Genomic DNA, 111395 nt, shown 5'->3' with positions numbered 1-111395 from the left:
TTTGTAGTAACCCGCCCGTTTCGCGGCGCCCTGGAAGCCACGAACATCTTTGACATCATACCCCAACACCACGAGGCCAAGGCGCGTGTAATAGTCGAGCCGGTCGGCATAGCCGTTCAAGCCGCCATTGATCCGACGCGTGATCATCTCGGCGTCGTTGCGATCCGCATAGCGATTGAGGCTTTTCCTGTCCGGGTTACCCTCGTCCCAGTACCAGATCGCGGAAAGACCTTCCCACGGATCTGTATTGATCCGGTCCGGATTGGCAACGAAGTCAGGCGGATTGAGATCCTTGCGCTTACACCATTCATAGAAGGCTCGGATATTATAGCCGCCAGTTACCTGAATAGGGCCGCGCCCCCGGTTCTTATAGCCATCACCATCCTTTGCCGGCGTGTTTCCCAGATCCGTACGGGTGTCGTACCGCTCCTGCGACGGGGTAGGTCCCCAGATCTCGCGATCATACCGGAATGAACCGCTCTCGTGTAGCAGCTGCGCGAGGAAGGCGACGGCTCGATGAGGCAGATCGAGGCCGAACTCGGCGCCGTACTTGTTCAGAGCCATCATTACGGAGTTGAGATTGCTTTCATTCACGCGCGTTTTCGCAGCCGCGCGCACATGCGCGGCGGTTACAGCCGTCATTGGCCTTCTCCTGATTGTTGATTGACGGCGATCTCTTTGATCGCCATAGGTGAGCGACGCGCCGTATAATCAGGCAGCGGCATTGAGGCCCGGCGCTTACGAGGAGCGACGGGCCTCTTTTGTATTGCGAGTTATGGATGCCGGGTTACGCTACCGGCCAAGCGATGGGAGTGATTTCCGTAAGGAACTGCTCGACGGTTGGCTGCTGGCGTTGACCCGCCTGAACCTTGGCTAACTCGCCGTAAGCGTACGACCAAACATCGTCGCGCCACGCAACGAAGGCCTGAGCCTCTGCGGCCCATTCCGGTTTGGTTGACGCGGTATAGGAGGCGAGCGTCACGCCGTCGCGAAACTGACGCTCACGCGCTGTACTGTCGACAAGGTTCTGGATGGCGTTTTCGTAGTCCGTGATGGTGACCGGGTTGAGAAACGCAATCACTTCTTCGTCGTCATCAGGGAGAACTTCGCCTGTAAGCCACGGCTGCATTGCAAAGTAGAGGCCGATGAGTTTTCCGTTTTCGTCCCTTTCTACGTAATGCATCATGCCCCCCTTCTATCAGTCCAACCGTTGCAACCAAGATAATTTAAGTTTAGAGAGCCTGAATAAACCTGAACCATAAATTGAACTTGGCTTGAGGTGTTTGTATAAATGCCGTTGTATATGGTGAAGTTCTTAACGTCACCGGACAGCGTCGTTATGATTTGCGAAGGTGGCGTCTTGCCAGCGCTGGCAACGCCGGTTTGAACGTTACCTTGCGCTCCCTGCTCTTGGATCATGCTAAGAATAGGCTGTGTTACAATCCCGTCTGGTGTCGGCACCTGCAACAGCGTGGACGCCTGCGCTGCAGTGCTGTTTCTAACTTGTATCGATGTAACAAGCTCGAAAACATCATCTCGTTGCCGGATCTGAAGCAACACGCCCGACAATCTGGGCCAGCTGGCGACCCGCCTGTAATGGGTAAATCCTGCTGGATAGTTAGGCTGCGTTGTCGGGTTTAACGATTTCGACAGTCCGCGAGAGACAAGCGTTCCATTGCTGATGATAAAGCAGTGCCACCAACCATCACTAATAGCAGCATCAAACCTTGCCCCGTTTCCCACGCCCCAGGCTATATCAAGTTGCATTCCAGCGACTGCGGCATGGTTCATCAAAATGGGAGAAGCTTGCTCGCTGGCAACAATGCCGGCAGGAAAATCCAGATCGTTCGTTGCGTCAGCCGCATTATTCGACAGGTTGAAGCTGGGTGAGATGTAGCCTGCAACCGGAAGCCCACCGATGGCCGCTTTTAGTTCGGCTTGCGTTGCCTTTCTGCCGGTCTTGCCCGTTGTGTCACCGAATGCCACGATATCGCCAGAAGCGACACCACCAGCCGGGCCCGAGAAATCACCCGTCCCTGTTCCGTCCTCGCCTTTTGGAAGCCCGAAATCCAACCGGATTACACCCGGCGATACCGGCACCAGCGTTACCTCGGCATCCGACCCAGCCGGAAGCGTCTCGGTGGGGCCAATGGTAATATCTGTATACGGGCCAGCGCCTCCCACAGGACCGGTGATGTAGAATGGAACAGTCCAGTCACCAGCCGCCGCACTCTTCTTCGTATAGAATGCTGACCGGCCGTCACCGATGTTTGCCACCAGCACTCGGAAGCCTTCAGCCTCGCCGTCATAGGCGGCACGGTCGGCAAGGGTTGGCACCTCCTCGTCAAACTTCACGCCTTGAAGAAGGTCTTCCAGATCGATGACGGTTGCGCTGTTTGCGCCGGTAAACAGAAGCAGTTTATTCGATCCGGGCGTGACCCCGGCGGTTGCCGCCAGCGCCGGATTGTTGAGGCGCTGGATATAGGTCGCCAGAGCCTGCGCATTGGCGACCGTCTGTTGCCCGTAGGCCGTATCGCGCACGATGGCATAGGAATAGGTGCCGGTAGGCCCGGCCCATTTCAGGGCGGCCGTTATTACCGTGTCGCTGTCGACGGTGGCAATCGGCATGGGATTGCCACCGTCAAACTCGACATAGATCGTGCCGCCGATGATCAGGCTGACTTCCCAAGCCGTATCGGTTCCGACCACAGCTGAGCTGCCCGACACCAGATCAATGGTGCCAGCCGTATAAGGTGCTGTCATTCCTATGCTACCTCTTGAACGCTTGCGCAACGATCGTGGAATTGACAGGGGTCGCCCCCTGCGGCGTTGCGGTCAGCCTGAACGTGGTTTGGGTTCTGTTGCTTGGCGGATTGAACAGATACGTTGTAGATCCCAGCAATCGCGCGGCACCTGCCGGCGGTGTCGTTTTCGAGAACACAAGGAAGGTCTCGACATCGACGTTGTCAGTGACGTTTCGTAGAGTGAAGCTTACGTACTGCTGATCGGTGGACGTTCCAGAATACACCTTTCCGACCACATCCACCTGCACACGCGGCGAGCCGAGGCCGTGCGTAAGGGTGATGTCGACAGAGCCGTTCCCAGGCAGGGTTTCGGATGCCGCCGCGGTGATAGCGCCGGGATCAATGTTCGACGTACGGACAATGAGGTTGTTAATCTGAGCCATATCGATAAGGGCATTGATGATCTTCACCACGCCACCCTCGATGGCAAAGACCGAATAGGCGGTCGTACCATCCGATACTGAGAACTGATCGACCTTGATCGCCATGCGCGACCTCTGGAAGCCGGCAAAGGTGTAAAGCTCCAGGAAGAAACCGGTGTCCTTGTACGCCTGCCCGACGCCACCCCTCAGAAGCACAGAGAAGCGGGCGTCGACGCCGGACGGAGCCGCGACTGCCTGAAACTTTACAAGCCCCTGCGCGAAACGATCACCAAGCTCAGCTGAAACGCCTAGCAGGCTTTCCGACAATGCCTCGTCTGCACTGACGCGCGCTGTCTCCTCCGTAATGATCTTCGCATTAGCCTCATCCACGGACGCCGAAACCAGCCCGACGCGTTGCGCCATGGCCTCATTTTCCGTGACACGCACCCGTCGTTCGTCGATGATTTCCGCACGGGCTGTCCCCAGTTCGGCACGGATCTCCTCGCGATCGACCTGTCCCACGGCGCCAACGAGAGAGAACGCCGAAAGACCTTCCTCATAACGACGATTGAAATCGTCCATCTCTTTTTGCAGTTCGGCGAAACGCTGGCGCACTGCTGTGCCGATCGTCGTCAAATCGACAACGACATCGATATCTTTGGCACCGAGGCGGACATTTGGCGTCGTCACGAGCATGTAGCCAGACCAAGAGGTCGGACGGTCTCCACCAGGAATGTAGCGACCACGGACACCATAGGTCTCGTTTGGCAAAAGGGCGTGCGAGGCAATCAGCGAACCCGCCTGGGGCTGGTCGGTCCTTCCCTCACTTACCTTTTCAAGGCTCGATTGCAGCCGCACCTCGTACTCGACAGCGATAACGTCATCGAGACGTCCATCTGTGTTGTCCCATGTGATGCGGATGGCTGGGCGTCTGGATTCACCGAAGCTGTCGGTCAGAATCCATGGCTCGACAAACCAGTCGATGATCGGCTGTGGCGTCGGACGAATGACGCCGAGCTGACCGTCAACAGGCGGCTTGAACTCGGTATCGCTGCTCCAGTCATAGTCCGACGGGTCAACCTCAGTGATGTCGATCATCACATCGAGGTTGGCGCGGTCGGCAACGCCGTCAATCCGCATCAGCTTGGAAATGTAGCCGTTGCGCTCCGATGTCCACGAAAACACCGTTCCCGGTGTTGCGTAGGCCCAGAACTTCGGCGGCAGCACAATCGTATGCCTGCGGAAGCGTCGAGCCTCCTCAAGCGCCGATTTCATCAAGCGCTGCACCTGTTCCGGATAAGGAACGAAGTTCAGGTCGACGTCAGCCATCAGGCGGCGATTGCCGTCGATCGCTTCAAGGTCCGTTCGATAGAGCGGCGGTGCGGTCTTGGCGACCCAACCATCTGCCGGCGAAGGATAGTTTGCCGAAACACCGTTGATGGTGTCAGCCAGTCCGAGGAACGGCGTGAACTCCTGCTCTTCCGTCGAAAGGATATCGTCGTCGGTGAAGGCGATGACCGGAGCATCAGGTGCACCGGAGTGCAGATAATAGACGCCGCCGACTTCCGAAATCCTGCCTTGGCAAGCCGTCAGCAACGCTTCGACAGCGGAGGTCAGCGGTGCATCAATCTGGATCTCGCCGCCGCTTCGGTAGGTGTTTACCCAGCCGGTCGACTCCAGTGTGCCTGCGCGATGCTTCTCGATCTGGGCTATCCACGCTGCGGCAGGCAGGCGGGACGAGGACAGGTTTTGCAGGCCATAGAACCATTGGCCGTTATAGGTGATGCCGCGCAGTAGATTGTAGATCTGCACTGCAGGCAGGAAGTCACCATCGCCTCCCCACGTCGCCGGATCGGCAAAACGCTGCGGACCAACGCCGCCTTGCGTGCTGTCACGCGAGAGGTCGTAGAGGCGCAGCCCTTCGAGCACGAACTTGAAGGACGGCACACCCGAAAACATGTTCTTCGAGACGCGAGCCGTCACGATGGCATAAGCAACGCCGCGCCCTATACGATCCGGGTTCCACCACCTGTTGCCGTTCGAAACCGACGTAAGCAGGAAGCTATCCGCCGTCGTCTGCGTGCCGTCGTAAAACTTGACCCAGAGGCTGTCCGGATACTGGTTGACGGCATAGCCGCGATCCGTCAGCCCGCCGAGCGTCACGAGCTCGCCATTGACCCAGACCTCAGCAAGGCCGCGCACCGGCAGATCAGACAGCGCAATAACCTGCGTCAGATAGGCGTTCGGCGTATCGCCGTCCTGCCCCCAGGTATTGACGAACACGAGGGAGCCGGCGGTCGCGGTGCGACCCATAATGAAGGAGCGAGGAACATCCCCGCCGCCCTGCAGTGTGCCGTTGATCGAGAAGGTCGGGTCTTTTGGCTTGCCGGCAAGCGACTGAGCAAGAAGGCTGAGGCCGACACCAACGGCTGTTCTCAGCAGGAACGCACCGACTGCGCCGAGGCCGCCGATAAATCCAGAGACAGCCGAAATCGCGCCGCCGATCGCAGCCGCGATGCCAGAAAAGATAGCCATCGATTTTCCTTGGGATGCGCCTGCGCCGCGCCGCTAGAGCGGCTTCATGAAGTGTGTTTCGACAGCGCTGTAGCCGCGCCGCTCGTAGAGGCTGGAGACGTCATTGGTTGAGAGCGAAGCCATGCCAGCGGAGACGCAGCCGACCGACCGCGCCCACGCCTCATAAGCGTCTAGCATCCTGATCGCGCCTCGGCCTCGCCCTTTCGGGGTTACGAACCAGACTGTTTCCTTGGCAATTCGGCCAGCGCCGAACGGGTGCTCAAAAGCACAGGCCATCAGCACACCGTGCGCGGGATCTCCCACGACGAAAACGCAGGCCATGTCCGACGCCAGATGCTGCTGAAACAGCCGATCGGCGTAAGCTGCTTGAAACGGGAACGTGAACCCGGCGGCCTCGTGGCTTTCACGAAGAAGTGCCACAACGCGGTCGCGGTCCTCGTCGGTGGCGAAGCGGACGTCCATCAGAAGATTCCTAAAAACTTTTTCTTCTTCGGCTGCGTGGCAACCTTACCCTTTTCGGAGCCCCAGAAGAATTCCCACTCGGACGAGGTGTCAGCATCGGTGAAGAACGCATCACCAGCCTGTCGCAGAACCTGCGTGGCGTGACTGCGCGTCGACGGGTTAGACCGCGTCATTTCCTGCGTGTGGCTGGCGCAAACCATCGTCACGCTGCCTTCCTCATTTTCGGAAGGCGTGTTGATCGTGATTGTGTCGACGAAGCCAACGAAGCGGCATTCGGCCGGCGCCACCATCTGGCGGCTGTCCGGATCGAACAGGCCCCGGTAAATCTCGACGCGGGCCTGGCGGCAATCGTACTGCCGCACCAGCGTCTGCACGTGCTCGCTGACCTGCGACAGGCGGATATTGACGTTCTGGACCGAGAGGTTGGCGACGAGCGGAATGTCATCGATCTGCACCAGCGTGCCGGAGCCGTACCAATCACGCGTCACTGGCAAGCCTGTGTCCGGATGCACGATCGCCGCCGACACGTTTCCGACGTCAGACCACATGCCGTCAGTGACCGGCGCGCCAGTCGCTCGATCGCGCGCAACAAACCAGAGGAAGTCACGCGCCACCAGCTGCCGCGCCTCAAGCGCAGCAAGGTTTTCTGCTGATATGTATCTCATTGATACCCCTTACCGGGCTTCAATCGCCTGAAACGTGACCGTGCCGCGACCTGTGGCCATGTCGGCAGTCGTCGAGATCGAGCCGGGCACGATCGCCATGATGCAGGACGGTTTGACGAGAGTTGCGGCGACGGGCGCCGCTACCCCCGGCCACAGATGCGGTCGAACCTCGAACTGCGTTGTCTCGCCGCCAGCGCTGGCCGTCATAGACTCCATGACCATGTGCAGATCTTTGTCGCCGATCTGGATGTAATCGCCTACCGAGACCTTGTAGCCATCAGGCAGGCCAGACAGCGAGATTGCCTTGCGGTTACTCGCAATCGTGGCCACCTGCCCTACCCCGTCGAACACGCCGCCCGTTGGCCAACTGCCGTTCGGATACGCCACCGGGAAACAGCGAGACTTCGGGAATGCGCGGAACGTCTTGAGCCCGTTTTCCAAGCTCGTCAGCCGCGCACGCCAATAGTCCAGCTCGTTTGGCTTCATCGAGCGCGATTGTGCCGTAATCTGCCAGAGCGGCGAGCCCATGTCCTTCACGACCGTCCGTCCGCCTGCTGTGCGCGACTGTTCTTGTCGCCACAGCAGGCTGAATTCGGTCGACCAGCCTGGGAACTCGTCGAAAAACGAGGTTGGGAGCGGGTATGTGATTGTCATTGTGAATTACTCCGCTCGTCCTCTTAGCGATACCTAGCGCAACTTAATGTTTTTGTCCGGCGCGCTGCGAACAGTGCTTAGGATCGTTGCCTTCAAGTCGCGCTGTGTTCGCTGAAGACTGGCGTCTATTCTCGCTACTGCCGCAGCGTCGGCGCCGCGAGCATCGATCACTGGCGAGAACGTGACAGCAACACGCGACCCAGCACCGCCCCCAACCGATTTCAAGTCTGGAAGTGACGGAGCGCTTAGTGCGGAGGCTAGTCTGTGGTTTGGAATAACCTGCTCGCCACCACCAAAGCGAACCAGTTCCGGGCCTTTTTCACCGACAAGCGCTAAGCCCGATTTGGCCGACGACGTCCCAGACGCGTACATTGGCAACGGCGCGGATGGGAAGTAGTTTTTCCCCAGTCCGCCACCGCCACCAAACAGGCTGAACAGTCCTCCCAGAAGCCCGCCACTACCACCGGCCGCGCTATTTACCTGGAAGATGCTTTCGAGAACATCGTCGAGGAGCGCATCAGCTATGCGACTGAGTGCGTTTGCGAATGCATCCGCAGCACTTTCGCCATGGATGAGATCGTCGATAAAGCCGCGCGTGGCGTCCCTTGCGACGTTGTTCCACTCATTCAGCTTTTGCTGTTGCTCTTGCGCTTTCCTAAGGGCCTCAGACTGCCGAGCATATGCGGCTGCCTCCTGCTCGATCGCAGCAACCTTGTCGGGCGAAAGCTTGATACTCTCGATGTCCTTTTCACCCTTCTTACGAGCCTCCTCACGGAGATCCGCAAGCGCTCGCTGCTCCAGGTCCAAAGCCGTCCGGCGCTTGACTTGAGCCTCGTTCGACAGGCCGATCAGACTCATCTCTTGACGCAAAGCTTCAGTTCGATCGCGGATCGACTGCAAATCCTCCGCCAACCTGTCGGATGCGGTCTTCTTTGGCGCCCTTGCTCGCTTTGGCGCGCCAAAGCCACGGTTTTTGTCAGTATCCAGGTCTGACGGCCGGCGATCCGGAACTGGGCCGCCGTCAGGCAGAGGAAACTGCGTTCCTTGGATTGTGGCGTCAGCACCAAACTGTGAATCCTGTCGGCCAGCGCCACGCCACGTTCTCGGATCATTTATTCGAGACGTCGCTACCGACGTCACCTCATTCACCTTCTGAACGCTATCCGCTGCAGATAGGGCTGCAGCAGCGAGCTCTCTGAACTTGGCCGCGAAATCTGAGGTCGCCTGCAAGCCTGTGCTATTGATGGCTGCAGACAGTGCGTTCTGAACTCGCTCGACTTCGGCCGCCTGGGTTTTTCCTTCTTCAGCTGCCTTTGCAAACTCTGCGAATGCAGATTGGAGGTTCTTAATCACCGTGGCTTCTTCGCCAGCGGATTGCAGATCGCGTTCAAGGGCACCAAAGGACAGACGGGTGTCTTCTATTTCCTTCCGAACATCAGCAAGCGTGTTGGTGTTTATTATCTCGGCGCCCCTTTGGAGGTCGGCACCATCCTGCGCGCGCTTTAGTTGGTCAGCATATTCACGCAACGCGGGGACTGCATCCCCCCACCTTTCAGCAACCGCCGCAATGAGGGCGGCCTGTTCTTTCAGCAGTTCAGCCGATTTACCCCCTTCTGACATCACCGTGGAGAAGTATTGAAACGCAGCAGTTCCTGCGGCGATCACGCCAATCGTGACGAGTGAAAGAGGAGAGATGACCGACGCGAAGGCAGCAGCTAGTCCCTGACCAACACCCTGCCCGCTATCCTTGATTTGCTGCAGCACAGCCGAAAGCTGAGTGCCTTGCTGCAAGGCAATTTGAATGGGAGACATCCCCATTGCAGCTGTAACGCCGATATCTTGCAGCTGAGCCGCGATATTAGCCGTATTGAAGCTGTTGCCGCTACTGGTGGTAACCGTCGCCTTAATGGCCGCGTTTCTGCCCTTGATAGCTGCAGTAGACGCCAACGCCGCTTGCCGCTCTCTCTGAATCGCCGCAGCCATCTCATTCGCGGAGATCGCGCCGGCGGCATGCGCTTGACGAATTTCCGCAACAGCGCTCTTATAATTTGAAATCGTCGCGAACAACGGGCTGTATTTGGCGCGGAGGCGATCAAGTTCTTTCTGCTGGTCAGCAAGAACGCCATTCCACTCCTTTGCGGCAGACGTACCGATGCCAACCATGCTGTTGATACGGTCCTGCATCGAGGTAGTCAGGGAATTGTTGATCGCCTTGCCAGTAGCTGCAAATCTTTTTTCAATCCCGCTCGAAGCCTGCCCGACGTCGGATACAAGCCGATTAAGGGACCGCTTAACGGTTGCAAGGTCGGTACTGATTGAGATAATCAGGTCGTCGCTATCGTTGCCAGCCACGTACGGCTCCTAACGTGAAAAGCACACCCACAGGGGATTGCGATGCCAAAGTGTAAGCAGTGCGGCGCCGAGTTCTACCTTGGCGGAAAGGATGGCTTCTGCATTGACTGCGAGGACGCAGCAAAAAAGTCATCCAACAATGCTGCGAAGCAATCGATCATCATGACGACGTCGATTGACGTCCCGAACCGATCTGTCGACAGAGTGATATCCATCATCGCATCCGAAGCCGCGCTGGGAATGAATGTATTCAAAGACGTGGCTAACAATTGGCGCGACTTCGTAGGCGGTCGGTCGAACGCGTCTCAAGCCTCCCTAAGAGAGGCTCGAATTGCTTGTCTCGACGGCCTTCGTGACGAGGCTCACGCCGTGGGTGCAGATGCAGTCATATCGATTGACCTCGACTACAATCAGCTTTCGACTGGCGGGACGGGCGGAATACTCTTTGTTGCGGCGACCGGCACGGCGGTTAAGTTAAAGCCTTAAACACCATATTTCTTCACTAGCTCATCAACTTCATCCTGAGACGGCGGCGATACGGTTTTCTTTACGCCGTTCGCCTCTGCCTTGCCCTTTGCCGCCAACGTGAACTCAGTAAGAGTTGACGCCCAAAACACGGAAGGCGTCCATCCAAGACCACCAAAGGCAACCTTTTGCCAGTATCGCCACGGAAACGGGTCTTCTATCCCGCCACTGGGGCGGCTGCTCCGTTTCCCTCGTCTTCCTCATCGAAATGATGAGAAAGCGCCTCAGAGATAGCGCTCGCTACTGCGCCGAAATGCTTCAGCTTGAGCACGCCAATGGCTTTGGCCTTATCGCCGCGCACCGTTAGCAAATCGAGCGCAGCGACTGTCGCCGCCGGCTCGACGTTGGATAGCCGCAGGAAAAGGTCGGCCATGCTTTTGCAAGACAGACGCGACGAGACGGCCGCGAGGGCGCCCATCTCTGCGGCGATTACGAGCGGCGTCACACCCACCCAGAGCCCCACCTCACCACGAGCTCCGTTCACTTCCAACGGAAAGGGTTTTTCTGCGTCAGCCAATTAAGCCTCCGCTACAAAGCTCAATGGACCGGCCGCAACAAAGGTCGCGTTGAAGTCCATGTTGCCTTCCATCTCGCCGCTGAATTCAAATTCGGAAACGAACCACGGACCCGTGTACGTACCGAGACCTGGAACAATAACTTTCGCGTTGAACTTGCTCGCGTCGTTGACGTGAGCAAGAAATGCCGAGTTGGAGACACTTTTTACGAACTTTCCTGAGCCAGAAAATGTCCGGTTCTTGATGCCTGGTTCGGCGGTCCGCTGCGGCGTTGCTGCCGGATTTGCACAATCCGGGATCGTGGTGTCCACCTCGTTGGCCGACATGTTGAAGCTGCGAGTCGTCAAACCGCAGAGGTTCGAAAAGACCTCAGGAGTCTCGCCGTCGCCGATCTGAATGAGGAGTGTGCGACCAATCTGTTGACCGTCGGCCATGTTCATGTCCTTCCTTGAGTGACTGGATTAAGTTGATGGATGGATGCATGGAGCTGCGGCTATGTCTTCTCGACAAACGCCGCGAAATCGATAGCGGCGTGGGACGACAGCCCATCCTGATCGCGGAACACCCGTGTATTGCGATGGTTGATTGAGACGAGTCGCCAAGTTTCCAAAACGATCGGCGCCAAGTGCAGAGCATCTTTCACAGCGGCAGCGAGCTTCTTCACCTCAGGAAATCCCACCTCACGCGACCATCCGTGAAGAGTCAGATAAACCGTTTGCGCCGAGAGGCACGTCAGGTCTTCGGTGATTTCCTGTGCTTCACCCAACTGGATGTATGGAAAGCTGGCATCGACAGGCACACGGTCAAAAACCCGGCCCTCCACGATGGCACCTACACCGGCATCAGCGACCAGCCGGGCATAGATCGCTATTTGCAATTCAAGATCTGCGCTCGCCATACCAATCACTTCTTTCTGGATTCGCGGATTGCCCGGTTGACCGCACTTTTGATGCGGCTTCGAATTTTCGGCTTCATGGCGCGATAAGTTGGAAAAATGTGCGGCTTGGCTACAGAACCCGGATGCATGATCGCGCCCGACGCTTCTGTCTGTTTCTTGCCAATGGCCGTACCGCCGCCTTTCGCCACATTGTGCGGACGGGTTCCGAATTCGAGAAAACGCCAAATGAATTTAGCGAACAGACCGACTGCAGCAGGATCTTTGGACGCACGAATTCCCATTAATTCCTGAGCCGGTCGATCAGCTATGACGTCAGCCTGAATGCTCTCCATGTAATCTAGGGTCTCGCCCGTTGGCGCTCGCAAGCGCACAGCGTCCGCCAGCTCGTCGCCCGCCGCCTTCTTTTCGACGGCGGCGTATTTCTCGATATTGGGTGCGAGTGCATTGAGGCGGCGCGTTAGATCTTCCCGCCCGAGTACCTTGGCCTTGAATACCATCACACAGCGACCCCGGATTGAACCAAGAGATCGACCCACTTGTGATCAGTCGTCGCCGTGACTTCACGGACGTTAAAAATGACACCCGTCCGGATATCCCTCGCTCGCCATTCGGGCGTGATGAGTATCGACTGCGAACAGGCACGTACAAAGATAACCTGCGTCTTCTGCCCCTCAAGCCGCCCGGCCATCACGGCTTCTCCGCCTCGCACGTGAATGTACCCTGCCCGGCGCTGAAATTGCTCCTGCCATACACCCTTCGTGTTACCCGCCCCATCGTTCTGTTCGACGCGTTTATCGAAGGCGACGTGATAAAAAAGATCACCGGCTGTTCTGGACTTCGCCATCCTTTTGCGCCTCCGCGTCTTTGCCGATGTATTCGGCCTTGCCAGCAGCGACCGCCTGGTCTGCACATTCGCGCTTTACTGTCCCTTCCCATCCACCGTTGTAGGCGATGGTTACCTGTGGCGTTGGACGGTAGTCGAAATCTTCCCGAAACCTAACACGCGCCATCGTTACACCCTCAGCCATCTAAAAGGATCGATAAGCAAACGGCTGGCACTTGGGAGGCCATCCCTGCCGCCGCGATTTTCATACATGTCGGTTACAGCGATCAGCGCTGCCACCTTGAAAACGGGTCCCTTCTCGAATGGAACGAGAGGGATATTGCAATACTGTAGGACAAGCTTTTCAGCGGCATCCATGTAAGTCTGGATGAGGGCGTCGTCATCGCTGAAATCGACGTTCAGGTGCTGCTTGACTTCCTCAATGGTGAACAGCGGCTCTAACGTGGCGATGACGACGTTGCCCATGTCTTTATCCTCGGTCGCGTTACTTCAGGTTTTTCGAAACAGCTTCCTGACCCGAAATCGTCGGGTCGTTGAAGTCGATGCGGTTCTGCGTTTCCGATGTACCCTTGCGCGGGTCTGCGTCCACAGCGACATGCGCAGGATCCACATCGGGAACCGTCTGGTTTGGTGCGCCGGAGGGCGAAAACTCCGTTGCTGGACTGATGTTCGCCGGGGCGTTTTTATCCGTCTTGGCGGTGGGCGCCTTTGCCACGGTTTTGACCGTGGTAGCCTTGCCCGTCGATGTCTTTTTGGTAGTCATCTCGCTATCCTCTGTTGAAGCCAGAATGGAAGGCGGCAGATTTCGCTGCCGCCAGTGCCGCAATTACGGGTTCGCTGCGATCTTCAGTGCGCGCATGGGCTCGGGGTTGTACACACCACCACCAACGCGCTTCGTGGTGTAGAAGTGAACGAATGGCTTGTTGGTGAAAGGATCACGCAACACACGGATGCCGACACGGTCAACGACCAGGTACGTAGCCTCCATGTCGCCGTAGAGCGCTGCGATCGCGTCCGCCGCAACGTTCGGCATGTCAGGGATCTCAACGATCGATTCCCCGGCGAGCGTGGCAGGCTGGCCGGCTGCGAACGAAGGCTGCCACAGGTAGTTACCCTGGCCATCCTTCAGCTTTCTCATCGACGCCTGCGCAAGCCGACCCGTATAGAGCTTGGCGTTCTGCCGGTAGACGGCCGGAATTGAATAGAACAGGTCGATAAACCCATCAGAGGTGAGCGCCGCAGCTGAGCCGCTGTTGATCACCTGAATGGCGCCCCACGGGTGACGGGCCGCATTTGCCGCACCAGTGACGTAGGTCAGGATGCCATGCGGCTTGTTGACACCGTCGCCGGAGAGAAAGGCGATACCTTCCTGTCGGGCGAACTCGGTATCGACTTCCGCACCCAGCCATTCCTCCAGATTGATCGCGGAGTCGTCGAGCAGCTGCTGGGAGATCGCAGGATTGGCGTAGATTTCGCCAAGGGGGAAATCCAGCTGTCCGATCTGCGGCGTGGAGGTCGCAGGACGGGCCGCCGTTTCACCGACCCAACCAGAGCCGACCGCACGATCCGTGAAAAGCTTCTTGAACCCGGCGCCAGTGATCGAAATCACGCGGGCGTTTGCACGGATCGGTGACACGAGTTTGAGCTTGCCCGTGATTGTCCGGTCCCACTCGACGGGAGCAAGATAGCCGCCGTCCTCAGCAACACCCTTCGTCATTGCGGACTTGACGTCGCCCTTTCGCATATGGGCCTTGAAGGCATCGACATATTCCGGATCTGCGGGGATGTCGCCGATGACGCCCGACCCGATGTCAGCGGCCGCCAGTTTGGCGTTCAGATCGTCAATTGCCTTCTGGAAATTGGTCTGAAGGTCACCCACAGCAGAGTTGATCCGCTCAACCTTTTCGTTGACGACAACATCGTCAGTCTTAGCCTTGAGCTTCTCATCGTTTGCCGCCTTGAAGTCCTCAAAGGCTTTAGTGAGATCCGCCAGCATCTTTTTCGGGTCCGACGCATCGGCTCGTGGCGCTGCGGACACCGCACGAGGGCGAGCCATCAGGGGATCAGCAAGAGCAAACGCGCCGGCCACGAGAGCGGCAGGCAGAATTGCGGGAACGGAAGCGGCAGCCTGGACGAGTTCGCCCATGGCATAAACGTTGGCAGCAGTCAGGCAGGCCGTGGCGACGATCGCCACGAGCATGAAAAATCGCTTCATCTCGAAGCTCCTTATGATTTGAGTAAAGCAGCGAGCGCGGCTACGCCGGCCCATTCGTCGCCAGCGCCCGGCGTGGCTTCAGTGGCAGCGCCTGGCGTGCCCTTGATCTTGTTGATGCGAGCGCGCGCATCCGAGCGCGTCATTCCCGCAGAAACGAGCGAAATCTCCGTCGCCCGCAACTCATTGATAGACTGGTCGGTCGCTTTGGCGTCTTCATCGACAGTCATTGCGTCCGAGGCCAGAAGGTTGTCGGCGAATCCTCGTTCGATCGCCTGAGATCCGGACATGTAAGTTTCCGAATCCATCCACTTGGCGATTTCCTTAGGATCTCGGCCTGATCGCGCCGCGTAGAGATCGACCATGGCCTGATCAAATGGTTCAAGCCACTCACTCGTTTCGCGCATATCATGTCGATTACCGACAGCAACGACCCAGCAATTGTGGATCATGACAAAGGAGGCCGCCCCGATTTCAATAGTATCTCCGGCCATGGCGATGATGGACGCTGCAGAAGCGGCCATACCCATGATCTTGACGGTGATAGGCTGGGAGTGCTCCCGAAGAACATTGTAAATCGCAATGCCCTCGAACATGTCGCCGCCAGGGCTATTGATCTGGACCTCAACAGGGCGAGGACCAATCGCTCTGAGCTGCGCGGCGATCTTTTTCGCCGTCACGCCACCACCCGACCAATAGTCCTCACCAATCGCTTCGAACATGGTGATGACATTGTCGCCTTGATCAACCGCGCGAACGCCGGCTGACTCTGCGGCCCACTTATCAAAGACGCTCGGTTTCGTCAGAGCCGACACGTCACGATTTGCCGGGATCGGCAACGCGCCTGGTCTGGCCTTGGCAAAGACGCGAGGGGAAGAACTACGCTTCATTTTCGCTTTTCTCCTTTGGGACAGCGGCACTCGCCGTGCCTTTGCTGACCGTGTCTCCATCTGGCGTTTCCGGATAATCAGAAAGGTCGCGCACTTCATTCTGCGAGAGCCAGCCAGGCGCACCGCCAGAACCAAGCGCTTTGGCAAAGAAGTCGGCCTGATCTTTCATTGAGCCGCGAAGCAGCGCACCTGGATTGAATTTTGCGGAGTAACGGTCCCGCTCACTCTCTTCGAGGAGGCTGCGCTCCGCTGCCTGCTGCCAGCTCTCGAACCATGGCCCAAGCGCATATTGAACAAAGAAGCGGCCGAGCGCCTCGATACCAGAGCCCCAGCTCGTCTCATCGACCATCAAGAGAGGCCGAGGGACGCCGGTAACACGAGCGATTTCCTCGACCTGCATCTTACGGGCTTCGATAAGCTGCGAATCTTTGGCGTTGGTATCGCGCTTGCTGTACTTCAGACCCTCCTCAAGGATCATGTTTTTACCGGCGTTTTCCGCGCCCTCTTTTTCGGCAAGAGAGGCTTTCAGGCGCTCGAAAGCCTCATCCGAGAGCTTGCCGGGATGTTCGAGCGCTCCGCCCACCATGGAGCCGTTCTTGAATATCCGCGCAGCAGCAAGCTCAGCGGAAAGAGCAATACCGATTGCATCTCTGGCCTGTTTGACTAGCGAGATACCATTGATGCCGTCGATGGAAATTCCACGGAGGTGGAAAATCTCATCGCCCGCATACAGTTTCTGGCCGCCAGCCTTTGGCTGATAGCGGTAGCTGACTGACCAGTCCGTATTCTGGATGGGTGTAATTCTCTCCGGATCAAGTGGGATCAAGCGAGAAACGGCGCGCCGCCCTGTCTTAATGCTCTGGCTCCTGATGATCAGAGCATAGGCATTTCCATGAGCCAGCGCACGAAGCTGCATCAGCACCCGAAAATCAAAAGCTGTCTGCCAATTGTTGGGCTGGCGATGAAGCACGCGGTATAGAGGATGATCGGTTGCCTTCTCCTTCGTGGCTTCGTCGATCAGCTGAAAAGGCAACATCCCGATCGCGTTCGATATCAGGCTGAAAGCGCGAAACAGCGACGTATTGCGCATTGCAGTCTCGACCGTAACAGTCGCTCCAGACCCGGATTCGTGTCCCGTGCGGAGAAACTCCAGGAGGCGAGGATCATCGAGCGAGTACGTGACGTAACCCTGCCCGCCAGAGTCAGCACGAGGCTGAGAAACTTCGGCTTCAGAAGCACGCGCACCAAACAGTTTGCTGAATAAACCCACGTCAAACCATCCTTATGCCGCGAGTTTCATAGACTGACGGCCCGTTTGCTTCCGGGTTTCTGCTCATGAGTTCGCCAGCGTTGAAGGCCGCCACCAAGGGATCAATCTTGGAGCTGGCCGTTTTCTTCTCAATGTAGATGTTACTGCCGCGCTGCTCTGCGCGGGCATTTTGAACGCACCAGGTCAGCAAGCCGGAGCCGCAGTGCTTCAGGGTTCCGTCAGCGAGCTTTCGCTCGATGCCAAAGATGGAGGCAGAGAGCTTGTAGCCCTGAGAAACGGCCTTCACCATCGGATCAACGATCCCGTACCCGGCCAGCTCTTCGAGCAACGCCGTCACGCCGTTTGGATCGAGGCCGACAGCGCCGGTTTCGGGAAGCTTGCCAGCGTCCCTCAAGCTGGCGATGATCGCAGCCGCTTCCTCGACATCCTGCGTCACCCGTTTGCAGATGACCAGATCGCCATCCCGCTCGAAGTCGTTTAGCTTCTCGACGATCTCTGGGTGGCGCGTCAGAACAGAAGGCTGCGCCCACGCTTTCGCCCATAACAACCAGTGGCGTGTAACTTTATGGCGCCCGATCGCTGCCAGCCCCCACAGATCGAGCAGTCCGCCCACGTCGCCGCCTACAGCAATGACATCGCACACATCAATTAGATATTGAAGCGTGATGCGCCTGTCGGCAGCAGCCTCCCAGTAGTCAGCACCGATCCATCGATCCGAATGCAGGGCGAGGCCGATTTCAACATTAAGGTGCTGACTGGCCCAACGCCGTTCTTCCTCTTCGCCCTTTTTCTGGGCTGTCCGCCATTCCGTAATCAAACGGTCGAGGGTGATCGAAAGACCCAAATTCGGCAGAACCATGTGCCAGTTTTTCGGGTCCTTCCAAGGCTTCTTGTCACTGGTCTGCATTGCCTCCGGAAACTCGTAAAGAACCGGGAGGGTGTTGCTATCTGTGATCGTGCCATCGCGGACGCCGCGCGCATATTGCAATTCAGACTTAAATACACCCGATGGGGGCTCATCACTTTGCGTCGTGATGATGATCAGGAATGACTCTTTGTTCGGTATCAAGCCGCCGCTAATTTGCCCCAAGACACGCGAAGCGTATGAATACGACGACATGACGTGCAACTCATCGAGCAAAACGCCAGCAGGCTTTGAGCCTGTCAGCACCTTCATGTCGAAGGTCTTGATGCGAAGCTTCGCCTTGTTAAGGCGATCCACGATCATTTTCTTGTGCTCGATAGCGTGAAACCGCTTCGCCAGATAAGCGTCAGCTTCGATCATGCCGGCAGCTTGCTGGTATGCGGTGTCCGCCACGTCCTGCGTCGGACCGATCAACAAAAACTCAGCGCGCGGACGCTTATTCATCAGCAACGCCGTGACCATAATACCGGCGCCGCCCGTCGTCTTTGAGTTCTTCTTGGGCACCAGGCCGAAGACGTTGCGGACATGGCGCTCGCCGTGTTCGTCGATCGAGCCGAAGATCGCGCGGACGATGTCGCGGAACCAGTCGCCTGCCGCGTCCTTCATGTACGGCTGATCAGGCACGTCAGGAAGGCGAAGGTTATCGAAGATGCCGACAGCCCGATTGCCTTCATCGAGATCGAGCGGCAGATCCGGGACAATAGGGCGTCCGTCGCGCAGCCTTTCCGCCCAGTCTGGGCAAGAGAAATTCCAGTCCGCCTTTATTGCAGAAGCGAAGCCCATGGAGTGCCTTCATGCGCCGTGTGGGCGTCCCTGTCGGCGGCCTCCTTCTTGCCGAGTTTTTCATCCGGCGTTTTCTCCGGAGTTCTCGGTATCGGCACGGCGGGAGCGCCCTGTTTTTCGATGATGTCGAATATCCGCGATATCGCGACCGAGTTGCCGGACTTCATTTTCTTGAGCGTGACCTCAAGCGCCATGCCCTCGATCCGGTCTGCGCCGTCCTGAAGCTCTCGGGAAAAATTCTTCCGCAAAGTCTTCTCGTCGCACCCAAGATACCCGGCAATTCTTGCCTGTGTCCAACCTGCCGCCCGAAGAAGGCACACAAGCTCTTGATTTTCATTGTTTTTCGCAAACGATGGTCGCCCGCGCCGATCCTTAATGGGCATGATCGGTTTGCCGAACAGATCGTATTCGACATCCTTGCCGGAAAAATCGTCTGCCACGGTAAAAAAAATCTCCGAATGTGGGGGGCGCGGGTGGAGAAGTGGGTGGCCTTCCAGACTTTTAACGCCCCCCCATCGCCGTTTGAGACGTGACTTGACATCTCCAAGCGATGTCGCTCTCTGTCTTGGACAGGGATTTGAGGCGGGGACGATGGCTTCATTTAAAGATTTGCTCGATTTACTAAGTGCATCGTGGCCCGTCGCGTTAGCGTTACTGTTGGCAGGCTTAGCGATCTTGTGTGGATACGAGTTCGAACTCACAGCGAAGTATCTGCGGTCTTTGCCTGAATGGACACCCGGAGCGGCGTTTGTTGCCGTGGCTATAGGCGGCGCGATCTTGTTCGCCGCGCTTGCTCAAGCTGTTGTTGAAGTGGCCGCAAGACCAGTGAGGCAACGTAGATCAGCCCAGTGGCGAAAGGCGCATATTGATGGACTGGAAGACTTGTCGGACCCTGAGAAGGGCATCCTGGCATGGGCTTACGCAAACAGGACCAAAGTCTTTTCCGCACCCTACTTTCACCCAGTAACGAAAGCTTTGACAGCTAAGGGGTATCTACAAATCCCACCAGGTAGCCACCACAGCGATGAAACGCCATTCGAAATCCCTGATCATATTTGGGAGGCGGTAAAAGATGATTTGAGGGATGATGATCTAACCGAACTTGTCGGACTGATGCCATTCAGCAATCGTTGAGGTGGTGATAATCAACGCCACCTTCGCAAGACGGTCGAAATCTTGTGTGCTAGCGATCGACCATCGGTGTCAACCGAAACCGTCACGACCGTGTCGGTGAACGTTGAGAGCTTCTGTACCGCTGCAGAAGCGCGTTCGGCTGCCATCGCCAACCTATCAAGCGAAGCGACAACGTCATCGATTAGTTCGATTTCTACCTCAGCATTAGGTTGATCAGTCATCAAAGCCTGCGGCCCTGAGACCGCTCCTCTTTTTGCTTCTGGCTATCGTGATAAGCCTTGCTCACTGTTTCGAGATTGTTCTCATCCCAGAAAAGAACGGGATCGCCACGATGCGGTATCTTGTGGTCAGCCACGGGGCTATTGGGAGCAGGATAAGCGCCAATGCACAACACACCTGTCTTCTGGCATATGTATAGATCGCGTAGCCAAACCCTCTTACGAAGTCGCTTCCATCGCTCTAAGCCATACCATGCTCGCCACGAAACGTTGCTGTCTCGCTCTTTCAATCGAGCCTTCTCATCACCAGGAGCTGGCCCCAGACGAGGTGGCAGATTGCCGATCCGTGATTTGAGAGTGGTAAGTCTGCCCATACCCACAATGCAAAAAGGCGACCGTCTGGCCGCCCTGTCATTCATCGTCGCATAGCTGTAGCACTGGCCCTGAATCGGTGTCTCGCTTGTGAGACTGTCAGGACTGGGTGCGGGCGTGAAACGTAATCGCCACTAAGAACCGCATCGACCGTGGGCAGATTTGTACTCACACTTTCTCAAGCATTGCAAGCGGCATGTTAAACACGGATGGTTTTCCGAAGATCACGATGGTTACGACTGCGTCTCCGTGCCCACCCTCGCCAAACGCATCAACCGATACCTCGTAACCGACGAACGGACCACTTGTGATCCTGACCTTGTCGCCCTTCTTGATCGCGTCGGAGCGACGCCCGTAATCATATGCTCCATCTGCGGCCAATTCTTTGAACTCATTGATCGTTTCGACAGTGACCTTGACCGCCTTCTCTCCACCCATCACGATGCTTTTGACGCCGTCGAACGACAGGATGCCACGCAAAGCGTGGTTGTCTGGGAGGCAGTAGACGAACACAATTCCGTTGAAGACGGGCAGTCTGGATGCAGGCAGTCGCCTTCCGTGGCGCTTTCTTTCCGGCCCCATACGCATGATCACACATGCCTCAATGCCAGCCTCGATCATGGCATTTTCAACAGCCTTTTCGCGCCCATATTCGACGCGCGCAATCACCCAAGCCGAATCAGACACGGTAAGCGCCCTCTGTTTCGATGCCGATTCGCGCTCATGAGCGACCCTTGCCGCCTCCTGAGCTATCCTGTCCAGCTTCATAAGCCCTTTCAGGGACACGCCGGAAATGCCTTCAAACTTATGCTGCATCATCGTTCCGTCCCTCGTTCAGTCTCGATTTGAAGTTTTCGATTGCGATGAAAACCGCCTCATCAAGGTCGTCTACATCGGCAGGCAATGACGGGAACTGAGCGAACTCCAAGCGTTCAGGAGCAGCCGGCCACGGCCAGCACCGCTCCGCATAGGCGCGTTTCCATGCTTCCCAAACATCACCGCCAACAGCGACTTTCTCGAAATCCTTGCTGATCTCGATGATCCTGTTCATCACAGTGAAGCGCCTGCGCTCTATGAGCTGCACGGCCTCCGGCCAACCCTGCTTTTCCTTCTTGTCACGCCAGATTAGGTCGCTTTTTTCGGGCTTATGATCGACTATATTCTGCTCAAGCGGAGTGAGCGACAACGCCCGAATAGGCTGGAGCAGCTTTGACATCAGCATGGCGCGCCCAGCTCGCGAGAACACGGTGAAGGTTTCCGAGCTTTCGGCCTGAGGAGATACCGGCTTAGGCTGGGAGAGCTTCGTCCAGCGTTGTTCCTTCAGGTACTTTGCCGCCGAGCAAAGGTGTTTCCGGCCGATTGAGAGCGCTGCAGCCTGATACGCCTCGGAATGCTCCAGCGCCAACCCACGCTCATCAGGCGAAAGCGCCATCCATTCCTTCCGAGCTTCCGGCTCGCTGTCGCTGATCGCCGTTTTCCAGCCGATGAAGAACCGTTTGAACGCAGCTTCCACGGCTTTCGGATTTTCTTCCTCATCCCCCATACTGCCGCGCGCAGGCGCTCTCTCTCGATCGTTGAGATTGTTCGTTAGAGATGTATCGTTAATAGGTGCCGGTCCAGAGATGGCAGGGGGTGCCATCCCAGAGGTGGCACCCCCTGCCGATATAGTGGCAGGGGGTGCGTCTGCATTGGCGTCTGAGTTAGGATCATTTTCCTCGATCGCAGCGGCTTGCCATGCAGCAATCGCATCGCTCGAAACGTCCCTGTCATGGATGACGCGATAGTAGTGTGCGGAGTCGCGACCATCGCGGCTTTCCACGATCCGCTTTTCCACCACGCCGATTTCATAAAGCCGATTGAGCGAGCCCTGCACCGTGGAACGGCCACAGTTGAGCTCATCTGCCATCTTCACCTGACTGCGACGGCACCAGCCTTCCGCGTTGGTGAAGCTGCCCAAGAGGCACAGCACCTTCAGGTCAATGCCCTTAAGGCGAGGGTCCGTGACGATCCATGCGGGTATGATTGAGAACCGTGCGTTGCTCATTTCACACCGCCTTTCCGCGCCAGCGTCTCCATGAAGGTCCTGGCGCCGTTCAGCATGTCCTGAACGTCGGTCGGCAGTCGCCCGAAGCGGTCCCGCACCGTCACTAGTGCCGAGATCTCCAGATCAACGAGCTGCGTGCCGCGAACGAAACCAGCTTGGCGCAGGACGCGGTAAATGGCCGTCTGGTCGCGGTAGAAGATGAATGTCGGGATGTTAAGCAGCCACCGCGCCCGCTCCGCATCCGTCCTGCAATCCTGTAGCTGTTCGATAACCGGCGACATCCCCGTCATGACCGGCCCCCTTTCCATAGTTCGAAGTCCGTGCGCAGGTCGATAAACGCCGCCTGCGCCCGTTCCTCACGATTGAGTTGTGTCTTGCTGCTGATGCCGAGCAGGCTTTTCAGCACCTTGTCGGCATGTTCCTTGTTGTGGATGGCCCGCGCCTCTGCGGGGTGCTGCCGCCGCTCAAGAAAGCGGTGAAACCACTGGTCCGTGCAGAGGATGGCCGCGTTCGCGGCGAAGTCGCCATCACGAAGGCGCGTTGTCGGCTGTTGATCCGGCGGCGTGCTTTGGTCGCTCCTGAAGGCAAGGATTGCGCGTTGGCGCAGCTTCAGGAAAAGGGCGGTGTTCTCCAATGCCCCGGTCAGAAGCTCGACTTCATCTGGCAGGGCGTCCGCGTACAGCGTACCGAGGATGACGCTTTCGCCCGTAGACCGCCGCGCGATGATATGCGTCTGGTCTCCATCCACGTCGAAACGCCACTTGTCACCCTTGCAGCGTCCGACGATACCCTCCAGACGCGCCACACGGGCCTTTTCGCGGTCGCGCACTTCCTGCTCGCGCATCGTCATGCCGCCGCCTTTCTGGATTTTTCGTCCAGCAAGAATGCGTAGCGTTCATGGATCGAGCTAACGTCGAGGCAATCCGCTTCGAAGCCGTATAGGTCGCTCACCTGTCGCCTGACGGAGGCCATCAGATTGGCCTCAGCGTCTGTCAACATGCGGGTGGGCCAGCCCTTGACGTAGAGCATAGGTTTAGTGATCTGGGCCTCGATCTGCTTGCGTAGGGCAGCGCGGTTTTTGGCAAAGACGAGACCCTTGGCCATCTCCGAGGAAAGCAGATGGGGCGCGACGTCGCCGAGCCAGCGGGCGCCCTGAAAGGCGAAGCTGCTGTCAATTTCAAGCTGCACCATCTGCCGGTAAAGATCGTGGCTTTCCGGCTGGGCACTAGCGGCGATCAGGTCGGTAATGTTCGACATAATGCAGAAGCGGCACGACACCCGGCCCATGCCGAAGATCCGATAGGCGGGGTGCGGGTGCAGGCCGGAGGCGTGTATCATGGCGAACACCTGATCGATTGTGAGGTCGATGATCGGGCGCCAGGTCCACACCTGACCGGCCGCGTCGCTATCGGCTATCGACATGCGCGCACGAGTCGCGCTTTCCTCGCGTCGAACACCAGTCACATTGATGATCTTCTGACCTTTGAAACGCCGCTTGAGCTCCGCCATGATGACGTGCGTTTTTTGCTCCGAGGTGCAGAACCGCATCGCTGGAGTTGACCAGCACGGCACAAGCGTAACGGTGCTGAGTGTTTCGTAGCGCGTTTTGCTCGACAGCCAGCGACTTTCCCAACGCTCCATGAGACCGCCAGCCTTGCGGCGAACCACAACAAGATCGCATTCGAGGTGGTCCGCCAGCTTCTCGCAGACTGGAAGGCTGTCGTTCCACTCCACCGACCCGAGGTCGGCGTGAATGAGGATGCGCGGCCCCTTGTGAGCGACCGAATCGAGATAGGCGGACGTGGCCAGCGCAGCGGCTTGGCTATCTTTGCCGCCGGAAACACCAATCGCAACCGGAGCATCCTCGACGATAAGGGCATCTATTTCAGGTGTCCGAGTGATCATCATTCCGCACCTCCGTTTGGCGCACCGGCCTGATTTCCCCAGAACTCCCACTTTCCATTCAGGCGAACGTCGCCATCCGCGAGGCTTTCGCGGCGCTGGAACATTTCGAGTTTGGGCATGGTCGGATAAAGCCGGTCGATCTGTTCAGCGAACCAGACCGGCTTTTCGCTGTGGCGTCCGACAGGATGGTCGGTGCACTTGATTGGCTGTGTGCCGGGAATTGGCGCAGGGAAGTCGCCGCGCGTGCCGATCAGAAGAAGTTCGAGGTTGTCGAAGCTCCAATAGCCGGTCCCGGTCTGTTCGCCGGGATAGACTTTCCTCCACCCCCAGAAGCTCTTGTAGGCGTAACCCCAGCGTTCCAGCGCTTTCACACCGTTGGCGAGGTCCGTAACCCACATGAACAGCGCCGAGCAATGAGCGCCAGGGCACCCCATAGACAGGATGTCGTCGAGCGACATGGTGGGGTAATGGTTTTCGGCGCTCTTCTCGCCGCCGGTCACCTCGGAATAGGTTTTGAAACGCCACGGCGGATCCGCATAGATGATCGGAAACGCCCTGCCCTCGTCCTGCCCAACACCCTGCCACCACGGCGCAACGTTCTGACGCGCTGCGATCTGGACGGCGAGATCAGTGCGGACGGCGTGCCGGATCTTCTGATCCTCGGCGCGCTTAGCTTTGGCGACCTTCTTTAGCTCCGAGAAATTCGATGGCTCCGGCAGGAACATCGTGCGGATCGGTTTAACCGCCGGCTGAGCAACGCCATCGCGACCAACAATTGTTGTCTGGTGGGGAATTTCCCCACCATCAACCAGGCGGCGACGCGCAGCAGATACAGTTTTATGATCGACGCCGAGCTGAGCGGCGATGGCGCGGTTCGAAGCGGTCGGTGCATCCTTCAAATGCTCCTGAATGATCGCCTGCCGCTGCGCACCCGAAAGATGACGCCGCGCGAAATTGAGCGACCGTGCGAACGAACGCTTGCCTTCCTCGGACAGCTGCTTGCGCACGAACCGTGGCCAGTCGGTAATCCCGAGCATCTTGCAGATGGCAACGCGGTGGTGACCGTCGAGGATTTCGCCAGCCTCGTCATACTCGACCGGCACCTTGACGCCGTGCGCTGCGATATCGTCATAGAGCGCCTTGAAGTCGTCATCCGAGAGCGGCGGCAGGAGCTGGTATGGCCCCGTAACGACAACGCGGCTCAGGTTTTCCTCTGGTAGCCTGCCCTCTGTCCGCGCCCGCTCGATGACAGCGGCGGCGCGATCACCAGGGCGAAAGAGATTGCCGTCTTTGGGATCGCGCGTCAGATAACGATGGGCCATCGCTGCACATGCCGCGCGCACTTCCTGCGTCGTCTGGCACCGAAACTCGCCGTTGCGCAACGCGACAGATACGATTTTGAGGCCGACATCGCCCGGCATCTGGAGACGCTGCGCATTCATGCCGCACCGCCTTTGCGCATCAGGCGCACGTCGGTTTCGCGGATAATCTCGGCGGCGCGCTCAACCGAGACGCCACGCCCGAGGAGGCGAACGGCGAAGCGCGGCGCGAATTCGAAACCGGCGTCATTGATTGCGGTCCGGATCTGGGGCGGAAGCGCGTCGAACAATTCCATCAGTGCGCCCTCATCAGTCGATCGAGGTACGCCTGCCCCATTCCGGTTAGGCGAAGATCATAGCCACTCTGGTCGATCTGGACGTATCCGGCCTTCTTGAGTTCGGCCGCCAGTGCGCGAGCCTGAAACGAGGCGCGAATGGTGTACTTGTTTCCAGCCGCGCGAACGTCGCGCAGCATCGCGCGCGCGGCGTCAGATATCGGCTTCAGGGTCAGTGCGCTTTCACTGGTTTTCAATGTCCTGCCTCCTCGACAATGCGGCAGACCTCGTTCTCGTCGAGGCCAAGCTCCGTTGCGATTTCGTGGGTGGATCGGCCGGCGCGCCAAAACTCCAAAACCCGCGCGGCGCGGGCTTCCTTGACGAGTTTGGAACGGCTTGTTTCGGCCATGCAGAGGCTCATCGGTCAGGCCTCTGCGGTGCGTTCACCATCAACTCTTTCAGTTCACGGATAAGCTCGTGGACTTCCTTGGTGATGCGCTTGGTCACGGCGGCAGTGCCGAGCGTGCCGGTCTGCTTCGCCTCCTGAACAACCTTGATGACGTCAGCAAATTCCGACATCAGGTCCATCATGTCTTCTTCGTTGATGGGTCGCGCCTCTGGCTGCAGCTCGTCATCGACGACTAGCTTGAAACCGAGCTTGCGCGCCATGGCGCCAACGATGACAGGGCTTTTCGCGCGGCGGTCCGCCTCGACTGCAACATCAATCGGGATAAGAGCTTCGCTGTTTTCCTCGTTGAAGCTCGCATACTTCGAGAGCGTCGAGACGTTCACGCGGGTTAACAGTGGGAAATCGGTCACGCCACCGCCCAGCTTGTAGCTGGCCTCGGTTGCACCCTTCAGGCTGCGGATTTCTTCTTCGGAAATAGTGCGCACAAAAACACCCCTGAAAACGCGTCAAGGAAAGAAAATCGGAAAAGGATTCGGTGAAGCCCGCGCGGGCGCGGCCTATTCGTTGCTCATCAGATCAACCACAGCCGCGCCACATCAGCGGCGACGCAAGCTGGAGTGACAACAATGATGACAACGAACGAAAAGGGCCGCCGGAGCTCGGAGGAAAAGCGTCACGGCGGGTGCGCGGAGAAGAAAGGAAGAACTCTCGCGCAACAGGAAAGGCGATCCGGACGGAAGGGTCCGCAGGCGTGCAAAGCCTCTTCCGTCCGGTATCCCGTGCGCGCTCTGCCAGGAAAGCGCCGGGATTGGTTGCGGCGTCAGGATTCGAACCTGCGACACCGTAATTCTGAGCCGCGAGGGATAAACACTTACCTAGGCAGCGGAAAAGCAGGAGCACCGTCATTCTGCGGCCTCCACATCGGCAGGCCCGAACACATCCGGCCTCTGGATATGTCTGGAAACCCCGAACGCCTTCTCAAGTCGGAGCACGTATTCGGGTGGAATCGCCTTCCATTGCGCCACGGCCTGAGGTGTCACACCTACAATCCGGGACACCGCGCTAGCGCCACCAGCGTGCTGCTTCACGGCTTCCAATCCGAGTGAGTTAGGGTTCTGTTCCATGGACGAGATTAAAAGCACAGCTTTAAATTCTATGCAAGCGATACTTAAATGGACGCCGGATGAAAGTTTGCCTTTCATCCGAGACATGGAACAAGATGCACTTCCCAAAAAAATTGGCCGAGCCATACAGACTGCGCGAAAGCGGAGAGGCCTTGTCATGCGCCAACTCGCCGCCGCAGCAAAAGTCTCAACCGGTGCGGTTGGGAACTGGGAGCGCGGCGCAAACGTGCTCTCGATGGAAAACCTTCAGGCCATTGCCGAGTATCTGAAAATCGATCCGCTCGCGCTATCGCGAGGAGAGCTGCGATATCTCGATAGCGATGATTTGGGCGACGCTGAAATTGTCAGTGACGCCGGCCCCGCCCCTCAGGGTCCAATGGACGTTGAGGTTCTTGGCGTAGCCGTCGGTGGCGATGATGGCGATTTCACGCTTAATGGCGAGGTGGCGGGGTACGTCAGGCGCCCGCCTGGCATCGCAAATTTGCGCAAAGTCTTTGCGCTACACATCCTTAGCGACAGTATGGTACCTCGATATGATCCAGGAGAACTCATATACTGCGGCGGGCGAGACGCAGTACCTGGCGATCATGTGGTAATAGAGCTGTTCCCTACGGACGGCGAGCCAGCTGGAAAAGCGTACGTTAAAAAACTAAAGAGCCGGGCGAAAAGCACGATCGTTTGCGAGCAATACAACCCTCCGAAAGACCTTGAATTTGACCGTTATGCGATCAAAAACATGTGGCGCATCATCCCGCTGCGCGAACTTCTTGGCTTTTGAGCCTCCAAGCAGCAGCCCTTTCGCGATCTAGTTCAAACGAGAACGCTGCCTGCACAACGATGTTTTTACCTTGAGCTCCAGCATCAACGCAACTTGAGCAAGACAGCCTCTCTCCGATTTTGGAGAGCGGCGTAGAAGCGTTAACACCGCGAAAGCGATACAGCTCCTGGGGCTTTCTCCAGCGCAAACGACCACAATCGGCGCATTCAATCGACAGCGAAACCACCTGCATTAACGTCGGCTCGGCTACCCCACTCATCCCTGCTTTCTCCTGTTTGTTCTTCTTACGTTCTTATATTTGATTCTTTTAATTCGCTTGTCGAATCATTTTTAGGGCGCTTTCTTTTTAAAGTATCGCTTGCATTAGCTTTAAAGCCGTGCTTAACATCTGGCCATCCGAGCAAACCACATGGCCCGGACAAAGACCGGACGGCACCCTTTCCCCCCTCGCCTCGATGCCGTCCGGTCTCCCCTTCAACGGATGGAGACCGACATGAACGTCAGTGCGATGAATGACAATGAAAAGATCGAAGCCATGGCCGCCTCGATGCGCCGCTTCGGTGAAGGCTGCACCCGCGAGCAGCTGAACCTCTATTTCCCAAACGTCGATATCGACCGCTTGCACGAACAGGCGCGCATGAAGGCGAACGACGACGCGCTTCTTGAAGCCGCCTGACACGTCCGTTCCGGTTTCCGCCTCATACGAGGCGGTTTCCCGAACGGATGGAGACAGATATGGCAAAGCCATCACCAGCACAGCGCCGAAAGGCAACATGCGGACCCGCATTCAGACAATCGTATATCGATGACGGCTGGAGGGCTGGCGCGCCCTACATCATTTCCGCCTTCAGTCGACTGAGAGCGGCCTCGGAGATCCGAAAGGGTTATGTCGCCGGCCGAATGAGAGCGAACGATGCGTTGCGTCTCTCCTACATCACCCTCCTCCATGCGCGGAAGGATCTGCACAACGGGCGGCGGCTGACGCCATTGCCTGCCTGACACGTCCGCTCCGGTTTCCGCCTCACGCGAGGCGGTTTCCCGAACGGATGGAGGCCAACGTGACTCAGATATCCCCCTCATACCCCTTAGCCTGCAAGAACCTCGGCACCTTTCACAAGGTCAAGCCAGCGCCCTATTGCCGCATCGCCATCGTGAGCATGACAGGCGCCGCCTTCCTGGCGCTGCTCATGGCTGCATCTCTTTGCGGAGCCCGCGTCGTCGAGGTTGAGCGTCAGCTTGAACGGGCGGCGCGCATATGATCCGCCTCGTTCTTCTCAGGATCCGATTGGACGAAGCCGCCGACACCATGCGCGATGACATGGTCGAGCTTTGCAAGATCGATGTGATCGTCATCACGCTCGGAGCATTCCGTGCAAAGCAGATCGACCTCCGCAAGCAGGAGGGCATCTGGCAATGAGCGCCGAGATTTTTACCCTGCCCGTTCGCAAGCCGCCTGTGCGCCTCGTCTTTTCCGCCGGCGGCCAGCGCAAGACGGAAAGCGACGTATTCGTCGAGCGTCAGCTCGCGGAGGCAAACTCACACCTGATCGGCGCGCAGTCCGACATCGCGCACGCCTTTAAGGTCGTGACCAACGGCAGAACGCTGCCAGAGCATGACGCGACAATGACTGGCGACACGCTGGAATCGGTTCTGCGCGCCGTCATTCCCCTTCTCAATCTTTCCGGAGCCAGCAACCGCGACCGCGATCTTTCGCGCACCGTTCGCCAATGGCTCCAGGTCAACGGGAGCCTAGACCATGACTAAATCCGCTATCGAGCGCGAAGCGCGCACCCTTCAAACCCTCGTCGGCCTCGCCTTCGCCGTCGCGATGGCGATTGGCCTCGCAGTCGGAGGCTTTTGACATGCGGCACACCGACAAGCGCGGTCCCAGCAAGTTGCCATCGCCCATCATGCTTGCGCGCTGTGCCCAGCGCGGTATGGGGCGCACCCAGATTGCCGACCATTACGGCGCCAGCGTTGGCCGCGTCACGACGCGATGCAGGGAGCTTGGCATCACGGCGCCGCTCTACGGCAAGACCTGGAATGAAGCCAAGTTCGATTTCAAGACCGTCGTCGTCCGCCGCTTCGGCAGCAGCATTACGCTGCCTTGCCCCAGCATCTACGCGAAAATAGTGGAGAGTCGCCAATGTATGTAAATCAGGAAGTCACACTCGATTTCGCCAACGACAACAACGATGATCGTGTGCTTGCGTGGCTGAAAGAGCATCGTCTGGACGCCAACAGCCTGTCGGATCTGACTTTCAATACAAAAGTCCAGGTCGAAATCGGCGACTTGGACGAAGACGACATCGTTGACGCCTACGACAAGCTGAACAAACTCGACAACAGCGATCTGTATCACGTCGGGCAGGCCTATCGGCGCATGGCAGAAGGCAACGTTGATGAGGCGATGGAGATCCTGTCGCGCCATTTCGATCTCGCCCCCCCCCACCACGAGCGCGCCATTGCCGACCTCATCACCGGAAAACGGAACTGAGGGCGACATGAGCAAAGACCCCATCCATTTCCGTGCCCATCGATCCGAGCTTCTGGCGGCCTTGTCGGCTGTCACCGAAGCCGTTCCAGCCAAGGATAACATTCCGATCCTCGAAAACGTGCTGCTGCAGCCAGACGGCGAACGTCTCCTGTTGCGCGGCACCAACCTTGATCTTGAAATCGAGACGCGATGCGAGTTGCTGGAAGCATCTGCCGGCGAAGGCCTCACCATTGCAGCCGACGAGTTTTACCGGATCGTGAAGAACATGCCGGAGTCGGCAGAGATTACGGTCAAGCCGGGGCAGTTTCCCGGCCAGGTCACAGTGAGCGGCGGCCGGTCGCGTTTCAACATGCATACCCTGCCCGCTTCCGACTTTCCGTCCATCGGCTCGGATCGGCCGCCTTTGGCGTTTGCGGTGCAGGCCAGCGTTCTGACAGACGCGTTCGGTCGAGTTGCCTATGCGATGAACACGACGATGAAAGATAGACCGTATCTATCAGGAACCTTCGTCGAGGGACTGGAAAGCGGGAAGCTTGCGATCTGCGCCACGGATGGCTTGAAGATGGCGGTTTCGCGTATCTCACCGAACGAGTTGAACGCCTTCGATCCGCCTATCGTCCCGATCAAGACGGTTCAGGCAATCCGCAAGCTGTTCGGCCACAGCAAGGCCGCTTGCTCGTTCTTCATCAACGACCGCAAGATCGTCGTCGAGTGCGAGGACATCATTCTCGTTTCAAAACTGGTCGACGGCCAGTTTCCCGACTATCGCCGCATCATTCCCGCGCGCAGCGACGTCTTTCTGCGCGCTGACCGTGCTGCCGTCAGCAAGGCGATCACTCGCGTGAGCGTCATTGCCGGAGACATCAGCAAGTCTTCCGTCCGTCTCGATATCCAGAGCGGCCTCATGCAGATCGAGCTGGTGGCGCGTGACGGGCAAAACGCATCGGAGCCGGTTGACATCGAATACGATGGCGACAGCCATCTTCGGGGTTTCAATCCGACGTTTGTCAACGAAACCCTGTCCAGTATCTCCACCACATCCTTTTGCCTCCACGGCACGGACCCCGCCGCGCCGGGACATTTCACGCCGGATGGCGACGCCGACGAAGATTACATCGTCATGCCTATGAGGGTTTCCTGATGACTGAGCTTGCAGCACCTGTCCACCGCATCATCGGTCCGACTATCCTTCTCGGATCTGGCACGTATTTTGACTTCGACAATCCGGAAGCCGCAGAGCTGACGATTGAGGATGTGGCTTACAGCCTATCCTTCCAGTCCCGCTTCACCGGTCATTGCGTAAGCCGTCGCACAGGCAAGCGCGTCTATTACCCGATCTCGCAGCATTGCGTCATCATGGCTGGCCATGCCGACCCAGGTCACAAGCTTGCCGCCTTGCTGCACGAGGTCGGTGAAGCGACATGCGGCGATATGAATGCGCCGCTCAAATCGCAATGCCACGATTACAAGCGGATCGAGAAGCGGTGTGAAAGTGCTGGCCTCTCGCACTTCGGTATTTTTGTTCGCGATCCGGCTTACATCAAGCATCTTGACCTACGGATGCTGGCCACAGAACAGCGCGACCTGATGCCAACCCGTGGCGAAAAGTGGGGCATGCTAAGCGGAATCCAGCCGTTCGAACCGGAGATCTTCCCGTGGCAGGATCCGCACGGCGCCGCCGAAGCCTTCCTTGAGACTTACTATGCACTGCGGAGGGCGGGCGAATGACGAAATCTCATTTGCATCGCAGGAGAGCTGCGCGCCAAACAGGTTACGATGAAGGGCTGGCCGCAGGAGAGGCCGAGCGGAACAACCTGAAAGGTAAGTACCAGTCGATTGTCGCGCTTCTCGACGCCGCCCGCAGTCGCATCCAAGAGATCTTTGATCACCTTGATGACGAGGGTGACCGCGTCTATCTCGGTAACACGAACCATCGTGACTGGCTGCGCGACATGCTCGATCATATGGATCGCTGGTCTTTCGACGCGATGCTGCCAAAGGGCGACATCAACAAGATGGAGACCGACCCTTACGCAGAAATTCGCACACAGCGTGCACGCGCAGAGGCGGCAGAGGCCGAGCTGAAGCAATTCATCTCCAAGCGAGAGAGCCTAAACGTTGATCACCTGGCTGCGCGGATTGTGACCGCCGCCTGCGAGATCGACGGTCCAGCCGATCCGGGCGCCGAAGATACGATCTCAATCACAATGAAAGATTTGGAAGCAGTCGTGCACCGCCATGTCACGGTAGCCCTGGAGGCGCACCTCTAATGGAAACAATCAAACTCGACGAATTTCGCCGCCGGCTCAAGGCCCAAGGCGCATCGGACCGCAAACACGCGGCCTTTAAATGCCCCATGTGCAAAACAGTGCAATCCATCACCAGCTTCACGCGGGCAGGTATCGACGCGGAAATGGCAGAAAGGTATGTCGGTTTTTCATGCGTTGGCCGCGTAATGGGCGGAGAGAGCCCGCGCGAGCAGCCGGACGGGAGGCCGTGCAACTGGACGCTAGGTGGCTTTCTCCAGTTACATGAGCTGGAAGTGATCGACAACGAAGGCAAGTCACACCCCTACTTCGAGGTCGCCACCCCAGAAGAAGCACAGGCGCTTGAAGCTACCATCGCAGGCGCGCTTTCCCCTGCAGTTACTGGCCAGACGGAAATAGAACCCGACGTAACAGCTGCCGATTTGGGAGTGAACGCCGAACCAGACGACAGCGATACCTGCCCTGGCTGTGGCGGTACCGGCCGCATAGGTCCGTTCTTCCCCGGCGGACTATCAACGATCTGCGGCAACTGCACCAACCCATCGCCGCAGACGAATGCGAGGGGATGCTCCGAATGAAATCATGTCTCCTCACCGACATCGCCAATCTGGTCAGGATCATATGGTCGCGCCGGAACATCTCTACCGTCGTAGTGATGAAGGAGAAGATTTATCTGCCCCTCATCTCCGTAGAGCATCACGCCTGCTTGACTCACGTTCGGATTCGTCTCGACGCCATGAAGCATCGCAAGCGCGATCAACCTCGACCTCTCATCGACCAAATTCGGCCTTCCCCGCAAGTCAACGTATCTTGTAGCCATAGCCCCTACCTCGCAACGGTACTCCAATGAGCAATCGTAGCAACCGCCGTGAGGTGCGCAACCCAGTACTTTCGCTGCCAGCTGTGAAACGATTGGACGAGCTTCCGCCAGAGACCCGGCAATTAGTAGCCGACATTCTCGGCGACCTGGTCAAAGACGCCCGTGCGCGCGCTCAGCAATCATGGATCAAGAACAAAGGCCCGATGGCGGCTTACTGGAAGGCGGTCGGCGCATACGCTCACCACTTCCGCCGGGTATTCGCAGTCAGGAAAACCCGATGCGATTAGTAAACATTGAAACGCATAGGGATCGAAAACTTCACTCGGGACACTGTCTGGTCTTCAGCTGTGCCGCCGCCTGTCAATTTGAAGGCCATCACGTTGACGCCCCCGGATCCATCAACTTTTGTCGATGCTGTAACGGCGACATCGAACTCAACGACCGAGTAGAGTGCGCCGTTGTTGTCTTGCATGAGGCCAGGCCCGAGCTTGTCGATCCGATTCCGCATGTTGCTCGCGATACCACTCGCATCGTCGCCAGTGTCGCGCGCTTCTTTCACTCCATCGATAATTTCAATGAACGTCGCTTTGATGAAGTCTTTCAGTTCCATTTGCACCCCCGGCTTCAGCACAAAGTTGCAGATGGGCGTCGGGATTGCAAGCAGTCTCCGTTGGCGCAAGGGTCTACCGCTGTGCCCATCTATAAAACCCCATCCCCGCAAAAGAGGGCGGAGGGAAACCGATGAATCTCAGTGAAGCCAAGGGAACCTACCGAGAAGCAAATAAGCTTCTGTCTCCGCCCTGTGGAAACAATGTGGACAACACTCCATGAGCAGAGCCCGCACTTACACAAAATCCGAAATTGCGGATGCTGCATCAGCTGCAGCAGCACACAACGTCCGGGTCATCATGCACCCGTCAGGCGAGATTGAATTCGCCCCCAAGAGTTTCGCTGTTGTCGATCGTGAAGATGATGCCGGCGAGAAGGCTTGGAGGGACTGGGAAAATGGAAGGAAAGCTGGTGGGCGTGCACGAGGTTAAAGCCAAACTCGCTGATGGCTCGACGGTCACGTACTACTATGCATGGCGCGGTAAAGGGGCGCCGCGCATGACTTCGAAGCCCGGCACTAAAGCTTTCACTGCCGAGTTTATCCGGCTGACAAAGGACCGAGAAAAGTTCACCTATCAGGGAACGGTCGGATCTTTGATCGCCGACTTCCGAGCCACTGCGAAATACAAGAAGCTCGCGGTCACTACCCGGAAAGACTACGAGCGCATGTTTGGCGTGATCGAAAACAAGTTCCGGGATCTGCGGCTTGAGGCCGTAGAGGCCCGTGGAAGCCGGAAACGCTTTATCGAGTGGCGAGACACCATGAAGGACGCTCCTCGCTCCGCTGACATGCATCTGGGGCTGCTGGCGCGCGTGTTCGCGTGGGCAAAGGATAACGAAATCATCCTCCGCAACCCTCTAGAGCGCGTCGAGCATCTTCACGAGGGCACCAGGCGCGATTGCGTCTGGACTATGGACCAGATCAATACCGTGCTGACTAAAGCTGCGCCGCACATCAGAAACGTGGCCTGCATTGCCCTCTGGACCATGCAGCGGCAGACTGACATCCTTACGATGCCCATGATCGCGTTCGATGGACAGCGCGTCTCGATTAAGCAGGGAAAGACTGGTGCGCGCGTGCGCATTACAGCCGCCCCTGCAATCCTGCCGATATTGCAGGACGCCAAAGACAGCGGCCGCCAGCGCGTCCTGGTGAACTCCTTCGGCCAGAACTGGACGGCCAGTGGCTTCAAGTCATCCTGGCGCAAAGAGATGGCGCGACTGAAGATCAAGGGCGTTACGTTCCACGACTTGCGAGGTACGGCTATTACCTACGCATACGCGCACCTGAATCGCTCGCATGAGGACAAGGTCCAGCTAATTGCGGAGATCTCTGGCCATTCTCGGGAGGAAGCTGAAGGAATTATTCGGCGTCATTATCTTGCTGGACAGGAGGTCATTGACGCCATCAGCAAGGGAACGCGTTAGCAACAAATTGTAAAACGCGTGACAGGCTGTAAAATGGATGCTGTTGAAATTTCGCGTAAATAGTTGATTTCAAAGCGAAAAACTGGTGCCCCCGGCAGGGTTCGAACCCGCGACCCCCTGATTACAAATCAGGTGCTCTACCAACTGAGCTACAAGGGCAATCCAGTGCCTTGCCAACTATCAGATTCTGACCGGGTGTAAAGCGAAAACTGATCACGCAGCACGGGCGGCGCGCTTTTCCACACCATGCCCGCAGGCCGGGCGGCAGGATCGTCAAGACGGCAAAAGCGCAGCAATATAAGCGAAGTATTTACGCGGCGCGGCTAAAATGGTGATGAATTATACCCGATTGAGTGAGAACAACGCATCAAATGCGCGCAAGCATACAGAAAATTCAGCTAACGGGCACGATCGTCATCGCCGCGAGCTCCATCCTGCTGGCCACACTTGCCGCGCTGCCAAGCGTTTCCAACTATCTGCGTTACCGTACCAACGCGGCGCAGCTCACCCGCTTCGAAACCGCTCTCCAGTCTGCATGGCTGGTTTCGGCGGAGCGCGGTCCCGCGAACAATGTGATGGGCGCATCCACCGCTGAACAGGATTTGGTCGCAGCTCTCGCTGCCGCGCGCAAGGCAACGGACGACAAGCTGTCGGAACTGGAAGCTTCCTTCGCCGACGACATCAGGACCCAGCCGGAGCTGGCGAAATCGCTGGCCGAGACCCGCGAGAAACTCGCGCAGTCCCGCAACGCGGTGGATCAGGTAGCCGCCCTGCCGTTGTCGGCACGCAGCCACACGGCCATGTCGGGCGCCATATCATCGATGTTCAAGGCCGCCGACAGTGTCAATCTGCTGCGTGGCAAGGCAGCGCGTGCCATCATCAAGGTGACGCCCGATGTGGCGATAGACATCGCGATGACGGGCACCGCCGGTGTCATGCGGGACAGGATCGGCCGCCTCGGCTCCTATGTGATCATGGGTTTGCGGGCAAACAGACAGGAAAAGCTGGGTTATCGCGCCAAGTTCGATGCGGAGATGCAGAGCCTGCTATCACTGAAGGCATCGTTGACCAACTACACCGCCGCCTATCTTTCCACGCCGCGACTGGACAGGGCATTCCGCGATCTCGAAACCTATTATTTCGGACAGGCGCTGCGCTACGCGCAGAATACGATCGTGATCGCCATGCCGTCCGCCCAGCCGAGCGTGCTTGAATTTTCCAGGAACTATATTTCGGGGATGCGTTCATCCGATACGTTGCGCGATCTCATTCTGGCCGAGACACGCGCGCGACTCGAAAAGAAGCAGCAGGAAGCCCTGATCTACGGCGCCACATCGCTTTTTCTCGCAGGTATTGCGGTTCTGGTCCTGCTGCGGCTCACATCTGTCTACAAAACAGCGCTGTTCCGGCCCATGCAATCCGTTCAGGCACAGATTGCGGCCATCGCCGCGGGCGATCTTTCAGAGGCGCAGCATGAGGACAGGGTTGCCCCGGAGGTGAAGAAGATGTTCCAGGAACTCGACTTCCTGCGGGAGCAGCTTCGCCAGAAGGGCGAAATGGAGAACCAGCAGCGCGCGCTGGCCGAACAGTTACGCGCACTTTCCGAGACGGATGCGCTGACGGGCGTGTTCAACCGACGGGCGCTCGAAAAGGCCGTTCGTTCCCTGTTGACGGGCGAGGACCAGTGTCAGTCGCTCGGCGTGATGATCGTCGACATCGACCATTTCAAATCGATCAATGACCGTTATGGCCATGCCATGGGTGACATTGCACTTCAAAAGACCGCGGCTTTGTTGCGGGGCGCATTGCGCAAGAACGACATTCTTGCCCGCTATGGCGGCGAAGAATTCGTCGTGGTGCTGCAGGATGTCAGCCATGCCACGGCAACGGCAACGGCCGACCGCCTCCGCCGCCTGATCGAAGCTCAGATCGTGGATGAACAAAGTGGATTGTCGCTGACGGCGAGCTTTGGCGTCGTCTGGCAGGAAGCGCGCGCGGTCAACAGCTGGGACGAGTTGATCGCGATTGCCGATGACCGGCTTTATGAAGCCAAGCGCGCAGGTCGCAACCGGGTCTGGGCCACCTATTTCCCGAAAGCCGCCAACGGTTAGAAGCCACCGGTTTCCGACCGCCGGCGACGTCAGATCAGGTCCAGCGTCATCACGACAGGGCAATGATCGGAAGCCTTGGGGCGGTCCCAGCCAGTGCGCGGATAACGCTCCACCTCCTGCCCCGGCGGAAAGATGGTGCGATAAGGCTGGCCGGCGCGGACGATTTCGGGAACCCGCGTCGCGTTGCTTTCGGCCAGGCGCGGAGAAAGCCAGATGTAATCAAGCTGGCACAAATGCTGCTCCTGTGGGCCCCGCGAATGATAGAGCGTCCAGCGGTCCATGACATCGCGACGCAGCATCGGATTGATGACGAAATCGTCGGCAGTGAAGACATCGAGCGCACTTCTTGCCTCTTCGACGGGCGTGAAGCTGTAGCCATTGCGCCTGTCACCGGCAATCGCGACGCGTTCCTGATAGTCGTTCATGTCGCCGCAGATCGCGAAATTCTTGTTGCGCGTATTGCCCGCACCCCAGCGATTTTCGATGATGCGGCGCACAGCCATGGCTTCCGCCTCGCGGATCGGCATGGTGCCGAGCCGGGCGTCCAATGCTTCGCGGGCATTGGTCATGGACTTGAAATGCGTGACGTAAAGCGTCAGCGGCTTGCCGCCGATCCTCAGATCGATTTCAAGGCAATCCCGTTTGAATATCTTGTCATCGATCTGGTTGGTCGCGGCAAGTGCCGGATTGAAGAGATCGAGATTACGATAGGTCAGCGCCGCATGGCTCTTGATGTCGACCACCTCGATTTTCTCGCCATCCCGCGTCTCCTCGCGCATGACGACCGCGACATCGATACCGCGGCTGTCATTGCCCTCGACCAGATATTTCTGCAGATAGCCATTGCCGACCATGCGATAGAGATAGCCGTATTCGAAGGCCTGCAGGGCCGCCATGTTGTCGACTTCCTGCAGGCAGAGAATATCGGCATCCGCGTCGGCGATGGCGAGCGCCGAAAGCTGGCGCGTATCGTCGGTGGATGAGACCATCCGCGCACTTTCAAGGGCCTGATAGGTCGCCTCGTCCCTGATATCAAAAAGCTGGATCGCCCTGTCGCGTCGCGTCTGGTTGCGAAAGCCGGTGAAATCGAAACGGGTGAGAAGATTTTCGATATTGAAGGTGGCAAGCCGAAGCGACATGAATCATTCCTATTGCTGCGATCCCAGCTTAGCCGGTGTCGCTTCGCCTTTCCAGCGTTCGGCAGTGCGTGCGCTCTAAAGCCGCCACCCGCTGCGAATGGCAACCGGAAGCCTGTCACCTACAGCTGCGGCTTCACGCGAATAGGCCCTGACCGCCTGCCCATCCGGCAGGTCAAGACGAAGGGCATAACGCTCGCCCTCGTACAGAACCGAGGTGACGGTGCAGGCAATGCCTTCCGCATCCCGCACCACATCTTGCGGCCTCACAAGCACGTCGGCCCGCGATGCTCCCGCGCCTCTCTCCATCGCCGCCCGAAGTGCGGACCAGTCGAGATCGCGCGATGCCCCTTCCGGCAGTGGGAGGCTGAGGATCGTCCCCTGCCCGACCAGCGACCCGACCAGCCTGCCCTCCGGCCGCGCGTAAAGCTCCGCAGGCGCCGCGACCTGAAGCAGCTTGCCGTGCGACATGACGGCGACATCGGTTGCCAGCGCCATGGCTTCCGCCTGATCGTGAGTGACATAAATCATCGTCGCGCCGGAACGGGCATGGAAATCCCGAAATGTCTCTTCCATTTCCTGCCGCAGATGCCGGTCGAGGTTGGCGAGCGGTTCATCGAGCAATACGACGTCAGGCTCGGTGACGAGGCAGCGGGCGAGCGCAACACGCTGCCGCTGGCCACCGGAAAGTTCGGCGGGACGGCGATCCGCGAAGCTCTCAAGTCGGACGGCGGCAAGCGCCTGACGCACCCTCTCGCGGTATTTTTCGCCCGTAATACCGCGCACCTTCAAAGGGTAGCCGGCATTGTCGGCAACCGACATGTGCGGCCACAGCGCATAGGACTGGAACACCATTGCCATGTTGCGCCGCTCCGGCGCCACCATGCTGCCGGCATCGGCCAGCACCCGCTCGCCGAGCAGGATGGAACCATCCGTCGGCTGTTCGAACCCGGCAACCATGCGCAGCACTGTGGTCTTGCCGCAGCCGGAGGGTCCGAGCAGCGCCAGAAAGCCGCCTTCCCGCACAGTGAGAGAAACATCGTCCACGGCCGGTTTCGAACCGGCACCGAAGCTCTTCGACAGGCGGTTAAGGATCAGTTTCGCCAAGGCACAACTCCTTTTGGCAGATAGCGCCCCAGAATTTCGAGCAGCAGCATGAGGAAAATCACCATGATGACGACAAGCACCGATAGCGCCGAGGCGAGATCGAAGCTGCCGCTGTCATCGAGGTTGTAGATGAGCACGCCGAGCGTCTGTGTGCCGGCAGACCAAAGGAGCGCCGAAACCGTCAGCTCGTTGCAGGCGATCAGAAACACGAGGATGACGGAAGCCCCTGCCGCGGGCCCGACCAGCGGCAGGATAATATCCTTGAGCCGTCGCCAGAAACCCGCGCCCGACAGCCTTGCTGCCTCTTCCAGCGATGGATCGAATTGCAGGAAAGCGCTGACCATTGGTTTCAGGCTGACCGCGAAGAAAGAGGAGAAATAGGCAAGCAGAATGATCCAGATCGTGCCGTAAAGCGTAATGCCGAGCAATGGAATGGGAGCGGCGAAAAGCAGCACGAAAGAGACGGAAATCACCACCCCCGGCAGCGCATAGGGAATATCCACCAGCGCCGAAAGCAGGAACATGAACCGGCTTTTGCCACGCACGAGGAAATAAGCCGTCAGCACTGTCACCGCCAGGAGACACAAGGATGTCGCCGTCGCCAGAAACAGCGAATTGCGGAACGCCGTGCGGGTTACGCTCTGCCGATAGAGCAACTCTTCATAGGCATGCAGCGTCGCGGTCTTGAGGCTGAGCGGCACCCCATAGGCAGGCGCGAGCGAGCTTGCCACCAGCGCCGTCAGCGGCGCCACCAGCATGAAGAACAGCACGAGCCATAGGGCAAGCTCCGCCGCCACCCGCCACAGCCCAAGCCGGAAGGTCGCCGCCTTGCCTGAAAGGCCGATGATGCGATAGTCCCTCCCCTTCATCGCCCGTTCCTGCAGCGCAAGCCCGGCGACGGAAATGATGGCGATCATGGTCGAGAGAATGGCGATATCGCCGAATGTGCTTGTGCCGAAACTGGCAAAACGGCTGTAGATGAGCGTCGGCAGGGTAAAGATCGAAGCGGGTATGCCGAGGATCGCCGGAATGCCGAAATTGCCGACGTTGGAGACGAAGGAGATCGCCGCACCGGCGATCAGTCCAGGCGTGGAAAGCGGCAGGATGATATCGCACAAAACGCGCCGTGGTGAAGCCCCCGAAAGCTTGGCGGCCTCAATGCCGTCCTGCGGTAAGGCGAGTAGCCCGGCGCGCAGCGACAGATAGACGAGCGGCGCGTGCTGCACACCGAGCAAGAGTGCGATGCCAGCGATGGAATAAAGCGGCTGCGGCGAACCCATCGCCGGCGCAAGGCCGGTGGCCTTCAGCAGCGTACTCGACGGGCCGGTCATGCCGATCCACGACAGCGCCGTCACCTGCGGCGGGATCATCATCGGCAGCATGAACAGGAAGCTTAAGATCGACTTGCCGCGGATGTCGCAGAGCGTCAGGGCAAGCGCGAAAGCGCCGCCGATTCCGAGTGAAATCAGCATGCCTGAAAACGAGGTGGAGAGCGTGTTCAGCGCCGCATCCCAGAGCGCCGGATCGGCCAGAAGTCGCCATATATCACCATTCAGTGACGAAACGACGCCGGTATAGGCGAGGCGTCCGAGCGGCAGCGCGCTCAGCGCAAAAACAACACTCACCACAAAAGGAAACAGCCAGCGCGGCTGGCTGTTTCCATAAGCCTTGGAACGGGTCATTCCGACTTATCAGCCCTTGGAACCGAAAATATCGGAGAAGGTCTTGAGATCCTGTTCGGAATTCTTCAGTGCATCGGCAGCGCTGAGCGGCAGAACCTTGATCTTGTCGCGGGCCGGGAAACCTTCCGGCATGCCGGCATCGGCACGGACAGGGATGTAACCGAGCTTGACGAAGCCCTGCTGGCCCTTTTCCGAAAGCACGTAATCGACAAACTTCTTGGCCGCTTCCTCGTGCTTGGTGCCCTTGATGATCGCGACCGGCTCGGTGACAGCAGAAACGCCCTCTTCCGGAAAGACGAATTCGACCGGTGCGCCCTTGGCCTTTTCACGGATCGGCATGTAATCGACCACCACGCCGTAAGCCTTTTCGCCCGAAGCGACGGACTTCAGCACCGCGCCGTTGCCACCGCCGGCAATGGCTTCATTGGCCTTCAGCTGCTTGTAGTAATCCCAGCCGAGGCCATTTGCGGCGGCAAGCGTCTGCGCGTGGATCAGTGCGGCACCCGACGTCAGCGGGCTCGGCATGGTCACGAGACCCTTGGCTTCCGCCTTCGCCAGATCTTTCCAGCTCGTCGGCTTCATCGCGGCGGCCGTATTGTACATTATGCCTGTCGTGATGAGCTTCGTGGAGTAATAGAAGCCGTCTGCATCATAGAGCGTGGCATCGATATTCTTGGCTTCGGGAGACTTGTGGGCGAGCAGCTGACCGGCCTGCTTCATGCGCTCCAGCGTCACGGTATCGGCGATCAGAAGCACGTCGGCAACCGGATTGCCGGCGCTGATTTCCGCCATCAGCTTGGCCATGATTTTCGGCGTTCCGTCACGCACCCATTCGACGTCGAGACCGGGATTGGCAGCCTTGAACCCGTCAACGGTCGCCTGCGCGTCCTCATTCGGCTGGCTGGTATAAAGCACCAGATCGGCGGCATTGGCAGCAGTGGCGATGAAGCCAAGCGATACGACGGCGGTGAAAGCGGAGAGCAGCGTTTTCATGGATCCAGTCCCTGTTGTTCGGTGGGACCGCTAAAACATGATTGCATAACATGTATGTGACAGGCAGGATTTTAGTGGTGTGATCTGTTGGGGCCAGCGGGATTGAGGGGAACAGTGCCTCTTGGTGTTTGCGGCTCACCCCCCTCTGCCCTGCCGGGCATCTCCCCCTCAAGGGGGAGATCGGCAAGAGGCGTTGACAGCACTTCATTTTCAACTGTTGCGATAGGCGATATCTTAACCGCGAGTCGATCTCCCCCCTTGAGGGGGAGATGTCCGGCAGGACAGAGGGGGGTGAAGCCACAACCCCCGTCGCCGCCGAAAAACCTCGCAACCCTCAAATCGCCGGAACTACCTCAGCCGTTTCCGCCTGAGCCGTCGCAATCAACCGCCCGAGGCGCTTCATGCCTTCCTCGATCATCGCCTCGTTGGCGCAGGAGAAGCTGATGCGCAGCGTGTTCGTGCCCGAACCATCCGCAAAGAAAGCACGGCCGGGAACGAAAGCGACCTTTTCCGTGGCGATGGATTTGGCAAGCAGCGCCGCCCCATCCATGCCCTCAGGCAGCGTCACCCAGATGAACATGCCGCCTTCCGGCTTCGTCCAGCTGGTCGTCTTCGGCATGTACTTCTCAAGCGCCGCCAGCATCGCATCGCGGCGTGCGCTATAGGCTGCCTTGATCTTGGCCACCTGCTTGTCGAAGCCGCGCGAGGCGACGCGTTCGATGGCGATCTGGTTGATCGTCGAGGAATGCAGGTCGGCGGCCTGCTTCATCAGCACCAGCTTGCGGATGACAGGGGCGGAAGCGACGATGTAACCGACGCGCAGACCCGGAGCGAGCGTCTTCGAGAAGCTGCCGCAATAGATGGTGCGGGTGTTTTCAATGCCGCCCGAACGGGCAATGTCGAGCGCCATGATCGGCGGAACGGCTTCGCCATCATAACGCAGCGACTGATAGGCCGCGTCTTCTATGACGGCGATATCAAGCTCGTCAGCAAGCTCCAGGAGCTTTTGCCGTCCGGCCAGATCGACGGTTTCGCCGGTCGGATTGGAAAAATCGGCCGATAGATAAGCGAACTTCACCGAACCACCGAGCTTGGCCGCGGTTTCGCGGTAAGCCTCGGGCGTGCGGTTACCGCCGGGGTTCAGCTGGTCATAGTTGGGCTCATAGGCATTGAATGCCGAGAGCGCGCCGAGATAGGTCGGCCAGGTGACCAGCGCCGTATCCTTTGGCGACAGGAACAGCTTGCCGAGATAATCGAGACCCTGCTGCGAACCGGAAACGATGAAGACGTTGTCGGCGGTGCATTCGATGCCGATCTTGTCCATTTCTCCCGCCAGCCATTCGCGCAGCGGCTTGTAACCTTCGCTGACGGAATATTGCAGCGCGGCGTTGACCTGCGCGCCGGAAAAAATCTCCGCGTAAGCCTGCTGAAACTCCTCTGCTGGAAAAAGAGCGGGGTCCGGAATACCGCCGGCAAAGGAAATGATGTCGGGCTGCTCGAGCAGCTTCAGCAGCTCGCGGATTTCAGACGCTTTCATGCGCGAAGAGCGCGTGGCGAAAATTTGTTCCCAATTGAGCATGGGTACGTTTCCTCTTGTGTCGTTTTTATGCGTGCATCTTTACAGAAATGTCGATACGTCAGCAATACTGACTTATCAGTTTTTCGAATTATTTCTGCCTCCCTGCACATTGCCCTTAACTGGTCTCAATCCAGGCCGATTTCGCGGACAAAGCCAAATACACCCTTGCGCAAAGCTTCACAATCACACCTTTGCGATTGACGCCACGGGGTTTTCCGGCTGGATTGCACGCGAGCCACGACACGGCGAAAGCATCATGGGAGTTTGAGGACATGCTGAAGAATATCGACCCGGCGCTGAATGCCGACGTTCTGCACGCGCTGCGCGCCATGGGTCACGGCGACACGCTGGTGATCTCGGACACCAATTTCCCCTCCGACTCTGTTGCCCGCCACACCACAGTCGGCAAGGTTCTTCACATCGACAACGTCTCCGCTGCCCGCGCAATGAAAGCGATCCTGTCCGTCCTGCCGCTCGATACCCCGCTGCAGCCCTCGGTCGGCCGCATGGAAGTGATGGGCGCGCCCGATCAACTGGAACCGGTGCAGGCCGAAGTGCAGAGGGAAATCGACGCGGCTGAAGGAAAGTCCGCCCCCATGTACGGCATTGAACGCTTTGCCTTCTACGAAAAAGCCAAGCAGGCCTATTGCGTCATCACGACGGGCGAGACGCGGTTTTACGGCTGCTTTCTGCTGACGAAGGGCGTCATCCCGCCGGGCAAGTAAGATCGCACGACAAGATGGGTCGGGTATCTCACCCGTCATGACAATTTCAAGTTGTTGTGGCAAAAACTTCCCCTGGGTTCGCAAAACCAACCGGATGGGTGAGGTATCATGACACGATATGTCCTGGCATTCTGGAATGTCGAAAACCTGTTTGCGCCGGAGGGTTATCCGGCGCGTGAGCCGTGGATTGCCGAGCGGCTGAAGAACGATCTGAAAGGCTGGACCGAAGACCTGTTCAAAACCAAGATCAAACAGCTCGGCCTGATCATAAGTCAGATCGGCGGCGCGGGACCGGATCTGCTGGGTGTCTGCGAAGTCGAGAACCGTTTTGTGCTGGAGACGCTGGCGGAACATCTGAACGATCTCATGCCCACGCGAGCCTATCGCGTCGTGCACGCCGATTCCAGCAAGGACCAGCGCGGCATCGACACCGCCTTCATCTACGACAGCAAAAAACTACTGATCAACGAGAACGAGATTTTCAGCCATTTCGTCATGCGCCGCACCGGCACGCGCGACATTACCCAGTGCACCTTCATCACCAAGGGAGGCCGCCAGCTTATCGCGCTTTCCAATCACTGGCCGTCGCGATCCGGCGGCGCAGTGGAAAGCGCCGGTTTTCGCATGACCGCCGGTGAGACGCTGGGTTATTGGCACCAGCGCATCAGGGAAGAAAAAGGAAACAACATCGCCGTCATCGCTTTCGGCGACTTCAATGACGATCCTTCCGATGCTTCGCTACGCTACCACGCCAATTCCACCCGCGAGCGCGACGATGTCGAAAACTCGCAATCGGCCATGTTCTACAATCTTGCCTGGAACTACCTGCGCCAGCCGGTGATGGATTCCGTCGGTTCAGCGCGAACGATTTATGGCACGCTCTACTTTAACGGCGATGCCAATATCTTCGACCAGATTCTCGTCTCCAGATCACTTCTTGTCGGCAGCAACGGTTTCAAGGTGCGGGAAGAAACCGCAAAAGTCGAAGCCATCGCCGCCATGGTCAGTCACAGCAAGAACGAGGGGCCTATCCGCTTCGGCCTGTCGAAGGGCGACGCGGTCAAAAATGTCAATCTCGGCGGTTTTTCCGATCACTTTCCCGTTTCCGTTATCGTCGAGGAAGACGACGCCATCATGTGAGGGCACATCGAAAACGAAAGGCCGGAGCTTTCGCCCCGGCCTCCAAAATTTTCATCAAGCAATGAAGCTTAGTTGACGGCCTTGTCGACCAGCTTGTTCTTGCCGATCCAGGGCATCATGCCGCGGAGCTTGGCGCCGACTTCTTCAATCTGGTGGCTGTCGTTGTTGCGACGGATACCCTTGAAGCGAGCGCCGCCGGCTTTCCATTCCTGCATCCACTCGGAGGTGAACTTGCCGGTCTGGATGTCGTGCAGGACGCGCTTCATTTCAGCCTTGGTGTCGGCAGTGATGATGCGCGGACCGGTGACGTATTCGCCCCATTCTGCGGTGTTGGAGATCGAGTAGTTCATGTTGGCGATGCCGCCTTCATAGATCAGGTCAACGATCAGCTTCACTTCGTGCAGGCACTCGAAATAGGCCATTTCCGGAGCGTAACCGGCTTCGACCAGAGTTTCGAAACCAGCGCGGATCAGTTCGACGAGACCGCCGCAGAGAACGACCTGTTCGCCGAAGAGGTCGGTTTCGCACTCTTCCTTGAAATTGGTCTCGATGATGCCCGAACGGCCGCCGCCAACGCCGCAGGCGTAGGAGAGAGCGAGTTCAAGGGCGTTGCCCGAAGCGTTCTGGTGAACGGCAACGAGGCAGGGAACGCCGCCGCCCTTCTGGTATTCGCCGCGAACCGTATGGCCAGGGCCCTTCGGTGCGATCATGACGACGTCGAGCGATGCCTTCGGCTCGATGAGGCCGAAGTGAACATTGAGGCCGTGTGCGAAAGCAATCGCTGCGCCATCACGGATGTTGCCGGCAATGTCGGCCTTGTAGATGTCGGCCTGCAGTTCGTCAGGCGTTGCCATCATCAGCAGGTCGCCCCACTTGGCGGCTTCGGCAACGGTCATGACCTTGAAGCCATCGGCTTCGGCCTTCTTGACGGTCGGAGAACCGGCCTTGAGAGCGATGACGACGTTCTTGGCACCGGAATCCTTGAGGTTCAGCGCATGGGCGCGGCCCTGGGAGCCGTAACCGACGACGACGACATTCTTGGACTTGATGAGATTGAGATCGGCATCACGATCATAATAAACGCGCATTTTATGGTCCTTCCCTAATGCTTGTCTCTCAGTTGTCTGAACCGGAAGCTTAAGCGACCTTGCCGCCCAGTTCCGAATGTACCTTTTCCGTGCCGTAGAGGGTCAGGAAGGCAATGACCGCCTTCTTCGCCCGGGCAGAAAAATCCTTGTCCGGCGCCTCGCCCAGCAGCATGCGCACATGCAGATCCGAGACGATAAGGCCGTAAAAACTGCGATATGCCTCTTCGGCATCATCGAAACGCAGGTAACCGGAACGGCGACCTGCCTCGATCAGCCCACGGGCGCGGCGGTCGATCTGGCGACGACCACGTTCCAGCAGCAGATCACCGAGCTTCGATCCATCCCGGCTCGCCTGCCCTATCGCCAAACGGTTAAGCGCCAATGACACGTCGCCTGCCAGCACATCCAGCAGATCATGGGCGAAAACCTCGAGGTGATCGGCAAGCTGCGGTGCGGAAACGCGGTCACCCGCCTTTTCGAAGGTGCGGACCTTGCTCTGCTGAAAGGTGATCATCGCCGCCAGCAGGCCATCGCGATCACCGAACCACTTGTAAAGGCTTTCCTTGGAACAGTTGGCGGCGCGCGCCAGTCCCGATGTGGTCAGCGCTTTCTCGCCGCCTTCGACCAATAGACGCAATGCCTGGTCCAGAACGGCGTTCTGGCGCGGCGAAAATTCCTGCGCTGTGATCGGGTCGGAAGCCAAGTCTTTCCACTCCAAGGGGCTCGATTGATGTACCGTACGGTACGGTTCGAGCGCCATTTAAGCGGAGGCGGCGTTGCGGTCAAGCGGATTCTTTAGAGGGGGATGAGAATTGACGCGGTGCGGCGTGGGATGAATAGCACGCGGGGTACGTCTTCAGGCGGTTGTGTGTGGTAGCGGGTCGTCGGTGGGTGTGGCTTACCCCCCTCTGCCTTGCCGGGCATCTCCCCTCAAGGGGGAGATCGACAAGATGCACTATCGCCACTTCATTCTCTAACGTCGAGATGGGCAAAACCTTGCCGCATATCTATCTCCCCACCTGTGGGGGAGATGCCCGGCAGGGCAGAGGGGGTAAGCCACACCCACCGACGACCCGCTACGAATGCACAGCCCCAATCTACCCCGCCGCAATCTCGCGCGATGCATCGACGTCCCGTGACGGCGACAGCCCGTAAAAGCGGCTATATTCGCGGCTAAACTGCGAAGGGCTCTGATAACCGACGCGATGGCCCGCGGTGCCGGCATCCAGTCGCTCCAGCAGCATGAGCCGCCGCGCCTCATGCAGGCGAAGCTGCTTCTGGTACTGGACCGGCGTCATGGCCGTGATCGTCTTGAAATGATGATGGAAGGACGACACGCTCATGCCGATGTGATCTGCAAGGTCTTCGACGCGCAGCTGGCGTGCGAAATTCTCGCGCAGCCATGCGATGGCGCGGGCGATGCGGTTGCCGTGACTTCCAGCGGCAATGATGTTCATCAGCTGCCCGCCGGCCGGTCCGGTCAAAATGCGATAGAGGATTTCCTGTTCGATCAGCGGCGCCACGGCGGCAATGTCTGCGGGACGATCGAGCAGGCGCAGCAGGCGGATGGCTGCATCGAGAAGTTCCGGCGTGGCTGTGTTGACCACGATGCCGCGCTGCGCATTCGTCGGCTCCACCGGTGGATCGATAGGAACACGCCGCATGAGATCGAGCAGCTTTTCACTGTCGATGGCAAGCGAGATGCAGAAATGCGGCACTTCCCTGCTCGCCTCCACCACCCGCCACGCAACCGGCAGATCAAGCGATGTCAGGAGATAATCGCCGGCACCGTAGTTGATGGTGTCCGTCCCCAATTGGACGCTTTTCGATCCCTGGATAACCATGGCGAGACAAGGGCGATAACTGCCGTGGCAGGGAGCGCTCGGAGTCGTACGCCGGCTGATGCCAAGGGAGCCGATTGCCGTCTGCACCTCGCCGTCGCTGGTGGCATGCCGCGCGGCGATGGAAGCAATTTCCTGATAGACATTGAACGACAAGGACATAGGGGAAATCCCTTGACTGACGGAAGAGGTGTGTTTGATGTCATCTATCTAGAAAGCCTCTCGGCCCGCGCAAAGAGCGCACCATCATATTTTTGCAGGATCGTGCAAAAAGCTAGGAGGATCGCTCTAACGCCCGTTCGTTCTTCCATTGCATATTCCGCCGTCCCCAACTCCCGAAAGGATATTCAGATGGCTATTGCAAGAGGTTACGCTGCGACAGATGCGTCGAAGCCGCTTACCCCGTTCACCTTCGAACGCCGCGAGCCGAATGATGACGACGTCGTCATCGATATCAAATATGCCGGTATCTGCCATTCCGACATTCATACCGTCCGCAACGAATGGAAGAACGCCGTCTACCCGATCGTTCCGGGCCACGAAATCGCCGGTGTCGTCCGTGCCGTTGGCTCCAAGGTCACCAGATTCAAGGTCGGTGATCATGTCGGCGTGGGCTGTTTTGTCGATTCCTGCGTCGGTTGCGCCACCCGCGATCTCGACAATGAACAGTACATGCCGGGTCTCGTGCAGACCTATAACTCCGTCGAACGCGACGGCAAGACCGCCACGCAGGGCGGTTACTCCGACCATATCGTCGTGCGGGAAGATTACGTCCTCTCCATTCCGGAAAACCTGCCGCTAGATGCCTCCGCTCCCCTGCTCTGCGCTGGTATCACGCTTTATTCGCCGCTTCAGCACTGGAATGCCGGCCCGGGCAAGAAGGTGGCTATCGTCGGCATGGGCGGTCTTGGCCACATGGGCGTGAAGATCGGTTCAGCCATGGGCGCGGATATCACCGTGCTTTCGCAGACACTCTCCAAGAAGGAAGACGGCCTTAAGCTTGGCGCGAAGGAATATTATGCCACCAGCGATGCCTCGACCTTCGAAAAGCTCGCCGGTACCTTCGACCTGATCCTGTGCACCGTTTCGGCGGAAATCGACTGGAATGCCTATCTCGGCCTGCTGAAGGTCAATGGCACCATGGTGCTTCTCGGTGTGCCTGAACATGCGATCCCCGTGCACGCTTTCTCGGTCATCCCCGGCCGCCGTTCTCTGGCTGGCTCTATGATCGGCTCCATCAAGGAAACCCAGGAGATGCTGGATTTCTGCGGCAAGCACGACATCGTGTCCGAAATCGAAAAGATCGACATCAAGGACGTCAACGAGGCTTATGAGCGCGTGCTGAAGAGCGACGTACGTTACCGCTTCGTCATCGACATGGCGTCGCTCGACGCCTGATGCGTCAGGAAACGGCGAAACAGGAAACGGCGGGAAGCCATGCTTCCCGCCGTTTCTTTGTCACTTGCCTCACGCCTCGTCCTTCAGCGTTTCTTTCTGGGTGATCAGCCGCGCGCTGTGCTGGCCACTCAAGTAAATCCAAAGCCAGCTCCACGCCACGGCCAGCCGCGAACGCGTTCCGATCAGGAAATAGATATGGGCAAGTCCCCATATCCACCATGCCAGCACGCCCTTGAGCTTGAACCGGCCAAAATCGATCACCGCCGCGCGTTTGCCGATCGTGGCAAGATTGCCCTGATGGCTGTAGCGGAAGGGTGAAGGAAACGGCTTGCCGTCAAGCCGCGCCTTGATGACCTTCGCGACGTAAGCGCCCTGCTGCTTTGCCGCAGGCGCAATACCCGGCACCGGCTTGCCGTTTTCCTGATTGACGGCGGCGGTATCGCCGATGACGAAGATATCGGGATCGTCTTCCAGATTAAGCTGTGGCCCCACAATGGCCCGCCCTGCCCTGTCGGCGGCGGCATTGAGCCATTTGGCCGCGGGAGAAGCCTGCACGCCGGCGGCCCAGACGACCGTACGGCATGGATAATGGGTCTCGCCCACCGTCACGCCATCGTCGCTGCAGGCCGTCACCGGCGTTCCGAGCAGAACCTCGACGCCAAGTTTCTCAAGCGCCTCCTTGGCATAGGCCGAAAGATCCTCCGTAAAGACCGGCAGCACGCGGGGACCAGCCTCGACGAGCAGCACGCGGGTCTTTCGGGTGTCAACGTTGCGGAATTCCGCCGGCAGCGCCTTATGGGCAAGCTCTGCAATCATGCCTGCCATTTCCACGCCGGTCGGGCCTGCCCCTATGATGACAAAGGTTAGCAGTGCCTGTCGTTCCTCTTCGCTGGTCGCGAGTTCGGCCCGTTCGAAAGCCAGAAGCAGGCGGCGGCGGATCGTTGTCGCATCCTCCAGCGTCTTGAGACCCGGCGCGGAACGCTCCCACTCATCGTGACCGAAATAGGCGTGGCGTGCGCCTGTAGCCAGCACCAAAGTGTCGAAGCGGATCGTTTCACCGGTGTTGAGATGCACGGTCCGGGCCGCCCGATCCACGCCGGTCACCTCGGCAAGCAGCGTCGTGACCTCCTTGCGATCGCGGTAGAGATGACGGATCGGCCACGCGATCTCGGATGTCGCCAGCGCAGTCGTCGCAACCTGATAAAGCAATGGCTGGAAAAGGTGATGATTGCGACGATCGATCAATGTGATGCGGACAGGGGCCCCCTCCAGCCCGTGTACCAGCTGCAAACCGCCGAAGCCTCCACCCACGACGACAACATGATGTTCTTGCATATGTCTCTGCCTTCAAAAGCCCGAGCATCGGTCCGGAAAGTGAATTCCGACTATCGGAAACGCCGATACTCAACCCAGAACCTAGTTCGGCGGGACCGGTTCCGACATATCTCCCGCCGCCCTCGCGCACGGAGCATGCGCAAGGCAGAACATAGGCGAAAAAATTGGCTTTGGTTATGAAATAGCCTGACCGCAGGCCTGCCGAAAACGCCGGACTGTTTCCGCCATGCCATATTCCAGGGCATCCGCCGTCAACCCGTGGCCGATTGAAACCTCGGCCAGATAAGGGATACGTTTCATCAGCTTTGGCAGGTTCGCGACGGTGAGATCATGGCCCGCATTGACGGCAAGTCCGAGCGCCGCAGCATGGTCCGCCGTCCGCCCAAGCGTCTCGACGAGCACATCGGCCTTGTGCGGATCGTCATAACAGCCGCCATAGGGCCCGGTATAAAGTTCGATACGCGCAGCGCCCGTCTCAGCCGCCAGTTCCACCGGCTCGCGTTCGCCGTCGCCATCTGCGAAAAGCGACACCCGCATGCCGCCCGATTTCAGCCGTCCGACGACCTGCTTCAGAAATTTCGCATGCTCGCGGAAATCCCAGCCATGATCGGAGGTTGCCTGCGACGGATCGTCAGGTACGAGTGTGACCTGTTCGGGCTGGGTCTTTTCGCACAAAAGGAGAAAATCCTCGCTCGGATATCCTTCAATGTTGAACTCCGCGGAGGGAAACCTGTCATCGATCAGCGCGCGCAGGGCCGGTAGATCCGAGAAGCGGATATGGCGCTGGTCAGGCCGCGGGTGTACAGTCAGCCCGCTTGCCCCCGCCTCCAGCGCAATATGCCCTAAATGCGCGACATCCGGCCATGGAAGATCGCGGCGGTTGCGTAACATGGCAATTGCGTTCAGATTGACAGAGAGTTTTGCGGGCATGGCATCGGGCTCCGGTTCGGAATTGACATCCTGTTTCACGCAGGTTGACGCCGACCGCAAGGAGGCTGATAAATTTTTTATCACACCGGGAACGAAAGTGCGCATGACACGTTCCGGTTTTGATGTAGCGTTTGGCATTATGTTTTTATCGAAAAACGGTCTGTTGCGGGGGAATAAGCAACAGACGCCTTTAAAAAGGCAGACACGCTGCCGGAGAGCGCGAAGGGGGAGACAATGCAGGATGGCCGGATGCCGTTCGAAAGTCACGGCGACGAGGACAAACCCAATCTAAGGGTCAACAGCTTTCTACCGGATATAAGCCTGCCCTCATCGCTGCCCGCGGAACCGGTTCCGATCGCCGACATGGCCAATATCTTCGGAGTGACCCACCGTACCCTGCATTTTTACGAAGAAAAGGCACTGCTGACATCTAAACGCATCGGACAGATGCGGGTCTATTCTCACCGCAACGTCCAGCGCATGGCCGTTATCAACGTTTGCCGCGAAGTCGGTATTTCCGTGGCTTCGATTACGGAGATCATGGAAAAACTTGTCCGTTCTCTCTCACAGGAAGAGGCAGACGATATATTTCGCGACGCACTAAGGCAGCGAAAGCGAGAGTTGACGGCGGAGCTTTCCACGCTCCAGCGCCAGGCCCAGCAGATCGAGGAACTGCTCGTCACCGATAGCGACGAAGATGGCGCGGACGCGGCCGAGCGGGGACAGGCAAACGACATCGCGCTAACCGATCCTGAACGAAAATGTCTCGAACTCATGGCGGAAGGATACGCCCCTGTCAGGCTCGCCCGCGCCCTTGGCCTTTCGGCAAACGAGCTTAACATCCTCGAAGCGAAGATTATCGGCAAGTTCAGCGCCAGCAACCGTTTTCAGGCGGTGGCCAAGGCGGTTCTGCTCGGCGTCATCCGCGCCTGATCAGGATCAGCGAACGATGGTCAGGGTCTCAGCCGCGCGGGTAATGGCGGTGTAAAGCCACCTCTCGCGCGAGTCCCGGAACGCATAACTCTCATCGAAGAGAACCACGTTATTCCATTGCGAACCCTGGGCCTTGTGCACCGTCAACGCATAGCCGAAATCGAATTCGTCATAACGCTTGCGCGTGGACCACGGAATTTCGGCCTCCACGTCCTCGAAGGCCGCCTTCAGCAGTTTGATCTTGGCCGCACCGCGATCCATATCGTCGTCTTCAGGCCGGATCATCAGGTTGATACCAGGCTTCACCGTCTCGCGCGACGAACTCATCACCTGCCACAGCGAGCCGTTGAGTAGGCCCTTGGCCGGATCGTTGCGAAGGCAGACCAGCTTGTCGCCCGATTGCGGATAATCGGCGGTAAAACCCTTCAGCTCGCGAAGACGTTGATTGTAGCGGCGGCGGGTGCGGTTGGTGCCAACCAGCACCTGATCGGCATCGAGCACTAGCGACTGCGTCACCTCGGATTTGGAGATCACCTGCGCGGAACCATAATCGCCGCGCATGATCTCCCGGCCTTCCCGCACATCCATGGCAAGATGGATGATGGGATTGTCCTTCGCCTGGCGATGGATTTCCGACAGCAGATAATCCGGCTCCTGCTCGGTAAAGAAGCCTCCGCCCGAAACCGGCGGCAGCTGGCCTGGATCGCCGAGCACGAGGATCGGCGTGCCGAAACTCATCAGATCCTTGCCAAGCTGCTCGTCTACCATCGAACATTCATCTATGATGATGAGCGCCGCCTTGGCGAGCGGACTCTGGCGGTTGATGGAGAACATCGGCGCAATCGAGGTCTTGCCGGTTTCTTCGTCTTCCACCGTCTCCTCTCCGCGCGGGCGGTAGATCAGGGAGTGGATGGTGCGGGCATTGGTCGCGCCGCGCGAACGCAGCACCTGCGCCGCCTTGCCGGTGAAGGCCGCAAACAGCACCTCTCCATCGACGTTTTCCGCAAAATGCTTGGCAAGCGTGGTCTTGCCGGTTCCGGCATAACCGAACAGCCGGAAAACCGGCGACCGGCCTTCCTTGAGCCAGCGGGAAACAGCCTTGAGCGCTTCGTCCTGTTGCGGTGAAAATAACATGCGCCCTCATCGCAGGATTCGAGCCCGGTACGCAACAGAAAAAGAACGAAAGATGAATATCGTGAGCGCTGAAGCGCAGGTTTACGCCCGGTTTTCCCGTTCGTCATCAGGCTGCTGAAAAAAATATTTTGCGAAGGGAATAAATCACGGACCAACGGTGTCTCTTGTTGTGCCGGCGGCTCGAGCCCGCCCGAACCAAGGAGGATATGTCCATGAAAATCCGCTTCATCGTCCCCGCCCTCGTTCTGGCCTTTGCCGGAACAGCCTATGCCGCCCCGGCGGTCGAAACGGTCAAGACCGCAAAAGGCAATGTGCTCGCAGGTGAAAAAGGCATGACGCTCTACACTTTCAAGAACGACAAGAAGGGCGTATCCAATTGTTATGACAAATGCGCCACGAACTGGCCGCCCTTCTTCGCTGCGGAGAATGCGAAAGCCGAAGGGGCTTACTCCATCGTGACGCGCAAGGACGGCAAGAAGCAATGGGCGAAGGACGGCATGCCGCTCTATTACTGGATCAAGGACACCAAGAAGGGCGATGCCACCGGCGACGGCGTGAACGGTGTGTGGGATGCAGCAAAACCCTGACGAGATGGAAGCTGCGACGCGGGGGAGACAATCCCCCGCGGCCGGCAGCTTCGAAGCGGAGATGCTGGCCCTGATACCGATGCTGCGCCGTTATTCCCGCAGCCTTTCGCGCTCAGATACCGATGGAGAGGACCTGTTGCAGGACTGCGTCGAAAAGGCGCTGGCCAATAAAGCAACATGGCGCGGAACCGGTTTGAAATCATGGGCCTACACGATAATGACGAATCTTTATCGCAACCGCCACCGGACAGAGAAACGGCATCCTTCGGACAGTCTCGATGAAACGATCGCCGCTGCCGAAACGCTGGGCGATACGCTGGAGAACGACCGCCTGCACGGCGCGCTTGCGCTGCTTTCGCCTGAGATGCGCGCCGTACTGATGCTGGTGACGGTGGAGGGCTACAGTTATCAGGAGGCGGCGGAGACATTGTCGATCCCGGTCGGCACCGTCATGTCCAGACTGTCCCGCGCCCGCGAAACCCTTCGCCAGCATCTGGCGGCGGATAATATCATTCCCCTGCGGAGACCACGATGAAACGGGCTGATGCCATAACCGAAGACGACCTGCACGCCTATGTCGACGGGCTTCTCTCCGACGATGACCGCGCGGCTGTCGAGGCATGGCTCGCGGAAAGACCGGAAGAGCAGAGTCGGGTGGAAGACTGGAAGAGACAGGCCAACAGCCTGAGAAATGCCTTCGCCTCCTATGCCGCCGCACATCCGCGTGACGCATCGATGCTGACTCGCGAAAAGGTCGCACGCGCCTGGCGGCTTAAACCTCTTCTCCTGCGAACCGCGGCAGCCTTCCTGATCTTCACGGCGGGCGCGGCAGCCGGCAGGCTTCTGCCGTGGTCCGTTTCCACACCGCAGGATGTGGTGCTGGCATCGCTGACGACGGACATTCCTGCACAGGCGAAATCCGCTTATCTCATCTACGCGAGCGAAGTGCGTCACCCCGTAGAGGTGGGGGCCGGGGAACAGCAGCATCTGGCAACCTGGCTTGGCAAGCGGCTCGGCTACCCCTTCGCGATTCCCGATCTTTCGAAGATTGGATATGACCTCGTCGGTGGGCGTCTTATCCCCGTCAGCGGCAAGCCGGGTGCGATGTTGATGTACCAGGACAGGACCGGCAGGCGGGTGACGGTGCTGATAGGCCACAACGAGGAAAACCGCACCACCAGTTTCCGCATGGCCAGCGCCGATGGAATCGAGACCTTCTACTGGATCGACAACGAGCTGGGTTACGCCGTCTCCGCGGAACTGACGCGAGCCGAGGTACAGGCGATCGCCGAGGAATGTTACCGGCAGTTCCCGACATAGGGTCGCCGAGTGGAGCCGTTATTTCAGCATCGGCCAGAGACTGATGACGAGAAGCACGGCCATGCTGATGTTGAACCATTTGAGCCGGACTGGAACGGAGAGCCAGTCGCGAAGCGCCGAGCCGAAACCGGCCCAGGTGGAAACACTGGGAAGATTGACGGCAGCGAAGACCACCCCCACAAGCATTACGGTAAGGAAATACTGCGTTTCGTCCGTATATGTCGCCATTGCCGTGACCGCCATCACCCACGCCTTGGGATTGACCCACTGGAACGCCGCTGCCGCAAGAAAACTCATCGGCTGCGAAGTCGCCGTGCCTTCATGGAGGCTGCGGGACGTTCCGATTTTCCACGCGATCCAGACGAGATAAAGCCCACCCGCAAATTTCAGCCCGGTGTAAAGTGCCGGTACCGAATGCAACAGTGCCCCGAGGCCAAATCCGACCCCGATCAGCAGCGAAAGAAAGCCCGCACCGATGCCGAGCATATGCGGGACGGTGCGACGGAAACCAAAATTCACGCCGGAAGCAAACAGCATCATATTGTTCGGACCGGGCGTGATGGAGGTGGTGAAGGCAAACAGCACCAGCGCGATAAATGTCTCGGCAGTCATGATCTCTCCTGTGAAGGCAACCCTACCCACGGGACCGCCATCAGACCAGCCCGGCAAACCGATCGACGAGGTCAATTTTTTTGATGGATCGATCCCGCCCGTGCCGGGTTGAGAAGTCGGAACAAAGGCTTATTCTTTCCGCGAAAACCCTGGAGCGAAACGATGTATGATGACATTCCCTACGTTGCCCTCCCATCCGGAAAAGAGGTCCCAGCCCTCGGCCTCGGGACGTGGAACATGGGGGAGACGAGATCATCCGCCGAGCAGGAGGTTGAAAGTATCCGACGGGCCATCGACCTTGGCATGACGTTGATTGACACTGCGGAAATGTACGCGGACGGCCGATCGGAAGAGATAGTCGGCAGGGCTATCGTCAATCATCGCGAAGACGTGTTTCTGGTAAGCAAGGTCTATCCTTGGAATGCCAGTGCCACCGGCACTGCTGACGCCTGCGAGCGCAGCCTCGCCCGGCTCGGCACCGACCACATCGATCTCTATCTGCTGCACTGGCGCGGAGAGCACCCACTCGAAGAAACCGTGGCGGCTTTCGAAAGACTGAAGAGGGACGGCAAGATCGGCGACTGGGGCGTCTCCAATTTCGACACGGACGACATGGAAGAGCTTTTCGCCGTTCCTGGCGGCAGGAACTGCGCCGCCAATCAGGTACTTTACAATCTGTCCCGACGCGGGCCGGAGTTTTCGCTGTTGCCCTGGTGCCAGCAACACGGCGTGCCACTGATGGCCTATTCTCCCATAGAACAGGGCCGTATTCTCAAGAACCATGAACTCATACGCATCGCCAAGGCCTATCAGGCGACCCCGGCGCAACTGGCTCTGGCCTTTCTGCTGGAAAGGGAAGGCGTCATCGCGATCCCGAAATCCTCGAATCCCGCGCGCGTCGCAGAAAATCGCGGCGCGACCGATCTTGATATAACCGAGGAGGACTGGGCCGCCCTGGATGCCGTCTTCCCCCCGCCAACACGCAAGACGGCGCTGGAAATGCTTTGACGTAACAAACGGTTAGGAGACACTTCGGAATCAATCGCTCAAGCGGTTGAATCGGAATGTGAACGCCAAGTCCATAGTCAGCCCTGTCGCCTAGGGAAGATCAGGCGGACCAATCGAAACGGCGCGGCAAGCCGCGCCGTTGCATCACGAGAACGCACCGTGCCTATTGCGGTATCCGGTGCTCATATTCCTCTTTCAGACCCAGCCATGTTTCCCAGAAGGGTCCCGGCTCCTCCTCCTGAAGGCGGGCAGCGAGAACATCAAGGTGCACGTGCCAACCGGCGCTGACATTGAGCCTCGTGGTGCGATCCGCCAGCCGGCGATGGATCAGCGTCAGGAGCACGTCCTTACCAAGAGCCTGGAGTTCGATGGAAACCTCGGCACCCTCGCCCCATGTGAAAACAAGGCGGTGCGGCGGAACAACCGTAATGATGCGGGAAGCCATCCTGTGCTCTTCGGAAAAGCCCTCAGGGCGGCGTCCGGGTGGATTGGAAAGTTCATCATTCCGCCACACCAGCTCGAATGGTGCGCCGGCGGCAAGCCGCATCTCGCCGGAAGCCAGCCAGCGGCGGCGAAGGTCGCTTTCCGTCAGATAGGCCCATACCCGTTCGACCGGCCCCGGCAGCAGCCGCTCGATTTTCAGGGTCGTCGGTTCAACGAGGCGACCATAGGTGTCAGGCATTGCAATATCAGCCATTGTCATTTCCTCCATCTGCAGGGGTTTTTCCCTGATCTTCCTCCCTGAGCATCTGCTCAAGAATATCGAGGCGGCTGCCCCAGAACTGCCGGTAGAAATCCAGCCATTCATGCGCTTCTTCCAGCCGTTCCGGCGCAAGGCGGCAGACATGGATACGCCCCCTCACCTCGCGGCGGATGAGCCCCGCATTTTCCAGCGCCTTGATGTGCTTTGAAGCCGCAGCGAGCGAGATGTCGAACGGCTGAGCCAACTGTGTCACCGTTCGCTCACCGCGGGAAAGATCCCGCAGCATCGTGCGTCGCGTGGCGTCGCCCAAGGCATGAAAGACAGTGTCTAGATGTGAAGCGGATAATTCAACCATGTTGTTGAATATAGACTCCCGCCCAAGAAAGTCAACCATATGGTTGAATATATATCAGCCAAGAGCAGGCCATAAAAAAACCCGCGGCGAACCGCGGGCTTGTATTCCAACATCTGCTCTGAAGACGGAGATTACATCCCCTGCGAACCGCGGTTCATCGCCGCGATCCCGGTGCGGCAGATTTCGATCAGGCCGAGCGGCTTGATGATGGCCACGAACTGGTCGATCTTCGACGACTTGCCGGTGATTTCGAAGACGAAATGCTCCACCGTCGCATCCACGACCTTGGCCTGAAACGCATCGGCAAGCCGCAACGCCTCGGCACGGACTTCACCGGTGCCGGCAACCTTGATCAGCGCCACTTCCCGCTCGATCGGCCGCTCCTGCCCCAGTTCGCGGGCGCGAACGGTCAGGTCGAGAACCCGGTGCACCGGCACGATCCGTTCCAGCTGCGCCTTGATCTGCTCCAGCACGATGGGCGTGCCGCGCGTGACGATGGTGATGCGCGAGAGATGCGCCTCATGTTCGGTTTCCGAAACCGTCAGGCTTTCAATGTTGTAGCCACGGCCGGAAAAGAGCCCGATGACCCGAGCCAGCACGCCGGGCTCGTTGTTGACGAGAACCGACAGCGTGTGGTTTTCGACGGCGGCCGTTTCCTTCTGGATGAAGTAGGCGGAGCCGGTGGGTTGTAGGTGTGCGTTCATGTCCTTTTCCTCTCCCGGCTCAGACTAGCTGACGGCCCTTGGCGTCAATGGCGTTGGCAACTGCTTCATCCGTCGCCTCATCCGGCAACAACATCTCGTTATGAGCCTTACCAGACGGAATCATCGGGAAGCAATTGGCGAGATTGGCAACACGGCAATCGAAAATGACCGGCTTCTTGACCGCGATCATCTCGGCAATCTTGTCATCCAGTTCCTTCGGGTCGTCGCAATACATGCCAACCGCGCCATAGGCTTCCGCGAGCTTGACGAAATCGGGCATGGCTTCCGTATAGGAGTTGGACAGGCGGTTGCCGTGCAGCAGCTGCTGCCACTGGCGCACCATGCCCATATACTGGTTGTTGAGGATGAAGATCTTCACCGGCAGGCCGTACTGGATGGCGCAGGACATCTCCTGAATGCACATCTGGATCGAGGCGTCACCGGCAATGTCGATAACCAGCGCTTCGGGATGCGCGACCTGAACGCCGATGGCGGCCGGCAGGCCGTAGCCCATGGTGCCGAGACCGCCCGAGGTCATCCAGTGGTTCGGCTCCTCGAAGCCAAAAAACTGCGCCGCCCACATCTGGTGCTGGCCGACTTCCGTCGTGATGTAGGTGTCACGCCCCTTCGATGCCTCATAAAGCCGCTGCAGCGCATATTGCGGCATGATGACATCGTTGGAATTCTTGTAGGCGAAGGAGTTGCGGGCACGCCAGCGCTCGATCTGGGACCACCACTCTGCGGTCTGCGCCTTCTCCGGCTTCTTCGGCAAAGCGCGCCACAGGCGAACCATGTCTTCCAGGACATGGCTGACATCACCAATGATCGGAACGTCGACGCGAACCGTCTTGTTGATCGAGGAGGGATCGATATCGATATGGATCTTCTTCGAATTCGGCGAGAAAGCGTTGATGCGGCCGGTAATACGGTCGTCGAAACGCGCGCCGACGCAGACGAGAACGTCGCAATCATGCATCGTCATGTTGGCTTCGTAGGAACCGTGCATGCCCAGCATGCCGAGCCAGTTCTTGCCGGACGCCGGATAGGCACCGAGACCCATCAATGTCGACGTGATCGGGAAGCCGGTCAGCTCGACCAGTTCACGCAGCAACCGGGTTGCTTCCGGGCCGGAATTGATGACGCCGCCGCCGGTGTAGAAAACCGGCTTTTTCGCCTTCGACATCAGTTCGATGGCGGCATGGATGGCGTTGAGGTCGCCCTGAACCTTCGGCTTGTAGCTCTTCTGCTGGACGGCAGCCGAAGGCGGCGTGTAGGTGCCGGTGGCGAACTGGATGTCCTTCGGGATATCGACAACGACAGGACCCGGACGTCCGGTCTGCGCAATGCGGAAAGCCTCATGGATGATACCAGCCAGTTCGTTGACGTCCTTCACCAGCCAGTTGTGCTTGGTGCAGGGGCGCGTGATGCCAACAGTATCGCATTCCTGGAACGCGTCCGAGCCGATCAGCGTGGTGGGAACTTGGCCGGACAGGCAGACGAGCGGAATGGAATCCATCAGCGCATCCTGCAGCGGGGTGACCGCATTGGTCGCGCCGGGACCTGAGGTGACGAGCATGACACCGACCTTGCCGGTGGAGCGGGCATAACCTTCAGCCGCATGGCCAGCGCCCTGCTCATGGCGCACGAGAATATGCTGGATGTCTTCCTGCTGGAAAATCTCGTCATAGATCGGAAGTACGGCGCCGCCGGGATAACCGAAGATGTGCTCGACGCCGTTGTCCTTCAGCGCCTGCAGAACGATCTCCGCACCTGTCATGCGATTGCTGTTTTCCGTATTGTCCTTATCCGTCATTGCCTGTTTCCATCCCGCTTTGGCTTTGGATATCGAGGAGCCCTAGGGCCTGTTTGAAGACATAAAAAAAGGCCCCTAGAGGAGCCTCGTTCAGCGCATGGGTGCTTTCGCCGGATGGTTACACCATCCTGCCCATGCGCCGTCCCACCACGATAAGTACGTTAAGATTTTTCATGGGCCGGAGTGTTAGCCACAAAAGCCCCAGCCGTCAACGCATATTGCATGAAAAAATCACCTTCGCCTTCTTTTATTACCGGAAAGCGCGTCTGCACGAAATTTTCGAACGCAAGTGATACACCTGTTGTTAAGCATAATCTTTTATACCGGGAAGGCAGATGCTGCCGGAACCACCGCGATCATCCGCATGTACCGGGAAAAAATGTGAGTAACGACACGTTTCATAACGCGTCCCGCATGGGCGAAAACGAACGGCGATCCGGCGAGCAGCCGGCCAACCGCATGCTCGGCCGTGTCATCGCCTGCGACGGCGCCCGCGCCACCATTGTTGCGGAAACCGAACCGGGCACCACAGACGTATCGCAGCTCTGGTCCGTCGGACGCCTGATCTCCATTGAAATGGGCACGAGCCGCGTCGCCGCGCTTGTCTTTGCCATGCGGACCGGCGAAGAATACTGGGCGCCAGACAAGCCGAACAGGCTGCTGATCGACGTTGAACTCGTGGGCGAGGTTTATCGCACCGAAGATGGCAGCGAACGCTTTTCCACCGGCATCTCCCGTTATCCCTATCTCGGCGCGGTCGCGCATCGTATCCGTGCGAGCGACCTCTCCAGGATTTACGACGGCGGCAAGCGCGACGCCTGCGTCATCGGCAAGCTGACGCAGGACGATACGATCAATGCCGCCATCAATATTCCGCAGATGCTGGCCAAACATTTCGCCGTTGTCGGTTCGACCGGTGTGGGCAAGACCACTGCGGTCTCCCTGCTTTTGAACAAGGCAATCGAGACCGACCCGAAACTGCGTGTCCTCATTCTTGATCCGCACAACGAATTCGCCGCCGCCTTCCCAGATCATTCCGTCGTCATCGACACCGATACGCTGGACCTTCCCTTCTGGTTGATGCGCCTTGAGGAGTTCGCGGAGGTTGTGTTCCGCGGCCGCAAACCCGTGCCGGAGGAAATGGATGTTCTGCGGGATCTGATTCCCGAGGCGAAAAAAGCGTTTCGCGGAACCGAAGGTTCGGCCGTTCGCCGCACCTCCGACAAGAGCGCGATCACACCGGACACGCCGGTTCCCTACCGCATCGCCGATCTTCTCGCCCTCATCGACGAGCGCATCGGGCGGCTGGAGGGGCGTGGCGAAAAACCGGCGCTGCGCACGCTGAAAGGCCGCATTCTTTCGGCCATCAACGACACGCGTTATAATTTCATGTTCTCCAGCAATACGATCAGCGACACGATTCTGGAAACGGTGGCGCATATTTTCCGCATTCCCGGGGAAGGCAAACCGATTTCGGTATTCCAACTGTCGGGCATCCCGTCCGAAGTGGTAAACTCGGTGGTTTCCGTTCTTTGCCGTATGTCCTTCGAACTGGCGGTGCTGGCGCGCGGTTCGCTGCATATGCTCGTGGTGTGCGAGGAAGCGCACCGTTATGTTCCCGCCGACCCCGAGCGCGGCTTTTTCCCCACCCGGCAATCCATCGCCCAGATTGCCAAGGAAGGCCGGAAATACGGCATTTCGCTGGGGATCATCACCCAGAGACCCAGTGAGCTGGATCAGACAATCCTGTCGCAATGTTCGACTGTTTTCGCCATGCGGCTGTCGAACGAGATCGACCAGAAGATCATTCTCTCGGCTGTGCCGAACGCATCGGCCTCAACCACAAGCTTTCTTTCCTCCATCGGCAATGGCGAAGCCATCGCCTTCGGCGAGGCAGTCGGGGTGCCAATGCGCATGCGTTTCGACCGGGTGCCCACCATCAAATTGCCCAAGGCGAGCGGCACGATCAGCCACGCCAGCCAGGAAACGCCCGATACCGTTGACCTGAACGCCATCGTCACCCGCATGCGCGCCGCAAGCAGGCCGGTTATCACAGGCTTTCAGCAGAGCGTGGAAGCGGCCTTTTCCGATCCGGCGGAACCGACCGCGCGGCCTCTCGACGCGGCCGATATCGATCCCTGGAAGCGGGAGCTGGGGGCGGCCGTAAGCGAGGAATACGAACCCTACCGCCCGGACATGCTACCTGGGCGCGCCCTGCCTGCATCACAAAATCCGGTAGGCACCGACACCGCCTCCAGCGCCGTCAACGAGTTGCGCAAAGCCGGTTTCCAGATGCAGGCGCAGAATGGTCCCCAGGGTGATACACGCCCGTCGCTGCGTGAAAGCCTGCTCAAGAAACCGCTCGGCAGTCTCTACAGGAAAGATTGAGTTCCTTCACGGCTGAATACGCATCCAGTCTTCATCCATCTGGTTGCGGAACCATGTCATCTGCCGTTTGGCATATTGTCGGGTTGCAGCGGCCGATCTTTCAACTACATCCGCCGTGCTCATGCGCCCGGCCAGCATTTCAGCAATCTGGGCAACGCCAATCGCCTTCATGACGGTGGCATCGGCCGGAAGATCGAGGGCGAGAAGCGCCTGCACCTCCTCCACCGCACCGCTATGCATCATGGCTTCGAAACGCCGGTTGATACGCGCATGCAATACCGGCCTCTCCGGCAGGACCACGAGTTTTTGCGCCCGGTCCGGATCAACGATCATCTGGCCACGGGCAAGCTGAAAATCCCTGATGGACTTCCCGGTCGCTTCAAGCACCTCCAGCGCGCGGACAATACGCTGGCCGTCTCCCGGCTGGAGCATGTCGGCCATGACGGGATCGCGCCGGGCAAGCTCGGCGTAAAGGATGGCTGCGCCTTCTTCGATCAACCGGGCCCGCATCGGCTCACGGATCGTGTCCGGAATGGCAGGCATGTCGGAAAGCCCGCCTGTCAGCGCCTTGAAATAAAGCCCCGTGCCGCCGACGATGACGGGGAAACGCCCCTGCCCGCGCAGATCGGCAAGCACAGTGGAGATGTCCCGCAGCCATTCGCCCGTGGAGTAGAGGCTGCTCGCCGGCACGTGACCGTAGAGGAGATGCGGCACCCCCTCCATCTCGTCTTCGGACGGTCGGGCGGTCAACACGCGCAGCGTGTCGTAAACCTGCATGCTGTCGGCATTGATGACGACACCGTCCCGCTCCGCAGCCAGACGAAGCGCAAGCGCGGACTTGCCGCTAGCCGTCGGGCCGGTTATCAGGATCGCATCAAAATTCTCATCAAGGTTTTTCATCATGGCTCTGGTTGCCACGCTTATCGCCAATCCGTCAAATCCTGTTCTGACACCGGCCCTCGGCGAAGCGGCCGCGAAGGCCGTGAACGCATCGGGCCTCTACTGGCTGGCGGACGGGATTGCCTGCGATATCGCACTGCCCTCCGGCACCGCAATAGAGCAGGCACACAGGGCTATCGCTGACACCCTCGCCGGCCAGCCGATCGATATCGTAATCCAGGAGCAGGACCAGCGTCGCAAGAAACTCCTGATCGCAGACATGGATTCGACCATGATCGGTCAGGAATGCATCGATGAGCTGGCAGCTGAAGTCGGGCTGAAGGACAAGGTCTCCGCCATCACCGCACGCGCCATGAACGGCGAAATCGCCTTTGAACCGGCACTGCGGGAGCGCGTCGCGTTGCTGAAAGGACTGCCGGTTGCTGTCATCGATGACGTCATCGAAAAGCGCATCACGCTGACCCCGGGTGGCAAGGAACTCATCGCCACCATGAAGGCGAAAGGCTATTACACGGCCCTCGTGTCAGGCGGTTTCACCGTCTTCACCAGCCGTGTCGCCGCGGTGCTCGGTTTTGACGAGAACCGCGCCAATCTGCTTGGTGAGGCAAATGGCGAGCTTGATGGCACCGTTGCCGAACCCATCCTCGGAAAACAGGCCAAGGTGGATGCGTTGAATGATATTGCTGCCAAACTCGGCATTTCTCCAGATGAGGCGATGGCGGTTGGCGATGGAGCCAATGATCTGGGCATGCTGCATGTGGCGGGCGCGGGCGTGGCCCTGCACGCCAAGCCGGCCGTGGCGGCCGAAGCGCAGATGCGCATCGACCATGGCGACCTGACGGCGCTTCTTTATATTCAGGGTTATCGAAAGACGGACTTTGTCACCCCATGATCATTCGCGAGACTCCAAGACTTATTCTGCGGGAGTGGAAGGAGAGCGACCGAGACCTTTTCCGTGAAATCAATGCCGACGAGAAGGTCATGGAATTTTTCCCCTTCCGCCGCAGCCATCAGGAAGCGGACGCGGTTCTCGAAACCATCAATGGCATGATCCGCGGCAGTGGTTATGGCTTCTATGCGATGGAGCAGCGGGAAACAGGCGAATCCATGGGATTTTGCGGTATTTCGCCCGTCCTTAATCTCGACCCGCCCTTCCCGGTCGGCACCATGGAGATCGGCTGGCGGCTCGCCACCCGTTTCTGGGGACATGGCTATGTCACCGAAGCGGCGCAGTCGCTGCTCGTGATGGCCTTTGACGAAAAGGAGACGCCGGAAATCGTCTCCTTCGCTGTCTGGAACAACCACCGTTCGACCGCCGTGATGGAGCGAATCGGGCTGAAACGTGATCCCTTGCGGGATTTCGACCATCCCCGCGTGCCCGCGGAGACGCATCCCCATCTGCGTCCGCACGTCACCTATGCGCTGACGCTGGAGCAATGGCGGGCGCGTTGACGTCGTGACCCGCCGGTCCGGAATTATTTCACCGCGGCGTTGCCACCATCGGCAAAAAGCGCCGCGCCAGCGACAAAACTCGCCATCGGGCTGGCGAGGAAAAGCGCTGCCTGCGCTATTTCCTCGGGCTGGGCGATGCGTTTCATCGCATGCAGGCCGGCGGCCCAGTCCTTTTGTGCCTGATCCCCTGCCATCGGCGTGTCCACACCCCCGGGCAACAACGCATTGGCGCGAACGCCGCGGGCGGCATAATCGGCGGTAATACCCTTCACCAGCCCCATCAGCGCGGCCTTCGCAGCGCCATAAGCCGACATGCCCGGTATGCCGACACTGGTGCCGACGAAACTTGAGGTAAAGACGATGGAACCGCCGCCGCGCCTCAGCATCAGCGGAATCTGATGGCGCGCGCCAAGAAAGGCGGAAGTCAGGTTGACGTCAAGCACGTAATCCCATTCGTCAGGCGAAATTTCCGCCAGCGGCTTGGCGGCACCCACGCCGCCCGCATTGTTGACGGCGATATCGAGACCACCAAAAACGTCGGTGGCCGCCTCGGCCAAACGGGAATGGGTTTCCGCAACGCCAGCGTCGCCGGCAACCGTGTGCACAGGTCCGCCCGCCTCACGAATCTCGGCGGCAACCTCGTCCAGCGCCTTTTCGCCGCGCGCATTAATGACGACGGCGGCGCCATGAGCGGCAAACAGGCGCGCCGTCGCGCGGCCGATGCCGGATGACGCGCCGATGATGATGGCGACTTTGTTTTCAAGTAATTTCATAGCCTTGGCCTCCGTTCGGTGGAGGCCAAGGCTTAAAGAGCCGGCAGCATCGGAACCACCCGATTCCTGCCCGATCGTGCGGAAAGCGTTATTCCAGCGGCAGCGCCACCACGCGCAGATTGCCCTGCGCATCGGCCACCATCATGTGGGCGTTCTTGCGGCCTTCCGATTTCAGACCATTCACCCGCACAAGCACGTCGCCGGGAACCTCCATGAAGTCCTGTCCGACTTCCACAATCACATCGCCTGCCTTCATACCCTTCTGTTCTGCGGGCGAACCCGGATCGACACTTGCGACCAGCACGCCTTCAACGCTCTCGGCAATGCCCTTTTCCGTCCGCAACTCATTGCTGAGCACAACGAGATTCATGCCAAGCACGCTCTGCGGCGCTTCACGCACCTCCGGAGTCTGATCCTGGGCCTGATCGTCGCCGCCATCATTGTCTTCCGGCGCGATCACACCGCTGTCGCCGTCGTCAGTCTGCTGGTCGTCAGTCGAAGCTTTCTCATCCTTGGTATCCTGCAGCTGGCCCAGCTTGACCTTGACGGTCTCTTCCTTTCCGTCTCGCAGGATGACGACATCGACTTCCTTGCCGACCGGGCTTTCCGCCACGATCCGCAGAAGGTCGCGCATCTCGTGAATATCCTTGCCATCGAATTTCAGCACGACGTCGCCAGCCTGGATCGGACCGTTTTCCACCGGGCCGCCCTTGGCGACCCCGGAAATCAGCGCGCCCTTGGCGCTGTCCATGCCGAGGCTCGCGGCCACATCGTCCGTGACCGGCTGGACGCGAACACCCAGCCAGCCGCGGCGGGTCTCTCCGAATTCGATCAGTTGCTGAACGATGTTCTGTGCAAGCTCCGTCGGAACGGCGAAACCGATACCGATCGAACCGCCGCTCGGCGAAATGATCGCCGTATTGATGCCAATCACCTCGCCCTTCATGTTGAAGAGCGGTCCACCGGAGTTACCCTTGTTGATGGCCGCATCCGTCTGGATGAAATTGTCATAAGGGCCGGCATTGATATTGCGGCCGCGCGCTGAAATGACGCCAACGGTCAGCGATCCGCCAAGCCCGAAGGGGTTACCGACCGCCATTACCCAGTCGCCAATGCGCATGCTGCGCGAATCGCCAAATTTGACCGCCTTCAGCGGCGTTTTTGGCTCCACCTTCAGAACGGAAAGATCGGTCTTGGTATCGGTGCCGACAAGCGTCGCCTTGAGCTTCGAGCCATTCGGGAAAATCACCTCGATGGCATCGGCACCCTCGATGACGTGGTTGTTGGTGACGACATAACCGGCGGGATCGATCACAAAACCGGACCCGAGGGAATTGACCTTTTCACCGCCTTCCGGCTTCTGGCTGTCGAAATAATCCTTGAAGAACTCCTGGAAGGGCGAACCTTCCGGCAGACGTGGCGGAACCGGCCCCTTGCCATCTGTCTTGACGTTCTGCGACGTGGAAATATTCACCACCGCATCCAGCAGCGGCTCGGCAAGATCGGCAACAGATTCCGGCCCGTGGCTTTGCGCGCCCGCCGGAAGCGGCGCCGCAAAGCTGCCCGCAACAAGCGCTATTACCGCGACTGCGGAAATGCTGCTGCGAAAAGGCGAAAGAAGGGTCACGGCCATATGCGTCCTCGCGTTTCAAATCGTCTTGCCCTGCATATATCGTCAAAGCATAAGGCGGAATGATGAAGTGTAAAAATACCTTTTCGTGAACAGGCAATCGATTCCGCCACCTCATCGCGTCTCAAAGCCGTACAGAAAAGCGAGGACGAGGCAAACACCTATTGTCAATAGTAATGGTTTCCAGAAAAAAAACGCAGAGGGCACACGGCGGTCATCGAGCGGGCCGCGTCGTCCGGCTGAACATTAGCCCAATAACTCCGCTGACGAAAACAAGGCAGTAGCCCGACCACAAAAGCAAAACGGGCTGTTCCGAGAAAAATAGGTAGCCGAACAACAAACTCCACAGAAGTTGGGTATATTGAAGTGGCGCGACGATGGACGATTGAGCCATGCGGATCGAAAGCGTGAGGCACAATCTCCCGATTGCCAGCAATGCACCTGCCCCAATGTAAAAGAGCCACTCAATCGGCGTTGGCGGAGTATAGCTTTCCGGGAGAAGGACACCGGTGATGAGAACCAGAATAATGACGGGCAGCATGGTATCCGCCAATGGAGTCGATTGGGCCCTCCATCGTCTCACCATGATGGTCGATGCCGACTGCGCAAAAGCGGCAGCAAAGGCGAGGGCAACGGCTAGGCTGTCTATTATGCCGCTCGGCTGCAGAACGACCAATACGCCGGCAAGGCCTAGAAGGGCGGACAGCCACTGAAGCCCGACAGGACGTTCGTTCAAAAACACCAGAGCCAAAAATATCGTGATGATCGGGCTCGTGAAGCGAATCGAATAAACATTGGCGATTGGCATACGAGAGATCGCATACAACGTCAGCCATATCATGGCGACGGACATGAGTCCCCGAGCAGAGACCACCGCCCATCCCTTAACCGAATTAATTTTGAATCCACCCAACGGCTTGGCAAGCAACAAACCGAAAAAGATCGCGAAAATTCCGGAGAAAAAGAGGACTTGAGGAAGAGAGTGCAAGCCGCTGAGAATTTTTGAAACAGCGTCCATCAATGAAAATGATGCAAATCCTACTATGGCGAAAGTAAAAGCAGCTTTGTAATTGTCTCTGTCGTGGCCAGGCGTAGGCGACATCTTCCGGTTTCCATATGATGAAAGACAGAAGATTATTGCCGCTGACCCACAATTTTATGAATTTCAGAGCGCAACACCTCAAAAAGAAAGGGCCGGTAAAAACCGGCCCCTCCAAATTCATTTTATCCGCCATCAGTTCGCCGGCGCCGGTGCGGGCGCGGCCGGAGAGGCAGGTGCCGCACCGTCGATATTGTTGAAATAACGGAAGAAGGTCGAGTCCGGCGACAGAACCAGCGTCGTGCCATTGCCGTTCAGTGCGTTGGCATAGGCCGACATGGAACGATAGAACTCGAAGAAGTTCGGATCGCGCTGGAAAGCCTCGCCGAACACCTTGTTACGCTCCGCATCGCCTTCACCGCGCAGAACTTCGGACTGGCGGCGAGCGTCGGATTCCAGTTCCACAACCTGACGGTCGGCGATAGCGCGGCGGCGCTGCGCTTCTTCGTTACCACGGGCGCGGATCAGTTCGGCTTCCGCCAGACGCTCCGACTTCATGCGTTCGAAGGTCTGCTGGGAGACTTCCTGCGTCAGGTCGGTACGGCGGATGCGGACATCGACGATGCTGATGCCGAGCGATTCCGCATCGGGACGCAGATCGTCACGCACTTCCTGCATCATCGACGCACGTGCGTCGGACAGCGCCGATTCGAAGCCGCGCAGACCGTAAACCCGGCGCAGCGATGCGTCGAGACGGGTGCGCAGGCGCGATTCAGCCGACATCTGGTCACCGGAGACCGTCTGCCGGAAGCGGCGCGCATCCGTAATACGGTAGACCACGAAGGCATCGACCTCGTAGAACTTGCCGCCGGAAACCTGAACACGGATATTATCGTGGTCAAAACGCAAGGCGCGGTTCTCGATATATTGCACGCGGTCAGCATCCATGAAGGCGAAGGGCAGCTTGAAATAGAGGCCCGGCGCTGTTTTCACGTCCTGGATTTCACCGAAGCGGACGACGATGGCCTGCTGGCGCTCGTTGACCACGAAGATCGACGAATAACCGAGAAAAAGCAGGACGGCGAGACCGACGAGAACGGCTGTAAGACGGTTACCCATATCAGTTGCCTCCCTGCGGTGCTGCGCCCGGATTGTTGCGCATGATCTCGTTCAGAGGCAGATAAGGCACCACGCCCTGTTTTTCATCGATGATGATCTTGTTGGATCCCTTCAGGACCTGTTCCATCGTTTCCAGGAACATGCGCTGACGGGTCACGTCAGGCGCCGTGCGATACTGGTCATAGATGGAGACAAAGCGCTGCGCCTCACCCTGCGCCTCGTTGACGACGCGCGACTTGTAGGCGTTCGCCTCTTCGAGGATCTGCGCGGCCTGACCGCGAGCGGCGCCGAGCTTCTGGTTGGCGTATTGATTGGCTTCCTGAACGAAGCGGTCTTCGTCCTGCTCGGCACGCTGCACTTCGTCAAACGCGTCGGCCACTTCACGCGGCGGCGCCGCATCTTCGATGGCCACGGCATTGATGGAAATGCCGGCGCCATAACCGTCCATGGTGGACTGGATGATGGTGCGCACATCCGCCGCAATTGCCTGACGGTTATCGCGGAAGATATCCTGCGCCGGACGACGGCCGACGACTTCGCGCATGGCGCTTTCGGAAACCTGCTGCAGCGTCTCGGCCGGGCTGTCGACGTTGAAGAGATAGGATTTCGGATCGGAAACCGTATAGAGCACCGAGAACTGAACGTTGACGATGTTCTGGTCGCCGGTGAGCATCACGCCGCTCGACGAAGACGACGAGGCCCGCGAACCGATATTCTGCTGCTGCTCGGTGACCTTGACGATTTCAACCGTCTCGATCGGCCACAGATGGAAATGCAGACCGGGCATCGAGATTTCGTCCTTCGGACGGCCGAAACGCAGCTCAACGCCGCGCTCGTCCGGCTGGACGGTGTAGATGGACTGGATGCCGAGGAAAACCAGCACGACGAGAACCACGATGGCAACTGCGCCGCCATTGAAACCGCCAGGCAGCACATTTTTGAAACGGTCCTGGCTGCGCCGGATGATCTCTTCCAGATCGGGCGGACCGCCATTGCCGCCGCCACCGCCGCGAGGCCGGTTAGGCCCCTGCCCCCACGGGCCGCCACCGCCGCCCTGGTTGTTTCCTCCACCGCCGCCGCCCCATGGGCCGCCGCCGCCATTCTGATTGCTCCAGGGCATCAATACCTCTTTATAAAAGCCTCTCCCGGTTCCGTTCGAAAGCGATTGCTCGCGTGCGGCGGGAATATCGACCCGTTATAGGAAGGAGAAGCGTTCGTTTCAACGCAGAGGTGGTAACTAAATACCCAATCTGGGTAAATAGTTCACTTTGCCGCGGCTCTCCGCATATACGTGGTAAACAGAACGGGATAATTGTCCTTTTCCCCAGCGGGAGCAGGGATTTCCTCGGTTTTCTCAAAAACGACGGGATCGATCTCCGGGAAAAAAGTGTCGCCATCGAGCTTTACCGCGACGTGGGTGACGGAAAGTTGATCGGCGAAGGGCATGGCCTGACGGTAGATCTCTCCACCACCGGCCACGAAGACCTCATCCACGCGGAGTTCCGCAGCCTTGCTTTTGGCGAGCTTCAAGGCCTCCTCCAGTGAGGAGACGACATCGACACCCTGCGGCCGGTAATCGGCATTACGACTGACGATGATATGCGGGCGGCCGGGCAACGGACGCTCGCCGACGGATAAAAACGTCTTGCGGCCCATGATGAGCGGCTTGCCCATCGTCATCGCCTTGAAGCGCTTGAGGTCGGTGGAAAGCTTCCACGGCATGTCGAGGTCGCGGCCGATGACGCCGTTCTCGGACACTGCGACGATGATGATGATACGCGGCTCGGTCATACCGCGATCGGTGCCTTGATGCTTGAATCGGCCTCGTAGTTTTCCAGCGTAAAGTCTTCGAACTTAAAGCCGAAAAGGTCCTTAACATCAGGATTGAGGCGCATCGTCGGCAAGGCCTTCGGCGTGCGCGTCATCTGCAGCCGTGCCTGTTCGAAATGATTGGCATAGATATGCGCATCGCCGAGCGTATGGACGAAATCGCCCGGTTTCAGACCAACCACCTGCGCGACCATCAGAGTTAAAAGAGCATAGGACGCGATGTTGAACGGCACGCCGAGGAAAATATCGGCGGAACGCTGGTAAAGCTGGCAGGAGAGCTTTCCGTCAGCAACATAGAACTGGAACAGGCAGTGGCAGGGCGGCAGCGCCATCTCGTCCACCAGCGCCGGGTTCCAGGCGGAGACAATATGACGGCGCGAGTTCGGGTTGGTTTTCAGGCCCTCGATCAGAAGCGCGATCTGGTCGATGTGGCGTCCGTCCGGCGCGGGCCAGGACCGCCACTGTGCGCCATAGACCGGGCCTAGATCGCCGTTCTCATCGGCCCATTCATCCCAGATGGAAACGCCGTTTTCCTTGAGATAGGCGATATTGGTATCGCCGTTCAGGAACCACAGGAGTTCATGGATAATGGACCGCAGATGCAGCTTCTTGGTGGTGAGGACCGGAAACCCCTCTGCAAGGTCGAAACGCATCTGGTAACCGAACACCGAGCGCGTGCCGGTGCCGGTGCGGTCTCCGCGGTCGGAGCCAGTTTCCATCACATGCCGGAGAAGATCGAGATATTGTTTCATGCGTTCTGCCGCCGATTCCCTGATATCAGGCAAATATAATAGCACAGGGCGGCAGAACCAATCACCGGGGAAACGCTTATCCCCGTTTTTCCGGGAAAATCAGAGCGACTGAAGCTTTCCGAGTTCCTTGGCGACCAGGTAATAAAAGGTCACGCGCGATTTTGAGCGGTCGGCGGCCATGGCTTTCGCAACGGCATCGATTGCCTTGTCGGCGCTGTCATCGGTGACACCAAGCTTCTTGCCGCACCAGCTAGCCTTCACACGTGCAAGCTCTTCCGGATCGGACGCGGACACCAGCGAGGAATCCCGGTTGCGCAGGGCAATGCCGAGATGTTTGACGATCTTGCCGACAACGGCTTCGTCGGCTGCTGCATCGTATTTCTTCACATCTGCGAGATAGTCAGTCATGTCCACTCCTTCGTGTGTCCCCGGCCCGGTGTTGCTTCTAATGACCGGTTGCAGGGAGAATGAGACAGCAATCCCTCGTCGTCAAGAATTGTCTAAATTGCCGGCGTCACGAAACCTTTTCATCGAATTGTCATCTCCCCCCTTTTCTCAGCCGGTCGAAACGCCTATATGAGCCTTGCCGGGGCAACCCGGCTATGGCGATAAACGGTCGGTGTAATAAACCTATTGGACCCGGGGGCGGTACCCGGCGCCTCCACCAAAAACCGGCGGCTTTAAGATGAAAGGCCGGCTTTTGATGGGGGCGAAATAGGATCGACAAGGGTGTAAAGATCGAACTTTTGCTCGGCATGATACCGCCGTTATCGGGTCACAAGTGTAGTTGCAAACGACAACAACGCTAAGGAATACGCTCTCGCTGCCTAATGGCGGTGCGGGAATTCCGCTCTAAAGCCCTCACGGTTAGCCCCGTGAGGCGGGGTTCGGAGGTACCTGGCAACAGAAACCTCCACCTTCTCCATTTTGCCTGAATTGGTTATATGATAGCTGATTTGCGGACAGCATCGGCTTTTCCATTGCTGCCGTTCGGGACATTGCGTATACTTGAGCAAAGCGTAACCATCCGGATCGGAATTGATCCCGGCTCAAGGATTACGCAGAGATTCAAAGTGTTACAGCGTCCTTGGTACCCAAGGCGCGCCGTGCATGAAAAAGACGTTCGAATAAGGGAAAGACAGGACCGCATGGGGCAGGATCATATCCGTTACGACATTCTCGCACAGGATGCCCTTCGCGGCGTTATTCGTAAGGTATTGGGCGAAGTGGCCGCCACCGGCCGTCTGCCCGGCGACCACCATTTCTTCATTACCTTCTTGACCGGTGCACCCGGTGTGCGGATTTCGCAGCACCTCAAGGCGAAATATGCCGAGCAGATGACCATTGTCATCCAGCATCAATTCTGGGACCTGAAGGTCACCGAAACCGGCTTCGAAATCGGTCTCTCCTTCTCCGATACACCGGAAAAGCTCGTCATTCCCTATAATGCCATCCGCGGTTTCTACGATCCTTCCGTGAATTTCGAACTTGAGTTCGATGTCCCCCTGGCGGACGAGGAAGAAGCGGAAGACGCGGAAATCACCGCATATCCGGTGTCGCACGAGGCGAAGCCGGCTTCCGCTTCCGAAACGCCCAAGGCCGGCGAGGAAAAGAAGGAAGGCTCCGTCGTCTCGCTGGATGCTTTCCGCAAGAAGCAATAACGCCTGCCTGAGCGCGAAACCCGAGGAGACGTATCCGCATGGCCGCCGATATCGTCAATCTGCGCCAGTTCCGGAAGCAGAAAGCCCGCAGCGAAAAAGAAAAACAGGCGGAGCAGAACCGCCTGTCCTTCGGACGCACCAAAGCGGAAAAGAACCTCACATCAGCCCTGAATGAAAAGGCCGAAAAGGCACTTGACCAGGGCCGGCTCGAAAACGACGCTCACGGCCCCCGGAAGGACTGAGACCGAGCTGCCGAGGGACAGACAGGGCCAGCAAATCGAAAAAGAATCGTAAAACAGGGGCTTGCCGGCAAAACATGATTCAGATTTCCAGCCAAAGACAGATCTGATGATCCGCAAGCATTCCACGACATTGCACGGTCACCGGACCAGTATTTCGCTTGAGGACGCCTTTTGGGACGAGCTGAAAATCATCGCGGAGAGACGCAAGATCAGTTTCGCGGCCCTGCTGGCCGAAATCGATGACAACCGCCCCTCCGACAGCAATCTGTCTTCGTCGCTACGCGTTTATGTGCTGAACTGGCTCAAGACCCGGTAAATTCGCGACGGCGTCACCCGGCGACGCCAGCCCCGCAATTTATGTTCGCCGACTACAAAACATTCCCGCCGAAAACTGGTAACGCTGCGAAAGTATTCATTAAACATTGGCGGACTAATCTGCGCTGCAAGGCATTCCCGTATTGCGTAGCCTTGTTTCCAGCCCTTGTCCGAAACCTCGCTGTCCAGACATCCCCCGATGGGGATACCCATGGTTTCTCCGGGAACAGCCAAGCTTTCTCACCTTCATTCACTGCCTCTTCAACCGTTTCGGACCTGAAAGTCCGGATTGCGGGGTAGCGACCGGAGCCGGTCCAGACCGCGGACATGGAACCGAAGAAGAAATGAAAAGCGACGCCGAGCCCTTTTCGGAAAATTACGGATTGGCGGGAGCATTTTCCGGGGCGAGTTCCCGGATTGCATTTTCCGTCGGTGGCACCACCAGAACCGGCGCTGACTGCGGCTGCGGCACGGGCTGCTGCTGTTGCTGCTGCAAACGTTCCTGCTGTTCTTTTTCCTGCCGCAGACGTTCTTCGGCAGCAGCCTTCAGCCGCGCTTCTTCCTCTGCCTTCGCCTTGGCTTCCGCCTCCGCCCGTTCCTTTTCCGCCTGCCGCTCAGCCGCCTGGAAACGATAAAGCGCCACTTCGCGACGCAGGCGTTGCTTTTCAAGAACGCTTGCCTGCATTGCCTCCACCCTGCGCCGCTCCTTTTCGAAGGCCCGCAGGGACAGGTAGTTGGTGAGCGCCGAAACGTCGGTCGTCAGGGCTGGCGCAGCAAGCGGACCGTTGTAATTCAGGCGCAAAGACGGTTCGGCGCCGGCAACCGTTTCGGTGCCGGGATTGAACAGGAGATCGAAGTCGCCATTCACCGTGAAAGCAGCAAGATCAACCGTCGCATCGGCTGTCAGCGTCAATGGATCGATCGCCGCCCGCAAATTCTGGAAATGCAGCGCACCACCATTTACCGAGAACGGCAGGGATACATCGCCGAGCCCGATCTCGCCCTGCCACAGGCTCTGGTCCACCAGCGGCCGAACTTTCGGAGCATCGATCGGCTGCTGCAAGCCATCCGCCGCCTGCAGGATTGGCGACAGGGCACCGGGATTGAGCCCCTTAAGCACCAGCCCGCTGGCCCGGATTTCACCCGAGCCACCCGCTGATTTCAGCATTTCACCAACGCTTTTGCCGGTCGATTCTGCCGTGAGATCAATGGCCACGCGGCCGGTCGCAACCGGACCGTTCGCATTCGCCCAAAGGATCGGCTCCGGATTGGCGTCGGTTACCGCGATCTTGGTGCGGAAAATGCCCGCCCCCTCGCCCGTGGACATCGCAAACCGTCCTGCAATCTTGCCGCCCATGAAGCCGCCGGTGATGTCGTCGAGTGCGAGACTGCCCGAATCATGCGTTACCTTGCCCGTCAAACCCGTGACAGTGCCGAAAGGTCCAGCCTCGAAGCTTTCCGCCTTGAGCGACAGAGACGCCTTGAGCTGCGGGAAGGCCGGCATGGCCAGCGGCTTGGCATTGAGGCCCCCGGTTTCCGGATCGATCACCGGACCATAGATTGCGTCGCCAAGCCAGGCGAGATCGGCGGTCCGGACTGAGAGATCGCCGCTGACGGAATGGGGCGCGGCGCGTTCGAACGTCAGATTGCCGGAGAAGGGATTACCGCCTGCCTGTCCGCCGACAGAAGAAAGCGCAATTTTTTGTCCATCCACCGCAACTTTCGCATTGGCCTTCACCGCCATGCCCCCGCCGAGCTGCGGCAGCCCAACGGCATTCATGATGAGATAGGGCTCGATATCAGCGCTTTCGAGAACGACATCGGCACTGCCCTCGCCGAAATTGGCGGCTGAAACGGCAAAGGAGCCGTTCGCCGAAAAATGTGTGCGTTCCGTCGAGAAGCGGATATCGGTCTGTGCCGGCGCGCCGAGCGTGCCATTGAGCTTGACGGACAGGAGGCCCTCGCCGTCAGCGTCGAAGGGCAACGGGTCAAGCCCGGCCTGGCCGAACAGGATGGCCGTCGACTGGTTTTTCAAGACAGCTTCCAGCGACATGGCCGTGTCATCGGTGATCGACAGGAAATCCGGCATCTTGGCGACGGCGGACAGCCGGCTGCCGTTAACGGTACCGGAGACGGCAACATTGGCGCCGCCGTTTTCGCTGTTGACCGAGACATCCATTGCAAGGTCGGAATTGGCGTACCATGGCGCGCTGGCCGCCAGGCGGCTGAGGAAGGGATGAGCAGGCAGTTTCTGCTGCAGCATCGTAAAGAAGGGCTGCATATCCGCTGCGTGCAGGTTCACCGTGCCTTTGCCCGCATATTTCAGCAACGACCCCTGCAATTCGCCTCTTGCCCTGACCTCTGCACCGGCGATATCGCCAGCCGTCATATTTTCCAGCGAAAGAACCCCGCCCGCCATCGTGAAGGCGGTCTCGACGTGATTGGCGGTCACCCCGGCTATGTTGAACCGGTCGGCCTTGAACTTCGCAGTAATGCGGTGGTCGAGAACCGAGCTTCCGACCTGATCGCCGAGCGCTAGACTGCCGAGTGCCTTCAGCGCGTCCAGGTCGATTTCGTTGCCCGCAAGATCGATCGAAAGGTTGGAGGTCTTGCCGTCGGAGCGCCGTTCCAGCTCGCCTTTCAGCGACGCGTCGCCGATGGCGAGCTCCAGATTGTCGAAGCGCTGGTTCAGCGTCGTCAACGAGACATCGGCAGAAAAGCCGGCGGCATTGAGTTGCCGGATGGCCGGATCGACGGAACCGGAAAGCCAGTTCGCCAGCCCCGAGGGCTGGTTGGACGCAACGAGCATATTGCCGTTGAAGGCCGGACCACCAAGCAGGGTCAACGATCCCTTGGCCTCCAGCTGGGTTCTTCCTGGCAACGTCGCCACCGCATTCACCACCTGCCAGCCGCTGCCCTGCGGCCGAACATCCAGCCGGATGTCACGAATGGTCGTGTCGTCGGAAACCAGAGCGGGAAGGCTGATGCTCGCCTTACCCGGCACCGGCGGTACGGGAATGCGCGCCACCATGGCGGCAAAGGCCTCGATGCGCTGGCGCACGGAAACGGTGGGCTGGCGCGAGGTCTTGCCCGTCTGCACGACAGGCGGCGCAAAACGTGCGACATCGATCTGCTGGCCATCGGCCGTCAGCAGGAATTCGGGCTTGGCGCCGGTATCGAGCGTCGCCTCTCCGGTCACGACATAGGGATTTTCGTTACCGCCGAGTTCCATGCGGTAGCTCGGTATACGCACGCTCTCATTGGTCAGTTCAAAACTGCCGCGGGTGCGCGGCGAGGAAAAGAGCGATTGCCCGGCCTGTTTCGGCTTTTCGTCTTCCCTGAAACTGAAAGAAAAGGAACCGCTATAGGCGGGCTTTCCCGCCGCTGCGGCGATGACGCCATCCAGATCGACCTCGACGGGATGCTCATCCGGCACGACGCGGACGCGAAGGCCCATGCGGCCATTGGCATAATCAGGTTCGCTGCTTGAGAGGGAGAAAGAGCCGGGATGCCCGTCGACGGCAGCCCGCCCGTCCGCCTTCCATGGTCCGGCCAGCGAATTGGCGGACATATCGGCGGTAAGACCGGTGATCAGGCGGTTGCGACCCGATTGCTCGTCGATGAACTCGATCTGGCCGCCCTCAATCTGCACGCTTTCCAGAACCACGGTTCGGGCGGGAATTTCCGCGCGGCTGCCGCGCATCCAGTCCAGCGTGCCGTCTTTCAGCAGCCTGATCTTCGCCTTGGGTTCCTCGATGCGCATATCAAAGATGCGCGCCTCGCCGGAAAGGAAGGGCGCGAGCTCGGCGTCCATGGAAAAACGCGCGACCTGGATGAGCGGCGATCCATCGGCATCCGTCCCGGCCCGGACATCATGCAACGTTACCGAAGGGAACGGCAGGATGCGGGCCTCGACGCGGCCATGCACGACAACCTTCTTGCCGAGAATACGGCTCGCCTGGTCCTCAAAATCACGGCGGAAATCCGTCCAGTCGACGAAATAGGGAATAAGCAGCGCCGAAAACAGCACCACCGCCAGCAGTCCGCCCAGAAAAACCAGAATACGCCCGAGCACTGACCTGCATCTCCCTTCACGAACGCTGCAAACCTATTCTTTTTTGCCTTAACGGCAAGCAGCCTTTTGTACCAATCAAATGTGAGAACGATCAGACAAGACGGAACAACTTGCCCGGATTGAAAATGTTGTCCGGGTCGAGCGACATTTTGATGGCGCGCATCACATCCAATGCATTGCCGGCCTCTTCGGCGAGGAAACTCATCTTGCCCTGTCCTATGCCGTGTTCGCCGGTGCAGGTGCCGTCCATGGCGATGGCGCGGCGGTTGAGACGGGCAACGAAGGCTTCGGTTTTCGCTACGCTTTCCGCATCTTTTCCATCGAACAGAATAAGCACATGAAAGTTCCCGTCGCCGGCATGGCCGACGATCGGTGCGAGAAAGCCGTTTTCCTGGATATCCAGCTGCGTTTCAACCACGCAATCCGCCAGCCTCGAAATCGGCACGCAGACATCGGTGGAAAGCCCGTCGAGATGGGGCGCAAGCGCCCGCGAGGCCCAATAGGCGTCGTGCCGCGCCTTCCAGAGCTTGTTGCGTTCGGCGGCATCGCTTGTCCAGCGGAAGTCGATGCTTCCGCATTCAGCCGCGATTTCTGCGAACTGCTGCGACTGTAGCGCCGCCGTTTCCTCGGTGCCGTGGAACTCCACGAAAAGCGTCGGCTTCTCCGCATAGTTCAGGCCGGAATAGGCATTGCAGGCCCGGACCTGGACCTCATCGAGCAATTCGATACGGGCAACCGGAACCCCCATCTGGATCGTCATGATGACGGCATCGCAGGCCGCCTTGATGCTGTCGAATGTGCAGACGCCGCCGGCGATCTTTTCCGGTATGCCCTGCAGCCGCAGCGTCACCGAAGTGATGACGCCGAGCGTCCCCTCGGCCCCCACGAAAAGCCGCGTCAGGTCATAGCCGGCAGACGACTTCCGAGCGCGGCGCGCGGTGCGGATTTCCTCGCCGTTGGCGACGACGGCGGTAACGGCGAGCACATTGTCCTTCATCGTGCCGTAACGCACGGCATTGGTGCCGGAAGCGCGTGTCGAGGCCATGCCGCCGATCGAGGCATTGGCGCCGGGATCGATCGGGAAGAACAGGCCGGTATCGCGCAGATAGACATTGAGGTCCTCGCGCGTCACGCCCGGCTCCACCGTCACATCAAGATCTTCGGCATTCACCTCAATGATGCGATTCATCCGGCTGAAATCGATGCAGATTCCGCCGCTGGGCGCATTCACCTGCCCTTCCAGCGAAGACCCCGTCCCAAACGGAATCACCGGCACCTTATATTGCGAGCAGACCTTCACGACGGCCTTCACATCATCAGCACTCTCGGCAAAAACGACGCCGTCAGGCGCCTGGAGCGTCAGATAGGTGGTGGTGTGGCCGTGCTGCTCCCGAAACGCCTGTCCGGTCTGGAGCCTGTCGCCGAGTTGCTGCTTCAGAACGGCGAGCGCAGACGCAATGCCCTCTTCGTTACGCTTTCCCGCCACCACATCTTTCAACGCCATCGTCCGTCTCCACCGCAACATCAGCCCGTAAAGGATTCGATCCGTTACGAAATTCCGTCAGGTGGTATGGGATAAGGTTAACGCTTTGTCCAGCCGCGCAATGGCGCCAGACGGTAAGGCGGCAACCGTTTTTATTCCGCAGCAAGCAGCGGCTTGTCTTCCTCCAGCGCCTTGCGGCGGGCGGCAAGTTCCAGTTCGCGGTGAAGGCGGATTTCCTCATCCGCTTGCGGTTTGGCGAAGCGGGCGATCAGCAGGTAGGAGACCGGTGTGATGTAAAGCGTCACCAGCGTCGCGAAGCCCAGTCCGCCGACGATGACCCAGCCGAGCGCGATGCGCGCCTCGGCGCCGGCTCCCTGCGCCAGAACCAGCGGCACGCCGCCAAGGATGGTCGCGATCATCGTCATCATGACCGGACGCAGACGGATGCTGGTGGCTTTTTCGATAGCTTCCCGCACGGTTGCACCCTGATCGCGCAGATGGTTGGCGAATTCAACAATCAGGATACCGTTCTTCGCCATGACGCCAACGAGCAGCACGAGGCCGATCTGGCTGTAGACATTGAGGCTGGAGCCGGTGACGAGCAGCGCGATGACGGCACAGGCAAGGCCGAGCGGCACCGTTGACATGATGATGATCGAACTCAGCACGCTTTCGAACTGCGCGGCAAGCACGAGGAAGATGATGGCAATCGCGAAACCGAAGGTCAGCAGCATGCCGCTCGAATTCTCCTCCAGTGTCGCAGCCTCGCCCAGCGGCAGCAAGCGTGCACCGGGCGGCAGGACGGATTGCGAGAGCTCGTTCACCTTTTGCAGCGCCTCGCCCAGCGAAACGCCGTCCTTGAGGTTGGCGGTAAAGCCGACGGAGGGAAGCTGCTGTTCGCGGTTGAGCTGCGGCGCAACCGCATTTTCCTTGAGCGACGCGATGACCGACATCGGCACGATCTTGCCGTCGCCCGTCTTCAGGAAGACATTCTCAAGATCGGTCGGATCATTGATCGGCCGGGTGGAGGACAGGAGCCGCACCGGGATCGCATCGCCATCCACGAAGACGTCGACAATCGAGCGCCCTTCCAGCAGCGACTGCATGGCGCGAGAGAGACCGGTGATGTCGATGCCGAGATCAGACGCGCGCTCACGGTCGATGGAGACCGAAATCTGCGCCTGATTGGGTTCGTTGTCGAAACGTGGCGTATCAAACAGGCCGCTTTCTTCCATGGAAAGCAGCAATTTCTGCGTCGCCTCTGTCAGCGCCGCATAATTGCTGCCGACCATCGCCATCTGCAATCCGTTGCCGGCGCCGCGAATGCGGAGGCTGTTCGGCTGCATGGCGTTGCCCCGCAACGCCGGAACCTTGTTGGCGGCAGAGGTGACATCGGCAGCGATCTGGTTCTGCGTGCGATCTCGGTCGGCCCAGGGCGCCAGCGTCAGCACCATGAAGCCGGTATTGGACGAGCCGTTCATGCCAGTGATGGAGTAGATGTTACGGATTTCCCCGCTGTCGCGAAGCGGCTGCAGGTTTTCCTCGATCCGCTGCAACTGGTCGCGGGTATATTCGAGGCTGACGCCCTGCGGCGCGGTGACCCGCATCATGATAGAGGCGCGGTCCTCGCGCGGCGTCAATTCACTCTGGATCATGCCGAAGGCGATCCATGACAGGCCGGAAAAGATGAGCGCAACGACGATGACGATGAGGGGGTTGTTGAGGCAGGCGGACAGCGTCGACTTGTATGTGGAGGCAAAGACATTACCGAACCAGGCGAGCGGGCCGGTCGGCTCCTTCAGCCCCTCCTTCAGCATGCGCGAAGCAAGCATCGGGCACAGCGTCAGTGCCACGATGGAGGACAAACCCACCGCGAAGGCCAGCACAAAACCGAATTCACGGAACAGGCCGCCAAGCTGACCCGGCAGGAAAGAAAGCGGAATGAACACGGCAGCCAGCGTCGCCGTCGTCGCGATGACGGCGAAAAACACCTCCTGCGTGCCGAGAACGGCAGCGGCCCGGGGCCCCATGCCTTCCGCCCGGCGGCGCACGATATTTTCCAGCACCACGATGGCGTCATCGACCACCAGACCAGTCGCCAGAACGATGGCGAGCAGTGTCAGGATATTGACGGAGAAGCCGACCATATAAATGGCGACGATGGTGCCGATTAGCGCCACCGGCATGGTGATCGCGGGAATGAGGGTGGCGCGCCAGTCGCGCAGGAAGAGATAAAGCACCACAACGACGATGATCGCCGAGAGCCCGAGCGCCAGTTCGACCTCGTGCAGCGCGCCTTCGATGAAGACGGCATCGTCACTGGTCACGACGACACGCGTGCCCTCCGGCAGATTGGCCGACATGGCGTCGACGGCGGCTTTCACACCGGTCGAGATACTGAGCGTGTTTGACTGTGCCTGGCGGATGATGCCAAGACCGACGCCCTGAACGCCGTTCGAGCGCAGCGACGTGGATTCGTCGTCCGCCCCCAGCATGACGGTCGCCACGTCCCTGAGGCGGATATTGTTCTTGATGAGAAGATTGGAAAAATCCTCGGGCTTTGTCAGGCTCGCGGTGGCGCGCACGACGATATCCTGCGTCGTGCTTTTCAGCGAACCCGCCGGGACATCGAGGGCAGCGCTTGCAAGCGCGTTGGAAACATCGGTCACCGTCAAACCGCGGCTCGCCAATGCTGCCTGATTGAGATCGACGCGAAAGACCTTTTCCTGGTCGCCGTAAAGCTCCACATCGGCCACACCATCGACGGCAGCCAGACGGTCGATGATTTCGTCATCCACCAGCTTTGTCAGGTCTTCCATACTGAGCGTGGACGAGGTAACGGCAAGCCGCATGATCGGCTGGCTGTCGGAATCCGCCTTGATGATCTGCGGTTCGTCAGCATCGTCAGGCAACTGGTTGGTGACGCGGCCAATGGCATCGCGCACATCATTGGCCGCAACGGCCATGTCGACATTGTCGCCGAATTCCATCGTCACGCGGCTGGTGCCGAATTGTGAGTTGGACGCGATGGATTTGATGCCGCTGACACGCGCCACCGCACCTTCGATGGTCTGTGTTACCTCCTGATCGATCGTTTCAGGCGCGGCACCTTCATACGTGGTCCTGACGCTGATCGTCGGCCGGTCGACGTCGGGCAATTCGCGCACTTCGACGCCGACCAGAGCGGCGAGGCCGGCAACGACCAGCAGCGTGTTAAGGACCGCTGCCAGAATTGGCCGACGCACGAACAATGCGGTAAAGGCGAGCTTGGAATCCTGACCGGAAGGCGGCTGGGTCGTCATTGGCTGGCAACCTCCTCGGGCTTGGGCTGGTTGCCGACCCGCACCGCCCCGCCTTCGCGCACGCGCTGCAGGCCCTCAATCACGACAGGTTCGCCTTCCGCCAGTTCAGCCTTGACGAGAACGGCATCCGGGTTGCGCTGCACGATCTGCACCCGCACCTTGTTGGATTTATTGTCAGCCACACGCCAGACATAGGAGCCTTCCGCATCCCACTGCACGGCCAGCGGATCAACCGAGGCATAAGTTTCCCCGGCGAAGCGCATCGTGACGCCGAATGACATGCCCGCCCTCAACTCATCCTTCTCATTTCCGAACTTTGCCCGGATGCGGATGGTGCGGCTCGCCTCGTCGACACGGTTGTCGACGGCCTCGATCTCCCCCTTGAAAGTCTCACCCGGGCGCGAAATCGACGTGGCCTCCACCGGCATGCCGACCTTGATCGCAGTCGCGAAACGCTCGGGAGCCCAGAAATTGACGAGAATTTCAGACCGGTCGTCAATGCTGACAATGGTGGACTGCGTCGTGACATTGTCACCGATATTGGCGGCGACGATACCGGCCACGCCTTCGATGGGCGCGACGATATCACGCCGCTTGAGATTGAGTTCGGCGGTACTCAGCGCAAGCTTGGCGGCTTCTTCGGCAATCTGGGCATCCAGCACGTCGAGGCGGGAAACGGATTTCAGGTTCTTGTAGGAATTGGATTTTTCGACGGCGCTGCGCAGCGCCACCTGCGCCTTGTCGCGTTCGATCACCTGCTCCTCGTCATCGAGCCGCGCCAGCACCTGCCCCTTCACGACGCGTGCACCGGACGATGTACGAATTTCAGAAAGCGTGCCGGAAACCTGCGGCATGACGACGACGGACTGGATCGCCTCGCCATTGCCGATGGCGTTCAACCGGTCGTTGACCGTGCCTTTCTTCACAGGGGCGGTCACAACCAGTGTGGCGTTATTGTTGCGGCGTGCACCACCCGCATTCTGTCCCGTCGGCGCGCCCGCCGCCGATCCGCCGGCTGCGGCGACTTCGACCGAAGCAGCGGGTGCTTTGACCAGCCCGATGCTGGCGAGCATATTGCGGGCGTCGGGCGAATAGACGCCCCAGAGACAGAGACCTGCCCCCACCACGGCCAGACTGACACCCACCTGTTTCCAGACCCGCATATAGTTCTCCGGTTGATCATCGCAGCGTAAGAAAGCCCCTGAAGCTCAGGCTTCGGGACATCAGCAGTATTCCCCGTCGTTTAAAACGAGGCAACGCACAAATACGTTTCTTACGTAATTGTAATTTGTGATGGATTCTCGTCGAGCACACCATAAACGCTATATTATCGCAAATATTGTTCAGCGCGGTAGTCTGTCAGCACGAAATGAGCCGGAGGAAGCCATGAGCACCGTCACGAAAACACAAAATCCCGAAGCCGATCCGCGCGTGAAAGCGGTGTTCGATGATATCCGCACCACCCGCAAATCGGACTTCATCAACAATATGTGGCTTTACCTCGCCTTTGATCCTGATCTTCTGGAAAAGACATGGGCCGAGGTCAAGGCGGTGATGGCGACACCCTCGGCGCTCGACCCTCTGGTGAAGGAAATGCTTTACATCGCAGTGTCCGTCACCAATGGCTGCTCCTATTGTACTCATTCCCATACGGCGGCCGCGAAAGCCAAGGACATGACGAATGAACAGCATGCCGATCTGATGCGGATTATCGCGCTCGCCGCCAAGACCAACCAGCTTGCGGTGGCCCTTCAAGTGCCTGTCGATGCCGCTTTTGATGCCGACCAGAGGGCATGAACCCGAAATAATGCCTTGGAATAGGCGTTTTGAGCGGCGATACCGGAATAAAAGCAGAACGCGGTTCTGGCCTTTATATCCCGAATCACTACATTGGGCCGCATGAGCAACAGTTTTGACGATATGCCGTTCTTCGATGAGGAACCCGTGGCGCCGCGCAGGGCGACGAACAATGCCCCTTCGGAAAACGGCGGCGGGCTTGGCATTGCCGCCCGCGCCATGGCTGCGCGCGATCAAACGCGTGCCGCACCCGATTATCTTTCCGGCCTCAACCCGGAACAGCGCGATGCCGTGGAAACGCTGGACGGGCCGGTTCTCGTCCTCGCCGGCGCCGGCACCGGCAAGACCCGTGTTCTGACAACCCGCATTGCCCATATTCTCGCAACGGGCCGGGCCTATCCCAGCCAGATCCTCGCCGTGACCTTCACCAACAAGGCAGCACGTGAGATGAAGGAACGTATCGGCGTTCTCGTCGGCGGCGCTGTCGAGGGCATGCCCTGGCTTGGCACCTTCCACTCCATCGGCGTCAAGCTGTTGCGCCGTCACGCCGAACTCGTCGGCCTGAAATCGGATTTTACCATTCTCGATACGGACGATGTGGTGCGGCTGATCAAGCAGCTCATCCAGGCCGAAGGTCTCGATGACAAGCGCTGGCCGGCCAAACAGTTCGCCGGCATGATCGACGGCTGGAAGAACAAGGGCCTGACGCCGCCGGATATTCCGGAGGGGGACAGCCGCGCCTTCGCCAACGGCAAGGGCCGCGAGCTCTACACCGCCTATCAGAACCGCCTGAAGACGCTGAACGCCTGCGACTTCGGCGATCTTCTGATGCACCCGATCAGCATCTTTCGCCGCCACACGGATATTCTGAAGGAGTACCACCAGAAGTTCCGCTACATTCTGGTGGACGAATATCAGGACACCAACACGGCGCAATATATGTGGCTGCGGCTGCTTGCGCAGCGCGCCAAGGGCGAGCCGCAAAACGTCTGCTGTGTCGGTGACGACGACCAGTCGATTTATGGCTGGCGCGGCGCGGAAGTGGACAACATCCTGCGCTTCGACAAGGATTTTCCCGGCGCCAAGGTCATCAAGCTCGAACGCAATTACCGCTCCACCGAGCATATTCTCGGCGCGGCCGGCCACCTTATCGCGCATAATGAGGGACGCCTCGGCAAGACGCTGTTTACCGAACGCAGCAGCCCTGACGACGAAAAGGTCGTAGTGCATGCTGCCTGGGATTCCGAAGAGGAAGCCCGCGCCGTCGGCGAAGAGATCGAGCAGCTTCAGCGCAAAGGTCACCTGCTGAACGACATGGCGATCCTCGTTCGCGCTTCCTTCCAGATGCGCGAATTCGAAGACCGTTTTGTCACGCTCGGCCTCAATTACCGCGTCATCGGCGGCCCGCGCTTTTATGAGCGCCTCGAAATCCGCGATGCCATGGCCTATTTCCGCCTCGTCTGCCAGCCGGCCGACGATCTCGCCTTCGAGCGGATCGTCAATACGCCGAAGCGCGGCCTTGGGGATACGACGATCCGCAACCTGCACGACTATGCGCGTGCCCGCGACATTCCGATGCTGGCGGCAGCGGCCGACATCATCGAAACCGACGAGCTGAAGCCGAAGGCCCGCAAGGCGCTGTTCGATGTGGTGCAGGATTTCCGCCGCTGGCAGGGTCTGCTCGAAAACACCGAGCACACCACGCTTGCCGAGCAGATTCTCGACGAAAGCGGCTACACCGCCATGTGGCAGGCCGACAAGACGGCCGAAGCGCCCGGACGCCTTGAGAACCTGAAGGAACTCATCCGCTCGATGGAAGCCTTTGAAAGCATGCGCGGCTTCCTCGAGCATGTCGCCCTTGTCATGGATGCCGAGCAGAACGAAAATCTCGATGCCGTCTCCATCATGACGCTGCATTCCGCCAAGGGTCTGGAATTCGACACCGTCTTCCTGCCCGGCTGGGAAGAAGGCCTGTTTCCGCACCAGCGGGCGCTGGATGAAGGCGGCCGCTCCGGTCTGGAGGAAGAACGTCGTCTTGCCTATGTCGGCATTACGCGTGCCAAGAAACTCTGCCATATCTGGTTCGTCTCGAACCGGCGCATTCACGGGCTGTGGCAATCCACCCTGCCCTCGCGCTTCCTGGATGAACTGCCGCCCGCCCATGTCGATGTCGCAGCATCCGACAGCAATTACGGCGGGTATGGCGGGCGTGGTGGCTACGGACAATCGCGTTTCGACAAGGCAGATCCCTTTGCGAACACCTATTCAACCCCGGGCTGGAAACGTGCGCAGCAGAACCGTAGCGATGCCACCCGCGACAACTGGGGCACGCGCTCCGGCCATGCCGTGGAACGTATTGGCTACGGCGAAAGCGGCCCGCGCACCCGCACCATCGATGGGGAACTGGTGGCCAAATCTGTCGCCGACACGCCGTCAAGATTCTTCGTCGGCGACCGCGTCTTCCACATCAAGTTCGGCAACGGCAATATCGCTGCCATCGAGGGGAACAAGCTCACCATCGACTTCGACCGCGCCGGCCAGAAGCGCGTGCTGGATGGATTTGTGGAAAAGGTTTGATTCAACAACTATGAGTGCCTGAAGGCCGCTTTTCCCATAGCCCACGTCACGCCATTGCAATAAAGGAGTTGCAATGGGATGTGAGAACCGGGTGAGGACTGCTTTGCATATATTGCCGAAAAGCCAGCGCAAGCTTGCGGTTTTCCTGATCAACATGGACGGCGCCACCAAGCGCCTCGCGGATATGACCGCGCGCCTTGATGCCATGGGTCTCAAGGCGGAGCGCATCCCAGGCGTCAATGGCAGGGAGCTGAATTATCCAATCCCGGAATTCAGCGAAATTTCCTATATGCTGATGCATGGCCGCCGCACGTCACCTCCGGAAATCGGTTGCTATCTCAGCCATGTCGCCTGCGCCCGAAAATTCATGGAAGGCGATGCCGATATCTCGCTCATCCTCGAGGATGACGTGATCTTCGATGATGATTTTCTAAATGCGATTGATGAGGCGGCGCTGAATGGCTCAGACTGGGACTTGCTGCGTCTCACGACGGTCAGCAATGGCCGGAAATTTCCGTTCCGTCCGCTCTCGAACGGTCGCTCGCTCGCCATTGCGCTGACACGCGAAAAAGGCTCAGGCGCCTATCTCGTCAACCGTCGCGCCGGGCAATGGATATCGAAGCTCATCCCGATGCGGCTCGCCTACGATATCGCCTTCGATCTTGAATATCTCTCCGGCTTGAAGGCCGCCTTCATCTATCCGCTCTGCGCCACACAGGATGCGGATGGTGAAAGCCAGATCCAGAACAATCTGCGCATTTACCGCCTGCCGCGCTGGCGGTATTTCACTGTCCTGCCCTATCGGGCCTATCTGGAAACCAGCCGGTTCCTGCTGCGCGGTATTCGCTTCGCGGTCGCCAGGGCGCGCGTTGCAATGGAACGCGGCAAGGGCAACGCCGCCCCAGCCGGTCATTGATCGCTCCGTCTTACACTTCGCCGGGCGTGAAGCCGATGAGATAAATTGCCGCCACAACGGCTCCGACAATAAAAATCGAGACGACGAAAATCGTCATCCGGTTCAACGGTTTGCGTGTCGTTTTCTTCATGCTGCAATAATGCGTGGCCACATCGCTTGTTCCGCAACGCACAGGATAATCTCGTCCAAATCCGCCAACTCTCGCAATTCGATTCCGATTCAGGCGCAGATGGGCTAAAGCTCGTGTCCATCTTCAGCTTTTCCGATCCGACATGACAGACACGACGCATCCACGCCTGAATCCGCTGCATCTCGCCGCCGCCTTCGCCAGCGGTTGTCTCTTGACGCTGATGGTGCATTTCAACGGACAGCTGGCCCATCACGGCAACGCGCTGTTTTCTTCCTGGACGGCGCACGGCACCGGCACGGTGGCGGCGCTGGTCTATCTGGCTATCATGCGTTCGAAGAAAGACCTTTCGGCCCCGGCAAAACCGAAAGCGCCGCTCTGGGCCTATTGCGGCGGCGTTGTGGGTGCCGCGATCGTCATCCTCACCTCCACCGCCGTCAATTCACCGCTGGCGCTTTCGGGAACCATTGCGCTCGGACTTGGTGGACAGGTCATCTTCAGCCTTCTGGCTGATATTTTCGGTCTGTTCGGACTGCCCAGAAGAAAGCCGGACCTTCGGGACATGGCGGCAGTGGCGCTCATTCTATGCGGCAGCGCACTCATCATCCTTGTCGGGAGAACGGCATGATCGTCTGGATCGCCATGGCCTTTACCGGCGGCGTCTTCGTGGCGCTGAGCCGCCAGATCAACGGCCGGCTCAGCCTGTCAAACTCGCCGCTCATCGCGTCTTTCTGGAACCACATCGTCGGCTTTGCCGTACTGACCGTGATCGGACTCGTTGTCGGCGGCCTCATTCCACCGGGTGCGGCCGATGCACCCTGGCTTGCCTTTATCGGCGGCCCCATCGGCGTCGTCTTCATCGCTTCGGGAAGCTGGCTCATTCCCCGCATCGGCGCGGTCAACACCGCGCTTCTGGTCATAAGCGGCCAGATGGTCTCAGGTGTGATGCTCGATCTTTTCAGCGATCATCCGCCGAAAATCTGGGCCAGCGCTCTCGGCATCCTGCTCATTCTGGCCGGCATGGTGCTGACGCAGCGGCGCAGCCGTTAAATATTCGCGCAGTCACGAGTCGCTGCCGCGCGAGAACATGCCGAGCAGCGTCTTGCCGCCGCTTTTACCACCACTGCTCGCGAGCGTCGGGCGGTTGCCGTTCAGCTTCGGCACGACCACCATGCGCTTGACCTCACCGCGCTTGAAGGCCGCGAGGAAGCGGGAATAGTCGCGGAACACAACGCAGCCATTGGATTCGCCGCGTTTCGCCAGCATGTATGTATGAGCAAGAAGCCCGTCGCGGCCGTGCGGATTGACACCGTTTTCCGGCGTCAGGCGAATGGCTTCAACGCCGTGGAAGCGCGCCTCGCGCATTGTCAGCTTGTAGCTTGAAGGCGGTGTGGACCCGCGCATCTTGACGTGAACATAATCGGGATTGTCGCGCATCTTGCCGATACCGGAATGCGCTTCCAGTTTCTCGCCATTCGGCATGTGCACCACGCCGGAAGAAATATCGTAGATCGCCGTGCCATTGCCACGGTCAGGCCACGGAACCGCATCCATCTTGCTTGGCTCACGCATCGGATTATCCGGTTTCGCGAAGGCCAGCATGGCGCCGGTGCTCTGTTTCGGCGCCTGCGGCGCCCGCAGCGGAACCGGCGCATCGAAAGCAGGCGCAGAGGCGACAGCGGGAACGCGCTCATCCGCCTTGGCAGTTGCCGCAGGACGCGGTGACGGCTCGACCGTTTGAGCTGTCGCGACATCAGGTCTGAAGCTTGGCAGCGGCACGTCGTCGGGAAGCAGACTGCTTGCCTCTTCCTCGACCTGCGGTCGGGCCAGCGCCACTTCGAATGCCGGATGCTGCGGAACGGCGCTCTGATAGGCAACCTCGGAGGTGCGTCCAAGCGCCGAATCGACGATCGCGGAAGGCTGAAGCGCGGCAAGTTCCTTAACGGTCGCCTGTCCTTTGGCGTTCGCCGCCGCGCCAAATCGTTCGCCGAATTCTTTCGCGCCGATCTCCGGCATGATGCCGGCAAGGCGGACGGCCTTCTGCTGGCCGTGACTGTGGTCGCTCAGGCGGGAAAACTTGCGGACGTGAATATCACGCGCCGCCGTGCGGGCAATCGCCGCCTCGGCGGTATCCAGCCTTGCCACAAGCGTCTTTTCAAATTGTCCGACGCCATGCGAGGCGGCGGCCATACCGTGCAGCGAAGCGAAAGCGGCAAAAGCAAAAATGCCGGCAAAGGCACCGCCACCAAGAAGCGCCGACATTCGCCCGAACGAAAAGGATTTGCCTCTCTTGAGGGAATGCGAACCGGCAAGACCGGCGCCGTTATAGGCCGCAGCAGAAAACGCCATGATACTCGTTACTCGAACCGTTCACGCATACCCGGCCGACGCCGGAGGGATTTTGGGACATCCGAAGAACGGGCGAACACCGGGCCGCTTTCGGAACTGACTGGTTCGAAGCATGACGAATTATGGTAACCAAAGTGTTTACGAGTCCCTGCAAAAATATTTCGTTAAGGTCTGCGCATTGTGGGGCTAAGGCAAAACAATGACTTACGCGGATACCGGGTGCCTGTGCACCGCGTGGTCCCGGGGAAGCGCCCTAATGGCGTCATTGGCCTTGAAAAATTTCCGCCGTATTGTCAGGTAATTTCCGACTTTGCCGGAAATTTGCTGGAAATGCGGCAGGAGTGCGACATGAAAGGTCGCTGCTCCCCACCACAGCACATGCCGGGCAGGCGGAAAAAGGCTTGATCCCCCAGGAGCAGCTTGGCATCCTGCCCGGAAAAGGGAGGCCATCATGAAGGCGTTGCTGCTCATCGATATTCAGAACGGTTTCTGCCCGGGCGGCAATCTGGCCGTTGCCGATGGAGACAAGGTTGTGCCGACTGCCAATGCCCTGATCGACAATGGCGGCTACGACCTCATCGTCGCCTCGCAGGACTGGCACCCGGAAAACCACGGCAGTTTCGCCTCGCAGCATCCCGGCAAGAAACCCTTCGACATGGGCGAACTCTCCGGCAAACCGCAGATGATGTGGCCCGACCATTGCGTGCAGGGCACGGCGGATGCGGAATTCCACCCGGATCTGAAGACGGAAGCTTTCGACTACATTCAGCAGAAAGGCGAAAACCCCGCTGTCGACAGCTACTCCGCCTTTCGCGACAATGACCAGGGCGCGACGACGGGGCTTTCCGATTATCTGACCCGACAGGGCGTGACGCAACTCGATGTCTGTGGCCTCGCCACCGATTATTGCGTCAGTTTTTCGGTGCTCGATGCGCTGGACATGCTGCCCGGCGTCAAAGTCCGCTTCATCGAAGATGCCAGCCGCGGCATCGACCCGCAGGGTATAAAGGCCGCGATTGCGACGATGCGTGAAAAAGGCGCAATCATTCTTAAAAGCCGCGACATATTGCGCGATTAAAGGGAGCTGTGCCTACCACTTTACCGATTGCTGTGCTCGCCACAGGAGCCCTTTTGATAGGCCTCTGCGCGGTGGGTGCATCAGCGCGGCTTCGGTTTCTCCAGCACGTCTATATCCCCCGCCGCGTCCTCAAGACGTCTCAGGATCGCCGCCTGCGCATCGCGAAGCCCCTGATTGTAGAACACATATCCCAATTCCTCCGCCAGAAAATCCACGAAGATTTCCGCCTGCAGAAGGCCGATTTCGGCTTCGGCTTCCCGGGCAAGATAGTTCCGGACACGTGCGGCCAACGCGGCCTTCTCCTGCTTCTCCAGCATCGATCTTCCATGGTCTGATTATTTAGCGGCGTCGGAAGACGGCGATGAGACCGCCCGCCCGGCACCATACCGTAACGGAAGCTTCAAGTTAATCAATCGATCCATTCATGCAATTCGTTTGCCAGTCGGACGGGACGGCTATAGAGCGGCGGCAAGGAGTTCCAGAGATGTTCAATAAAGATTTTCGCGAGGGATTGAAGGGCGGTTTCCCGATCGCCCTCTCCGCCGCCCCTTTCGGTGCGCTGTTCGGCGCGGTCGCGGTCGATAACGGGCTGAGCGTCACCGAAGCCACGATCATGAGCGGCACCGTCTACGCCGGCGCAAGCCAGCTCGTCGGTATCGAACTGTTCGGCCAGAAGGTTGCCCCCTGGCTGATCGTTCTTTCCGTGTTCGCCGTCAATTTCCGCCATATCCTCTATTCCGCCGCCATCGCCCGAATGATCTCGAACTGGTCATTCCTGCAGAAGGCCGCCGGTTTCTTCGTGCTGGTGGATCCGCAATTCGCCGAATCGGTGAGGAAATACGAAAATACCGGCACGGTGGGCTTTTCCTGGTACATGGGCTTTGCAACACCCGTTTATGTGCTGTGGCTGGCAATGACCATTCTCGGCGCATCGCTCGGCAATATGATCGGCGACCCGAAAGCCATCGGTCTCGATGTCCTGCTCCCGATCTATTTCATGGGCATGGTGCTGAGCTTCCGTCAGCGAGAAAATTTCTACCCTGTCATGCTGGCAAGTGCAGTCGGCGCAACGGTTGCCTATCACATCGTCGGTTCGCCGTGGCATGTCAGTCTCGGCGCCGTCGCCGGAATTCTCGTCGCGGTCCTCTATCCGCCGAAACTGAATGGCGCGACGAATTCTGAGAATGGGGTGGAAACGCCATGAGTAACGTTCTGCACGCAGATACGATTTTCCTGATCGCACTCGCCGCCATCGCCACCTATCTCACCCGCATCGGCGGTTATGTGTTGATGACGCGGATGAAATCCATCCCGCCGCGGATGGAGGCGGGCCTGAACGCCGTTCCCGTGGCGGTTCTCACCACACTCGTCGCACCCGCCTTTTTTGAAGGCGGATACGAGGTGAAGATCGGCATGGTGGGCGCCCTTTTGGTCTGCCTGCGCTTTCCCGGCTTGACGATGCTCGCCATCGGCTGGGCCATCGTCATCGCCATCCGGCATTTCGGGCTGCTTTAGGCAACCCGCTCCAATGGCTTGGTCGCCGCAACGAGCCACGTCTTGACTTCGTCGTCGGTTATCAGGGGAGAAAGCTTCTCCAGCACGCCTGCGTGGTAGGCATTTAGCCAGCTGAGCTCCTCGTCAGTTAAAAGTGCGGTGACCACCAGCCTTCGGTCAATGGGGCACCATGTCAGCGTCTCGAAAGAGAACATTGGCTGGTCGCCTCCGGCCACCTCTTCCGCCTCGCGCACATAGATGAGGTTTTCGATACGGATGCCGAAGGCACCGGGACGATAATAACCCGGCTCGTTCGACAGGATCATGCCGGGCAAAAGCTCCTGTGTCGACAGCCGCGAAATGCGCTGCGGCCCCTCATGCACCGAAAGATAGGAACCGACACCGTGGCCGGTGCCGTGGGCATAATCCGCGCCAGCTTTCCAGAGAGCGATGCGCGCCAGCGGATCGAGATCGCAACCGCGCGTTCCCTTTGGAAACCGTGCGGTGCTTATGCCGATCATGCCCTTCAGGACCAGCGTGAAGAAGCGCTTCTGCTCCTCCGGAACGCTGCCGACGGCAACGGTGCGGGTGATGTCCGTGGTGCCGTTGACATATTGCGCACCGGAATCGACGAGGAACATCTCACCATCGGCAAGTGTGCGATCCGTATCTGTCGTGACGCGGTAATGGATGATGGCGGCATGTGCGCCGGCCCCGGAAATCGTGTCGAAAGAGACATCCTTGAGCGGGTTTTGCAGCCCCTGCCCCACCTTGACGCGAGCCGCCTCCAGCGCCTTGACGGCGTCGATTTCCGTCACCGTGCCGGGCTGCTGGCGATCCAGCCAGCAAAGATATTCGACCATGGCCGCCCCATCCTGCACATGGGCGGCGGCGGAACCGGCAAGCTCAGCTCTGTTCTTGCGCGCGCGGGGCAGACGGACTGGATCGGCTTCCTCGATCAGGGAGCCGCCCGCTGCGGTAATTGCGCCGGTCAGCGCCACTGGCGTCAGATCGGCATCCACCATCACCCGGCCTTTGGCGCTGGCAATGGCGTGCAGGCGATCCGCGATCTTCGACGGCGGCAATTGTGTCGCGAGCTGCGCCAGATACGCCTCGGCCTCGATGCCGGTCTTGCGCTTGTCGAGAAAAATATCGGCCCTGCCATCTGCATAAATGATCGCGCGGGCGAGCGGGTGCGGTGTATGCGGCACGTCGTTGCCGCGAACATTGAAAATCCAGGCGATGGACGAAGGGTCGGTCACCAGCAGTGCATCTGCCCCCTTTGCGGAAACGGTTTCCGCCAGTGAGGCAATCTTCTCCTTCGCCAGTTTGCCGGTAAATGCCTCTGGCTGGATGACGACGGGCTCCAGCGGTTCGGAGGGACGATCCTGCCACAGCGCATCGAGCGGGTTCTTTTCCAGAAGAACGATTGAACCGCCCTTGCCGGCGATCGCCTTTTCCAGCCGCTTCAATTCGGCGCCGGTGTGCAGCCACGGATCGATACCAAGCCGGAAACCCTTTGGAGCATGTTCGGCAAGCCAGACGGAAGGTGGCGCACCGACCAGATCACCACCAGTGAACACTGTCTGGTCAACCTGCGAGCTTAGCTGCGTCGTATAGCGCCCATCGACGAATACCACCGCTTCCGTCCGCGTTACCAGTGCAATGCCGGCGGAACCGGTAAATCCGGTCAACCATGAGAGGCGCTCGGCGCACTCAGGCACATATTCTCCCTGATATTCATCGGCGCGCGGCACCAGAAACCCATCGATACCGAGGGCATCGAAACCGGCGCGCAGCGCCTCGACGCGAGCCTTGCCGAATTGCGGCGCGGATTTGTTTTCGAAGGTCTGGAACATGGGCATCTTTCGGGAACTGACATGGAGAAAGCTGTTTGTCGGCACCATCAAATCGTTGGCGCGCAACGACAATGCCACGCGAATAAAGCCGGTTTCAAGACATAAGTGATGCCCGGGACTGCGGTGATAAATTGGGCATATTTTGCGAAATAAGTAATACTGAAAGCTCATTGATATGCAAAAAATGCATTCCTACCCTGAGATATACCCTCTAACCAAACAAAAACACATCGCTTATATCAGGATCAACACAGCGAGAGAGACACTCTCCTGGCAAACAAGGATTTGAAGCAATGGCAAAATCTTTCCTCCGCACCGCCTTCGATCGCGTCGTTGAAGCACGCGAGCGTCAGGTCAGCCGTCATGTCAACGCCGCTCTTCTGAACCTCGACGACAAGTCGCTCGAAGCGCTCGGCATGAACCGCGCCGATCTGCGTCGCAAGGCAAAGTCCAGCTACGTATTCTGATTTTATCCGGCGCGGCATTCCTCCCTACCCCGCGTCCGGACAGGAATACGTCTACCCGCTTGAGCAAGCTCCTCCCAGGCTCGCGGGTTTTCAGGCGGCGCGAAAGCGCCGCCTTTTCTTTTGTCCGCAATAAATGTTGCGAGAGCTTCAGTCCTTGCGAAGATGCAGCGTCACCCAGCCATTGCGCCAGATGGTGCGGACATGGGAAAGCCTTGCGCCATTATAGGCGGAAAGCACCTTCCAGCGCTGTGACGCCAGAATGCCCGACAGGATGACAGTGCCGCCGGGTGCCAGATGCGTGACGAGCTGCGGCGCCATCTTGATGAGTGGCCGCGCGAGAATATTGGCGATGATGAGGTCGAACGGGCCATGCTTGCGGAAGGCGTTCGAGTGAAAACCCGGCGCCGTCTCCAGCACCATGCCCGAAACAATGCCGTTAAGCCGGACATTTTCCTTCGCCACCCTCACAGCGACGGGATCGATATCCGTCGCAAGCACGGGAATAGGACGCATCTTGCGCACGGCGATCGCCAGAACGCCGCTGCCAGTGCCGAGATCGAGTGCGTTGCGCACGGGCCGCGCCCTCAGAACCTCTTCGATCATTTCGAGGCACCCCGCCGTCGTGCCATGATGGCCGGTGCCGAAAGCCTGTCCCGCCTCGATTTCGATGGCCAGATCGTTCGGCCGCACCTTGTCGCGATCATGAGCGCCGTGAACAATGAAACGCCCTGCCCGGACAGGCTTCAAACCTTCAAGCGATTTGGCGATCCAGTCGACATCAGGAACAATCTCCTTCTCGATGACAAGGCCCGGAAAGGCCGGCGCAAGCAGCGTACTGATGCGCTCGCGAAATTCCTCTTCCTGCTCCGCCATCAAATAGACAGAGGCTTCCCAGATGTCACGCTTCTCGTCCACCTCGGTCGTGGCGATCGCAACATCCTCCTCGCCGAAATAGTCCGACATCAAATCGAGAATTTTACCGGCCTTGATTTCGGTCGTGGTGACGTAAAGTCGGATTTCGCTCACGGCAGGCTGTTTCCTCTGGCTTCGGCTGTTCAATCTGCCTTTGCCACAAAACCGCACTCAGTCCAATAAGCCGAACGCAATTAAACCTTCGCGCCCTTCAGCAGATTCTGAAGCTTCTGCTCGGCAACATCGGGATTTTCACCATAGGCGATCGTTCCCGCAAAACGGCCATTGGCATCGAGAAGGATAACGGATGCCGTGTGATCCATGGTGTAATCGCCATTCGGGTCCTTCTCATCCACCGGCACTTTTTTGGCATAGATGCGATAGCCTTTCAGCGTCTCGGCAATCTTGTCGGCCGGTCCGGTAATGCCGGTGATCCGCTTCGACACGTTGGACACATACTGCTGCATGATTTCAGGCGTATCACGCTCGGGATCGACGGAAACAAAATAGGCCTGCAGCTTGTCACCAGCCGGATCCACCTTCTCCATCCAGCCATTCAGCTCGAACAGGGTCGTCGGGCAGACTTCCGGGCAATGGGTGAAACCGAAGAACAGCGCTGTCGGCTTGCCCTGAAAGGCTTTTTCGGTAATCGGCTGACCCGTTTGAGCCGTCAGTTCGAACGGCACGCCATAGGCGGTCTCCACCATCTGCTCGCGGGTCTTTGTCATTTCGATCGTCAGCCAGCTGACGACGCCGGCTAGAACGAGCACGACCGCCCACAATACGATGCGAATATTTCTCATTGTCCAATCCTACCCCGAAAGCCGGCGCCGTGTCCGGGCGTCCGACAGACAGATAGCGAAGGACGGCGGCGACGGCAAATCAACTGGCCGTATTTGAGCCGACCGCGCTGATTTGTCACAAAGCCCGACGACGGCGCGGCGTCACAGGCACCAGGCGATACCGTTCTGCACGGCGGAAAGGAAAATATCGGTGCCGTGCCGCACCCAGCCGTCAAACGCAAGAAGCACGATGGCAAGCGAAGCCACCACGGAAAGTCCAGCCAGAATAAACTTCAGAGGATGGGAAACGAGCGCGTTCATGTTCCTATCATAGCCCGTCCACGCACAGTCGAAAACCGGTAAAATACTGGAGTTTGCCGTGGCGAGATGGAGAATTGTTAGGGAAAGTTTAAAATCTTGCCATGCATTATGACCCCAGCGGCTTTTCAAGCCTCGACATGATGTCTCCCGGTCCATTCTCCGGCCGCCGCATAAAGCTCAATCCTGCGTGGGCCTGTTAGAGAGCCATCAGAGGAAACCTGCCGTCATGTCCAACGCCATCAAGCAATCCGGCGCATATCTCGAAATCGTTTCCTTTCATCTGGGCGATCAGGAATTCTGCATCGATATCATGGCGATCCGCGAAATCCGCGGCTGGGCGCCGGTGACCCCGATGCCGCACACCCCGCCCTATGTTCTCGGCCTCATCAACCTGCGCGGCGCCGTCATTCCCGTCATCGACATGGCCGGCCGCCTCGGCATGAAAATGACCGAGCCCTCCGAGCGCTCCGCCATCATCGTTACCGATATCGGCGGCAAGCTGGTCGGCCTTCTGGTGGAACAGGTCTCCGACATGATGACCATCCGCTCCGAAGACCTGCAGCCCGCGCCCGATATCATTCCGGAAGAACAGCGCAGCTTCTGCCGCGGCATCGTCGCGTTGGAAAAGAGCATGGTCTGCTTCCTCAACCTCGATACGGTTATCGCCGACGAACTGGCGCGCGAAGCCGCGTAATCCACGGCATCGACATGGCAATTGCGGGGGCGAGCCTTACGGCTTGCCCTTTTCCCATGTCACCTGCTGGTTATAGAGCGGCACCGTCGATATCGCCATCTTGGCGGAACCATCGGTCAGTTCCCGCGCGTGCACCAGATAAATCAGCGTATCATTGGCCTTGTCGTAGACGCGGCTGACGACGAGTTTCTTCCAGACCAGCGACATCCCCTGCCGAAATACCTCTTCGCCGCCCTTCGAAAGATTGATGTCACCAATCTCCACCGGCCCGGTCTGGCTGCAGGAAATGGCGTTGTTGGAGGGGTCTTCGAACCAGTTGCCGTTTTTCAGCCGGTCGATGACGCCACGCTCGAAATAGGTCACATGGCACGTCACGCCTTTGATCTTCGGATCAGCGATCGCCTCTATCATGATATCATTGCCGATCCAGTCGACGCCGACCTCGCCAACCACCTGCGAATTTGCCGCAGTCACCGGAAGCAACACCAGAAAGCCCGCAAACAAGCCCGACAGAGTTTTCTTTGTCATCGCATCTTCTCCGTTACGCTGCTTCAAACATAGGTGGAAGCCACCGTTACGCAACCCGGGCGGCAGGCCGTTTTTTCATGCTGCACGGCTGGTAGCCCGTGGCGGTAAGTCGACCGGCCACCATGCCGATTTTCTCCGGCAGATCGTGGATATGGGCAACACTCAATGCCTTGGCCGCCGCAATCGACGCGGCCGCGCAGACAACGGCATCTTCCGCGGCATTATGGTGTACGAAACGCAGCTGAAGGTGATGAGCGATCACATTCAGCTTGTGCGACACCAGATTGGGCCAGACATGCCGGGCGATCTTGACGCTGCACAGATAGGAAAGATCGGGATAGGACTGTCGATATTTGTCGAAGGACGCGCGCATGACGCTGAAATCAAAGGCGGCATTGTGGGCTATCATCGTCGCACCATGGAAGTCGTCGATGAACTCCTCCATCACCTCGGGAAATTCGGGCGCATCCTCGACATCGGCAGGGCGGATGCCGTGCACGGCGATGTTGAAGGGCGAAAACCGCATGTCCTTCGGCCGGATCAGCCGTTCCTCTACACGAACGATCGCCCCGTCTTCTATCCAGGCAAGGCCGACGGAGCAGGCGCTGCCCCGCTCTTCATTGGCGGTTTCGAAGTCGATGGCGATGGTTTTCAAGAGTGATTCCCGTTGTTTCTTCCGGCATAAACCGGATCGGCCTCAAAGAGAACCGGCTTCGCTGGAATGCGCTTCCGAAAGCATCCAGTCGATGAGCGTCACGAGATCGGGATTATCGAGCATACGCCTGGGATAAACGAGGAAATAGGCGAGCGTGCTGGCCATGTCCTTACCGAATGGCGCAATCAATGCACCTTCGGCAAGCTCGCGGGAAACGAGCGAACGCCGGGTCAGTGCAATGCCATGCCCGGCCTTGGCGGCATCCAGCGCGCCGTTGCTGTCGATGAAAACGGTGCCGCCGGACGCGTCGACTTCCGCTGCACCTGCCGCTTCCAGCCAGCGCCGCCATTCATTGCGGTTTTCATCATGCAGCAGCGGGACCGATTTCAGATCGCCCGCTTCCCGTAGCGGGCCGTATTTTTCAAGAAGCTGGGGCGAGCAGACCGGCAACGTGCTGTCATCAATGAAGCGGATGCTCTCAAGCCCTTCGTACCGTCCGAAACCGTGCCGGACGGCCAGATCGACGTCGTCCCTCGAAAAATCCACCAATCGGTTCGTGACGCTGATGCGCACATCCACCTGCGGGTGCTGCTGCTGGAAGGCGGGCAATCGCGGCATCAGCCATTGCACGGCGAAGGTCGGTGTGCAGCTCAGCGTCAAAACGGTGATCTCAGACCGCGCTGTCAGCTCCGCCGTTGCCTCGCGCATCATCCGGAAAGCGGTGCGGAGCGCGCCGTAATAACGCTCCCCCTCGCGCGTCAGCTGGATGCTACGCGGCTTGCGAAAAAACAATTGCACACCAAGCCGCGCCTCCAGCTCCCGGATTTGCAGACTGACGGCGCCGGGCGTGACATTCAACTCATTGGAGGCAAGCGTGACGCTGCGATAGCGCGCTGCGGCCTCGAAGGCCTGCAGCCCTTTCAGAGACGGGAGTTCGGCGGACATGATTTAGCTCAACTCAATTATCGAACGAGAAACAATCGTTTGAAAACATCATAAAACAGAGAGTAAATGAACGCAACAAGACACAGAGCGACGTGAAAACCCATCACCTCCGAGCTTGAGATTTACTCAACCAATATCGGGTGGATGGCGGGGATCCCGTCTGCGATCATGTCGATGCTCATGCGTTGGAGATGATAATGGCGATACAGAAACAGATGGATGCCCGCGAATGGGCGATGCTCGTCGCGCTTTCGCTCCTGTGGGGCGGATCGTTCTTTTTCATCGGTGTTGCGGTCAAGGAGCTACCTCCCGTCACCATCGTCGCACTGCGTGTTACCCTTGCGGCAATCGCGCTTCAGATCGTCTGCCGCATCATGGGCCTTCGCCTGCCGAGGCCACGGGCGGTGTGGCGCGCCTTTTTCGGCATGGGCCTTCTAAATAACATCATTCCCTTCTGCCTGATCGTCTGGGGCCAGACCCATATTGCCAGCGGACTTGCTTCGATCCTTAATGCCACAACGCCGCTCTTCACGGTTATCGTCGCGCATTTTCTCACCACTGATGAAAAGATGACCGGCAATAAGCTGACCGGCGTATTGGTCGGCTTTGCCGGCGTGGCGACCATGATCGGCCCTGCCGCCTTTACCGGCTCATCCGGCCTCTGGGGCCAGATCGCCGTCCTCGGCGCGGCCATCTCTTATGCCTTCGCGGGCATATTCGGCCGCCGCTTCAAGGCCATGGGCGTGCCGCCGCTGATGACCGCCACCGGCCAGATTTCCTCTTCGGCACTGATGCTGCTCCCGGCCGCCCTTCTCATCGACAAACCATGGACACTCGCCATGCCGAGCCTCGGAACCTGGGGCGCGCTTGTCGGCATCGCACTGCTCTCGACGGCGCTCGCCTATCTCATTTTCTTCCGCATTCTTGCCAGCGCCGGCGCCACCAACCTTGCCCTCGTCACCTTCCTCATCCCCGTCAGCGCCATCCTGCTCGGTTCCCTGCTTCTAGGGGAGCAACTGGAAGTGAAGCACTTCGCCGGCATGGCGATGATTGCTGCGGGTCTTGCGGCGATCGACGGCAGGCTGCCGTCAAAACTCAGAAGCCTGCTGCGCAACGCACCTGCTTGACAGAATTACACGGCAAAAGCATTGTGCGCCCATGATCGCGAAGCAGAACACCACCCGTCGTCACACCATCACCGGCCACCCGGCAGGGGAAGGTATGTCGTCGCGTTAAGCGATCCATTTCCACCCTGCCAGTCGAGCAGGGTTCGCACTCCTGCTCCCATACGCCCGAGGAGACAGGCATGCAGACTGTGAAATTTGCCGATAATGAAGATTCGCAATTCAGCTTGAATGAAGTCGTCCTGCGCGCCGCGCGTCTGGACGACGCTGAAGCCCTGACAGAAATGTTCAACCTGCCCGGCGTCCGTCACGGCACGCTTCGACAACCATTTCAGTCGGTTGAAAAAACACGAAAATCGATGGAGAACCGCGGCCCAAACGATATCGCCATCGTTGGCGAATGGCGGGGAAAGATCGTTGCCAATGCAGGACTGTTCCGCAGGGCAGGAAGACAGTCCCACATTGCCGATCTGGTAATCAGTGTCCACGACGATTTTGCCGGCAGAGGTGTCGGAACATACATTCTGGCGGCTTTGATCGACACCGCCGATAATTGGCACGATATCCGCCGCATCGAACTCAACGTCTTCACCGACAATCTCCCCGCGATCCGGCTTTACGAGAAATTCGGTTTTGAACTTGAAGGCACCCTGCGCAACGACGCCTATCGAGATGGCAAATACGTTGATGCCCACGTGATGGCACGACTTCGATAGTCGGTTAGCTGCGCAAGTGGTCGGCAAACACTTCCCGAATGGTCCGGCGCGACCATTCGGCCATTTTTTCGTTACGGCCGCGCTCGGCATCCAGAACGATCAGCGCCTTCCATAAGGCCCACCCGCGCCCGCGCTGCCATGTGGCCTCATCCAGATCGAGCGCTCTGCGAAAAACAGCCCGGCTTTCAGCATCAAGCACATTCCACGCGAGAATGAGATCAGAAGACGGATCGCCTACGCCGGAACTGCCGAAGTCGATGACGGCCGAAAGCCTGCCATCCTTCACCAGCAGATTGCCCTCGGCAATGTCGCCATGCACCCACACCCGCTGCTTTTGCCAATGACTCGAAAGCGCAAGCTGCCATACCTCGATAGCCAGCGCCTGATCAACCTCATCGGCAAGCCGCGCCGCCGAGGCCTTCGCTTCCCCGTCATAGACTGCAAGCGAGCCCCCGCGATGAAAGTTATGCGCCCCTGCGACCGGGCCATCCACAGCATCCGCCTCATGTAATGATCTCAAGAACGTGGCGACATCAATGGCAATGACCGACAGATCGACCTTCTCCAGATGCTGAGCAAGCGGTTCCCCTTCGAGCCAGCGATAGACCGACCAACGAAACGGATAACCCTGCCCCGGCTGCCCGAGCGCTACTGGAGCAGGGATCGGAAAAGGCAGGAAAGGCGCTAGCGTTGGCAGCCATCGATGCTCCTTCTCGACCTGCGCCACGTAACGGGTGGCGCTCGGCATGCGGATGAGCATTTCATCGCCAAGGCGAAAACTGCGATTGTCCCAGCCGCTCAGTTCCACCGGCCGAACATCTAACGCCGCCCATTGAGGAAACTGGCTGTCAACCAGCGCCCGGACCTGCTCTGCACTGACGACGATGCGGTCATCCATGCCTTACCCTCCGTCTCAGGCACAAAGCTCTAGCGGCAGAGGACAATATTTCCATGACGGCCCCTCAGCCGCCGATCAGGGCCAGCCACTCGTCCTCATCCATGGTCTGCACGCCCAGTTCCGCCGCCTTGGCAAGCTTGGAGCCCGCTCCCGGCCCCGCCACCAGAATATCGGTCTTTTTCGAAACGGAACCGGCAACCTTGGCGCCCAGACTTTCCGCCCGGGCCTTCGCCTCGTCGCGGGTAAACTTCTCCAGCGAGCCGGTAAACACCACCGTCTTGCCTGCCACCGGGCTCCCTTCCGTTGAAGGCTTTTCCGCGTCTTTCGGACGAAGTTCCCTTATCAGCCGATCGATGACGTCGAGATTGCGTGGCTCCTTGTAGAACTCGACAATGGCGCGGGCCACCACCTCGCCGATGCCGTCGATGGCATTAAGCTCGGCCCACGCCTCGCTTGCGGGATCCGCCGCCGCCTTCATGCTTTCTTCGAAATGGTCGTAAGTGCCATAGGATCGCGCCAGAAGCTTCGCCGTAGTCTCACCCACATGGCGGATGCCCAGCGCGAAGATGAGCCTGTGCAGATCGATCTCGCGGCGGGCATCGATGGCGTCGAACAGCTTCCTGACGCTGACCTTGCCGAAACCGTCGATATTTTCGAGCTTGGTCAGATGAGAAGCATCCTGGCGCGCCTTCAGCGTGAAGATGTCGGGTGCGGTCTTGATCGAGAGCGCAGGATCGTCACTTTCGAAGAAGAAATCGATCTGCTTGGTGCCCAGCCCTTCGATATCGAAGGCATTACGCGAGACGAAATGTTTCAGATGCTCCACCGCCTGGGCCCGGCAGACGAAACCGCCGGTGCAGCGCGTGACCGAATCGAGCTTGCCGGTCTTCTCATTACGCTCCCGCACCGCATGGCTGCCGCAGACCGGACATTTTTCCGGGAAGGCGTATTTTGCCGCCCCGGCCGGTCGCTTTTCCAGAAGCACGTCCAGAACCTGCGGAATGACATCGCCGGCCCGCTGCACGATAACAGTGTCGCCGATGCGGATATCGTGATCTTCCGGGCGGATGCGCTCACCGCTATTCCCGATGCCCTCGATATAATCGGCATTATGCAGCGTGGCATTGGTAACGACGACACCGCCGACAGTGATGGGGGTAAGACGCGCGACAGGCGTCAGCGCGCCGGTGCGGCCAACCTGAATTTCGATATTTTCAACCGTCGTAAAGGCTTGCTCTGCTGGAAATTTATGTGCGGTCGCCCAACGCGGGCTGCGCGAGCGGAAGCCCAGCCGTTCCTGCAGATCAAGCCGGTCGACCTTGTAGACCACACCGTCGATATCGTAATCGAGATCGGGCCGCGCAACACCGATTTCATTATAATGCTCAAGCAATTGCTGGGCGGACGTGAATCGCTTCATCAGCGGATTAACCGGGAAACCCCACTCCCTGAACTTCTCGACGATGCCATATTGGGTATCAGCAATCCGCGTCGGCTGACCGCCATTCGAAACCTCGCCGAGGGCGTAGGCGAAAAACCGCAGCTTGCGTTTCGCCGTCACATTGGCGTCCAGCTGACGCAGGGAGCCGGAGGCAGTATTACGCGGGTTCACGTAGGTCTGCTTGCCTTCCGCTTCCATCTGGGCGTTGAGCGCCAGAAAGTCGCTTTTGGCCATATAGACCTCGCCGCGCACTTCCACCACATCGGGCGCATCGGCGGGCAGCTCGTTCGGAATTTCCTTGATGGTCCTGATATTGGGAGTGACATTTTCGCCGGTCGTGCCGTCACCGCGCGTCGCCGCTGTCTTCAGCCTGCGGTTTTCGTAGCGGATGGACATGGAAAGCCCGTCAATCTTCGGTTCCGCAGTGAAAGCAATGGAGTCATCAGGCAGATGCCCGAGGAAACGATAAACCGAACTGACGAAGTCGCGCAGATCTTCTTCCGAGAACGTATTGTCGAGCGACAGCATCGGTCGCGCATGCACGATGGGCGCAAAGGTCGGAAGCGGCGCGAAGCCTACTTTTTTCGATGGGCTGTCGGCCCGCACCAGCGCCGGGAAATTCGCTTCGATGGCGTCGTTGCGCCGCTTCAGCGCGTCATACTCCGCATCGGAAATCTCCGGCGCATCCTTGCCGTGGTAAAGCGCGTCATGGCGGGCAAGCTCGGCCGCCAGAAATGCAAGCTCCGAAGAGGCTTCAAGCTCGGTGAGGTTTTCAACGGGTTTCTGGTCTTTCGACATGACGGCCTCTTTTCGGAATTACCGAACGCTTTTAGCCGAAATAACAAACATTAAAAACAGTTTTGCCGCTGAGCTCACAATGCCGAAAGGCACTGCACTGGCATTGCCGCGAAGGGTCAGTCCTTGGCCGCGAGAAGACGAGCGGCAGCAGCCCTCGCCTCGTCGGTCACGGACGCGCCAGCAAGCATACGGGCGATCTCTTCGGTGCGGTGCTGCGGCTCCATCGTGGCGACGCGCGTGGCGATACGCTCGCTTCCATCGCCGGACGGACCCTTTGAAATGAGAAGATGGGTCGCCGCCCGTGCCGCCACCTGCGGCGCATGGGTGACGGAAAGGACCTGCACGGTTTTGGACAGGCGGCGCAGCCGCTGGCCGATGGCATCCGCCACCGCGCCACCGACACCCGTGTCGATTTCGTCGAACACCAGGGTCGGTGCCGAACCGCGATCCGCCAGCGCCACTTTCAGCGCCAGCAGGAAGCGGGACAATTCGCCGCCTGATGCGACCTTCATGATCGGCCCTGGGCGCGTGCCCGGGTTGGTCTGCACGTGGAATTCCACCGTATCGATGCCGTCGGCCGTCGCCTGCTCGGGATCGGAGGTGACCTCGACGGTAAACCGCGCCCGCTCCAGCTTCAACGCCGGAAGCTCGGCCATGACAGCGTTGGAAAGCGCTTCCGCTGCATTGCGGCGTTTGTCGGAAAGCGACTGCGCGGCACGGTCAAAATCAGCCTTCACGACGCCAAGATTGGCCTCGAGCTTGCCAAGCTTTTCTTCGCCGGCGTCGAGATCGGCGAGATCGGCCACCATTTTTTCGGCGAGAGCGGGGAGGTCTGGCACGGCGACATTATATTTGCGTCCGGCGGCGCGCAACGCGAACAGCCGCTCCTCCACCCGCTCCAGCTCGCGCGGATCGAATTCTGTGCGGCGCAGCGCCGCTTCCACTTCCATCTGCGCATTGGAAAGATTGTCCAGCGCGGCATCCAGCAATTGCACGGTGTCTTCCAGCAGCCCGGGAGCCTCGTGGCTCTTGCGCTCCAGACGCCGCATCATGGATGCTATGACAGGCACGGGCGAAGCATTGCCGTTCAGAAATTCGCTGGCTTCAGCAATATCGCCAGCGATGCGTTCGGATTTTTGCATCACCGCCCGGCGTTCGGCCAGTTCATCCTCCTCGCCATCGCGCGGTGAAAGAGTTTCCAATTCCTCGACGGAAGAGCGCAGGTAATCCGCCTCTCGCGCCGCAGCCTCGACTTTTGCGCGATGCGTCTTTAAGGCCCGGTCAGCATCTTTCCAGGTGCGATAGAATGCCTGAACAGCGCGAGCCTCTTCGCTCAGCCCGGCAAAGGCATCCAGCAGCGTGCGGTGCGCATCCGTATCGACAAGCGCACGATCATCATGCTGGCCGTGAATCTCGACCAGCATCTGACCAAGCTGGCGCATCATCTGCACGCTGATGGCCTGGTCGTTGATATAGGCCTTGGTGCGCCCGTCGGAAGATTGCACGCGGCGGAAAATCAGGTCGCCATCGTCATCGAGACCGTTTTCGCGCAGGAGAAGCCGTGTCGGATGATTGTTCGGCACCTCGAAAGTCGCGGTGACCTGCCCCTTTTCCTCCCCGTGGCGCACAAGGCCGCCATCGCCGCGGCCGCCAAGCGCCAGCGAGAGACTATCGAGAAGAATGGATTTGCCCGCACCCGTCTCGCCCGTCAACACGGAAAGGCCCGCCTCGAAACCGAGGTCGAGCCTTTCGATGAGAACGATATCGCGAATTGAGAGCTGGACCAGCATGGCCTATGCCCCGTCTCAGGCGCCGATGAGCTTCTTGCCGGCGCGCGAAATCCAGGACCCCTTATTCTCACGCGGCTCCAGGCCCTGGCCCTTCAGCAGCTTGTAGGAATCCGCATACCATTGGCTGTCGGGATAGTTGTTGCCGAGAACGGCAGCCGCAGTCTGCGCTTCGTCCACCAGGCCCATCGCGTAATAGGCTTCCGTCAGACGCGCCAGCGCTTCCTCGATCTGGTTGGTGTTCTGGTACTGCTCGACGACGATGCGGAAACGCGAAACGGCGGCGAGATATTCCTTGCGCTCAAGGTAATAACGACCGACCTGCATTTCGCGGCCGGCAAGCTGATCGCGCGCGAAACGGATCTTGGCCTGCGCATCCGCGACATATTCCGAATCGGGATAATCGTTGACGACCTTGTTCATCGCCTCAACTGTGCGCTGCGCGGCGCGCTGGTCCTGCGTGACGTCGGAAATCTGCTTCGAATAGGCAAGACCGATCATGTACTGAACGTAAGCGGCGTCCTTGGAACGCGGATATTGCCGCAGGAAACGGCTACCGGTGGTGATTGCCACATCGTTCTTGTTGGTGCGCGTGGCAATGAAGGTCTGCATGACAAGCGCCTTCTGGCCCCATTCGGTGAAGGGGTACTGCTTGTCGATCGCCTCGAACTTGCGTGAGGCTTCCGTCATATTGCCTTTGTTCATGTTCGCCAGCGCTTGCTTGTACAGAACGTCAGGCGGATCGGTCTCCACGCCAAGCTTGGTGATGTCGATATCGGGATCGGACTGGCAGGCCGTGACGACGACGCTCGCGCCGACCAACATCAACGAAACGGCGATCCCCCGCATCGTACCCTTCATTGCACCAGACCCTACATGCTTCATTCGACAGTTCCCACTTCCCGCGCAAATACATAAGCATCGGCTTTGTATTGGCGTTCTAGCCATAAAAGCATCCGCAGGGCAACGCAATGATGACGCATTAACGCATTTTTATGGCATCACCCCATGCAATCGCACGATTATCCGGCGATAATTTGCAACTTCCTGCTCCGTCTCACGAAAAAGCCGCCCCGAAGGAGCGGCTTTTTCTGTCAATTGATAGCCTTCAAAAGACCTTATGCGGACCAGGGGGCGAATTCGGGCATATTGACGGCCACAAATTCGCGGGCGCGCACCATCTGGTTGCGTGCGGCCGGAGCCTCTACGATCTCGTAAGCCGTACGGTCGCTCAGCAGGGCCTTCAGCGCATTGGCATTGACCTTGTGACCACCGCGATAAGAACGGTAGCAACCGATGAACTGAGCGCCCGCAAGTGCCAGGTCGCCCACCGCGTCAAGTGTCTTGTGGCGGACGAACTCGTCCTTGGCGTAACGCAGGCCTTCCATGTTGATGACGCTGTTGTCGTCGGAAATGACAACCGAATTCTCAAGCGAGGAGCCCAATGCATAACCGGCGGCCCAAAGGCGCTCGACATCACGCATGAAGCCGAAAGTACGGGCACGCGACAGTTCATTCTTGAACGTCTCTGCCGTCAGGTCACCCTTCCAGGACTGCTTGCCGATGAGCGGCGTGTCGAAATCGATGTCGACCTCGAAGCGCGTACCGTCATAAGGACGGAACTCCGCCCAGGACGCACCCGAATCGACACGCACCGGCTTGGTGACCCTGATATAGCGGCGCTTCACGCCAAGGTTCTTGATGCCGACCGATTCGATCGCTTCAATGAAGGGAGCAGAGCTGCCATCCATGATCGGGGCTTCCGGACCGTCTACCTCGACGACAAGGTTGTCGAGGCCCATGGCGTAGATGGCGGCCATGACGTGCTCGATCGTCGCTACCGACTGGGAAATCGAACGGCCAAGCACGGTGCACAGATCGGTATTGCCGACATTGGCAGACACTGCCTTCAGCTCGGTGACGCTGCCATTGTCATGGAGGCGATGGAAGACGATGCCCGTTCCAGCTTCTGCGGGCTGGAACGTCATCGAGACCGGATTGCCGGAATGCACACCAATGCCTTTAAGCTGAACGGCATGT

General features: G+C 58.8%; 118 protein-coding genes, 1 tRNA gene and 1 other RNA gene (2 of these 120 cut by a window edge). 43 read left to right on the top strand and 77 right to left on the bottom strand.

Annotation, left to right across the window (positions count from 1 at the left end; translation table 11 throughout):
• The 8 genes from K7A42_RS24020 to K7A42_RS23985 all read right to left on the bottom strand — a co-directional run.
• Nucleotides 1–642 carry the 5' portion of a glycoside hydrolase family 19 protein gene (locus K7A42_RS24020; protein WP_282456019.1) on the bottom strand. 360 nt of this gene lie to the left of the window's left edge, so the window shows 642 of its 1002 coding nt (coding positions 1–642); its start codon is at nucleotides 640–642; its stop codon lies beyond the left edge, outside the window.
• A 145-nt stretch (nucleotides 643–787) separates the two neighbouring features.
• Entirely contained in the window at nucleotides 788–1183 is a 396-nt protein-coding gene (locus K7A42_RS24015) for a hypothetical protein (protein ID WP_282456018.1), read from the bottom strand.
• Nucleotides 1183–2763, bottom strand: coding sequence for a hypothetical protein (locus K7A42_RS24010; RefSeq protein ID WP_282456017.1), 1581 nt, complete (start codon nucleotides 2761–2763; stop codon nucleotides 1183–1185). The genes K7A42_RS24015 and K7A42_RS24010 overlap by 1 nt, the downstream gene beginning before the upstream one ends.
• 7 nt (nucleotides 2764–2770) lie before the next feature.
• Nucleotides 2771–5701, bottom strand: a complete 2931-nt coding sequence (locus K7A42_RS24005) for a phage tail protein (RefSeq protein WP_282456016.1) — start codon at nucleotides 5699–5701, stop codon at nucleotides 2771–2773.
• A gap of 33 nt (nucleotides 5702–5734) precedes the next feature.
• Complete coding sequence (locus K7A42_RS24000; RefSeq protein ID WP_282456015.1) at nucleotides 5735–6163, bottom strand: GNAT family N-acetyltransferase; 429 nt, start codon at nucleotides 6161–6163, stop codon at nucleotides 5735–5737.
• Nucleotides 6163–6828, bottom strand: a complete 666-nt coding sequence (locus tag K7A42_RS23995) for a hypothetical protein (RefSeq protein ID WP_282456014.1) — start codon at nucleotides 6826–6828, stop codon at nucleotides 6163–6165. The genes K7A42_RS24000 and K7A42_RS23995 overlap by 1 nt, the downstream gene beginning before the upstream one ends.
• Before the next feature lie 9 nt (nucleotides 6829–6837).
• A complete protein-coding gene (locus K7A42_RS23990) occupies nucleotides 6838–7482 on the bottom strand; it encodes a hypothetical protein (RefSeq protein WP_282456013.1) in 645 nt (214 codons plus the stop codon).
• Nucleotides 7483–7515: 33 nt separating this feature from the next.
• The gene (locus K7A42_RS23985) at nucleotides 7516–9834 is read right to left on the bottom strand and encodes a phage tail length tape measure family protein (RefSeq protein ID WP_282456012.1); all 2319 of its coding nucleotides are present in this window, start codon (nucleotides 9832–9834) and stop codon (nucleotides 7516–7518) included.
• A 42-nt stretch (nucleotides 9835–9876) separates the two neighbouring features.
• Here K7A42_RS23985 and K7A42_RS23980 point away from each other — a divergent pair, with 42 nt between their 5' ends.
• The gene (locus K7A42_RS23980) at nucleotides 9877–10320 is read left to right on the top strand and encodes a YbjQ family protein (protein ID WP_282456011.1); all 444 of its coding nucleotides are present in this window, start codon (nucleotides 9877–9879) and stop codon (nucleotides 10318–10320) included.
• Here the strand turns inward: K7A42_RS23980 and K7A42_RS26120 are convergent.
• From K7A42_RS26120 to K7A42_RS23920, 13 genes are all read right to left on the bottom strand, one after another.
• Nucleotides 10317–10520 carry a phage tail assembly chaperone gene (locus tag K7A42_RS26120; RefSeq protein ID WP_416220921.1) on the bottom strand — a complete coding sequence of 68 codons (204 nt, stop codon included), beginning with the start codon at nucleotides 10518–10520 and terminating at the stop codon, nucleotides 10317–10319. The genes K7A42_RS23980 and K7A42_RS26120 overlap by 4 nt on opposite strands.
• Nucleotides 10517–10876 carry a hypothetical protein gene (locus K7A42_RS23975; RefSeq protein ID WP_282456010.1) on the bottom strand — a complete coding sequence of 120 codons (360 nt, stop codon included), beginning with the start codon at nucleotides 10874–10876 and terminating at the stop codon, nucleotides 10517–10519. Before K7A42_RS23975 ends, K7A42_RS26120 begins: the two co-directional genes overlap by 4 nt.
• Nucleotides 10877–11308 (bottom strand): phage tail tube protein, encoded by a 432-nt coding sequence (locus K7A42_RS23970; protein WP_282456009.1) that lies wholly within the window; start codon nucleotides 11306–11308, stop codon nucleotides 10877–10879.
• A 59-nt stretch (nucleotides 11309–11367) separates the two neighbouring features.
• Complete coding sequence (locus tag K7A42_RS23965) at nucleotides 11368–11772, bottom strand: DUF3168 domain-containing protein (protein ID WP_282456008.1); 405 nt, start codon at nucleotides 11770–11772, stop codon at nucleotides 11368–11370.
• A 5-nt stretch (nucleotides 11773–11777) separates the two neighbouring features.
• Complete coding sequence (locus tag K7A42_RS23960) at nucleotides 11778–12269, bottom strand: HK97 gp10 family phage protein (RefSeq protein ID WP_282456007.1); 492 nt, start codon at nucleotides 12267–12269, stop codon at nucleotides 11778–11780.
• Complete coding sequence (locus K7A42_RS23955; protein WP_282456006.1) at nucleotides 12269–12616, bottom strand: head-tail adaptor protein; 348 nt, start codon at nucleotides 12614–12616, stop codon at nucleotides 12269–12271. The genes K7A42_RS23960 and K7A42_RS23955 overlap by 1 nt, the downstream gene beginning before the upstream one ends.
• Nucleotides 12591–12782, bottom strand: coding sequence for a hypothetical protein (locus K7A42_RS23950; RefSeq protein WP_282456005.1), 192 nt, complete (start codon nucleotides 12780–12782; stop codon nucleotides 12591–12593). Before K7A42_RS23950 ends, K7A42_RS23955 begins: the two co-directional genes overlap by 26 nt.
• A 2-nt stretch (nucleotides 12783–12784) precedes the next feature.
• On the bottom strand, nucleotides 12785–13081 hold the full coding sequence (locus K7A42_RS23945; protein ID WP_282456004.1) for a head-tail connector protein: 297 nt from the start codon (nucleotides 13079–13081) through the stop codon (nucleotides 12785–12787).
• A gap of 19 nt (nucleotides 13082–13100) precedes the next feature.
• Nucleotides 13101–13379, bottom strand: a complete 279-nt coding sequence (locus K7A42_RS23940) for a hypothetical protein (RefSeq protein ID WP_282456003.1) — start codon at nucleotides 13377–13379, stop codon at nucleotides 13101–13103.
• Between the two features lie 63 nt (nucleotides 13380–13442).
• Nucleotides 13443–14831 (bottom strand): phage major capsid protein, encoded by a 1389-nt coding sequence (locus K7A42_RS23935; RefSeq protein WP_282456002.1) that lies wholly within the window; start codon nucleotides 14829–14831, stop codon nucleotides 13443–13445.
• An 11-nt stretch (nucleotides 14832–14842) separates the two neighbouring features.
• A complete protein-coding gene (locus tag K7A42_RS23930; protein WP_282456001.1) occupies nucleotides 14843–15748 on the bottom strand; it encodes a head maturation protease, ClpP-related in 906 nt (301 codons plus the stop codon).
• Complete coding sequence (locus K7A42_RS23925) at nucleotides 15708–16988, bottom strand: phage portal protein (RefSeq protein WP_282456000.1); 1281 nt, start codon at nucleotides 16986–16988, stop codon at nucleotides 15708–15710. Before K7A42_RS23925 ends, K7A42_RS23930 begins: the two co-directional genes overlap by 41 nt.
• Before the next feature lies 1 nt (nucleotide 16989).
• The gene (locus K7A42_RS23920) at nucleotides 16990–18696 is read right to left on the bottom strand and encodes a terminase large subunit (protein ID WP_282455999.1); all 1707 of its coding nucleotides are present in this window, start codon (nucleotides 18694–18696) and stop codon (nucleotides 16990–16992) included.
• A gap of 11 nt (nucleotides 18697–18707) precedes the next feature.
• Here K7A42_RS23920 and K7A42_RS23915 point away from each other — a divergent pair, with 11 nt between their 5' ends.
• Entirely contained in the window at nucleotides 18708–19229 is a 522-nt protein-coding gene (locus K7A42_RS23915; RefSeq protein WP_282455998.1) for a hypothetical protein, read from the top strand.
• 58 nt (nucleotides 19230–19287) lie between these two features.
• Nucleotides 19288–19830, top strand: coding sequence for a hypothetical protein (locus K7A42_RS23910; protein WP_282455997.1), 543 nt, complete (start codon nucleotides 19288–19290; stop codon nucleotides 19828–19830).
• 758 nt (nucleotides 19831–20588) lie between these two features.
• On the opposite strand, the gene nusG is transcribed toward K7A42_RS23910, so the two are convergent.
• The 11 genes from nusG to K7A42_RS23855 all read right to left on the bottom strand — a co-directional run bounded on the left by nusG (nucleotide 20589) and on the right by K7A42_RS23855 (nucleotide 27496).
• Nucleotides 20589–21188 (bottom strand): transcription termination/antitermination protein NusG, encoded by a 600-nt coding sequence (nusG, locus tag K7A42_RS23905; RefSeq protein WP_282455996.1) that lies wholly within the window; start codon nucleotides 21186–21188, stop codon nucleotides 20589–20591.
• Between the two features lie 37 nt (nucleotides 21189–21225).
• Nucleotides 21226–22464, bottom strand: a complete 1239-nt coding sequence (locus tag K7A42_RS23900) for a helix-turn-helix domain-containing protein (protein WP_282455995.1) — start codon at nucleotides 22462–22464, stop codon at nucleotides 21226–21228.
• Nucleotides 22461–22754 carry a hypothetical protein gene (locus tag K7A42_RS23895; protein ID WP_262620817.1) on the bottom strand — a complete coding sequence of 98 codons (294 nt, stop codon included), beginning with the start codon at nucleotides 22752–22754 and terminating at the stop codon, nucleotides 22461–22463. The genes K7A42_RS23900 and K7A42_RS23895 overlap by 4 nt, the downstream gene beginning before the upstream one ends.
• Nucleotides 22751–23314: a hypothetical protein gene (locus K7A42_RS23890; protein ID WP_282455994.1), complete on the bottom strand. Its 564-nt coding sequence runs from the start codon at nucleotides 23312–23314 to the stop codon at nucleotides 22751–22753. Before K7A42_RS23890 ends, K7A42_RS23895 begins: the two co-directional genes overlap by 4 nt.
• Nucleotides 23311–24372 carry a phosphoadenosine phosphosulfate reductase family protein gene (locus K7A42_RS23885; protein WP_282455993.1) on the bottom strand — a complete coding sequence of 354 codons (1062 nt, stop codon included), beginning with the start codon at nucleotides 24370–24372 and terminating at the stop codon, nucleotides 23311–23313. Before K7A42_RS23885 ends, K7A42_RS23890 begins: the two co-directional genes overlap by 4 nt.
• Nucleotides 24369–25811, bottom strand: a complete 1443-nt coding sequence (locus tag K7A42_RS23880; protein WP_282455992.1) for an MT-A70 family methyltransferase — start codon at nucleotides 25809–25811, stop codon at nucleotides 24369–24371. The genes K7A42_RS23885 and K7A42_RS23880 overlap by 4 nt, the downstream gene beginning before the upstream one ends.
• Nucleotides 25808–25984 carry a hypothetical protein gene (locus tag K7A42_RS23875; RefSeq protein WP_162711623.1) on the bottom strand — a complete coding sequence of 59 codons (177 nt, stop codon included), beginning with the start codon at nucleotides 25982–25984 and terminating at the stop codon, nucleotides 25808–25810. The genes K7A42_RS23880 and K7A42_RS23875 overlap by 4 nt, the downstream gene beginning before the upstream one ends.
• Entirely contained in the window at nucleotides 25984–26220 is a 237-nt protein-coding gene (locus K7A42_RS23870) for a hypothetical protein (RefSeq protein WP_282455991.1), read from the bottom strand. Before K7A42_RS23870 ends, K7A42_RS23875 begins: the two co-directional genes overlap by 1 nt.
• On the bottom strand, nucleotides 26217–26372 hold the full coding sequence (locus K7A42_RS23865) for a hypothetical protein (RefSeq protein WP_282455990.1): 156 nt from the start codon (nucleotides 26370–26372) through the stop codon (nucleotides 26217–26219). The genes K7A42_RS23870 and K7A42_RS23865 overlap by 4 nt, the downstream gene beginning before the upstream one ends.
• Before the next feature lie 8 nt (nucleotides 26373–26380).
• Nucleotides 26381–26857 (bottom strand): phage regulatory CII family protein, encoded by a 477-nt coding sequence (locus K7A42_RS23860; protein WP_112668391.1) that lies wholly within the window; start codon nucleotides 26855–26857, stop codon nucleotides 26381–26383.
• A 417-nt stretch (nucleotides 26858–27274) separates the two neighbouring features.
• Nucleotides 27275–27496, bottom strand: a complete 222-nt coding sequence (locus K7A42_RS23855) for a transcriptional regulator (protein WP_236762130.1) — start codon at nucleotides 27494–27496, stop codon at nucleotides 27275–27277.
• An 85-nt stretch (nucleotides 27497–27581) separates the two neighbouring features.
• On the opposite strand from K7A42_RS23855, the gene K7A42_RS23850 reads away from it, so the two are divergent.
• The 11 genes from K7A42_RS23850 (at nucleotide 27582) to K7A42_RS23800 (ending at nucleotide 33616) form a co-directional block, all read left to right on the top strand.
• Nucleotides 27582–28274 carry an XRE family transcriptional regulator gene (locus K7A42_RS23850; protein ID WP_282456036.1) on the top strand — a complete coding sequence of 231 codons (693 nt, stop codon included), beginning with the start codon at nucleotides 27582–27584 and terminating at the stop codon, nucleotides 28272–28274.
• A gap of 493 nt (nucleotides 28275–28767) precedes the next feature.
• Complete coding sequence (locus K7A42_RS23845) at nucleotides 28768–28950, top strand: hypothetical protein (protein WP_282455989.1); 183 nt, start codon at nucleotides 28768–28770, stop codon at nucleotides 28948–28950.
• Nucleotides 28951–29332: 382 nt separating this feature from the next.
• Nucleotides 29333–29533, top strand: a complete 201-nt coding sequence (locus K7A42_RS23840; protein WP_282455988.1) for a hypothetical protein — start codon at nucleotides 29333–29335, stop codon at nucleotides 29531–29533.
• Nucleotides 29530–29691, top strand: coding sequence for a hypothetical protein (locus K7A42_RS23835; protein WP_282455987.1), 162 nt, complete (start codon nucleotides 29530–29532; stop codon nucleotides 29689–29691). The genes K7A42_RS23840 and K7A42_RS23835 overlap by 4 nt, the downstream gene beginning before the upstream one ends.
• Complete coding sequence (locus K7A42_RS23830) at nucleotides 29688–30038, top strand: hypothetical protein (RefSeq protein ID WP_282455986.1); 351 nt, start codon at nucleotides 29688–29690, stop codon at nucleotides 30036–30038. The genes K7A42_RS23835 and K7A42_RS23830 overlap by 4 nt, the downstream gene beginning before the upstream one ends.
• A gap of 98 nt (nucleotides 30039–30136) precedes the next feature.
• Nucleotides 30137–30430: a hypothetical protein gene (locus K7A42_RS23825; RefSeq protein WP_282455985.1), complete on the top strand. Its 294-nt coding sequence runs from the start codon at nucleotides 30137–30139 to the stop codon at nucleotides 30428–30430.
• A complete protein-coding gene (locus tag K7A42_RS23820) occupies nucleotides 30421–30771 on the top strand; it encodes a hypothetical protein (protein ID WP_282455984.1) in 351 nt (116 codons plus the stop codon). Before K7A42_RS23825 ends, K7A42_RS23820 begins: the two co-directional genes overlap by 10 nt.
• A gap of 7 nt (nucleotides 30772–30778) precedes the next feature.
• Nucleotides 30779–31912 (top strand): DNA polymerase III subunit beta, encoded by a 1134-nt coding sequence (dnaN, locus tag K7A42_RS23815; RefSeq protein ID WP_282455983.1) that lies wholly within the window; start codon nucleotides 30779–30781, stop codon nucleotides 31910–31912.
• A complete protein-coding gene (locus K7A42_RS23810) occupies nucleotides 31912–32499 on the top strand; it encodes a hypothetical protein (RefSeq protein WP_282455982.1) in 588 nt (195 codons plus the stop codon). Before dnaN ends, K7A42_RS23810 begins: the two co-directional genes overlap by 1 nt.
• A complete protein-coding gene (locus tag K7A42_RS23805) occupies nucleotides 32496–33041 on the top strand; it encodes a hypothetical protein (protein WP_282455981.1) in 546 nt (181 codons plus the stop codon). The genes K7A42_RS23810 and K7A42_RS23805 overlap by 4 nt, the downstream gene beginning before the upstream one ends.
• Complete coding sequence (locus K7A42_RS23800) at nucleotides 33041–33616, top strand: VVA0879 family protein (RefSeq protein WP_282455980.1); 576 nt, start codon at nucleotides 33041–33043, stop codon at nucleotides 33614–33616. Before K7A42_RS23805 ends, K7A42_RS23800 begins: the two co-directional genes overlap by 1 nt.
• A 525-nt stretch (nucleotides 33617–34141) precedes the next feature.
• Here the strand turns inward: K7A42_RS23800 and K7A42_RS23795 are convergent.
• The gene (locus K7A42_RS23795; protein ID WP_282455979.1) at nucleotides 34142–34468 is read right to left on the bottom strand and encodes a trypco2 family protein; all 327 of its coding nucleotides are present in this window, start codon (nucleotides 34466–34468) and stop codon (nucleotides 34142–34144) included.
• A 353-nt stretch (nucleotides 34469–34821) separates the two neighbouring features.
• Between K7A42_RS23795 and K7A42_RS23790 the strand changes: the two genes are divergently transcribed.
• The gene (locus K7A42_RS23790) at nucleotides 34822–35895 is read left to right on the top strand and encodes a tyrosine-type recombinase/integrase (RefSeq protein WP_282456035.1); all 1074 of its coding nucleotides are present in this window, start codon (nucleotides 34822–34824) and stop codon (nucleotides 35893–35895) included.
• 83 nt (nucleotides 35896–35978) lie between these two features.
• Here the strand turns inward: K7A42_RS23790 and K7A42_RS23785 are convergent.
• Nucleotides 35979–36054: transfer RNA gene (locus K7A42_RS23785), tRNA-Thr, on the bottom strand.
• A 212-nt stretch (nucleotides 36055–36266) separates the two neighbouring features.
• On the opposite strand from K7A42_RS23785, the gene K7A42_RS23780 reads away from it, so the two are divergent.
• The gene (locus tag K7A42_RS23780; RefSeq protein ID WP_004442688.1) at nucleotides 36267–38006 is read left to right on the top strand and encodes a sensor domain-containing diguanylate cyclase; all 1740 of its coding nucleotides are present in this window, start codon (nucleotides 36267–36269) and stop codon (nucleotides 38004–38006) included.
• Nucleotides 38007–38035: 29 nt separating this feature from the next.
• Here K7A42_RS23780 and K7A42_RS23775 read toward each other — a convergent pair whose 3' ends face one another.
• From K7A42_RS23775 to K7A42_RS23755, 5 genes are all read right to left on the bottom strand, one after another.
• Complete coding sequence (locus K7A42_RS23775; protein ID WP_004442690.1) at nucleotides 38036–39145, bottom strand: endonuclease/exonuclease/phosphatase family protein; 1110 nt, start codon at nucleotides 39143–39145, stop codon at nucleotides 38036–38038.
• A gap of 75 nt (nucleotides 39146–39220) precedes the next feature.
• The gene (locus K7A42_RS23770) at nucleotides 39221–40249 is read right to left on the bottom strand and encodes an ABC transporter ATP-binding protein (RefSeq protein ID WP_022556551.1); all 1029 of its coding nucleotides are present in this window, start codon (nucleotides 40247–40249) and stop codon (nucleotides 39221–39223) included.
• Nucleotides 40237–41931 (bottom strand): ABC transporter permease, encoded by a 1695-nt coding sequence (locus tag K7A42_RS23765; RefSeq protein ID WP_045531856.1) that lies wholly within the window; start codon nucleotides 41929–41931, stop codon nucleotides 40237–40239. The genes K7A42_RS23770 and K7A42_RS23765 overlap by 13 nt, the downstream gene beginning before the upstream one ends.
• A gap of 9 nt (nucleotides 41932–41940) precedes the next feature.
• A complete protein-coding gene (locus K7A42_RS23760) occupies nucleotides 41941–42924 on the bottom strand; it encodes an ABC transporter substrate-binding protein (RefSeq protein WP_282455978.1) in 984 nt (327 codons plus the stop codon).
• A 334-nt stretch (nucleotides 42925–43258) separates the two neighbouring features.
• Nucleotides 43259–44503, bottom strand: coding sequence for a PLP-dependent aminotransferase family protein (locus K7A42_RS23755; protein WP_004442697.1), 1245 nt, complete (start codon nucleotides 44501–44503; stop codon nucleotides 43259–43261).
• Between the two features lie 272 nt (nucleotides 44504–44775).
• On the opposite strand from K7A42_RS23755, the gene K7A42_RS23750 reads away from it, so the two are divergent.
• Complete coding sequence (locus K7A42_RS23750; protein ID WP_022556554.1) at nucleotides 44776–45228, top strand: RbsD/FucU family protein; 453 nt, start codon at nucleotides 44776–44778, stop codon at nucleotides 45226–45228.
• Between the two features lie 108 nt (nucleotides 45229–45336).
• A complete protein-coding gene (locus tag K7A42_RS23745) occupies nucleotides 45337–46368 on the top strand; it encodes an endonuclease/exonuclease/phosphatase family protein (protein WP_282455977.1) in 1032 nt (343 codons plus the stop codon).
• Between the two features lie 68 nt (nucleotides 46369–46436).
• On the opposite strand, the gene ilvC is transcribed toward K7A42_RS23745, so the two are convergent.
• The 3 genes from ilvC to K7A42_RS23730 form a co-directional block, all read right to left on the bottom strand.
• Entirely contained in the window at nucleotides 46437–47456 is a 1020-nt protein-coding gene (ilvC, locus tag K7A42_RS23740) for a ketol-acid reductoisomerase (protein WP_003495030.1), read from the bottom strand.
• 49 nt (nucleotides 47457–47505) lie between these two features.
• Nucleotides 47506–48159 (bottom strand): TetR/AcrR family transcriptional regulator, encoded by a 654-nt coding sequence (locus K7A42_RS23735; protein ID WP_004442706.1) that lies wholly within the window; start codon nucleotides 48157–48159, stop codon nucleotides 47506–47508.
• Nucleotides 48160–48553: 394 nt separating this feature from the next.
• Entirely contained in the window at nucleotides 48554–49459 is a 906-nt protein-coding gene (locus K7A42_RS23730; protein WP_004442707.1) for an AraC family transcriptional regulator, read from the bottom strand.
• A 189-nt stretch (nucleotides 49460–49648) separates the two neighbouring features.
• On the opposite strand from K7A42_RS23730, the gene K7A42_RS23725 reads away from it, so the two are divergent.
• Nucleotides 49649–50695 (top strand): NAD(P)-dependent alcohol dehydrogenase, encoded by a 1047-nt coding sequence (locus tag K7A42_RS23725; RefSeq protein WP_004442709.1) that lies wholly within the window; start codon nucleotides 49649–49651, stop codon nucleotides 50693–50695.
• Between the two features lie 69 nt (nucleotides 50696–50764).
• On the opposite strand, the gene K7A42_RS23720 is transcribed toward K7A42_RS23725, so the two are convergent.
• Together K7A42_RS23720 and K7A42_RS23715 are read right to left on the bottom strand one after the other, a co-directional pair.
• A complete protein-coding gene (locus K7A42_RS23720; protein ID WP_077987460.1) occupies nucleotides 50765–52030 on the bottom strand; it encodes an NAD(P)/FAD-dependent oxidoreductase in 1266 nt (421 codons plus the stop codon).
• A 174-nt stretch (nucleotides 52031–52204) separates the two neighbouring features.
• On the bottom strand, nucleotides 52205–52960 hold the full coding sequence (locus K7A42_RS23715; RefSeq protein ID WP_282455976.1) for a pyridoxine 5'-phosphate synthase: 756 nt from the start codon (nucleotides 52958–52960) through the stop codon (nucleotides 52205–52207).
• Between the two features lie 234 nt (nucleotides 52961–53194).
• On the opposite strand from K7A42_RS23715, the gene K7A42_RS23710 reads away from it, so the two are divergent.
• Nucleotides 53195–53893 carry a MerR family transcriptional regulator gene (locus K7A42_RS23710; RefSeq protein ID WP_072494615.1) on the top strand — a complete coding sequence of 233 codons (699 nt, stop codon included), beginning with the start codon at nucleotides 53195–53197 and terminating at the stop codon, nucleotides 53891–53893.
• Between the two features lie 6 nt (nucleotides 53894–53899).
• Here K7A42_RS23710 and K7A42_RS23705 read toward each other — a convergent pair whose 3' ends face one another.
• Entirely contained in the window at nucleotides 53900–55027 is a 1128-nt protein-coding gene (locus K7A42_RS23705) for an ATP-dependent DNA helicase (protein WP_006697803.1), read from the bottom strand.
• Nucleotides 55028–55233: 206 nt separating this feature from the next.
• On the opposite strand from K7A42_RS23705, the gene K7A42_RS23700 reads away from it, so the two are divergent.
• The 3 genes from K7A42_RS23700 to K7A42_RS23690 are packed head-to-tail and all read left to right on the top strand — an operon-like array spanning nucleotide 55234 to nucleotide 56934.
• Nucleotides 55234–55614 (top strand): hypothetical protein, encoded by a 381-nt coding sequence (locus tag K7A42_RS23700; RefSeq protein WP_051634433.1) that lies wholly within the window; start codon nucleotides 55234–55236, stop codon nucleotides 55612–55614.
• The gene (locus K7A42_RS23695; protein WP_282455975.1) at nucleotides 55598–56149 is read left to right on the top strand and encodes an RNA polymerase sigma factor; all 552 of its coding nucleotides are present in this window, start codon (nucleotides 55598–55600) and stop codon (nucleotides 56147–56149) included. Before K7A42_RS23700 ends, K7A42_RS23695 begins: the two co-directional genes overlap by 17 nt.
• Nucleotides 56146–56934 (top strand): anti-sigma factor family protein, encoded by a 789-nt coding sequence (locus tag K7A42_RS23690; RefSeq protein ID WP_153776162.1) that lies wholly within the window; start codon nucleotides 56146–56148, stop codon nucleotides 56932–56934. Before K7A42_RS23695 ends, K7A42_RS23690 begins: the two co-directional genes overlap by 4 nt.
• A gap of 18 nt (nucleotides 56935–56952) precedes the next feature.
• Here the strand turns inward: K7A42_RS23690 and K7A42_RS23685 are convergent, their stop codons facing one another.
• A complete protein-coding gene (locus K7A42_RS23685) occupies nucleotides 56953–57546 on the bottom strand; it encodes a LysE family translocator (protein ID WP_282455974.1) in 594 nt (197 codons plus the stop codon).
• A gap of 162 nt (nucleotides 57547–57708) precedes the next feature.
• Between K7A42_RS23685 and K7A42_RS23680 the strand changes: the two genes are divergently transcribed.
• Nucleotides 57709–58554 (top strand): aldo/keto reductase, encoded by an 846-nt coding sequence (locus K7A42_RS23680; protein ID WP_282455973.1) that lies wholly within the window; start codon nucleotides 57709–57711, stop codon nucleotides 58552–58554.
• Nucleotides 58555–58717: 163 nt separating this feature from the next.
• On the opposite strand, the gene K7A42_RS23675 is transcribed toward K7A42_RS23680, so the two are convergent.
• The 4 genes from K7A42_RS23675 to K7A42_RS23660 all read right to left on the bottom strand — a co-directional run bounded on the left by K7A42_RS23675 (nucleotide 58718) and on the right by K7A42_RS23660 (nucleotide 62129).
• Nucleotides 58718–59251 carry an SRPBCC family protein gene (locus K7A42_RS23675; protein WP_035209722.1) on the bottom strand — a complete coding sequence of 178 codons (534 nt, stop codon included), beginning with the start codon at nucleotides 59249–59251 and terminating at the stop codon, nucleotides 58718–58720.
• On the bottom strand, nucleotides 59244–59612 hold the full coding sequence (locus K7A42_RS23670) for an ArsR/SmtB family transcription factor (protein ID WP_006697797.1): 369 nt from the start codon (nucleotides 59610–59612) through the stop codon (nucleotides 59244–59246). Before K7A42_RS23670 ends, K7A42_RS23675 begins: the two co-directional genes overlap by 8 nt.
• A gap of 131 nt (nucleotides 59613–59743) precedes the next feature.
• Nucleotides 59744–60316 (bottom strand): acetolactate synthase small subunit, encoded by a 573-nt coding sequence (ilvN, locus tag K7A42_RS23665; protein WP_282455972.1) that lies wholly within the window; start codon nucleotides 60314–60316, stop codon nucleotides 59744–59746.
• A gap of 19 nt (nucleotides 60317–60335) precedes the next feature.
• On the bottom strand, nucleotides 60336–62129 hold the full coding sequence (locus K7A42_RS23660) for an acetolactate synthase 3 large subunit (protein WP_022556565.1): 1794 nt from the start codon (nucleotides 62127–62129) through the stop codon (nucleotides 60336–60338).
• A 381-nt stretch (nucleotides 62130–62510) separates the two neighbouring features.
• Between K7A42_RS23660 and K7A42_RS23655 the strand changes: the two genes are divergently transcribed.
• Entirely contained in the window at nucleotides 62511–64517 is a 2007-nt protein-coding gene (locus K7A42_RS23655) for an ATP-binding protein (RefSeq protein ID WP_022556567.1), read from the top strand.
• A 6-nt stretch (nucleotides 64518–64523) separates the two neighbouring features.
• Here K7A42_RS23655 and miaA read toward each other — a convergent pair whose 3' ends face one another.
• Entirely contained in the window at nucleotides 64524–65420 is an 897-nt protein-coding gene (gene miaA, locus K7A42_RS23650; RefSeq protein ID WP_282455971.1) for a tRNA (adenosine(37)-N6)-dimethylallyltransferase MiaA, read from the bottom strand.
• Here miaA and serB point away from each other — a divergent pair.
• A complete protein-coding gene (serB, locus tag K7A42_RS23645; RefSeq protein WP_037089924.1) occupies nucleotides 65419–66309 on the top strand; it encodes a phosphoserine phosphatase SerB in 891 nt (296 codons plus the stop codon). The genes miaA and serB overlap by 2 nt on opposite strands.
• Nucleotides 66306–66869: a GNAT family N-acetyltransferase gene (locus tag K7A42_RS23640; RefSeq protein WP_037089922.1), complete on the top strand. Its 564-nt coding sequence runs from the start codon at nucleotides 66306–66308 to the stop codon at nucleotides 66867–66869. The genes serB and K7A42_RS23640 overlap by 4 nt, the downstream gene beginning before the upstream one ends.
• 23 nt (nucleotides 66870–66892) lie before the next feature.
• On the opposite strand, the gene K7A42_RS23635 is transcribed toward K7A42_RS23640, so the two are convergent.
• From K7A42_RS23635 to K7A42_RS23600, 8 genes are all read right to left on the bottom strand, one after another.
• On the bottom strand, nucleotides 66893–67642 hold the full coding sequence (locus K7A42_RS23635; protein WP_282455970.1) for an SDR family oxidoreductase: 750 nt from the start codon (nucleotides 67640–67642) through the stop codon (nucleotides 66893–66895).
• Between the two features lie 88 nt (nucleotides 67643–67730).
• The gene (locus K7A42_RS23630; protein ID WP_282455969.1) at nucleotides 67731–69275 is read right to left on the bottom strand and encodes a Do family serine endopeptidase; all 1545 of its coding nucleotides are present in this window, start codon (nucleotides 69273–69275) and stop codon (nucleotides 67731–67733) included.
• A gap of 211 nt (nucleotides 69276–69486) precedes the next feature.
• Nucleotides 69487–70374: a DMT family transporter gene (locus tag K7A42_RS23625; RefSeq protein WP_112635572.1), complete on the bottom strand. Its 888-nt coding sequence runs from the start codon at nucleotides 70372–70374 to the stop codon at nucleotides 69487–69489.
• Nucleotides 70375–70506: 132 nt separating this feature from the next.
• Complete coding sequence (hflC, locus tag K7A42_RS23620; protein ID WP_004442736.1) at nucleotides 70507–71430, bottom strand: protease modulator HflC; 924 nt, start codon at nucleotides 71428–71430, stop codon at nucleotides 70507–70509.
• A gap of 1 nt (nucleotide 71431) precedes the next feature.
• The gene (gene hflK, locus K7A42_RS23615) at nucleotides 71432–72550 is read right to left on the bottom strand and encodes an FtsH protease activity modulator HflK (protein ID WP_004442737.1); all 1119 of its coding nucleotides are present in this window, start codon (nucleotides 72548–72550) and stop codon (nucleotides 71432–71434) included.
• A 143-nt stretch (nucleotides 72551–72693) separates the two neighbouring features.
• Entirely contained in the window at nucleotides 72694–73221 is a 528-nt protein-coding gene (locus tag K7A42_RS23610) for a dihydrofolate reductase (RefSeq protein ID WP_004442738.1), read from the bottom strand.
• The gene (locus tag K7A42_RS23605) at nucleotides 73218–74012 is read right to left on the bottom strand and encodes a thymidylate synthase (RefSeq protein ID WP_004442739.1); all 795 of its coding nucleotides are present in this window, start codon (nucleotides 74010–74012) and stop codon (nucleotides 73218–73220) included. Before K7A42_RS23605 ends, K7A42_RS23610 begins: the two co-directional genes overlap by 4 nt.
• A gap of 99 nt (nucleotides 74013–74111) precedes the next feature.
• Nucleotides 74112–74420: a DUF2853 family protein gene (locus K7A42_RS23600; RefSeq protein ID WP_004442740.1), complete on the bottom strand. Its 309-nt coding sequence runs from the start codon at nucleotides 74418–74420 to the stop codon at nucleotides 74112–74114.
• A 138-nt stretch (nucleotides 74421–74558) separates the two neighbouring features.
• Between K7A42_RS23600 and ssrA the strand changes: the two genes are divergently transcribed.
• The 4 genes from ssrA to K7A42_RS23580 all read left to right on the top strand — a co-directional run bounded on the left by ssrA (nucleotide 74559) and on the right by K7A42_RS23580 (nucleotide 76231).
• Nucleotides 74559–74930, top strand: a transfer-messenger RNA (tmRNA) gene (gene ssrA, locus K7A42_RS23595).
• Nucleotides 74931–75160: 230 nt separating this feature from the next.
• Entirely contained in the window at nucleotides 75161–75673 is a 513-nt protein-coding gene (locus K7A42_RS23590) for an SspB family protein (RefSeq protein ID WP_004442741.1), read from the top strand.
• Nucleotides 75674–75711: 38 nt separating this feature from the next.
• A complete protein-coding gene (locus K7A42_RS23585; RefSeq protein ID WP_004442742.1) occupies nucleotides 75712–75915 on the top strand; it encodes a DUF4169 family protein in 204 nt (67 codons plus the stop codon).
• Between the two features lie 106 nt (nucleotides 75916–76021).
• Entirely contained in the window at nucleotides 76022–76231 is a 210-nt protein-coding gene (locus K7A42_RS23580; protein WP_035209777.1) for a ribbon-helix-helix domain-containing protein, read from the top strand.
• 375 nt (nucleotides 76232–76606) lie between these two features.
• On the opposite strand, the gene K7A42_RS23575 is transcribed toward K7A42_RS23580, so the two are convergent.
• The 4 genes from K7A42_RS23575 to K7A42_RS23560 all read right to left on the bottom strand — a co-directional run bounded on the left by K7A42_RS23575 (nucleotide 76607) and on the right by K7A42_RS23560 (nucleotide 86253).
• Nucleotides 76607–80305, bottom strand: coding sequence for an AsmA-like C-terminal region-containing protein (locus K7A42_RS23575; protein WP_282455968.1), 3699 nt, complete (start codon nucleotides 80303–80305; stop codon nucleotides 76607–76609).
• A 91-nt stretch (nucleotides 80306–80396) separates the two neighbouring features.
• Entirely contained in the window at nucleotides 80397–81809 is a 1413-nt protein-coding gene (locus K7A42_RS23570) for an FAD-binding oxidoreductase (RefSeq protein WP_022556576.1), read from the bottom strand.
• 131 nt (nucleotides 81810–81940) lie between these two features.
• The gene (locus tag K7A42_RS23565) at nucleotides 81941–85090 is read right to left on the bottom strand and encodes an efflux RND transporter permease subunit (RefSeq protein WP_022556577.1); all 3150 of its coding nucleotides are present in this window, start codon (nucleotides 85088–85090) and stop codon (nucleotides 81941–81943) included.
• The gene (locus tag K7A42_RS23560) at nucleotides 85087–86253 is read right to left on the bottom strand and encodes an efflux RND transporter periplasmic adaptor subunit (RefSeq protein WP_112766560.1); all 1167 of its coding nucleotides are present in this window, start codon (nucleotides 86251–86253) and stop codon (nucleotides 85087–85089) included. Before K7A42_RS23560 ends, K7A42_RS23565 begins: the two co-directional genes overlap by 4 nt.
• A gap of 223 nt (nucleotides 86254–86476) precedes the next feature.
• On the opposite strand from K7A42_RS23560, the gene K7A42_RS23555 reads away from it, so the two are divergent.
• From K7A42_RS23555 to K7A42_RS23535, 5 genes are all read left to right on the top strand, one after another.
• The gene (locus K7A42_RS23555) at nucleotides 86477–86887 is read left to right on the top strand and encodes a carboxymuconolactone decarboxylase family protein (protein ID WP_282455967.1); all 411 of its coding nucleotides are present in this window, start codon (nucleotides 86477–86479) and stop codon (nucleotides 86885–86887) included.
• Between the two features lie 102 nt (nucleotides 86888–86989).
• On the top strand, nucleotides 86990–89464 hold the full coding sequence (locus K7A42_RS23550) for an ATP-dependent helicase (RefSeq protein ID WP_072494945.1): 2475 nt from the start codon (nucleotides 86990–86992) through the stop codon (nucleotides 89462–89464).
• Nucleotides 89465–89567: 103 nt separating this feature from the next.
• Nucleotides 89568–90380: a glycosyltransferase family 25 protein gene (locus K7A42_RS23545; protein ID WP_034498809.1), complete on the top strand. Its 813-nt coding sequence runs from the start codon at nucleotides 89568–89570 to the stop codon at nucleotides 90378–90380.
• A gap of 272 nt (nucleotides 90381–90652) precedes the next feature.
• Nucleotides 90653–91135: a DMT family transporter gene (locus K7A42_RS23540; RefSeq protein WP_035209703.1), complete on the top strand. Its 483-nt coding sequence runs from the start codon at nucleotides 90653–90655 to the stop codon at nucleotides 91133–91135.
• Entirely contained in the window at nucleotides 91132–91557 is a 426-nt protein-coding gene (locus K7A42_RS23535) for a DMT family transporter (protein ID WP_022556583.1), read from the top strand. Before K7A42_RS23540 ends, K7A42_RS23535 begins: the two co-directional genes overlap by 4 nt.
• Before the next feature lie 12 nt (nucleotides 91558–91569).
• On the opposite strand, the gene K7A42_RS23530 is transcribed toward K7A42_RS23535, so the two are convergent.
• Nucleotides 91570–92856 (bottom strand): DUF2778 domain-containing protein, encoded by a 1287-nt coding sequence (locus tag K7A42_RS23530; RefSeq protein WP_035209702.1) that lies wholly within the window; start codon nucleotides 92854–92856, stop codon nucleotides 91570–91572.
• 451 nt (nucleotides 92857–93307) lie between these two features.
• On the opposite strand from K7A42_RS23530, the gene pncA reads away from it, so the two are divergent.
• Nucleotides 93308–93934: a bifunctional nicotinamidase/pyrazinamidase gene (pncA, locus tag K7A42_RS23525; RefSeq protein ID WP_034498807.1), complete on the top strand. Its 627-nt coding sequence runs from the start codon at nucleotides 93308–93310 to the stop codon at nucleotides 93932–93934.
• Between the two features lie 80 nt (nucleotides 93935–94014).
• Here pncA and K7A42_RS23520 read toward each other — a convergent pair whose 3' ends face one another.
• The gene (locus K7A42_RS23520) at nucleotides 94015–94251 is read right to left on the bottom strand and encodes a DUF2164 domain-containing protein (protein ID WP_004442755.1); all 237 of its coding nucleotides are present in this window, start codon (nucleotides 94249–94251) and stop codon (nucleotides 94015–94017) included.
• Between the two features lie 167 nt (nucleotides 94252–94418).
• On the opposite strand from K7A42_RS23520, the gene K7A42_RS23515 reads away from it, so the two are divergent.
• Complete coding sequence (locus K7A42_RS23515; protein ID WP_282455966.1) at nucleotides 94419–95138, top strand: AzlC family ABC transporter permease; 720 nt, start codon at nucleotides 94419–94421, stop codon at nucleotides 95136–95138.
• Complete coding sequence (locus K7A42_RS23510; RefSeq protein ID WP_004442758.1) at nucleotides 95135–95449, top strand: AzlD family protein; 315 nt, start codon at nucleotides 95135–95137, stop codon at nucleotides 95447–95449. Before K7A42_RS23515 ends, K7A42_RS23510 begins: the two co-directional genes overlap by 4 nt.
• Here the strand turns inward: K7A42_RS23510 and K7A42_RS23505 are convergent.
• Entirely contained in the window at nucleotides 95446–97287 is a 1842-nt protein-coding gene (locus K7A42_RS23505; protein ID WP_282455965.1) for an aminopeptidase P family protein, read from the bottom strand. The two genes, K7A42_RS23510 and K7A42_RS23505, sit on opposite strands and share 4 nt — an antisense overlap.
• A 293-nt stretch (nucleotides 97288–97580) precedes the next feature.
• Here K7A42_RS23505 and K7A42_RS23500 point away from each other — a divergent pair, with 293 nt between their 5' ends.
• Entirely contained in the window at nucleotides 97581–97754 is a 174-nt protein-coding gene (locus K7A42_RS23500; RefSeq protein ID WP_003522343.1) for a hypothetical protein, read from the top strand.
• A gap of 147 nt (nucleotides 97755–97901) precedes the next feature.
• Here the strand turns inward: K7A42_RS23500 and K7A42_RS23495 are convergent, their stop codons facing one another.
• The 3 genes from K7A42_RS23495 to K7A42_RS23485 all read right to left on the bottom strand — a co-directional run bounded on the left by K7A42_RS23495 (nucleotide 97902) and on the right by K7A42_RS23485 (nucleotide 99769).
• Nucleotides 97902–98780, bottom strand: a complete 879-nt coding sequence (locus K7A42_RS23495; protein ID WP_282455964.1) for a 50S ribosomal protein L11 methyltransferase — start codon at nucleotides 98778–98780, stop codon at nucleotides 97902–97904.
• 80 nt (nucleotides 98781–98860) lie between these two features.
• Nucleotides 98861–99469, bottom strand: coding sequence for a cytochrome oxidase assembly protein Sco (gene sco, locus K7A42_RS23490; protein ID WP_022556589.1), 609 nt, complete (start codon nucleotides 99467–99469; stop codon nucleotides 98861–98863).
• Nucleotides 99470–99610: 141 nt separating this feature from the next.
• Nucleotides 99611–99769 carry a hypothetical protein gene (locus K7A42_RS23485; RefSeq protein ID WP_167378199.1) on the bottom strand — a complete coding sequence of 53 codons (159 nt, stop codon included), beginning with the start codon at nucleotides 99767–99769 and terminating at the stop codon, nucleotides 99611–99613.
• A 226-nt stretch (nucleotides 99770–99995) separates the two neighbouring features.
• Between K7A42_RS23485 and K7A42_RS23480 the strand changes: the two genes are divergently transcribed.
• Nucleotides 99996–100463: a chemotaxis protein CheW gene (locus K7A42_RS23480; protein WP_003522339.1), complete on the top strand. Its 468-nt coding sequence runs from the start codon at nucleotides 99996–99998 to the stop codon at nucleotides 100461–100463.
• Nucleotides 100464–100499: 36 nt separating this feature from the next.
• Here the strand turns inward: K7A42_RS23480 and K7A42_RS23475 are convergent, their stop codons facing one another.
• The 3 genes from K7A42_RS23475 to gcvA are packed head-to-tail and all read right to left on the bottom strand — an operon-like array spanning nucleotide 100500 to nucleotide 102591.
• Nucleotides 100500–100991, bottom strand: a complete 492-nt coding sequence (locus K7A42_RS23475) for a CreA family protein (protein WP_004442768.1) — start codon at nucleotides 100989–100991, stop codon at nucleotides 100500–100502.
• A gap of 46 nt (nucleotides 100992–101037) precedes the next feature.
• Nucleotides 101038–101646 carry a 3'-5' exonuclease gene (locus K7A42_RS23470; RefSeq protein WP_044459616.1) on the bottom strand — a complete coding sequence of 203 codons (609 nt, stop codon included), beginning with the start codon at nucleotides 101644–101646 and terminating at the stop codon, nucleotides 101038–101040.
• A 42-nt stretch (nucleotides 101647–101688) separates the two neighbouring features.
• Nucleotides 101689–102591, bottom strand: a complete 903-nt coding sequence (gene gcvA / locus K7A42_RS23465) for a transcriptional regulator GcvA (protein ID WP_004442772.1) — start codon at nucleotides 102589–102591, stop codon at nucleotides 101689–101691.
• Between the two features lie 197 nt (nucleotides 102592–102788).
• Here gcvA and K7A42_RS23460 point away from each other — a divergent pair, with 197 nt between their 5' ends.
• Nucleotides 102789–103718 carry a DMT family transporter gene (locus K7A42_RS23460; RefSeq protein ID WP_282455963.1) on the top strand — a complete coding sequence of 310 codons (930 nt, stop codon included), beginning with the start codon at nucleotides 102789–102791 and terminating at the stop codon, nucleotides 103716–103718.
• Between the two features lie 179 nt (nucleotides 103719–103897).
• Nucleotides 103898–104431 (top strand): GNAT family N-acetyltransferase, encoded by a 534-nt coding sequence (locus K7A42_RS23455; RefSeq protein WP_035209694.1) that lies wholly within the window; start codon nucleotides 103898–103900, stop codon nucleotides 104429–104431.
• 4 nt (nucleotides 104432–104435) lie between these two features.
• Here K7A42_RS23455 and K7A42_RS23450 read toward each other — a convergent pair whose 3' ends face one another.
• The 5 genes from K7A42_RS23450 to lpxC form a co-directional block, all read right to left on the bottom strand.
• Nucleotides 104436–105329: an aminoglycoside phosphotransferase family protein gene (locus tag K7A42_RS23450; RefSeq protein ID WP_282455962.1), complete on the bottom strand. Its 894-nt coding sequence runs from the start codon at nucleotides 105327–105329 to the stop codon at nucleotides 104436–104438.
• Nucleotides 105330–105393: 64 nt separating this feature from the next.
• The gene (gene ligA / locus K7A42_RS23445) at nucleotides 105394–107568 is read right to left on the bottom strand and encodes an NAD-dependent DNA ligase LigA (protein WP_072494635.1); all 2175 of its coding nucleotides are present in this window, start codon (nucleotides 107566–107568) and stop codon (nucleotides 105394–105396) included.
• 116 nt (nucleotides 107569–107684) lie between these two features.
• Nucleotides 107685–109358 (bottom strand): DNA repair protein RecN, encoded by a 1674-nt coding sequence (recN, locus tag K7A42_RS23440; protein WP_004442779.1) that lies wholly within the window; start codon nucleotides 109356–109358, stop codon nucleotides 107685–107687.
• A gap of 15 nt (nucleotides 109359–109373) precedes the next feature.
• Complete coding sequence (locus K7A42_RS23435) at nucleotides 109374–110240, bottom strand: outer membrane protein assembly factor BamD (protein WP_006697761.1); 867 nt, start codon at nucleotides 110238–110240, stop codon at nucleotides 109374–109376.
• Between the two features lie 233 nt (nucleotides 110241–110473).
• Nucleotides 110474–111395: the 3' portion of a UDP-3-O-acyl-N-acetylglucosamine deacetylase gene (gene lpxC, locus K7A42_RS23430; protein WP_282455961.1), read on the bottom strand. The gene runs 38 nt beyond the window's last position; 922 of the gene's 960 nt are visible here — the last part of the coding sequence; the start codon falls outside the window, past its right edge; its stop codon occupies nucleotides 110474–110476.

Origin of the sequence: Agrobacterium sp. InxBP2, assembly GCF_026191755.1 — a bacterium.
Taxonomy (GTDB): domain Bacteria; phylum Pseudomonadota; class Alphaproteobacteria; order Rhizobiales; family Rhizobiaceae; genus Agrobacterium; species Agrobacterium pusense.
Note: the sequence above shows the minus strand (reverse complement) of the source record. Positions and strands in the feature narration are given on the sequence as shown.

What these genes read in the sequence shown, in the direction of transcription:
- K7A42_RS23775 (WP_004442690.1), bottom strand. Translation starts at nt 39,145, where the DNA reads ATGTCGCTTCGGCTTGCCACCTTCAATATCGAAAATCTTCTCACCCGT.
- K7A42_RS24000 (WP_282456015.1), bottom strand. Translation starts at nt 6,163, where the DNA reads ATGGACGTCCGCTTCGCCACCGACGAGGACCGCGACCGCGTTGTGGCA.
- K7A42_RS23560 (WP_112766560.1), bottom strand. Translation starts at nt 86,253, where the DNA reads ATGCGGGTCTGGAAACAGGTGGGTGTCAGTCTGGCCGTGGTGGGGGCA.
- K7A42_RS23825 (WP_282455985.1), top strand. Translation starts at nt 30,137, where the DNA reads ATGCGGCACACCGACAAGCGCGGTCCCAGCAAGTTGCCATCGCCCATC.
- K7A42_RS23555 (WP_282455967.1), top strand. Translation starts at nt 86,477, where the DNA reads ATGAGCACCGTCACGAAAACACAAAATCCCGAAGCCGATCCGCGCGTG.
- K7A42_RS23965 (WP_282456008.1), bottom strand. Translation starts at nt 11,772, where the DNA reads ATGGCGAGCGCAGATCTTGAATTGCAAATAGCGATCTATGCCCGGCTG.
- K7A42_RS23725 (WP_004442709.1), top strand. Translation starts at nt 49,649, where the DNA reads ATGGCTATTGCAAGAGGTTACGCTGCGACAGATGCGTCGAAGCCGCTT.
- K7A42_RS23590 (WP_004442741.1), top strand. Translation starts at nt 75,161, where the DNA reads ATGGGGCAGGATCATATCCGTTACGACATTCTCGCACAGGATGCCCTT.
- K7A42_RS23865 (WP_282455990.1), bottom strand. Translation starts at nt 26,372, where the DNA reads ATGGCCGAAACAAGCCGTTCCAAACTCGTCAAGGAAGCCCGCGCCGCG.
- recN (WP_004442779.1), bottom strand. Translation starts at nt 109,358, where the DNA reads ATGCTGGTCCAGCTCTCAATTCGCGATATCGTTCTCATCGAAAGGCTC.
- K7A42_RS23990 (WP_282456013.1), bottom strand. Translation starts at nt 7,482, where the DNA reads ATGACAATCACATACCCGCTCCCAACCTCGTTTTTCGACGAGTTCCCA.
- K7A42_RS24015 (WP_282456018.1), bottom strand. Translation starts at nt 1,183, where the DNA reads ATGCATTACGTAGAAAGGGACGAAAACGGAAAACTCATCGGCCTCTAC.
- K7A42_RS23730 (WP_004442707.1), bottom strand. Translation starts at nt 49,459, where the DNA reads ATGTCCTTGTCGTTCAATGTCTATCAGGAAATTGCTTCCATCGCCGCG.
- K7A42_RS23910 (WP_282455997.1), top strand. Translation starts at nt 19,288, where the DNA reads ATGGCTTCATTTAAAGATTTGCTCGATTTACTAAGTGCATCGTGGCCC.
- K7A42_RS23875 (WP_162711623.1), bottom strand. Translation starts at nt 25,984, where the DNA reads ATGGAATTGTTCGACGCGCTTCCGCCCCAGATCCGGACCGCAATCAAT.
- K7A42_RS23695 (WP_282455975.1), top strand. Translation starts at nt 55,598, where the DNA reads ATGCAGCAAAACCCTGACGAGATGGAAGCTGCGACGCGGGGGAGACAA.
- K7A42_RS24005 (WP_282456016.1), bottom strand. Translation starts at nt 5,701, where the DNA reads ATGGCTATCTTTTCTGGCATCGCGGCTGCGATCGGCGGCGCGATTTCG.
- K7A42_RS23995 (WP_282456014.1), bottom strand. Translation starts at nt 6,828, where the DNA reads ATGAGATACATATCAGCAGAAAACCTTGCTGCGCTTGAGGCGCGGCAG.
- nusG (WP_282455996.1), bottom strand. Translation starts at nt 21,188, where the DNA reads ATGAAGCTGGACAGGATAGCTCAGGAGGCGGCAAGGGTCGCTCATGAG.
- K7A42_RS23510 (WP_004442758.1), top strand. Translation starts at nt 95,135, where the DNA reads ATGAGTAACGTTCTGCACGCAGATACGATTTTCCTGATCGCACTCGCC.
- K7A42_RS23895 (WP_262620817.1), bottom strand. Translation starts at nt 22,754, where the DNA reads ATGACGGGGATGTCGCCGGTTATCGAACAGCTACAGGATTGCAGGACG.
- K7A42_RS23755 (WP_004442697.1), bottom strand. Translation starts at nt 44,503, where the DNA reads ATGCTCAATTGGGAACAAATTTTCGCCACGCGCTCTTCGCGCATGAAA.
- K7A42_RS23480 (WP_003522339.1), top strand. Translation starts at nt 99,996, where the DNA reads ATGTCCAACGCCATCAAGCAATCCGGCGCATATCTCGAAATCGTTTCC.
- K7A42_RS23935 (WP_282456002.1), bottom strand. Translation starts at nt 14,831, where the DNA reads ATGAAGCGATTTTTCATGCTCGTGGCGATCGTCGCCACGGCCTGCCTG.
- K7A42_RS23950 (WP_282456005.1), bottom strand. Translation starts at nt 12,782, where the DNA reads ATGGCGCGTGTTAGGTTTCGGGAAGATTTCGACTACCGTCCAACGCCA.
- K7A42_RS23505 (WP_282455965.1), bottom strand. Translation starts at nt 97,287, where the DNA reads ATGTTCCAGACCTTCGAAAACAAATCCGCGCCGCAATTCGGCAAGGCT.
- K7A42_RS23820 (WP_282455984.1), top strand. Translation starts at nt 30,421, where the DNA reads ATGTATGTAAATCAGGAAGTCACACTCGATTTCGCCAACGACAACAAC.
- serB (WP_037089924.1), top strand. Translation starts at nt 65,419, where the DNA reads ATGGCTCTGGTTGCCACGCTTATCGCCAATCCGTCAAATCCTGTTCTG.
- K7A42_RS23690 (WP_153776162.1), top strand. Translation starts at nt 56,146, where the DNA reads ATGAAACGGGCTGATGCCATAACCGAAGACGACCTGCACGCCTATGTC.
- K7A42_RS23605 (WP_004442739.1), bottom strand. Translation starts at nt 74,012, where the DNA reads ATGAAACAATATCTCGATCTTCTCCGGCATGTGATGGAAACTGGCTCC.
- ilvN (WP_282455972.1), bottom strand. Translation starts at nt 60,316, where the DNA reads ATGAACGCACACCTACAACCCACCGGCTCCGCCTACTTCATCCAGAAG.
- K7A42_RS23715 (WP_282455976.1), bottom strand. Translation starts at nt 52,960, where the DNA reads ATGCCCGCAAAACTCTCTGTCAATCTGAACGCAATTGCCATGTTACGC.
- K7A42_RS23680 (WP_282455973.1), top strand. Translation starts at nt 57,709, where the DNA reads ATGTATGATGACATTCCCTACGTTGCCCTCCCATCCGGAAAAGAGGTC.
- hflC (WP_004442736.1), bottom strand. Translation starts at nt 71,430, where the DNA reads ATGGGTAACCGTCTTACAGCCGTTCTCGTCGGTCTCGCCGTCCTGCTT.
- K7A42_RS23670 (WP_006697797.1), bottom strand. Translation starts at nt 59,612, where the DNA reads ATGGTTGAATTATCCGCTTCACATCTAGACACTGTCTTTCATGCCTTG.
- K7A42_RS23960 (WP_282456007.1), bottom strand. Translation starts at nt 12,269, where the DNA reads ATGGTATTCAAGGCCAAGGTACTCGGGCGGGAAGATCTAACGCGCCGC.
- hflK (WP_004442737.1), bottom strand. Translation starts at nt 72,550, where the DNA reads ATGCCCTGGAGCAATCAGAATGGCGGCGGCGGCCCATGGGGCGGCGGC.
- miaA (WP_282455971.1), bottom strand. Translation starts at nt 65,420, where the DNA reads ATGATGAAAAACCTTGATGAGAATTTTGATGCGATCCTGATAACCGGC.
- ligA (WP_072494635.1), bottom strand. Translation starts at nt 107,568, where the DNA reads ATGTCGAAAGACCAGAAACCCGTTGAAAACCTCACCGAGCTTGAAGCC.
- ilvC (WP_003495030.1), bottom strand. Translation starts at nt 47,456, where the DNA reads ATGCGCGTTTATTATGATCGTGATGCCGATCTCAATCTCATCAAGTCC.
- K7A42_RS23855 (WP_236762130.1), bottom strand. Translation starts at nt 27,496, where the DNA reads ATGGAACAGAACCCTAACTCACTCGGATTGGAAGCCGTGAAGCAGCAC.
- K7A42_RS23460 (WP_282455963.1), top strand. Translation starts at nt 102,789, where the DNA reads ATGGCGATACAGAAACAGATGGATGCCCGCGAATGGGCGATGCTCGTC.
- K7A42_RS23570 (WP_022556576.1), bottom strand. Translation starts at nt 81,809, where the DNA reads ATGGCGTTGAAAGATGTGGTGGCGGGAAAGCGTAACGAAGAGGGCATT.
- K7A42_RS23640 (WP_037089922.1), top strand. Translation starts at nt 66,306, where the DNA reads ATGATCATTCGCGAGACTCCAAGACTTATTCTGCGGGAGTGGAAGGAG.
- K7A42_RS23435 (WP_006697761.1), bottom strand. Translation starts at nt 110,240, where the DNA reads ATGAAGCATGTAGGGTCTGGTGCAATGAAGGGTACGATGCGGGGGATC.
- K7A42_RS23685 (WP_282455974.1), bottom strand. Translation starts at nt 57,546, where the DNA reads ATGACTGCCGAGACATTTATCGCGCTGGTGCTGTTTGCCTTCACCACC.
- K7A42_RS23610 (WP_004442738.1), bottom strand. Translation starts at nt 73,221, where the DNA reads ATGACCGAGCCGCGTATCATCATCATCGTCGCAGTGTCCGAGAACGGC.
- K7A42_RS23745 (WP_282455977.1), top strand. Translation starts at nt 45,337, where the DNA reads ATGACACGATATGTCCTGGCATTCTGGAATGTCGAAAACCTGTTTGCG.
- K7A42_RS23940 (WP_282456003.1), bottom strand. Translation starts at nt 13,379, where the DNA reads ATGACTACCAAAAAGACATCGACGGGCAAGGCTACCACGGTCAAAACC.
- K7A42_RS23880 (WP_282455992.1), bottom strand. Translation starts at nt 25,811, where the DNA reads ATGAATGCGCAGCGTCTCCAGATGCCGGGCGATGTCGGCCTCAAAATC.
- K7A42_RS23565 (WP_022556577.1), bottom strand. Translation starts at nt 85,090, where the DNA reads ATGACGACCCAGCCGCCTTCCGGTCAGGATTCCAAGCTCGCCTTTACC.
- K7A42_RS23720 (WP_077987460.1), bottom strand. Translation starts at nt 52,030, where the DNA reads ATGCAAGAACATCATGTTGTCGTCGTGGGTGGAGGCTTCGGCGGTTTG.
- K7A42_RS23810 (WP_282455982.1), top strand. Translation starts at nt 31,912, where the DNA reads ATGACTGAGCTTGCAGCACCTGTCCACCGCATCATCGGTCCGACTATC.
- K7A42_RS23750 (WP_022556554.1), top strand. Translation starts at nt 44,776, where the DNA reads ATGCTGAAGAATATCGACCCGGCGCTGAATGCCGACGTTCTGCACGCG.
- K7A42_RS23660 (WP_022556565.1), bottom strand. Translation starts at nt 62,129, where the DNA reads ATGACGGATAAGGACAATACGGAAAACAGCAATCGCATGACAGGTGCG.
- K7A42_RS23520 (WP_004442755.1), bottom strand. Translation starts at nt 94,251, where the DNA reads ATGCTGGAGAAGCAGGAGAAGGCCGCGTTGGCCGCACGTGTCCGGAAC.
- K7A42_RS23780 (WP_004442688.1), top strand. Translation starts at nt 36,267, where the DNA reads ATGCGCGCAAGCATACAGAAAATTCAGCTAACGGGCACGATCGTCATC.
- K7A42_RS23830 (WP_282455986.1), top strand. Translation starts at nt 29,688, where the DNA reads ATGAGCGCCGAGATTTTTACCCTGCCCGTTCGCAAGCCGCCTGTGCGC.
- K7A42_RS23600 (WP_004442740.1), bottom strand. Translation starts at nt 74,420, where the DNA reads ATGACTGACTATCTCGCAGATGTGAAGAAATACGATGCAGCAGCCGAC.
- K7A42_RS23625 (WP_112635572.1), bottom strand. Translation starts at nt 70,374, where the DNA reads ATGTCGCCTACGCCTGGCCACGACAGAGACAATTACAAAGCTGCTTTT.
- K7A42_RS23475 (WP_004442768.1), bottom strand. Translation starts at nt 100,991, where the DNA reads ATGACAAAGAAAACTCTGTCGGGCTTGTTTGCGGGCTTTCTGGTGTTG.
- K7A42_RS23710 (WP_072494615.1), top strand. Translation starts at nt 53,195, where the DNA reads ATGCAGGATGGCCGGATGCCGTTCGAAAGTCACGGCGACGAGGACAAA.
- K7A42_RS23540 (WP_035209703.1), top strand. Translation starts at nt 90,653, where the DNA reads ATGACAGACACGACGCATCCACGCCTGAATCCGCTGCATCTCGCCGCC.
- K7A42_RS24010 (WP_282456017.1), bottom strand. Translation starts at nt 2,763, where the DNA reads ATGACAGCACCTTATACGGCTGGCACCATTGATCTGGTGTCGGGCAGC.
- K7A42_RS23955 (WP_282456006.1), bottom strand. Translation starts at nt 12,616, where the DNA reads ATGGCGAAGTCCAGAACAGCCGGTGATCTTTTTTATCACGTCGCCTTC.
- K7A42_RS23585 (WP_004442742.1), top strand. Translation starts at nt 75,712, where the DNA reads ATGGCCGCCGATATCGTCAATCTGCGCCAGTTCCGGAAGCAGAAAGCC.
- K7A42_RS23900 (WP_282455995.1), bottom strand. Translation starts at nt 22,464, where the DNA reads ATGAGCAACGCACGGTTCTCAATCATACCCGCATGGATCGTCACGGAC.
- K7A42_RS23635 (WP_282455970.1), bottom strand. Translation starts at nt 67,642, where the DNA reads ATGAAATTACTTGAAAACAAAGTCGCCATCATCATCGGCGCGTCATCC.
- K7A42_RS23500 (WP_003522343.1), top strand. Translation starts at nt 97,581, where the DNA reads ATGGCAAAATCTTTCCTCCGCACCGCCTTCGATCGCGTCGTTGAAGCA.
- K7A42_RS23970 (WP_282456009.1), bottom strand. Translation starts at nt 11,308, where the DNA reads ATGGCCGACGGTCAACAGATTGGTCGCACACTCCTCATTCAGATCGGC.
- K7A42_RS23705 (WP_006697803.1), bottom strand. Translation starts at nt 55,027, where the DNA reads ATGTTATTTTCACCGCAACAGGACGAAGCGCTCAAGGCTGTTTCCCGC.
- K7A42_RS23835 (WP_282455987.1), top strand. Translation starts at nt 29,530, where the DNA reads ATGATCCGCCTCGTTCTTCTCAGGATCCGATTGGACGAAGCCGCCGAC.
- K7A42_RS23885 (WP_282455993.1), bottom strand. Translation starts at nt 24,372, where the DNA reads ATGATGATCACTCGGACACCTGAAATAGATGCCCTTATCGTCGAGGAT.
- K7A42_RS23845 (WP_282455989.1), top strand. Translation starts at nt 28,768, where the DNA reads ATGAACGTCAGTGCGATGAATGACAATGAAAAGATCGAAGCCATGGCC.
- K7A42_RS23630 (WP_282455969.1), bottom strand. Translation starts at nt 69,275, where the DNA reads ATGGCCGTGACCCTTCTTTCGCCTTTTCGCAGCAGCATTTCCGCAGTC.
- dnaN (WP_282455983.1), top strand. Translation starts at nt 30,779, where the DNA reads ATGAGCAAAGACCCCATCCATTTCCGTGCCCATCGATCCGAGCTTCTG.
- K7A42_RS23455 (WP_035209694.1), top strand. Translation starts at nt 103,898, where the DNA reads ATGCAGACTGTGAAATTTGCCGATAATGAAGATTCGCAATTCAGCTTG.
- gcvA (WP_004442772.1), bottom strand. Translation starts at nt 102,591, where the DNA reads ATGTCCGCCGAACTCCCGTCTCTGAAAGGGCTGCAGGCCTTCGAGGCC.
- K7A42_RS23675 (WP_035209722.1), bottom strand. Translation starts at nt 59,251, where the DNA reads ATGGCTGATATTGCAATGCCTGACACCTATGGTCGCCTCGTTGAACCG.
- K7A42_RS23550 (WP_072494945.1), top strand. Translation starts at nt 86,990, where the DNA reads ATGAGCAACAGTTTTGACGATATGCCGTTCTTCGATGAGGAACCCGTG.
- K7A42_RS23850 (WP_282456036.1), top strand. Translation starts at nt 27,582, where the DNA reads ATGGAACAAGATGCACTTCCCAAAAAAATTGGCCGAGCCATACAGACT.
- K7A42_RS23765 (WP_045531856.1), bottom strand. Translation starts at nt 41,931, where the DNA reads ATGACCCGTTCCAAGGCTTATGGAAACAGCCAGCCGCGCTGGCTGTTT.
- sco (WP_022556589.1), bottom strand. Translation starts at nt 99,469, where the DNA reads ATGAGAAATATTCGCATCGTATTGTGGGCGGTCGTGCTCGTTCTAGCC.
- K7A42_RS23485 (WP_167378199.1), bottom strand. Translation starts at nt 99,769, where the DNA reads ATGAACGCGCTCGTTTCCCATCCTCTGAAGTTTATTCTGGCTGGACTT.
- K7A42_RS23915 (WP_282455998.1), top strand. Translation starts at nt 18,708, where the DNA reads ATGCGCCGTGTGGGCGTCCCTGTCGGCGGCCTCCTTCTTGCCGAGTTT.
- K7A42_RS23760 (WP_282455978.1), bottom strand. Translation starts at nt 42,924, where the DNA reads ATGAAAACGCTGCTCTCCGCTTTCACCGCCGTCGTATCGCTTGGCTTC.
- K7A42_RS23890 (WP_282455994.1), bottom strand. Translation starts at nt 23,314, where the DNA reads ATGACGATGCGCGAGCAGGAAGTGCGCGACCGCGAAAAGGCCCGTGTG.
- K7A42_RS23535 (WP_022556583.1), top strand. Translation starts at nt 91,132, where the DNA reads ATGATCGTCTGGATCGCCATGGCCTTTACCGGCGGCGTCTTCGTGGCG.
- K7A42_RS23700 (WP_051634433.1), top strand. Translation starts at nt 55,234, where the DNA reads ATGTCCATGAAAATCCGCTTCATCGTCCCCGCCCTCGTTCTGGCCTTT.
- K7A42_RS23515 (WP_282455966.1), top strand. Translation starts at nt 94,419, where the DNA reads ATGTTCAATAAAGATTTTCGCGAGGGATTGAAGGGCGGTTTCCCGATC.
- K7A42_RS23795 (WP_282455979.1), bottom strand. Translation starts at nt 34,468, where the DNA reads ATGGAACTGAAAGACTTCATCAAAGCGACGTTCATTGAAATTATCGAT.
- K7A42_RS23450 (WP_282455962.1), bottom strand. Translation starts at nt 105,329, where the DNA reads ATGGATGACCGCATCGTCGTCAGTGCAGAGCAGGTCCGGGCGCTGGTT.
- K7A42_RS23805 (WP_282455981.1), top strand. Translation starts at nt 32,496, where the DNA reads ATGACGAAATCTCATTTGCATCGCAGGAGAGCTGCGCGCCAAACAGGT.
- K7A42_RS23800 (WP_282455980.1), top strand. Translation starts at nt 33,041, where the DNA reads ATGGAAACAATCAAACTCGACGAATTTCGCCGCCGGCTCAAGGCCCAA.
- K7A42_RS23530 (WP_035209702.1), bottom strand. Translation starts at nt 92,856, where the DNA reads ATGGCGTTTTCTGCTGCGGCCTATAACGGCGCCGGTCTTGCCGGTTCG.
- K7A42_RS23945 (WP_282456004.1), bottom strand. Translation starts at nt 13,081, where the DNA reads ATGGGCAACGTCGTCATCGCCACGTTAGAGCCGCTGTTCACCATTGAG.
- K7A42_RS23980 (WP_282456011.1), top strand. Translation starts at nt 9,877, where the DNA reads ATGCCAAAGTGTAAGCAGTGCGGCGCCGAGTTCTACCTTGGCGGAAAG.
- K7A42_RS23920 (WP_282455999.1), bottom strand. Translation starts at nt 18,696, where the DNA reads ATGGGCTTCGCTTCTGCAATAAAGGCGGACTGGAATTTCTCTTGCCCA.
- pncA (WP_034498807.1), top strand. Translation starts at nt 93,308, where the DNA reads ATGAAGGCGTTGCTGCTCATCGATATTCAGAACGGTTTCTGCCCGGGC.
- K7A42_RS23580 (WP_035209777.1), top strand. Translation starts at nt 76,022, where the DNA reads ATGATCCGCAAGCATTCCACGACATTGCACGGTCACCGGACCAGTATT.